The 93,799-nt window shown below is 59.9% G+C and carries 96 protein-coding genes, 4 tRNA genes and 2 pseudogenes (1 of these 102 running past the window's edge); 72 read left to right on the forward strand and 30 right to left on the reverse strand.

Features of this window, described 5'->3' with window-relative positions; genetic code table 11:
- On the forward strand, window positions 1-140 hold the final stretch of the coding sequence (gene ilvC / locus ASE04_RS04875; RefSeq protein ID WP_056812860.1) for a ketol-acid reductoisomerase. Its footprint begins 880 nt before the window's first position; the window shows 140 of its 1,020 coding nt (coding positions 881-1,020); its start codon lies beyond the left edge, outside the window; it ends in the stop codon at window positions 138-140.
- Window positions 141-212: 72 nt separating this feature from the next.
- On the opposite strand, the gene ASE04_RS04880 is transcribed toward ilvC, so the two are convergent.
- Entirely contained in the window at window positions 213-470 is a 258-nt protein-coding gene (locus ASE04_RS04880) for a GlsB/YeaQ/YmgE family stress response membrane protein (RefSeq protein WP_056812863.1), read from the reverse strand.
- Window positions 471-615: 145 nt separating this feature from the next.
- On the opposite strand from ASE04_RS04880, the gene ASE04_RS04885 reads away from it, so the two are divergent.
- Both ASE04_RS04885 and ASE04_RS04890 read left to right on the forward strand, forming a co-directional pair.
- Window positions 616-1,101 carry a YidB family protein gene (locus tag ASE04_RS04885; protein WP_056812865.1) on the forward strand — a complete coding sequence of 162 codons (486 nt, stop codon included), beginning with the start codon at window positions 616-618 and terminating at the stop codon, window positions 1,099-1,101.
- A 205-nt stretch (window positions 1,102-1,306) separates the two neighbouring features.
- Window positions 1,307-2,527 (forward strand): aminotransferase-like domain-containing protein, encoded by a 1,221-nt coding sequence (locus tag ASE04_RS04890; RefSeq protein WP_056812867.1) that lies wholly within the window; start codon window positions 1,307-1,309, stop codon window positions 2,525-2,527.
- A 27-nt stretch (window positions 2,528-2,554) separates the two neighbouring features.
- Here ASE04_RS04890 and ASE04_RS04895 read toward each other — a convergent pair whose 3' ends face one another.
- On the reverse strand, window positions 2,555-3,613 hold the full coding sequence (locus tag ASE04_RS04895) for an aldo/keto reductase (protein ID WP_056812870.1): 1,059 nt from the start codon (window positions 3,611-3,613) through the stop codon (window positions 2,555-2,557).
- A 161-nt stretch (window positions 3,614-3,774) separates the two neighbouring features.
- On the opposite strand from ASE04_RS04895, the gene ASE04_RS04900 reads away from it, so the two are divergent.
- From ASE04_RS04900 to ASE04_RS04930, 7 genes are all read left to right on the forward strand, one after another.
- On the forward strand, window positions 3,775-4,752 hold the full coding sequence (locus ASE04_RS04900; RefSeq protein ID WP_056812873.1) for an ABC transporter substrate-binding protein: 978 nt from the start codon (window positions 3,775-3,777) through the stop codon (window positions 4,750-4,752).
- A gap of 18 nt (window positions 4,753-4,770) precedes the next feature.
- Window positions 4,771-6,465, forward strand: coding sequence for an ABC transporter permease (locus tag ASE04_RS04905; RefSeq protein ID WP_056812876.1), 1,695 nt, complete (start codon window positions 4,771-4,773; stop codon window positions 6,463-6,465).
- Complete coding sequence (locus ASE04_RS04910) at window positions 6,453-7,475, forward strand: ABC transporter ATP-binding protein (protein WP_056812879.1); 1,023 nt, start codon at window positions 6,453-6,455, stop codon at window positions 7,473-7,475. The genes ASE04_RS04905 and ASE04_RS04910 overlap by 13 nt, the downstream gene beginning before the upstream one ends.
- Before the next feature lie 70 nt (window positions 7,476-7,545).
- Complete coding sequence (locus ASE04_RS04915; RefSeq protein ID WP_056812883.1) at window positions 7,546-8,655, forward strand: endonuclease/exonuclease/phosphatase family protein; 1,110 nt, start codon at window positions 7,546-7,548, stop codon at window positions 8,653-8,655.
- Window positions 8,652-9,398: a DNA mismatch repair protein MutT gene (locus ASE04_RS04920; RefSeq protein ID WP_056812886.1), complete on the forward strand. Its 747-nt coding sequence runs from the start codon at window positions 8,652-8,654 to the stop codon at window positions 9,396-9,398. The genes ASE04_RS04915 and ASE04_RS04920 overlap by 4 nt, the downstream gene beginning before the upstream one ends.
- Before the next feature lie 65 nt (window positions 9,399-9,463).
- Entirely contained in the window at window positions 9,464-10,375 is a 912-nt protein-coding gene (locus ASE04_RS04925) for a PhzF family phenazine biosynthesis protein (RefSeq protein ID WP_056812890.1), read from the forward strand.
- Between the two features lie 124 nt (window positions 10,376-10,499).
- Window positions 10,500-10,575 (forward strand) — tRNA-Lys (locus ASE04_RS04930).
- Window positions 10,576-10,948: 373 nt separating this feature from the next.
- Here the strand turns inward: ASE04_RS04930 and ASE04_RS04935 are convergent.
- Together ASE04_RS04935 and ASE04_RS31125 are read right to left on the reverse strand one after the other, a co-directional pair.
- Complete coding sequence (locus tag ASE04_RS04935) at window positions 10,949-11,134, reverse strand: hypothetical protein (RefSeq protein ID WP_056812893.1); 186 nt, start codon at window positions 11,132-11,134, stop codon at window positions 10,949-10,951.
- Between the two features lie 63 nt (window positions 11,135-11,197).
- The gene (locus ASE04_RS31125) at window positions 11,198-11,362 is read right to left on the reverse strand and encodes a hypothetical protein (protein WP_200960679.1); all 165 of its coding nucleotides are present in this window, start codon (window positions 11,360-11,362) and stop codon (window positions 11,198-11,200) included.
- Between the two features lie 325 nt (window positions 11,363-11,687).
- Here ASE04_RS31125 and ASE04_RS04940 point away from each other — a divergent pair, with 325 nt between their 5' ends.
- The 17 genes and pseudogenes from ASE04_RS04940 to ASE04_RS05005 all read left to right on the forward strand — a co-directional run bounded on the left by ASE04_RS04940 (window position 11,688) and on the right by ASE04_RS05005 (window position 22,846).
- Window positions 11,688-11,870, forward strand: coding sequence for a hypothetical protein (locus ASE04_RS04940; RefSeq protein WP_056812897.1), 183 nt, complete (start codon window positions 11,688-11,690; stop codon window positions 11,868-11,870).
- A 6-nt stretch (window positions 11,871-11,876) separates the two neighbouring features.
- Window positions 11,877-12,749: pseudogene (locus tag ASE04_RS04945) on the forward strand (hypothetical protein).
- A gap of 150 nt (window positions 12,750-12,899) precedes the next feature.
- On the forward strand, window positions 12,900-13,208 hold the full coding sequence (locus ASE04_RS04950) for a hypothetical protein (RefSeq protein WP_056812901.1): 309 nt from the start codon (window positions 12,900-12,902) through the stop codon (window positions 13,206-13,208).
- 3 nt (window positions 13,209-13,211) lie between these two features.
- On the forward strand, window positions 13,212-13,544 hold the full coding sequence (locus tag ASE04_RS31425; RefSeq protein ID WP_244490335.1) for an FAD-dependent monooxygenase: 333 nt from the start codon (window positions 13,212-13,214) through the stop codon (window positions 13,542-13,544).
- Window positions 13,483-14,532, forward strand: coding sequence for an FAD-dependent monooxygenase (locus tag ASE04_RS04955; protein ID WP_443216842.1), 1,050 nt, complete (start codon window positions 13,483-13,485; stop codon window positions 14,530-14,532). The genes ASE04_RS31425 and ASE04_RS04955 overlap by 62 nt, the downstream gene beginning before the upstream one ends.
- Before the next feature lie 99 nt (window positions 14,533-14,631).
- On the forward strand, window positions 14,632-14,943 hold the full coding sequence (locus ASE04_RS04960; protein ID WP_056812904.1) for a PepSY domain-containing protein: 312 nt from the start codon (window positions 14,632-14,634) through the stop codon (window positions 14,941-14,943).
- A gap of 23 nt (window positions 14,944-14,966) precedes the next feature.
- Window positions 14,967-15,581: a general stress protein gene (locus ASE04_RS04965; protein ID WP_056812906.1), complete on the forward strand. Its 615-nt coding sequence runs from the start codon at window positions 14,967-14,969 to the stop codon at window positions 15,579-15,581.
- A gap of 119 nt (window positions 15,582-15,700) precedes the next feature.
- The gene (locus tag ASE04_RS04970) at window positions 15,701-16,657 is read left to right on the forward strand and encodes an SDR family oxidoreductase (RefSeq protein WP_056812908.1); all 957 of its coding nucleotides are present in this window, start codon (window positions 15,701-15,703) and stop codon (window positions 16,655-16,657) included.
- Window positions 16,658-16,665: 8 nt separating this feature from the next.
- Window positions 16,666-16,935, forward strand: a complete 270-nt coding sequence (locus ASE04_RS04975) for a DUF6894 family protein (RefSeq protein ID WP_056812911.1) — start codon at window positions 16,666-16,668, stop codon at window positions 16,933-16,935.
- 2 nt (window positions 16,936-16,937) lie between these two features.
- Window positions 16,938-17,300, forward strand: a complete 363-nt coding sequence (locus ASE04_RS04980) for a hypothetical protein (protein WP_056812913.1) — start codon at window positions 16,938-16,940, stop codon at window positions 17,298-17,300.
- Between the two features lie 122 nt (window positions 17,301-17,422).
- Window positions 17,423-17,590, forward strand: a complete 168-nt coding sequence (locus ASE04_RS31130; protein ID WP_200960680.1) for a hypothetical protein — start codon at window positions 17,423-17,425, stop codon at window positions 17,588-17,590.
- Between the two features lie 103 nt (window positions 17,591-17,693).
- The gene (locus ASE04_RS31135) at window positions 17,694-17,861 is read left to right on the forward strand and encodes a hypothetical protein (protein ID WP_200960680.1); all 168 of its coding nucleotides are present in this window, start codon (window positions 17,694-17,696) and stop codon (window positions 17,859-17,861) included.
- Window positions 17,812-18,429 carry a flavodoxin family protein gene (locus ASE04_RS04985; protein WP_056812917.1) on the forward strand — a complete coding sequence of 206 codons (618 nt, stop codon included), beginning with the start codon at window positions 17,812-17,814 and terminating at the stop codon, window positions 18,427-18,429. Before ASE04_RS31135 ends, ASE04_RS04985 begins: the two co-directional genes overlap by 50 nt.
- A gap of 66 nt (window positions 18,430-18,495) precedes the next feature.
- On the forward strand, window positions 18,496-18,681 hold the full coding sequence (locus tag ASE04_RS04990; protein WP_056812920.1) for a DUF3008 family protein: 186 nt from the start codon (window positions 18,496-18,498) through the stop codon (window positions 18,679-18,681).
- Window positions 18,678-19,571 carry an alpha/beta fold hydrolase gene (locus tag ASE04_RS04995; RefSeq protein WP_056812924.1) on the forward strand — a complete coding sequence of 298 codons (894 nt, stop codon included), beginning with the start codon at window positions 18,678-18,680 and terminating at the stop codon, window positions 19,569-19,571. Before ASE04_RS04990 ends, ASE04_RS04995 begins: the two co-directional genes overlap by 4 nt.
- 345 nt (window positions 19,572-19,916) lie before the next feature.
- Window positions 19,917-21,842 carry a hybrid sensor histidine kinase/response regulator gene (locus ASE04_RS05000; protein ID WP_056812928.1) on the forward strand — a complete coding sequence of 642 codons (1,926 nt, stop codon included), beginning with the start codon at window positions 19,917-19,919 and terminating at the stop codon, window positions 21,840-21,842.
- A 245-nt stretch (window positions 21,843-22,087) separates the two neighbouring features.
- Window positions 22,088-22,846 (forward strand): SDR family oxidoreductase, encoded by a 759-nt coding sequence (locus ASE04_RS05005; protein ID WP_056812930.1) that lies wholly within the window; start codon window positions 22,088-22,090, stop codon window positions 22,844-22,846.
- A 266-nt stretch (window positions 22,847-23,112) separates the two neighbouring features.
- Here ASE04_RS05005 and ASE04_RS05010 read toward each other — a convergent pair whose 3' ends face one another.
- On the reverse strand, window positions 23,113-24,108 hold the full coding sequence (locus tag ASE04_RS05010) for an extracellular catalytic domain type 1 short-chain-length polyhydroxyalkanoate depolymerase (protein WP_056812933.1): 996 nt from the start codon (window positions 24,106-24,108) through the stop codon (window positions 23,113-23,115).
- Entirely contained in the window at window positions 24,105-24,557 is a 453-nt protein-coding gene (locus ASE04_RS05015; RefSeq protein WP_056812935.1) for an NUDIX hydrolase, read from the reverse strand. Before ASE04_RS05015 ends, ASE04_RS05010 begins: the two co-directional genes overlap by 4 nt.
- Window positions 24,558-24,661: 104 nt before the next feature.
- Between ASE04_RS05015 and ASE04_RS05020 the strand changes: the two genes are divergently transcribed.
- The 3 genes from ASE04_RS05020 to ASE04_RS05030 all read left to right on the forward strand — a co-directional run bounded on the left by ASE04_RS05020 (window position 24,662) and on the right by ASE04_RS05030 (window position 27,420).
- A complete protein-coding gene (locus tag ASE04_RS05020) occupies window positions 24,662-26,113 on the forward strand; it encodes a CYTH and CHAD domain-containing protein (RefSeq protein ID WP_056812938.1) in 1,452 nt (483 codons plus the stop codon).
- A 299-nt stretch (window positions 26,114-26,412) separates the two neighbouring features.
- A complete protein-coding gene (locus tag ASE04_RS05025) occupies window positions 26,413-26,889 on the forward strand; it encodes an NUDIX hydrolase (protein ID WP_056812940.1) in 477 nt (158 codons plus the stop codon).
- Window positions 26,890-26,973: 84 nt separating this feature from the next.
- Complete coding sequence (locus ASE04_RS05030) at window positions 26,974-27,420, forward strand: NUDIX hydrolase (RefSeq protein ID WP_056812944.1); 447 nt, start codon at window positions 26,974-26,976, stop codon at window positions 27,418-27,420.
- Between the two features lie 177 nt (window positions 27,421-27,597).
- Here ASE04_RS05030 and ASE04_RS05035 read toward each other — a convergent pair whose 3' ends face one another.
- The 9 genes from ASE04_RS05035 to ASE04_RS05075 form a co-directional block, all read right to left on the reverse strand.
- On the reverse strand, window positions 27,598-28,749 hold the full coding sequence (locus ASE04_RS05035; RefSeq protein WP_056812949.1) for an aldo/keto reductase: 1,152 nt from the start codon (window positions 28,747-28,749) through the stop codon (window positions 27,598-27,600).
- The gene (locus tag ASE04_RS05040; RefSeq protein WP_056812954.1) at window positions 28,746-29,486 is read right to left on the reverse strand and encodes a DUF4405 domain-containing protein; all 741 of its coding nucleotides are present in this window, start codon (window positions 29,484-29,486) and stop codon (window positions 28,746-28,748) included. Before ASE04_RS05040 ends, ASE04_RS05035 begins: the two co-directional genes overlap by 4 nt.
- Window positions 29,483-29,953, reverse strand: a complete 471-nt coding sequence (locus ASE04_RS05045; RefSeq protein ID WP_443216844.1) for a cytochrome P460 family protein — start codon at window positions 29,951-29,953, stop codon at window positions 29,483-29,485. Before ASE04_RS05045 ends, ASE04_RS05040 begins: the two co-directional genes overlap by 4 nt.
- Window positions 29,953-30,453, reverse strand: a complete 501-nt coding sequence (locus ASE04_RS05050; RefSeq protein WP_056812960.1) for a (R)-mandelonitrile lyase — start codon at window positions 30,451-30,453, stop codon at window positions 29,953-29,955. Before ASE04_RS05050 ends, ASE04_RS05045 begins: the two co-directional genes overlap by 1 nt.
- Window positions 30,450-30,866, reverse strand: coding sequence for a carboxymuconolactone decarboxylase family protein (locus tag ASE04_RS05055; protein WP_056812963.1), 417 nt, complete (start codon window positions 30,864-30,866; stop codon window positions 30,450-30,452). Before ASE04_RS05055 ends, ASE04_RS05050 begins: the two co-directional genes overlap by 4 nt.
- Before the next feature lie 10 nt (window positions 30,867-30,876).
- Window positions 30,877-31,887, reverse strand: coding sequence for an alpha/beta hydrolase (locus tag ASE04_RS05060; RefSeq protein ID WP_244490342.1), 1,011 nt, complete (start codon window positions 31,885-31,887; stop codon window positions 30,877-30,879).
- A 352-nt stretch (window positions 31,888-32,239) separates the two neighbouring features.
- A complete protein-coding gene (locus tag ASE04_RS05065) occupies window positions 32,240-32,737 on the reverse strand; it encodes a GNAT family N-acetyltransferase (protein WP_056813170.1) in 498 nt (165 codons plus the stop codon).
- Between the two features lie 160 nt (window positions 32,738-32,897).
- Entirely contained in the window at window positions 32,898-33,974 is a 1,077-nt protein-coding gene (locus ASE04_RS05070) for an alpha/beta hydrolase (RefSeq protein ID WP_056812968.1), read from the reverse strand.
- A 112-nt stretch (window positions 33,975-34,086) separates the two neighbouring features.
- Window positions 34,087-34,980: a LysR family transcriptional regulator gene (locus ASE04_RS05075; protein WP_056812971.1), complete on the reverse strand. Its 894-nt coding sequence runs from the start codon at window positions 34,978-34,980 to the stop codon at window positions 34,087-34,089.
- Window positions 34,981-35,111: 131 nt separating this feature from the next.
- On the opposite strand from ASE04_RS05075, the gene ASE04_RS05080 reads away from it, so the two are divergent.
- The 8 genes from ASE04_RS05080 to ASE04_RS05115 all read left to right on the forward strand — a co-directional run bounded on the left by ASE04_RS05080 (window position 35,112) and on the right by ASE04_RS05115 (window position 43,580).
- Window positions 35,112-36,551 (forward strand): MFS transporter, encoded by a 1,440-nt coding sequence (locus ASE04_RS05080; protein WP_056812974.1) that lies wholly within the window; start codon window positions 35,112-35,114, stop codon window positions 36,549-36,551.
- A gap of 15 nt (window positions 36,552-36,566) precedes the next feature.
- Window positions 36,567-37,550, forward strand: a complete 984-nt coding sequence (locus tag ASE04_RS05085) for an aldo/keto reductase (RefSeq protein ID WP_056812977.1) — start codon at window positions 36,567-36,569, stop codon at window positions 37,548-37,550.
- 40 nt (window positions 37,551-37,590) lie between these two features.
- Complete coding sequence (locus ASE04_RS05090; RefSeq protein WP_056813172.1) at window positions 37,591-38,448, forward strand: aldo/keto reductase; 858 nt, start codon at window positions 37,591-37,593, stop codon at window positions 38,446-38,448.
- A 270-nt stretch (window positions 38,449-38,718) separates the two neighbouring features.
- Window positions 38,719-39,354, forward strand: coding sequence for an aldehyde dehydrogenase iron-sulfur subunit PaoA (paoA, locus tag ASE04_RS05095; protein ID WP_056812980.1), 636 nt, complete (start codon window positions 38,719-38,721; stop codon window positions 39,352-39,354).
- Complete coding sequence (locus ASE04_RS05100; protein ID WP_056812983.1) at window positions 39,351-40,301, forward strand: FAD binding domain-containing protein; 951 nt, start codon at window positions 39,351-39,353, stop codon at window positions 40,299-40,301. The genes paoA and ASE04_RS05100 overlap by 4 nt, the downstream gene beginning before the upstream one ends.
- Window positions 40,302-40,306: 5 nt before the next feature.
- Window positions 40,307-42,511 carry an aldehyde oxidoreductase molybdenum-binding subunit PaoC gene (paoC, locus tag ASE04_RS05105; protein WP_056812987.1) on the forward strand — a complete coding sequence of 735 codons (2,205 nt, stop codon included), beginning with the start codon at window positions 40,307-40,309 and terminating at the stop codon, window positions 42,509-42,511.
- 56 nt (window positions 42,512-42,567) lie between these two features.
- Window positions 42,568-43,011, forward strand: coding sequence for an XdhC family protein (locus tag ASE04_RS05110; protein WP_056812990.1), 444 nt, complete (start codon window positions 42,568-42,570; stop codon window positions 43,009-43,011).
- Between the two features lie 200 nt (window positions 43,012-43,211).
- Entirely contained in the window at window positions 43,212-43,580 is a 369-nt protein-coding gene (locus tag ASE04_RS05115) for a nucleotidyltransferase family protein (protein ID WP_274533863.1), read from the forward strand.
- Between the two features lie 58 nt (window positions 43,581-43,638).
- Here the strand turns inward: ASE04_RS05115 and ASE04_RS05120 are convergent.
- Window positions 43,639-44,409 (reverse strand): annotated as a pseudogene (locus tag ASE04_RS05120) (LysR family transcriptional regulator); the annotation flags it as partial.
- A 130-nt stretch (window positions 44,410-44,539) separates the two neighbouring features.
- On the opposite strand from ASE04_RS05120, the gene ASE04_RS05125 reads away from it, so the two are divergent.
- The 3 genes from ASE04_RS05125 to ASE04_RS05130 all read left to right on the forward strand — a co-directional run bounded on the left by ASE04_RS05125 (window position 44,540) and on the right by ASE04_RS05130 (window position 45,695).
- On the forward strand, window positions 44,540-44,863 hold the full coding sequence (locus ASE04_RS05125) for a DUF1515 family protein (protein ID WP_082597258.1): 324 nt from the start codon (window positions 44,540-44,542) through the stop codon (window positions 44,861-44,863).
- A gap of 447 nt (window positions 44,864-45,310) precedes the next feature.
- Complete coding sequence (locus ASE04_RS32020; RefSeq protein WP_338012484.1) at window positions 45,311-45,433, forward strand: ATP dependent DNA ligase; 123 nt, start codon at window positions 45,311-45,313, stop codon at window positions 45,431-45,433.
- Window positions 45,434-45,440: 7 nt separating this feature from the next.
- Window positions 45,441-45,695: a hypothetical protein gene (locus ASE04_RS05130; protein ID WP_056813001.1), complete on the forward strand. Its 255-nt coding sequence runs from the start codon at window positions 45,441-45,443 to the stop codon at window positions 45,693-45,695.
- Between the two features lie 123 nt (window positions 45,696-45,818).
- On the opposite strand, the gene ASE04_RS05135 is transcribed toward ASE04_RS05130, so the two are convergent.
- Complete coding sequence (locus ASE04_RS05135) at window positions 45,819-46,223, reverse strand: helix-turn-helix domain-containing protein (RefSeq protein WP_056813004.1); 405 nt, start codon at window positions 46,221-46,223, stop codon at window positions 45,819-45,821.
- 519 nt (window positions 46,224-46,742) lie between these two features.
- Window positions 46,743-47,936, reverse strand: a complete 1,194-nt coding sequence (locus ASE04_RS05140; protein WP_056813007.1) for an MFS transporter — start codon at window positions 47,934-47,936, stop codon at window positions 46,743-46,745.
- A gap of 222 nt (window positions 47,937-48,158) precedes the next feature.
- Here ASE04_RS05140 and ASE04_RS05145 point away from each other — a divergent pair, with 222 nt between their 5' ends.
- The 4 genes from ASE04_RS05145 to ASE04_RS05160 all read left to right on the forward strand — a co-directional run bounded on the left by ASE04_RS05145 (window position 48,159) and on the right by ASE04_RS05160 (window position 52,364).
- Window positions 48,159-48,923, forward strand: coding sequence for a TIM barrel protein (locus ASE04_RS05145; RefSeq protein ID WP_056813010.1), 765 nt, complete (start codon window positions 48,159-48,161; stop codon window positions 48,921-48,923).
- Window positions 48,924-49,050: 127 nt separating this feature from the next.
- The gene (locus tag ASE04_RS05150) at window positions 49,051-50,325 is read left to right on the forward strand and encodes an adenylate/guanylate cyclase domain-containing protein (protein ID WP_056813012.1); all 1,275 of its coding nucleotides are present in this window, start codon (window positions 49,051-49,053) and stop codon (window positions 50,323-50,325) included.
- Between the two features lie 797 nt (window positions 50,326-51,122).
- Complete coding sequence (locus tag ASE04_RS05155) at window positions 51,123-51,554, forward strand: hypothetical protein (protein WP_056813015.1); 432 nt, start codon at window positions 51,123-51,125, stop codon at window positions 51,552-51,554.
- A 546-nt stretch (window positions 51,555-52,100) separates the two neighbouring features.
- Window positions 52,101-52,364 carry a DUF982 domain-containing protein gene (locus ASE04_RS05160; RefSeq protein WP_056813017.1) on the forward strand — a complete coding sequence of 88 codons (264 nt, stop codon included), beginning with the start codon at window positions 52,101-52,103 and terminating at the stop codon, window positions 52,362-52,364.
- A 2-nt stretch (window positions 52,365-52,366) separates the two neighbouring features.
- Here the strand turns inward: ASE04_RS05160 and ASE04_RS29850 are convergent, their stop codons facing one another.
- A complete protein-coding gene (locus ASE04_RS29850) occupies window positions 52,367-52,729 on the reverse strand; it encodes a MazG-like family protein (protein WP_162260513.1) in 363 nt (120 codons plus the stop codon).
- Window positions 52,730-52,733: 4 nt separating this feature from the next.
- On the opposite strand from ASE04_RS29850, the gene ASE04_RS05170 reads away from it, so the two are divergent.
- Window positions 52,734-53,396: an autotransporter outer membrane beta-barrel domain-containing protein gene (locus tag ASE04_RS05170; protein ID WP_274533864.1), complete on the forward strand. Its 663-nt coding sequence runs from the start codon at window positions 52,734-52,736 to the stop codon at window positions 53,394-53,396.
- A gap of 68 nt (window positions 53,397-53,464) precedes the next feature.
- Here the strand turns inward: ASE04_RS05170 and ASE04_RS05175 are convergent, their stop codons facing one another.
- Window positions 53,465-53,872, reverse strand: a complete 408-nt coding sequence (locus ASE04_RS05175; protein WP_244490339.1) for a DUF4087 domain-containing protein — start codon at window positions 53,870-53,872, stop codon at window positions 53,465-53,467.
- 267 nt (window positions 53,873-54,139) lie between these two features.
- On the opposite strand from ASE04_RS05175, the gene ASE04_RS05180 reads away from it, so the two are divergent.
- Entirely contained in the window at window positions 54,140-54,820 is a 681-nt protein-coding gene (locus ASE04_RS05180) for a peroxiredoxin-like family protein (RefSeq protein WP_056813025.1), read from the forward strand.
- A gap of 112 nt (window positions 54,821-54,932) precedes the next feature.
- Here the strand turns inward: ASE04_RS05180 and ASE04_RS05185 are convergent.
- The 3 genes from ASE04_RS05185 to gloA form a co-directional block, all read right to left on the reverse strand.
- Window positions 54,933-55,007 (reverse strand) — tRNA-Glu (locus tag ASE04_RS05185).
- A gap of 198 nt (window positions 55,008-55,205) precedes the next feature.
- Window positions 55,206-56,270 (reverse strand): D-Ala-D-Ala carboxypeptidase family metallohydrolase, encoded by a 1,065-nt coding sequence (locus ASE04_RS05190; RefSeq protein ID WP_056813028.1) that lies wholly within the window; start codon window positions 56,268-56,270, stop codon window positions 55,206-55,208.
- Window positions 56,271-56,429: 159 nt separating this feature from the next.
- The gene (gene gloA, locus ASE04_RS05195) at window positions 56,430-56,870 is read right to left on the reverse strand and encodes a lactoylglutathione lyase (protein ID WP_056813030.1); all 441 of its coding nucleotides are present in this window, start codon (window positions 56,868-56,870) and stop codon (window positions 56,430-56,432) included.
- A gap of 194 nt (window positions 56,871-57,064) precedes the next feature.
- On the opposite strand from gloA, the gene ASE04_RS05200 reads away from it, so the two are divergent.
- The 4 genes from ASE04_RS05200 to ASE04_RS05215 all read left to right on the forward strand — a co-directional run bounded on the left by ASE04_RS05200 (window position 57,065) and on the right by ASE04_RS05215 (window position 59,580).
- A complete protein-coding gene (locus tag ASE04_RS05200; RefSeq protein WP_056813033.1) occupies window positions 57,065-57,643 on the forward strand; it encodes a cold-shock protein in 579 nt (192 codons plus the stop codon).
- Window positions 57,643-58,122 (forward strand): DUF192 domain-containing protein, encoded by a 480-nt coding sequence (locus tag ASE04_RS05205; RefSeq protein WP_056813036.1) that lies wholly within the window; start codon window positions 57,643-57,645, stop codon window positions 58,120-58,122. Before ASE04_RS05200 ends, ASE04_RS05205 begins: the two co-directional genes overlap by 1 nt.
- Before the next feature lie 136 nt (window positions 58,123-58,258).
- Entirely contained in the window at window positions 58,259-58,891 is a 633-nt protein-coding gene (locus tag ASE04_RS05210; protein ID WP_056813039.1) for an HD domain-containing protein, read from the forward strand.
- Window positions 58,892-58,959: 68 nt separating this feature from the next.
- A complete protein-coding gene (locus ASE04_RS05215; protein ID WP_056813042.1) occupies window positions 58,960-59,580 on the forward strand; it encodes a class I SAM-dependent methyltransferase in 621 nt (206 codons plus the stop codon).
- Between the two features lie 159 nt (window positions 59,581-59,739).
- On the opposite strand, the gene ASE04_RS05220 is transcribed toward ASE04_RS05215, so the two are convergent.
- Window positions 59,740-59,816 (reverse strand) — tRNA-Pro (locus ASE04_RS05220).
- A gap of 173 nt (window positions 59,817-59,989) precedes the next feature.
- Between ASE04_RS05220 and ASE04_RS05225 the strand changes: the two genes are divergently transcribed.
- The 7 genes from ASE04_RS05225 to ASE04_RS05255 all read left to right on the forward strand — a co-directional run bounded on the left by ASE04_RS05225 (window position 59,990) and on the right by ASE04_RS05255 (window position 64,971).
- Window positions 59,990-61,660 carry a phosphoethanolamine transferase gene (locus ASE04_RS05225; RefSeq protein ID WP_056813045.1) on the forward strand — a complete coding sequence of 557 codons (1,671 nt, stop codon included), beginning with the start codon at window positions 59,990-59,992 and terminating at the stop codon, window positions 61,658-61,660.
- A 155-nt stretch (window positions 61,661-61,815) separates the two neighbouring features.
- On the forward strand, window positions 61,816-62,121 hold the full coding sequence (locus tag ASE04_RS05230; RefSeq protein ID WP_056813048.1) for an ETC complex I subunit: 306 nt from the start codon (window positions 61,816-61,818) through the stop codon (window positions 62,119-62,121).
- Window positions 62,122-62,172: 51 nt separating this feature from the next.
- Window positions 62,173-62,249, forward strand: a tRNA-Arg gene (locus tag ASE04_RS05235).
- A 260-nt stretch (window positions 62,250-62,509) separates the two neighbouring features.
- Entirely contained in the window at window positions 62,510-63,151 is a 642-nt protein-coding gene (locus ASE04_RS05240) for a metallophosphoesterase family protein (protein WP_056813175.1), read from the forward strand.
- A gap of 156 nt (window positions 63,152-63,307) precedes the next feature.
- On the forward strand, window positions 63,308-63,490 hold the full coding sequence (locus tag ASE04_RS31430) for a hypothetical protein (protein WP_056813053.1): 183 nt from the start codon (window positions 63,308-63,310) through the stop codon (window positions 63,488-63,490).
- A 282-nt stretch (window positions 63,491-63,772) separates the two neighbouring features.
- Window positions 63,773-64,051, forward strand: a complete 279-nt coding sequence (locus ASE04_RS05250; RefSeq protein WP_056813178.1) for a hypothetical protein — start codon at window positions 63,773-63,775, stop codon at window positions 64,049-64,051.
- 152 nt (window positions 64,052-64,203) lie between these two features.
- Window positions 64,204-64,971 carry an SDR family NAD(P)-dependent oxidoreductase gene (locus tag ASE04_RS05255; RefSeq protein WP_056813056.1) on the forward strand — a complete coding sequence of 256 codons (768 nt, stop codon included), beginning with the start codon at window positions 64,204-64,206 and terminating at the stop codon, window positions 64,969-64,971.
- A 314-nt stretch (window positions 64,972-65,285) separates the two neighbouring features.
- Here the strand turns inward: ASE04_RS05255 and ASE04_RS05265 are convergent, their stop codons facing one another.
- A complete protein-coding gene (locus ASE04_RS05265; RefSeq protein WP_056813061.1) occupies window positions 65,286-66,497 on the reverse strand; it encodes an MFS transporter in 1,212 nt (403 codons plus the stop codon).
- 108 nt (window positions 66,498-66,605) lie between these two features.
- Here ASE04_RS05265 and ASE04_RS05270 point away from each other — a divergent pair, with 108 nt between their 5' ends.
- The 5 genes from ASE04_RS05270 (at window position 66,606) to ASE04_RS05290 (ending at window position 72,403) form a co-directional block, all read left to right on the forward strand.
- Window positions 66,606-67,433 (forward strand): AraC family transcriptional regulator, encoded by an 828-nt coding sequence (locus ASE04_RS05270; RefSeq protein ID WP_056813064.1) that lies wholly within the window; start codon window positions 66,606-66,608, stop codon window positions 67,431-67,433.
- A 99-nt stretch (window positions 67,434-67,532) separates the two neighbouring features.
- On the forward strand, window positions 67,533-69,050 hold the full coding sequence (gene glpD / locus ASE04_RS05275; RefSeq protein WP_056813068.1) for a glycerol-3-phosphate dehydrogenase: 1,518 nt from the start codon (window positions 67,533-67,535) through the stop codon (window positions 69,048-69,050).
- Between the two features lie 147 nt (window positions 69,051-69,197).
- Window positions 69,198-70,352 (forward strand): amidohydrolase, encoded by a 1,155-nt coding sequence (locus ASE04_RS05280; protein WP_056813071.1) that lies wholly within the window; start codon window positions 69,198-69,200, stop codon window positions 70,350-70,352.
- A gap of 110 nt (window positions 70,353-70,462) precedes the next feature.
- Window positions 70,463-71,512: a hypothetical protein gene (locus ASE04_RS05285; protein ID WP_200960682.1), complete on the forward strand. Its 1,050-nt coding sequence runs from the start codon at window positions 70,463-70,465 to the stop codon at window positions 71,510-71,512.
- A gap of 246 nt (window positions 71,513-71,758) precedes the next feature.
- Window positions 71,759-72,403: a CBS domain-containing protein gene (locus ASE04_RS05290; protein ID WP_244490340.1), complete on the forward strand. Its 645-nt coding sequence runs from the start codon at window positions 71,759-71,761 to the stop codon at window positions 72,401-72,403.
- 7 nt (window positions 72,404-72,410) lie between these two features.
- On the opposite strand, the gene ASE04_RS05295 is transcribed toward ASE04_RS05290, so the two are convergent.
- Together ASE04_RS05295 and ASE04_RS05300 are read right to left on the reverse strand one after the other, a co-directional pair.
- Window positions 72,411-73,523 (reverse strand): acetate/propionate family kinase, encoded by a 1,113-nt coding sequence (locus ASE04_RS05295; protein WP_056813074.1) that lies wholly within the window; start codon window positions 73,521-73,523, stop codon window positions 72,411-72,413.
- A gap of 79 nt (window positions 73,524-73,602) precedes the next feature.
- On the reverse strand, window positions 73,603-75,993 hold the full coding sequence (locus ASE04_RS05300; protein ID WP_056813076.1) for a phosphoketolase family protein: 2,391 nt from the start codon (window positions 75,991-75,993) through the stop codon (window positions 73,603-73,605).
- A gap of 361 nt (window positions 75,994-76,354) precedes the next feature.
- Between ASE04_RS05300 and ASE04_RS05305 the strand changes: the two genes are divergently transcribed.
- The 4 genes from ASE04_RS05305 (at window position 76,355) to ASE04_RS05320 (ending at window position 82,993) form a co-directional block, all read left to right on the forward strand.
- Window positions 76,355-77,791, forward strand: coding sequence for an MFS transporter (locus ASE04_RS05305; RefSeq protein ID WP_056813080.1), 1,437 nt, complete (start codon window positions 76,355-76,357; stop codon window positions 77,789-77,791).
- 80 nt (window positions 77,792-77,871) lie between these two features.
- The gene (locus ASE04_RS05310) at window positions 77,872-80,418 is read left to right on the forward strand and encodes a mechanosensitive ion channel family protein (RefSeq protein ID WP_056813083.1); all 2,547 of its coding nucleotides are present in this window, start codon (window positions 77,872-77,874) and stop codon (window positions 80,416-80,418) included.
- A gap of 174 nt (window positions 80,419-80,592) precedes the next feature.
- The gene (locus ASE04_RS05315; RefSeq protein ID WP_056813088.1) at window positions 80,593-81,423 is read left to right on the forward strand and encodes a response regulator; all 831 of its coding nucleotides are present in this window, start codon (window positions 80,593-80,595) and stop codon (window positions 81,421-81,423) included.
- A gap of 238 nt (window positions 81,424-81,661) precedes the next feature.
- Complete coding sequence (locus ASE04_RS05320) at window positions 81,662-82,993, forward strand: GGDEF domain-containing response regulator (RefSeq protein WP_056813091.1); 1,332 nt, start codon at window positions 81,662-81,664, stop codon at window positions 82,991-82,993.
- 24 nt (window positions 82,994-83,017) lie between these two features.
- Here ASE04_RS05320 and ASE04_RS05325 read toward each other — a convergent pair whose 3' ends face one another.
- The 3 genes from ASE04_RS05325 to ASE04_RS05335 form a co-directional block, all read right to left on the reverse strand.
- Window positions 83,018-84,037 (reverse strand): GlxA family transcriptional regulator, encoded by a 1,020-nt coding sequence (locus ASE04_RS05325; RefSeq protein WP_056813094.1) that lies wholly within the window; start codon window positions 84,035-84,037, stop codon window positions 83,018-83,020.
- A 295-nt stretch (window positions 84,038-84,332) separates the two neighbouring features.
- Complete coding sequence (locus tag ASE04_RS05330) at window positions 84,333-84,530, reverse strand: hypothetical protein (RefSeq protein ID WP_056813097.1); 198 nt, start codon at window positions 84,528-84,530, stop codon at window positions 84,333-84,335.
- A gap of 1,312 nt (window positions 84,531-85,842) precedes the next feature.
- On the reverse strand, window positions 85,843-86,400 hold the full coding sequence (locus ASE04_RS05335) for a hypothetical protein (protein WP_056813100.1): 558 nt from the start codon (window positions 86,398-86,400) through the stop codon (window positions 85,843-85,845).
- A 195-nt stretch (window positions 86,401-86,595) separates the two neighbouring features.
- Here ASE04_RS05335 and ASE04_RS05340 point away from each other — a divergent pair, with 195 nt between their 5' ends.
- From ASE04_RS05340 to ASE04_RS05360, 5 genes are all read left to right on the forward strand, one after another.
- Window positions 86,596-87,510 carry a hypothetical protein gene (locus ASE04_RS05340; RefSeq protein WP_056813103.1) on the forward strand — a complete coding sequence of 305 codons (915 nt, stop codon included), beginning with the start codon at window positions 86,596-86,598 and terminating at the stop codon, window positions 87,508-87,510.
- A complete protein-coding gene (locus ASE04_RS05345; RefSeq protein ID WP_056813106.1) occupies window positions 87,507-89,831 on the forward strand; it encodes a hypothetical protein in 2,325 nt (774 codons plus the stop codon). The genes ASE04_RS05340 and ASE04_RS05345 overlap by 4 nt, the downstream gene beginning before the upstream one ends.
- Before the next feature lie 70 nt (window positions 89,832-89,901).
- Entirely contained in the window at window positions 89,902-90,918 is a 1,017-nt protein-coding gene (locus ASE04_RS05350; protein ID WP_056813110.1) for a TniB family NTP-binding protein, read from the forward strand.
- Window positions 90,911-92,761 (forward strand): hypothetical protein, encoded by a 1,851-nt coding sequence (locus ASE04_RS05355; protein WP_056813113.1) that lies wholly within the window; start codon window positions 90,911-90,913, stop codon window positions 92,759-92,761. Before ASE04_RS05350 ends, ASE04_RS05355 begins: the two co-directional genes overlap by 8 nt.
- A gap of 408 nt (window positions 92,762-93,169) precedes the next feature.
- Entirely contained in the window at window positions 93,170-93,706 is a 537-nt protein-coding gene (locus ASE04_RS05360) for a HamA C-terminal domain-containing protein (RefSeq protein WP_056813116.1), read from the forward strand.
- The last annotated feature ends 93 nt before the right edge of the window (window positions 93,707-93,799 follow it).

Below are 93,799 nucleotides of genomic sequence, written 5' to 3' on the forward strand. Positions count from 1 at the left end.
AATACAAGGCTGGCGGCTCGCGCTTCAAGGGCATCCGCCGCATGAACGACAGCCACCAGATCGAAGAAGTCGGCGCCAAGCTGCGCGGCATGATGCCTTGGATCGGCAAGAACAAGCTGGTCGACAAGTCCGTCAACTAAGCGATTTCTGAACTGCGAATATCAGGCCGGGGCGAAAGCTCCGGCCTTTTTCGCTCCCGCGATCCGCGGAAATTAGATCGACCGGCGCCCGCTGACCGTGTGGTAGAGCCACAGCACGACTACCGCGCCGATGACGGCCACCACAAGGCTGTAGATATTAAACCCGGTGATCCCGGACGCGCCGAAAAAGCTGAAGATCACGCCGCCGACAATGGCGCCAACGATGCCGAGGACGATGTCCATCAGCATACCGGCGCCGCTCTTGTTGACGATCTTGCTACCAATAAAACCCGCAATCAATCCGAGTATGATCCAGCTGATAACAGACATCTTCTCTTCCCCTCCTTGATAGGTCGAATATTCGGACCATCTAAACTTCGAAGCTAAAGTGGCGATGCGGGAAATCAAGCCTCGGCACGGCCTTGCGGCACGCTTTTTACTCGTAATTTGCAGTAAAATCGAAAAGGAGGATGACATGGGAAACTTCGATGACGCTGTTCCCGGTGGGAGCATCTCGAAACCGATCATGATCGCGCTTGGGGCGCTTCTGGTCGGCAAGCTGCTCGGTGGCAAGAGCGCGCCCGAGGAAACACAGCAGCCCAACCAACCGGCCAATAGCGGTGCCGACGACGGCGGGTTGCTCGGCAATCTCGGTGGCCTTGCGGGTGGTCTGGGTGGTCTCGGCGGGTTGGGCGGGCTGCTCGGCAAACTGACGGAAGCCGGGCAGGGTTCGGTCGCCGATTCCTGGGTTAAGCCGGGCCAGAACGAACCGATCGCTCCTGGGAACCTGGAAAACGCCCTCGGCTCACAGACCATCAGCGATCTGGCGCGGCAAGCCGGAATCAGTGAGCAGGAACTGTTGACCCAACTCTCGAAGGTTCTGCCTGGCGTCGTCGACAAGCTGACGCCACAAGGGCAGATCCCGAACCAGGCGCAAATCGCCGCGCTGCTCCGCTCCTGAAAAGGCTTCTGAGCCAATCTGGATGTTGTCGATCCCGTTCTCGGAAGAGAGCGGGATCGCTTTTTTCACGACCGCTACCCTCGGTTTTTTGAGCGAGAAAGCGCCAAACGTGATCACGATTAGCAACCAAATAGGTCAGCAATGTTGACTTATTGTTTGTTGCGTGATCTGGTCGCCTGAAGACAAAAAATTACGAGGAAGCTCCATGTTGAATTGGGATAATATCTTTGCAACCCGTTCTTCGCGCATGCGTGCATCGGAAATCCGCGAGCTGCTGAAGCTGCTTGATCGGCCCGATATCATCTCTTTCGCGGGCGGCATTCCGGATCCGGCGCTGTTTCCCGACCAGGAATTCAAGGCGGCCTACGCAGATATCTTCAGCAGCACTGCCGTCAGCGCTGCTCTGCAATATTCCGTCAGTGAGGGCTACAAGCCGCTTCGCGAATGGCTGATCAAACAGATGGCCGCGCTCGGTATTCCCTGCGAGCTCGATAACGTCTTCATCGTGTCGGGATCGCAGCAGGGGTTGGACTATCTCGGCAAGCTGTTCCTGTCGCCTGGCGATACCGGGCTTGTCACCTGGCCGACCTATCTCGGCGCCCTGCAGGCCTTCAATGCCTACGAGCCGAACTACGACCAGCTGACGCCAAACGGCAATCGGACGCCGGAGTCCTACCGTGCACAGGCGGAAGCCGCCGGCGGCAAGGTGAAGTTTGCCTATCTCTCCGCCGACTTTTCCAACCCGACCGGCGAGACCGTCGATCAGGCAGGACGGGAAAAGGTTCTGGCGCTCGCCGATGAACTCGATATCGCCGTGATCGAGGACGGCGCCTACCAGTCGCTGCGCTACGACGGCACGCCGATTGCACCGATCCTGGCGACGGAAATCGCGAAGAAGGGCAACATCAACGACACTCGCACGATCTACTGCGGCAGTTTCTCGAAGACGCTGGCGCCGGGCCTGCGCGTCGGCTTCATCGTGGCCAACGCTCCCGTCATCCGCAAGCTGGTGCTGATGAAGCAGGCGGCCGACCTGCACTCCTCGACGATCAACCAGATGGCAATCTCGCACGTTGCCGAACGCGGGTTCGATGCTCAGGTCGCCAAGATCAAGTCTGTCTACAGCCGTCGCCGCGATGTCATGCTGGCGGCCCTCGAAAAATACATGCCTGCAGGAACAAGCTGGACGAAGCCGGAAGGCGGAATGTTCATATGGGTGACGCTGCCTGAAGGCATGGACGGCGCCGCGCTGCTAGCCAAGTCGCTGGAAACGGCAAAGGTTGCGTTCGTCCCCGGCAAGCCATTTTTCGCCGACGGCTCGGGAGCAAACACTTTCCGCGTTAGCTTCTCCTGCGCCAACGACCAATTGATCGAGGAGGGCATCAGCCGCCTCGGTGCACTGATCGAGAGCGAGATCGGCGGCTGATCAGGTCGCCGATCCCGTCGGAAATGACTACCGGTTGACGTGCGGGCCGAGCAGTTCCAGGTCGGCCTCGCTCAACCTGTCGCTGGCTGTGTTCAGCTGGTGCCAATAGGGGTAGAGGACGGGCGGCAGGCTGACTGCATCGAGGCGCTTGCGTTCGTCTTCCGTCAGCTTCAGATCGGCTGCGGCCAGATTGTCCTTGAACTGAGCTTCAGTGCGGCCGCCGATGATGACCGAGGTGATGGCTTTCCGGCCGATCAGCCAGGCAAGTGCCACCTGGGCTGCCGAGACGCCACGTTCGTCGGCGATCGCCACCAGCGTTTCCACGATATTCCACAGCCGGTTTTCGTCGCGGATCGGCGGCTCGGTCCAGCCGGCGAACTGGCGCGAGCCTTCCGGCGCGGCCTGGTTGCGGCGATGCTTGCCGGAGAGCAGGCCAGCTGCGAGCGGGCTCCAGACCAGCACGCCGAGTCCCTGGTCGATGCTAACAGGCAGCAACTCATATTCCGCATCACGCGCTTCGAGCGTGTAGTGGATCTGCTGGCTGATGAACCGCTCACGCTTTTCGCGCTCGCTGACCCCGAGCGCCTTCATGATGTGCCAGCCCGAGAAGTTCGAGCATCCGACATAGCGGACCTTGCCTTGACGGACGAGCGTGTCCAGCGCCTCCAGGGTTTCTTCGAGCGGCGTCTGCCCGTCCCACTCGTGAAGCTGGTAGAGGTCGATGACATCCGTCTTCATGCGCCGGAGGCTGGCTTCGCAGGCGCTGATCAGATGGTAGCGTGACGAGCCGACATTATTCGGGCCGTCTCCCATCGGGAAGCGTGCCTTGGTTGCGATCAGCACGCCGTTCTTGCGCGGTCCACCGATGATTTCACCCAGGATCTCCTCGCAGACTCCCTGCGAGTAGACGTCGGCGGTATCGATCAGGTTGACGCCGGCGTCGAGGCAGATGTCGACCAGCCTGCGCGCTTCGCTGACACCGAGATCGCCCACCATCTTGGCCCAGCCTTGGCCACCGAATGTCATCGTGCCCATCGTCACGGTCGAAATCTTCAGGCCAGAGCGGCCGAGAAGCCGATATTCCATATGCTTCCTCCAAAAATGCTTGAGTCAAAACGTGCGCTAGAAGATAGGGGCGGGCGGGGCGGGTCAAGGCATGATCGGTCATTGCCGGCGGGAAGCCGACTGTCACAATCATGTTATCCGTGGTGGCTAAGGAAACGGCTCTCCATCATCGAGGACCCATCATGAAGACGATCGTTTCCGCCGCCGCACTGCTCGCAGCCAGCTTGCTTGCAATCCCGGCATCCGCCGCCAATCTCGTTCTCTACACGAGCCAGCCGAACGAAGATGCGCAGGCGACCGTCGATGGCTTCATGGCCGCCAACCCCGACGTCAAGGTCGACTGGGTCCGTGACGGCACGCCGAAGATCATGGCAAAGCTGCAGGCCGAGATCGAAGCCGGTAATCCGGTTGCCGACGTTCTGCTGATTGCCGATACGGTGACGCTCGAGCGCCTGAAGGAAGCCGGCAAACTGCTCGCCTACAAGTCCCCGGAAGCTGCAAGCTACGACGCCTCGCTCTACGATGCGGACGGCTATTATTACTCGACGAAGCTCATCACCACAGGCATCGTCTACAACACGTCCGCCGCCTTCAAGCCGACCAGCTGGAAGGACCTGACCAAGGCCGAGGCCAAGGGTCTCGTGACCATGCCGAGCCCGCTGACGTCGGGTGCCGCCCTCATCCATACCCAGACGCTGGCCGGCGTCGAAGGCCTCGGCTGGGACTTCTACAAGGATCTCGCGGGCAATGGCGCAATTGCTGCTGGCGGCAACGGTGCTGTTCTCAAGTCGGTTGCCTCCGGCGAGAAGGCCTTCGGCATGGTCGTCGACTACATGCCGATCCGCGAGAAGGCCAAGGGCGCTCCGGTCGAGTTCGTGTTCCCGACGGAAGGCGTCTCGGCCGTGACCGAGCCGGTCGGTATTCTTGCCAGCTCCAAGAATGCCGACGCGGCGAAGAAGTTCGTCGACTACGTCCTCTCTGAAAAGGGCCAGGAAGGCTTCCTCAAGCTTGGTTACATCCCGGCTCGCAACGACATGAAGCTGCCGGAAGGTTTCCCGGCTCGCGACACCATCAAGGTGCTGCCGATCAACGCCGCCGAAGCGCTGAAGAACACCGATCAGGACCTCAAGACCTTCTCCGGTATCTACGGCTCGAACTAACAGGCCGCAGACAGCGATATGAATGGATATGTGCGCCCGGGAAACAGTCAGCCAGGCTGGCTGTTTCCTGCCGTTTTCGCGGTCGTCCTGCTCCTCAGCGTGATTCCGCTTGCGCGTCTCGCGGTCGCCGGAATTGCGGCTCTCGCGCGGGGCGGGGCGATGTCCGTGCTGGCCGATCCGGCACTTTGGTCGGCGACCTATTACACGCTGGTCACAGCTGTTCTCGGCACCGTCATTTCCTTGCTGATCGGATGCAGCTTCGCGTTTCTGCTCACGCTGACGAATATCGCCGGCAAAGGCATTGCCGGCTTTTGCTTCGTGCTGCCGATGATGATCCCGCCCCAGGTGACGGCGCTTGCCTGGGTGCAGATGTCGGGACCATCGAGTCCGCTGCTGAAGGCCCTGCATATCGCGCCGCCGCTCGGGACGCCGCAGCCGCTCTATTCGGTCGGCGGAATCGCTCTTCTCTATGGCGTCCAGCACGCGCCGCTGGTCTATCTTGCCCTGCGGGCGGGCCTGATGTCGCTGCCCCGCGACGGCGTCGAGGCCGCGCGGCTGTCTGGTGCTTCCAGTCTTCGGGTATTTCTCGACATCATCCTGCCGCTGTCGCTTCCAGGGATCATTGCGGGTGCCGCGATCTCCTTCGTGTCCTGCACCGGCAATTTCGGCATTCCAGCGATTCTCGGAATACCGGCGTCGATCTATACGCTACCGACGCTGATTTTCACCAAGTTCTCGGCCTTCACGAGCCGCACCTTCGGAGACGTCGCGCTGCTCTCCGCCATGATCGCTCTGATATCGATCGCCGGCCTTGCCGCTCAGGATCGTGCGCTCCGCGGGCGTGATTATCGCGTACTCGGTCTGTCGGGCGCTGCGGCGGCCTTTGATCTCGGCGGCTGGCGGTTTCTGGCGCTGCCGTTCATCTGGGTCGTGCTCTTCTTCATGCTTGCGGCGCCGTTCTTCGCGCTTCTGGCCGGCGCGCTCGTTCCGGCTTACGGCGTGCCGCTGACATTCAAGACGATGTCCTTTTCTGCCTTTTACGAAATCCTCTTTCGCCAGACGGTAACACGTACGGCCTTCGTAAATTCCATCTCCCTGGCGGCTGGCGCTGCGCTGTGTCTCCTGCCAGTGACCATTCTTGCCGCGACTGCGCTGACGCGGCGGCGTGACCTGATCGGGCGGTTCGTTTCCAGCGCCATCGAAATTCCCTATTCGCTGCCGGGCATCGTGATCGCGGTGTCCTTCATCCTGGTGTTTGCAGCGCCCCTGCCGTTCCTTCACGTGACCGTCTACGGGACGATCTGGATCATCTTCATCGCGTATCTTTCGAGCTTCTTCGCCGTCAGCTTGAAGCCTGTCGTCAGCGCGTTCCACCAGCTCGATCCGTCATTGGAGGAGGCGGCAAGGCTGTCGGGCGCCGGATTCTTCCGACGGCTTTTCGACATCATCGTGCCGCTGGTCGCGCCCGCCGCCGGAGCTTCGGTCATTCTCGTGTTTCTCATCGCCTGCAACGAGCTGACCATCTCGGCTCTTCTCTGGTCCGCCGGCACGCAGACGCTTGGTGTTGCTATCTACAATCTCGATGACAGCGGCAGTTCCGATCTTGCATCGGCGCTCTCCGTGCTTGTCGTCGTTATGGTCGTTTCCATGATGCTTGTTCTCGAATTGCTTGCAAAACGATTGCCGGCCGGAGTGATCCCGTGGCGAAGCTGATCCTCAATCGTCTGGCAAAGGACTTCGGCACCGGCCGTCCGGCCGTGAACGGCTTTTCGCTCGATGTTCGCGAAGGCGGCTTTCTAGCGTTGCTCGGGCCTTCCGGCTGCGGAAAAACGACGGTCCTGCGCATGGTCGCGGGGTTCGAGACGCCGACCGACGGCTCGATCCATCTTGGCGAGAGGCTGCTCGCGGACGCCGCGCAATCGCTGCCGCCGGAGCGGCGAAACATGGCGATGGTGTTTCAATCCTACGCGCTCTGGCCGCACATGAGCGTTGCCGACAATGTCGGCTATCCCCTGAAGGTGCGTGGCATCAAGGGCGATTCCTACCGCCGGAAGGTAGGCGAAGCGCTGGCAGCCGTCCGACTTGAAGCCTATGCCGACCGGCGTCCGGCCAACCTCTCCGGCGGCCAGCGTCAGCGCGTTGCACTGGCGCGCTGCCTGGTGACGTCGCCCGATGTCGTTTTGCTCGACGAACCGCTCGCCAATCTCGACCGGCACCTGAAGCAGGAGATGGAAGAGACGTTTCGCGAGTTCCATCAGAGGTCCGGCGCGACGATGATCTATGTCACGCACGACCAGAGCGAGGCGATGGCGCTGGCGACCGACGTTGCCGTCATGTCGGAGGGCAAGCTGCTGCAGGTGGCGGCCCCGGCGGAGATTTACGCGCGGCCGGAGGGCCGCATCGTCGGCGGATTGATCGGGCGCGGCGCCATCCTGTCCGTCAATTGCGCGATGGAGGGGAGCCGGCAGCTTACCTGGGATCGGATCGCTCCGCTTCTGGCCGGCGCCGATGGTTTGCCGGCTGAGATCCTTGTCCGTCAGGAAGACGTGAGGATCGGCGCGGAAGGGGTGCCGGCGAGGGTCGTGTCGTCCCTTTACGAGGGGGAGCGTTACGCAGTGAAGCTCGCGCTCGCGGATGGCCAGATTGTCAGGGCTTTCAGTCGCGTGCCCGTCAGTGTCGGCGAGAGCATGAATGTCGTTATCCGCAGTGCCTGGCGCCTGTGATTGCGTCAACGGGCTTTTCCGGCGCGATTTTCGCCACTACTAATGGTGCCCGATCAACCGGAAATGTCTGATGTCGCTTCGTATTGCCACCTTCAATGTCGAGAACCTCATGACGCGTTTCGACTTCACCGGCTTTCGCAATCAGCTGCGTCAGGATCGTGTCATCAAGCTCTTCGACGTAAAGAGCGAAGGCGTCTACCAGCAGCTTGAACAGGCTCGCGTCATCGCATCGACAGACGATACGCGCCAGATGACGGCCCTGGCGGTCGCCGATGCCGATGCCGACATCCTCTGCCTGCAGGAGGTCGACAACATGGAGGCCCTGCAGGCGTTCGAATACAACTATCTGTTTCGCATGGTCGGCAATGGATACCGGCAGAAATATCTCGTCGAAGGAAACGATAGCAGGGGCATAGATGTCGCGGTCCTGATGCGCGAGGAGACGCGGGACGGGCGCAAGATCGAGCTCAAGGAGATCAAGAGCCACGCGATGCTGACATATCGCGACCTCGGGCTTTTCAACGATGAGCTGGTGCGAACGAACCGTATCGACGACAAGATCTTCAAGCGTGACTGCCTCGAACTCGATCTTCTGATCGGCGGCGTGCCGCTGTCGCTCTTTGTCGTGCACCTCAAATCGATGGATGGGCCACGGGTCGATGGCGTCGACAGCCGGCACGGCACCATGCCGGTGCGTCGCGGGGAAACCGAAGCAGTGCGACGTATCATCGAGGATCGCTTTGTAGGCGAGGCCTCCGACCAGCGTTTCGTCATTTGCGGCGACATGAACGATTATCAGGAACGCGTGGACGTCATCGGGCGACGCCGGACCGGCTATCGCTTCGAATACCGGCAGGAAACGGAAAGCGCGCTCGACGTCTTCAGCCGAGACGGCTTCGCCGAAAACGTCGTTCGGCGGCGGGACCCCCTCGATCGATGGACGCTCTATCACGCGCGCGGCCCTGAAGAACAATGGCTATGCCAGCTCGACTACCTCTGGCTCTCGCCGTTCCTTGCGAATCGCAACGCCGGACGATTGCCTGAGATCATCCGGCGTGGACAGCCTTTCCGCACCGTCTTTCCGCCGGGGCAGGAGGTCGAGCGCTATCCGCGCACAGGTTGGGACCGGCCGAAGGCATCCGACCACTGCCCTGTCGTCATGGAGATCGATCTGGTATGACCTTGCATTATTCCGAGGACTTCATTGGCTGGCCCGAAGAGCGGGTGGTGTTTCCACTTGCAAATCTCGAACTGCGCGTGCTGCCGGGGGATCATCCGTTCTATCTGGCGGAACGCGATGCCATCGCCGAAAACTGGACGAAGGAAGTCGCCGCCAATCCAGCGCTCTTCGATGGTCGCATGCTTTTTCAGAAGCGCCTGGAGCTGCGGGACGGCAAGCTGCTTGGCGAGAGCCACATCGTTCCATTCTCGACCTTCATGTGGTGGCGCCGGCAGGAGAAGCGGCACGGAGGCGTCCATCTCTTCGCCTATCCGGTGCTTGCAACGTCGGATAATGCTCTCGTTGCGATCCGCATGGGTGCGCATACGGCCAATCCCGGTCAGGTCTATTTTGCCGCCGGCTCGTTCGAGCCCGAGGATGTCGTTGACGGACACTGCGACGTTGAGGCGAACATGCGCCGGGAAGTGCTTGAGGAGACCGGCTTCGATCTTTCGGACGCGCAAGCGGATGACGGTTATTTCGCGGTTCGCAACAGGCGGGTGGTGACGCTGCTCAAGGTGTTCCGCTTCGACCTTACCGCCGATGAGGTGATCGAGAAGATCGAGGCGCACATGCTTGTCGCCGACGACAAGGAAATCGCCGGCGCGGTGGCCATCCGGTCGGCGGACCCGAAGGCCCAGCCGTACAATATCGCCATGCTGCCGGTGATCGAATGGTACTTCGGCCAGAAGGTGAATAGGTAACGCCTTGCGCTTGATCTCGTGCTCGGGCAGTTTGACGGCACGAGGATCGATACGAGGAGGCCGATGTGGCGCGCAGCTACAGCGTCTATGACGTGTTCACCGACCGCAAGCTGGCAGGCAATCCGCTGGCAGTCATCTTCGACGGAGACGACCTGAGCGATGAAGCCATGCAGGCTATCGCCAAGGAGATCAACCTTTCGGAAACGGTCTTCGTCCGCCAGTCCGACAATCCCGCCTATACAGCCCGGATCCGGATCTTCACGCCAGGGCGCGAGCTTCCGTTTGCCGGACATCCGACCGTCGGGACGGCGATCGCGCTTGCCGAGCGGGCGCAGGCCGGCACGCCTCTCGATAGCGTCTGCGTTCTGGAAGAAAACATCGGCCCCGTCAGATGTGCGGTGAAGCTCAGCGCCGAGGGCGCAAGTTTTGCGGAATTCGACCTGCCGCGCAAATCGCAGCAGATCAACATGCCGCTCGACAAGATCGGGATTGCGCAAGCGCTGTCGCTGAAGCAGACCGAGATCGGCTTCGAGAATCATGTTCCGTCGCTTTGGACCGCGGGGGTCGCCTTCCTGTTGATCCCGGTGCACGACGTCGGCGCCGTTCAGCGCATGGAATTCGATCCGCAGCTATGGGAGGCGACGGTGCCCTTCGTCGATGGGGCGCTGGCTTCCGCCTACATCTACTGTCGGGGCGGCGTGAACCACGTAGCGAAGTTTCATGCGCGCATGTTTGCGAGCGGCATGGGGATCGTCGAGGATCCGGCGACGGGTTCGGCGGCCGCCGCACTGTCCGGTGCCATCCACCATTTCGACAGGCTGACGGATGGCCACCACGGCGTTCTCATAGAGCAGGGCGTGGAGATGGGCCGGCCGTCGTTTATTCACCTGCACATGGATATCGAAGGCGGGGCGATCGCAAATGCCCGGATTGGCGGGCAAGCGGTGCGTCTGGCGAGCGGTACATTGGACCTTTGATTTCATTGCATTTCAGCCATGCACAAAAAATCTCGCATTGGCGAAAGAATTTTCGGAAGGGCGCTAGACAAGCCGAACGATCCTGTTTATACGCCCTCTCACACCACGCAAACACAGCGCGGACGGGTGATTAGCTCAGTTGGTAGAGCAGCTGACTCTTAATCAGCGGGTCGTAGGTTCGAGCCCTACATCACCCACCAAACTTTTCCTTTTGTTGCCAAGGGGTTGAGTTATCTTAATAAAAGATCACATCAACGCTAAAAGATCACAATGGGATCACGTAGCCCCCAAAAAGATCAAATGCAATCGCGTTGACACGCCCTGTTTTTCCCAGCCAGTTGGTCGTGGATAGCGTGCTGCCGAAAGCGCTCCAACCGCGTCTCTCGGTAGCTAGTCATCTCTAAGTTCAAAGCCGAGGAACGTAATCTCGGGTGCGGTGCTCGAAGAGCAGCTCGGGGGCTCGATCACCCGTGAATGGCGTGACGAAGGCCTGCGCCTGATCGTCGAATTGCCGTCCCTCGACCGCGTCGGCCGCAGTCTCAAATCGAATCCCTGAACCACGCTGCCCGCGAGCTACCTCAGTGCATGTTCGATCCGCTCAACATTGTGCGCGGGAACTTCGTCGCCGCGCTCGGCCGCTGCGATCTCGGCGATCGTCAGGCCGGTCGTGATAGCAAGGTTCTCCAGGCTGGAACCCTTGGCAAGTCGACCTTTATGCAAGGCGTTAGACGCCTCGAAGTTCTTCGATACGTGATCCATTGAATTCTCCGATTTTTGAAATTGCGTTCTTGCGCAAGGAATCTCCCTCCACAATCCCGCTGTTTACTTGTGCGGCCTCGCTGCGAGCCTGAGCTTACGCAGCCTCTCCGTCTTCTCTTCACGCCGGCGACGCTCGTCATCGACCGCTTCCTGCGCGATAGTGTTCGTGCGCTCGACCGCGGCCGCGCGCTGGCCGACGGTCAAGGTTCGTTTGATCCTTGAAACCATGATATCCATCTATCTGAGTGGTCCGGGATATATGGGAATTTGCACGCGGTCTCACAACGCATGGCTGTCCTTCGCGGGACGCGTAGATCGCCCTATTGAAGCGCCCGGCACCCGTCATCATCTAATGTCCACACCCGTATCGATGACAGCAAAGGCGACACCCCTCTCCGTCGCGCGGCGGTCGTCCGGGATGGACGAGGGCGCTCCCTGTAACCGGGTCGAGCGCCCTTAGTGTTTCTGTGCGTCACCAAGATTGCCCCGCACTGGGGTGAACGATCCACGGCAGGCAGCGTTGTACGAGCAGACCATCAGAAGGAGATTTACGATGGGCACGAATGATACGAACGCAACTCCCGAACAACGCCGCCCGGCGGACGTTCACCCGACGCCCTCGAACCCAGAACCCGCCGACGATGAATCCATGGCACCGACCTTCGTCCAGCCGGCAGGCAAGAAGGACGAGAGCGAACAGCCGATAGTGAACCCGGTGACAGGCGCGCCGATGTAGGAATTAATGACTTCGACTCCACAGCTAGACGATGAAGACGACCATCCCGCGAGCGAGACGATCTCGTTCGCCTTCGACAGGATGACCGTCGCGCGGTTCTGGGAGACGTTTCCGAACGCCCGCTGGAACGACGCCCTCCAGGCTTGGACGGTTCCTGGCGTCACGGCCCGACGCCGCATCGACAGATGGCTCGCATCCGAAGCGAACCGCCACGATCCTTTCGAGCAGGAAAGCGGCCGCGACGCCTACGCGTTCGAGCCGATCCTCAGTCCATATTTGCAAGTCTACGAACGGGGCTTCCGAATTAAAACCCCGTTCTCCCGGACGGTCGTCGACGAGCTCCGGCAGGTATCCTTCGCGCGCTGGAACAGCGACGACAAAGTCTGGGAAATTCCCTTCGCGTCCTACGACGATCTGCAGCATCGGTGGGAAGCCATGGACGCGGCGGCAAAGAGGGCGGAACCGGAAGAGCATGAAAGCGTGCCGAGGCCCGGAATGGTACCGAAGAGGAGGCGAAGACGAAGCGGCGGACAACGGAGCGAAAGAAGCACAGGCTTCCCGTATCGAGCGACGACCTTCCTTCGATAGGTAGGCCGGTGGCGACCGCGACCTACGGGATCGTGGTCATAACGGACGTCACGGGCGAAATCGTTGATCCGAGAGAGGTTATCGAGCACCACCCGGATGCGAGCAATGAACATGTCAGGACCGAATGGCGCACTGCACACCTGGCCGTCGCGAGCAACACCGGGCGAATACGAGAAAGTACGTGGCTGGTGGCTGCCTACGCTCGACGAGTTGAGAGACGCCAGGCGGGATGCCAGGTCTCGTGACCGTCGGCGCAGGAAGGATAAGCCGCCTTCACATGTAGACCCATGAGTTCCGGTGTTCGTCAGAACCCCTTTAGGCTCAACGCCTGGCTGCGTCACGATAACTCAAGCGGCTCGACGCCAATGCAGAGGGAAGAAATTTTCGCAACAACGGCGCTCTCTGCGAGTTTCGTCCTGACGGAACGACAGGAGCCCCAATATGGCAGATGACAGCACCGTTACCATCCGCGCCGATTTCACCACGCGGGAGGCTGCAGACCTTGCCGTTGAGCATCTCGTACAGCAACTCGGAATTTCCAGGCCAGACGTCTTTGTCCAATCCGCGGCGGTGGAGAACACATCCGGTTCGAAGGCCTCGGGCGGCGACGCCGCGCACGGGGACGGATCCCGTGATGATGAGCCACTCGCCGTTGACGTCGAGGTCTCGGTGGATATCGCCGCTAGCCAGCTTCCCAAGGTCAACCGGATCTTCGGAGACCTAGGCGCGATGCGCGTATCGAGTCACTAGCCGATGAAGCGTGCTGAAACGGACGCAGCGGTCCGCCGAATCCTAATCACCGGGGCGAGCGTTGCTGGCAATGCGCTTGCGTGGTGGCTGACAGAGCGCGGGTTCGACGTCACGGTCGTCGAGCGCCACCCGCAGTTTCGCGACGGCGGACAGAACGTCGATGTTCGGGGTGCGGGACGTGAAGTCCTCAAGAGGATGGGTCTTGAGCAGGCGGTGGCCGGCAGCGGCACGGGTGAGACGGGCGTTCGGTTTGTCGACGCGGACAACAAGACCGTTGCGCAATTCGGCGTCGACGAATTCGGCGCCGACGGTCCGACCGCGGAACACCACGGGTGAGACGGGCGTTCGGTTTGTCGACGCGGACAACAAGACCGTTGCGCAATTCGGCGTCGACGAATTCGGCGCCGACGGTCCGACCGCGGAACTCGAAATCCTGCGTGGCGATCTGGCGCGGATCTTCTATGAAGCTTGCGGCGATGGCGTGAAGTTCATATTCGACGATGCCATCGAAGCCGTCGCCGAGACCGAGGGCAGTGTAGACGTATCGTTCAAGAGCGGCACCAGTGCGGAATACGATCTGGTCGTCGTCGCCGAGGGCGTCGGGTCCGCCACTCGTGAACTTCTCTTTCCGGGCGAAAACGAACCCCGATGGCTAGACGTGACGATGGGCTACTTCACGATCCCAAAGGGCGAGGGCGACGACAACCTCTGCCGCATCTATACGGCCGGCGAGGGGCGCAGCATCTGGCTCCGGCCCGATAACAAGGGCACCACCCGTGCAATCCTTGTCATCCAGAAGGAGGCTGACGGCGACGAGCGGTTATCGCCGCCAGATCAGAAGGCTTTCCTACGGGAACGTTTTGCCGACGTCGGCTGGGAAGCGGGACGAGTCCTCCAAGGACTGGAGATCACAGACGACCTCTACTTCGACGTCCTTCGCCAGGTGAAGATGGCCCGCTGGTCGAGAGGTCGCGTCGTCCTCACCGGTGACGCGGCTTGGTGCGCCACTCCGATCGCCGGGATAGGAACCACGCTTGCGATCGTGGGCGCCTATGTTCTGGGCGGAGAGCTTTCGCGCTCGACTGACATTCGCCAAGCGCTGAAGCGATACGAGAATGTCCTGCGTCCCTACGTCGAGAAAGGACAAAACGTGCCGAAGTTCGCTCCCAAAATGCTGCAGCCGCAGACCATGCTGGGCGYAGCACTGCAGCGAGCCGTGCTGCGCGTCGTCGATATGCCCGGCATCAAGCAAGTCGTGACCAAGCTGTTCGTATCAAGCGCCGACGACTTCGAGCTRCCCTCTTATGATCAGGTCTCCTCATAGTGCGGAAGCGATCGGTTACAACATGCTCGCCGCAAATAAATCATTGGAACTTCTAGGTTTTCTGCGTGTTTCCGATCTATCCAACAGGAGGAACCACCAATGAAGAAAATCACACTCGCCACCGCCGGTCTGCTCCTCGTTGCCACTGGCGCATTCGCACAGAGCGAGACGCCGAGCACGTCGCAGACCACGCCGGCGGTCAACACCGAGCAGAACCCCGGCGCTCCAGTCGCTGGCAAGAACAGCTTCACCGAAGCCCAGGCGAAGTCCCGCATCGAAGAGGCGGGTTACACCGATGTGTCCGGCCTGAAGCTCGATGACCAGGGAGTATGGCGCGCCACCGCTTCGAAGGACGGCAAGCCTGGCAACGTCTCCCTGGACTTCCAGGGCAACGTCACGCTCGCCARGTAAAAAACGATAACGGAGGAATTCCCATGAAGACCACGATCACAGGACTCTATGACCGCTACGAGGATGCCAAGGCGGCCGTGAAGGCGCTTGAGAATGCGGGCGTGTCGTCGGACGACATCAGCATCGTCACCAACAAGGCCAATGGCGACGTCGACGTCGAAGGGCAAGGCAACCGAGCAGGTGAAGGTGCTGGCACCGGCGCCGGTATCGGCGCTGTTGCCGGCGGCGCAGGCGGCCTCCTGACCGGCCTCGGTATGCTCGCGATTCCGGGCGTCGGCCCGGTCGTCGCTGCCGGCTGGCTTGCAGCGGCGGCAGCAGGTGCGGTCGCAGGCGCGGTTGCTGGCGGCGCCGTCGGCGGGATCGTCGGTGCGATGATTGAATCCGGCGTGCCGGAAGAGGATGCGAACTTCTACGCGGAGAGCGTTCGTCGCGGCGGCTCCGTCGTGACCGCACGGGTGGAAGGTGACCACCGCGCATCTGCTGAGGCAATCCTCAAAAGCTCGCCGCGCGTAGACGTTGCTGCTCGTCGTGCGAGCTACACCGAGCAGGGCTGGACACGCTTCGACGAAGCGGCAGATCCCTACACGCCGGAACAGATCGCCGCCGAACGCGACAGGTATCGCGTCAATCGTCTGTAATCCGCTCCCACGGAAATCGTCGGAAAGCCTCGCAGTCGCTGCGGGGCTTTTTTGATTCTARTCGTCGGGACCTTTTGTCGCTGCCGGCGTTGTCTTCTCAAGATCGAGAGGAGATTATGATGTCATCCAAGGCAACCGTCGCAAAACAGCGCGATGTCCAGACCCAGGTCGCGAAGGCTGACGAAAAGCCGAAATCGAAGCCAGGCGGCGCGATGCAGGCGGGCGCTCGGAAATACCCCGAACCGCCATTTCCGAAAGTCCACCAGGACAAGCCTGGATCCGAGGCCGACCTCCCGCTCGCCCCGATGTATGACGCGCCGTTCTACAAGGGCTCGGGGAAGMTCGAGGGCAAGGTCGCACTCATCACCGGCGGAGATTCTGGCATTGGCCGCTCGGTCGCGATCCTGTTCGCGCGCGAGGGCGCCGACGTAGCCATCGTTCATCTGGACGAGGACGAGGATGCGAGCGACACCAAGGCGGCCGTCGAGAAAGAGGGCCGCCAGTGCCTCATCATCAAAGGCGACGTGAAGGATCCGAAGTTCTGTCGCGATGCGGTCGCTAAGACAGCCCAGCAGTTCTCTCGTCTCGACATCCTCGTCAACAATGCCGCCTTCCAGGTTCATGTCGCCGATATCGAGGACCTGACCGACGAGCATTTCGACGAGACCCTGAAGACCAATCTCTATGGTTACTTCTACATGGCCAAAGCCGCTATCCCACATCTGACCGACGGCTCGGCGATCATCAACACCGGATCCGTCACGGGACTGGAAGGCTCGAAGGAGCTCCTCGACTACTCCATGACCAAGGGCGGCATTCACGCCTTCACCAAGGCCCTCTCCAGCCAGCTCGTGCCGAAGGGGATCCGCGTTAACGCCGTCGCGCCGGGCCCGGTCTGGACGCCGCTCAATCCTTCCGACAAGCAGGCAGACGACGTTGCGAAGTTCGGCAGCCAGACGCCGATGAAACGGCCGGCCCAGCCCGAGGAGATCGCGCCCGCCTTTGTCTTTCTCGCATCGCCGCAGATGTCGAGCTACATCACCGGCGAAATCCTTCCAATCGTCGGCGGCTACTGAGCCTGGAGATGGCGAGGTTCTACTTTCAACTGCTCGACCACGAAGGCGTCCGTCCTGCGGAGATGGTCTACGACTTCGACACTGCGGAAGCTGCGATCGAGGAGGCGCGAACAGCGCTCTCCGAAATGGCGGCCGATGGGCTTCCGACCAGTGAATACAACATGCTGTCCGTCGAGGTCTTCGACGAAGACAGAAAACCCATTCGGGAGATCAGGCTCGTTCTCGAAGAGATCGACCGGACCATCCCTGCTGTTAGCCCAACACCAACAGGAGATTGAACATGGTCACGAAAAGCGACGRCATGGGATCGCCGAAGGTCACGGAAACAGCTAGCGAGGCCCGGCAGGGCAGCTATGGAAAGCCCGTATTCATCGTTCTCGTCTGTGGCCTATTGCTTGCGTTGCTCGCCTGGGGCGGCGTCGAAATCTGGGGTGAGAGCATCGATCAGGATGCCCAGTCCACGGCTTCGACGAAGACCGATCCGATCAAKGCACAGCCATCCGGGCAGGGCACGTTCGACAACAACGCMGCCGACGGCACCAGTCGTCCGCCTGAAGCAACCGACCGTTCTCCAACCCCGAGCGGGAGCGGCAGTGGCCCGACGCAGGTCACGACACCGTCGGGAACCGAGAAAACGCAGTAGGTCGACTGTGACTGGCCTWKTCCCGAGAAAATCGCGCTTTTCTAAAAATGGTTCGGAACACGRTCGCCTAGTGGAAGTTCACTTTTCGAGATCATGACGATCTGTCAACGAGGAGAATGAGAATGGCATCCACAGGCACCGACACATCGCACTCCAAGGGCGGCTCCAAGTCGAGCTCCGGTAAGAGCGCATCTTCGACGACGAAGAGCGCAAGCTCGTCCGGCAAGCAGGGCGGCTCGCATGATCAGCACGTCAAGGCCGGCGAGCAGAGCCACAAGAACTCTAAGTAAGTCCCGAGAAAATCGCGCTTTTCTAAAAATGGTTCGGAACACGATCGCCTAGTGGAAGTTCACTTTTCGAGATCATGACGATCTCTCAACGAGGAGAATGAGAATGGCATCCACAGGCACCGACACATCGCATTCCAAGGGCGGCTCCAAGTCGAGCTCCGGTAAGAGCGCATCTTCGACGACGAAGAGCGCAAGCTCGTCCGGCAAGCAGGGCGGCTCGCATGATCAGCACGTCAAGGCCGGCGAGCAGAGCCACAAGAACTCTAAGTAAGGGCGGCGAACCTTCATCGACGGACCGAATGCTGTCGCTGATCGCCGCGGCTATGGACAAGGCCGGCGTGATGACTGAAACGATCCGGCTCGTCGACTTCGACATTAAGCCCGGCGTCACCTCAGACGAAGGCGACGGCGACGAGTGGCCGGGCATCCGTCAGAAAATTCTCGACGCCGACATTCTGGTATTCGGCTCCCCGATCTGGATGGAACAGCCCGACAGCATCTCAAAACGCGTCCTCGAGCGGATGGACGCCTTCTTCGACGAGACGGACGACCAAGGCCGAATGGTCTCCTACGGCAAAGTGGCCGCGGTGGCGGTTGTCGGCAACGAGGACGGCGCGCACCACGTCTCCGCCGAGCTCTATCAGGGTTTGAACGACGTCGGCTTCACACTTGCCCCGAACGCGGTCTCGTACTGGGTGGGGGAGGCAATGGGCAGCACCAACTTCGTCGATTTGCCGAAAGTGCCGGAGGCCGTCCAGAAGGCCGTCGACATACTTGCACGAAACACGGTCCATCTAGCGAAGCTCACGAAGGACAACCCATTTCCCGGCGAGAAATAGCCGAACGTCGGTCGGTGCGGAACTTACACTCCCAGTGCAAGTTTCTGCTTCGGAAGGAGAACACCAATGCCAGCGAAATCGAAAGCACAGCAGAAAGCCGCCGGCGCAGCCTTGTCGACCAAACGCGGCGACACTCCGAAAAGCAAGCTCAAAGGTGCTTCCAAGCAGATGGTGGATTCAATGAGCGAAAAGCAGCTTGAGGACTTCGCCTCGACTAAACGCAAGGGCAAGCCCCAGCACGTCTCCCATTGAGCGGCCGGGACGATAGCGCCCTTGGCCAAGTCGGGTTTTCCGGGTTCGCACTTGAACAGATCGAGGTCGCGTCCGGCCCGATCAGAGTTCGTCATGGCGGGGCCGGTCCGCCGGTCCTTCTACTTCACGGACACCCGCGTACCCATATGATGTGGGGTCGTGTCGCAGATTTTCTCTCGCCGTTCGTTACCGTTATCTGTCCTGATCTTCCGGGTTTCGGGCGCTCATACATCCCGATCGACGCGCTGGACAGCAGAAACTCGTCCAAGCGTGCTAAGGCATCGGCGCTCGTCGAAATGATGGAGAAGATGGGTCATCGCCAATTCGCCGTTATCGGCCACGATCGAGGCAGCCTGACCGCCTTCCGGATGGCGATGGATCACCCCGAGAAGATAAAAAAGCTAGTCACCGTCGACGGCATTCCCATCCTCGAACACCTCGAGCGGGCTGACTGGAGATTTGCCAGGGACTGGTATCACTGGTTCTTCTTCGCACAGCCGGACAAGCCGGAGCGGGCCATCCTCGCCGATCCGACGGCATGGTATTCGACGCTGTCACCCGATCTTATGGGGACGGCGGCCTACGACGACCTTCTGGATGTCATATACAATCGAGACACCGTCCATGGGATGATCGAAGACTACCGCGCTGGTATCCGCATCGATCACCAGCACGACCGTGCTGACCGTGACGCCGGCAGGCGTGTGAACTGCCCGATGCTGTGCCTGTGGTCGACGCGAGATGACTTGGAAAAGATCTATGGCGATCCAGTAGCCATCTGGCGCAACTGGGCCACGGAGGTGAAGGGGTTCGGCATCGACAGCGGTCATCACGTTGCGGAGGAGAACCCGGTGGCTCTTGCAGCGGCAATCCATGCATTTCTGATGTGATGGACGTTCAGCCGATAGGCGCTGTCGCCGGAAGTTCGCCGTTGCCGGCCACGATTTCGGAGAGTTTTCGACCCCGCCGCCCGGCTCACTACGAAGGTGCGTCGTTGCATCTGTGCGCAGCCGTCATCCAGTTCTGCGAGGCGAGTCCTTCAAACCAGGGTGCCAGGAGGCACAGGATGCCGCGAACTGCGGAACTCGCGCCAACTGAGACGTCGAAACTCCGGTGATGTGTTGCTCCTGTCTTGACGACGACGCGCGTCTCACCATGCCGCTGCTTGCCGGCGACCGACAAAAGGCTACATCCATCTTGAAGGCGGCTGTCGTGCGGCCGGGGGAAGGATTTTAATGCAAGCGAATGCCAGCGCGCTCCGGGCCACGTCCGTCGAGGGCCGATATCATCTCCTCGTCGATTCAATCACCGACTATGCGATCTATCTGCTTGACCCCACGGGTCACATCAGTTCGTGGAATGCCGGCGCGCGGAGGTTCAAGGGATACACCGAGGAGGAAATCCTAGGCGAGCACTTCTCCCGGTTCTACACTCCGGAAGATCAGGAGGCCGGCATTCCGGCCAGAGCTCTGCTGACGGCCGAAACCGAAGGACGGTTCGAGGCCGAGGGCTGGCGGGTGCGCAAGGACGGCCACCGCTTCTGGGCGCATGTCGTCATCGACGCTATTCGGGATGTGAGCGGTGGACTTGTCGGTTTCGCCAAGATTACGCGAGACCTCTCCGAGCGGAAGATCGCCGAGGAAGCTCTGAAGCGAAGCGAAGAGCAGTTCCGGCTCTTGGTTCAGGGCGTCACCGACTACGCCATCTACATGCTCGACCCGGAAGGCAATGTCACGAGCTGGAACCCCGGCGCACAGCGTATCAAGGGCTATGCTCCCGAAGAGATCATCGGCGAGCACTTCTCGCGCTTCTACACCGAGGACGACCGCGTGGCGGGGCTTCCGGGCATTGCCTTGGCGACGGCCGCTCGGGAAGGCCGTTTCGAAAAGGAGGGATGGCGTCTTCGCAAGGACGGGTCACGGTTCTGGGCGACCGTCATCATCGACGCGATCCACGGACAAGACGGAAACCTCATTGGTTTCGCCAAGGTGACCCGCGACATCACTGAAAAGCGACAGGCACAGCAAGCTCTTGAGCGCGCGCAGCAGGAGCTCTTCCAGTCCCAGAAGATGGAGGCGGTGGGCCAGCTTACGGGCGGCGTCGCGCACGACTTCAACAACCTTCTGACGGCCGTTCTGGGAAGCCTGGAGATCGCCCGAAAGAAAGTCGCGGGACACCCTGACGTCGCCGATCTCATCGACAATGCTATCTTGGGTGCCAAGCGCGGAGCGTCACTGACGCAGAGATTGCTTGCCTTTTCCCGCAAGCAGGATCTAAAGCTCGAGACGTTAAATCTTCCTGACCTTGTCCGCGGGATGTCGGACATGCTTCAACGTTCGATCGGTCCCGAAGTCGAGATCAGCACGACGTTCCCGCTTTCCCTGCCTTTGGTGAAGTCCGACCCGAACCAGCTCGAAAGCGCGTTGCTCAATCTGGTGGTCAACGCCCGCGACGCGATGGCGAGCGGGGGGACGATCACCATTTCGGCTCGGCGGACGCCAGTAGGCTCCGGTCAAATCGAAGACTTACCCGGCGGCGACTATGTTTGCCTTTCCGTGAAGGATGAAGGCGAAGGCATGGACGCGGAGACGCTTGAGAAGGCGACGACGCCGTTCTTCACGACGAAGGGTGTCGGCAAGGGGACCGGCCTTGGTCTACCAATGATCCAAGGACTGATGGCGCAGTCTGGCGGGCGGCTGACGTTAAGGTCGACTAAGGGAGCGGGCACGACCGCCGAACTCTGGCTTCCTGCTGCCAATGAGGTCGCGGCCCCTGCGCCGCAGGGGGAAGAGCCAGCGGCCGCAGCTGTTAGACCGCTGACCGTGCTGGCTGTCGACGACGACGGACTTGTCTTGATGAACACGGTTCTGATGCTCGAAGATCTCGGACATATGACTATGCAGGCCGAATCTGGAGCGCAGGCATTGGACCTTCTGGAGGAGGGGACGTTGCCGGATGTCGTCATTACCGACCATTCGATGCCACACATGACGGGGGCCGAACTTTCCCGACATTTATCGGCGCTCCACCCCGGACTTCCGGTGATCCTGGCGACCGGATATACCGAGCTTCCCAATGGGGACGACCCCGGTCTCCCTAGGCTGCCAAAACCCTTCTCGCAGGGACAATTGAACGAAGCACTTGCGAAAATCGTGGGGTAGCGGTCCGCTACTGTACAAACCGTTTGTCCAGCTCGCGTAGCGGTGGACGAGCTCCGCAAGTCCATAGGCGACGCAGGTGCATCCCAGCGCGGTAAAGCCGGGACTTAATCTGGGCACCATCCGGTCGATTTACAGCCAGTACGCCGAGATCACCGGCAGCCCCCAACCTATGTGTATCTCGACCGTCCATCGGCTTCAAAATAGAGTCTCGGCGATAGTCTCAGCAATCCAAGAAGGATAGGACCATGAAAATCGTCATCATCGGAGGCACAGGCCTCATTGGAACGAAAGTGGCGGAGCGTCTGAGGAAGCAGGGACATGACGTTATTCAGTCCTCTCCTTCCACCGGGGTCAATACCTTGACCGGCGAAGGCCTCGCTGGCGTGCTTGCCGGAGCAAATGTCGTCCTGGATGTCACCAACTCGCCCTCATTCGAACCGAGCGCCGTCCTGTCCTTCTTCCAGACATCGACCGCCAACTTGCTCAAGGCAGAACGGGAGGCCGGCGTTCGTCACCATGTCGCACTCTCCATAGTCGGCATCGAGAGATCGCCGGACAATGGCTACTTCCCTGCCAAGGTCGCTCAAGAAGAGCTCATCAAGAAGGGCGTCATCCCGTATACGATCGTGCGGGCGACGCAGTTCATGGAATTTTTGGGCGGGATCGCCGATAGCGCGACCGTCGATGGGGAAGTCCATGTGTCGCCCGGCGCGTTTCAGCCAATCGCAGCCGACGACGTCGCAAGCTTCGTCGCCGAGGCAGTCTGCGGCAAGCCCGAGAACCAGACCGTCGAAATCGCTGGACCCGAGAAAAAGCCCATGAGCGATTTTTTGAAGGGTTATCTCACGGCGACCGGCGACACGCGAACGGTCCTCATCGATCCCCAGGCGAAGTACTTCGGTTCTCTCGTAAACGACCAGTCCCTGGTTCCTCTCGGATCGGCCAAGCTAGGCAGACTGGATGTCAAAACCTGGTTTGCGCAACGCCCCCAAGCCTCGACCTGACAAGCCGTGTGATGAAACGGATGGCCGGCAGTAAGCCGACGGGCGGTTCGCGGATTCACAAACCAGCCTGTGTCGAGGAGGTGATTGAGCGCGTGTTCTCCGCCGCAGCTTGGAACGGCGATCCGCCTTCGGTAAGGAGCGTTACAGCGCGCTTGGCATGGGCGCGAGGACTGAGGGGCCCGCCAGCGGGCCGCCATCGCCAACTGGAACTGCTTTTTGAATCCACCGACGAAAGCGCCTTAACCAGATTGTTGGAAAGTCTTGCCCTAACGCCTTACTAGATGCCACAAGCGCATCAGTTCGGCGGGGGCCGAGATACCCGCTCCCAGCACAAACGGGTCCGTCGATCTCGACCGGGCCGAACTGCTTTCCTTGACAGGAAGACCATGCCCCATGCCGTCGATGGAGTAGAGCGAAACCTGGCGTCCGCCGGCGCCCCAGGTGGACAACTGGCCCCACGCCTTCTTCTCGGCACGGCTAGCGCCTCGCTCGAGACCACTTGCTTCGACCCATTGATCGACGCAGGCCAGGGCATTAGCCGGGTTCACGGTGCGATCTGCTATCCCCTGCCAAATGCTGATCGGAGGCCAGGCGCGGCGATCGGGCGAAATTTCATGTATCCTTGCGCCCCATCCAGCCGCGGGTGGCGAGGCGCCCGATTTCATCGCACGCAGGGCTGACATCGCATCGCGCACAGCGCCAACCGGCATTCCAGCGACGATGGCGGCACCCGCGAACATGTCTGGATAGTTGGCGACCAGTGCGCCCGTCATCGCGCCGCCAGCAGACAGACCGACGATGTAGACCCGCGCCCGATCGGCTCGATGTCGTTTCAGGGCATGATCAATCATCTGCTTGATGGAAAGCAACTCACCGCGATCACGAGCCACCTCGCTCGGGCGAAACCAGTTGAAGCATCGCTGAGGATTGTTCGAATGAGTTTGCTCCGGATAGAGCAGAACGAACCCTCGATCCTTTGCCAGCTTCGAAAAGCCGCTAGCGCCATCCATGCTCTCCGGTGTCTGGCGGCAGCCATGAAGCACCACCACAAGAGCAGGCTTGTTCGGCAGGGTGGAAGGCACGTAGGTCTTCATCACCAGCCGGGCGGGGTTGCTGCCAAAGGCCGTGATTGTCTGGAGCGTCGGTCGCTCCGGCCTTGATGGCTTCCGGCGGACGGGGCTCCATGCCTTCTCCAGCAAGTGTGCAGCCTTGCGCTGCGTCTTCAACAGCCGCGTCAGCGATCTGGTGAAGCCGAGCTTCAAAGCTGTGTGCCCTCAAGCCTGGAGAGCAGAGCTCTCAGGCCGGGCTGGGCAGCATCGCGGATCGCGACTTTCAAGGGGAACCATTTCTGCTTTCGCGTGCCCTTCTCGGGAAAATCAAGTTGAGCCTCGGCAACCTGAAGGAGATGGACAGTGACATGGTAATGATGGGGCGAGCTGTCTTTGTGGTAGCTGAACGAACCGAAGATCGTCGTCTCGACGTCCCCGACGACGCCCGCTTCCTCGAAGGATTCCCGACCGGCTGCCTGGGAGGTTGTCTCCCCGGGATCGAGATGCCCTTTGGGGACACCCCATCGTCCATTCCGGCGGCTTCCCACGAGAAGGACACGGAGCTGCCCACTTCCGTTTCTGCGGTAGCAGATCGCGCCAGCTTGCTGGATGTCGCGGGCGGCGGTTGGGATTGCCGAGTTGGATTGATCGTCAGAGAGCATGGCTGCTTTTCGATTTCTTCCCGTATTTCATCAGATTGCTGTAGCATCGAACTATGACAGTCTGGTTCGCGTTGAGTTGGTTCCTCTAGCAGCCGGAGTTCATCTTGTCGTCCGAAACCGAAATCAAACTCGACCTGTCACAGGAAGCCCTCGACACCCTCATGGGTTCCGATCTTTTTGGCGATCCCGACAAGGTACTCGATCAGCGATCCACCTATTTCGATACCGCCGACCGCATGCTCTGGAAGGAAGGCTACACCGTGCGCATCAGGCAGGTCGGCGGCACCAGGACGCAGACCGTCAAGGCGACCGGGCCCAGCAGATCGCTGTTTGCAAGATCCGAATGGGAAACGCCCCTCGAAGGCGACGAGCCTGTCCTCGATCACACAAGTCCGCTGACTGGAGAGTTCGGTGGCGATCTGAAGCTTGAGCCTGTGTTCGACGTCGTGATCACCAGAAGGCTCTGGAACGTGGTGGAGAATGGGTCGCGCATAGAGGTTGTCCTCGATGAGGGTGCTGCTATCTCCGGCGACCGCCGTTCTCCAATCCGGGAAGCCGAGATCGAGCTGAAAGAGGGAAGCCCCAGCGACTTGTTCGTTTTCGCCCGGAAGATGGATGCTGTCGCCAACTTCCGGTTCGGTGTGCGGTCAAAGGCCGAGCGCGGCTTCGTTCTTGCCGATGCCCAGAAGAAGGTGGTCAAGGCGGAGCCAGTCCACCTTGAGCAGAGCATGAACGCGGCTGCGGCATTCAAGGCGATTGCGCTCTCTTGCGTTCGCCAGTTCCGGCTCAACGAAGATATTCTGCGCCAGCACCGAAACCCCGAAGCCCTTCACCAGACCAGGGTGGCTCTGCGCCGCTTCCGATCCGCCCTCTCGTTGTTCAAGGCCGTCCTGCCAGGTGATGAACCTCAAAGACTGAACCAGGAACTTCGCTGGCTCGCTGCGGTCCTTGGCGAGGCACGCAACGTGGACGTTCTCTTCGCCAAGGCATCCGACACCGATCTGATCTCCAAACTGAAGACGGCGCGTGCGGCCACCTACCGCGATGCCATCGAAGCTTTGGACTCCTCGCGCACGCGCGCCCTGATGCTCGACCTCGTCAATTGGCTGGAATGCGGCGACCATCTTCCCGGCAACGGATCGGTATCGGCGGACATACCCAGCGGGCAGGACTTCGCGGTCCGCGTACTAGAGAAGCAACGCAAGCGCCTTAAGAAGGATGGCAGCGCACTTGCGAAGGCCGACGACGAGCACAGGCACGAGGTTCGCAAGGATGCGAAGAAATTCAGATATGCTTCCGAGTTCTTCGCGTCGCTCTTCGACGACAAGCGCGGCGCGCGACGGCACAAGAAATTCCTCGCTGCCATGGAGGCGCTGCAGGACGAACTGGGTGCGCTCAACGATCTCGCGACAGGCCCGGAGGTCCTGGAGAAGCATGGCCTTGCCGATCATCCCGCCAAGGACACCGTTGTCTCCCATCGCGACAAGTCGGCATTGCTTGGGAAAGCCCAGGCTGCGGTGGATGAAGTCCTCGATATCAAGCGCTTCTGGCGATAGCCGACCGCCCGGCTGTCAAAAAACTTTCACAAACAAAGTGTCGATCGCTTCCGAACTGCTGGGTAAGGTCCCGGCGCGGAGGATTCGATGAAAGAGAAGACAATGGCCGAGATAGCTCGGGTTGCAGAGACCGTCGAACGGTCGCGAGGCCAGGACCGATTGAGTGACCGAGCTTTAACAGATCGCCGTCGATACGCGAAACAGTTATGACGACACCTCGCTTGACGATCACTGAAGCAGCGATCGAGCGGAACCCCGATCTGCTCCGTTTGTTTTGCGTTTAGATCGACGGGGAATAAATGGAAAAACCAACAAGCGATCCGCAACAGCCGTCCCAACCCCAATCGCAACAGATTGGCGCCATATGCATGCGCTCGCAGGCCGATGGTCCCGAAGTGCTGATGATCACCACCCGCGACACGAGACGCTGGATGATCCCGAAAGGCTGGCCAATCGATGGGCTCACCCCACAGGAGGTGGCCGAGCGCGAGGCGTGGGAGGAGGCTGGAGTGGTTGGCAAAGTCAAACGGAAGGTGTTTGGTGAGTTCCGCTACGTGAAAATCCTGTCGGATGGTCGCGAGATCGAGCCGTTGGTTTCCGTGTATCTCATCAAGGTGCGGAGGCGTAAAAAGCGGTTCCCGGAGATGGCTGAGCGCAATGTCATCTGGATGAAGCCGGCCGAGGCGGCCCGGCATGTCCGCGAGCCCGAACTGCGAAAGCTCCTGCTGGCGGTTGCCCGGCGCTTTGGTGGCCATCACGACCTTTCTCCGTCCTGAGCCCCTTAAGTCTATGTGACCACGTTGGTCGTGTGGCTGGCAGGAGTAAAAGTACCGCCGCCCGTTGAAGCCCGAGGAATTGCCATGCTGCAAGATGCTCTGGAGACCAGGACGCCGCTGAAGGTCGACATCCAGGATGTCGAGCAAGCCGGGGCAATTTGCATATCCCGATCGAACGGGCTTGCTCCACGAATTCTTTTGATCTCCAGTCGTCGCAACGGTGGTTGGGGCCTTCCAAAAGGCCACATCGAACCTGGAGAGACTTCCCAAGTGGCAGCCGCGCGAGACGCGTTTGAGGAGGCTGGAAGCCGTGGGGCGATCTCTTCCCGGCCCGTTGGCAGTTATGTCTACTTTAAAGACACGCCCGCCAAGCGCTACAAGGTCACCGTCTATGCGCTTGAGATTCAGTCCGTCGCCGAGGATTTTCCGGATAGGGACGTGCGAGCAACCAGGTGGTTTACCGCCAGCCAAGCTACCGATGAAGCGGGGCAGCCCGGCCCGAGAGCTTTGTTGCAAACGCTTCGGTTTTAAATAGCCGCGCTCGGACGCGGCTAAATGCGACGATCGACATTGACAGGTCGTCGACCGAGCTGCGGGCTGCGCTCCAGGAATCGCGATGCATGTGACCCGCCCGCGCGTCTAAGATCGTTGTCCGCTCCCTTCCAGCATGTGCTCGTTCCTGGATTACAGCAAGCCGATACCGTCAGGTTAGCCCTTCGCAGGAGCCTCGACATCTGAAAACGCCTGCACAACATCAGGTAGTCTCGCGCCTCTGATTTCGATCGCAGCAAGCGAGGCGTTCAGATCGGCCAGTTCCGCCGAAGTAAAAGAGATACCGGGGGCTCCAACGTTTTCGATCATGTGCGCCATCTGTGTCGTGCCAGGGATAGGCACGATCCAAGGCTTTTGAGCGAGCAGCCATGCCAAGGCGATCTGCCCAAGTCGTGCTTGCTTTCGTTCTGCCCATTTCTTGAGGAGTTCGACGAGCGCCAGATTGTGCGGCAAGTTTTCCGGCGCGAAGCGTCCCTCGATGCCGCGGATGTCACCGTTCGCGAAGGTCGTCTTGGGGTCAATCGCGCCGTTCAGGAAGCCGACGCCTAGAGGACTCCATGGCACGAAGCCGATACCCAGTTCTTCGCAGACAGGGATCGCGGTCTTTTCTGGCCCCCGCCAAAGCATCGAGTATTCGCTCTGGACGGCCGTGAGGGGAACCGCCGCATGCGCGCGCCGCAGCGTCTGCAGTCCCATTTCGCAAAGGCCCCAGTGCAGCACCTTTCCCTGGTCCATCAAGTCCTTGATCGCTCCAGCAACATCCTCGATCGGGACCTGCGGATCGACGCGGTGCTGGTACAGGAGGTCGATCCGGTCGGTACGAAGCCGCTTCAGCATCGCATCGACCGCCACTTTGATGTGCTCCGGCCGACTGTTCAGTCCGGGTTTGCGCTCGCCTGTTTCGGGGTCGATGTTCCACCCGAACTTGGTCGCGATCACGATCTGGTCACGGAACGGTTCGACGCCCTCTCCAAGGATTCGCTCGACCTCCAGCGGACCATAGGCTTCAGCCGCGTCGTAGAATGTCAGGCCGTGGTCGAACGCCGAACGGATGATGTTGTGCATCTCTGCCCGCGTCGGAATGGTCTGCTGGTAGGTGCGGCTCATGTTCTGGACCCCAAGTCCCAAACTCGAAACCTCCAGCGATCCAAGCTTGCGCCGCCCTATGGCCGACGAGGTCGTTACGGAGGAGGCTGACGGTGCCGATGTTTGAGCCAGAGCGGTTCCTGATTGGGCCGTTGCAGCGACGCCACCGGCTGCCAGCAGAAGATTGCGGCGATTGATCTGCATTCCCGTTTTCTCTCTCATCTCATTCCCTCTTGTTGATTGTCAGGCGCCGTCTGCGGGCGCGACGTGCGGATAGCCCCCGAACCACCGCCACTCTTGCGCCGTCTCAGCATCGACATCACGTAGTGCGTCAGCGCAGCGTACAGACAGACGATCGAGCCGTAGTTGAGGAAAAACCCGAAGGCAGACTCGTTGAAGTCCCACATGTCGAGCGTGTAGGTCAGCATCAGCTTGGATCCGAAGCCCATTTCAACGGTGCTGTGAACGCCCCAAGCAGCGGCGGCGAAAGTGAGGAGGCGGAGCGCAGCCGACCGAAAGACGTTTGGCCCTTCCATGCCGAAGACGCTGCGAAACACGTTCATCACCACCGCCCATCGGGTGCCGAGGTGCAAGGCCAGGATCATTAGCAGCCAGTAGGCGGCGAACATGTGGATCTCGCGGACGGCAAATGCTCCATCCAGAGATAGGAATGGAAAGAGATCACGCGAGATCAGCACACTGGTGACCAGCATGATCGTCATTGCCGTGGCAAGGCACGCTATGGTGGCTCCGTTCAGCAGTCTCGGGCCGTCACCAAGGTTCCGCGCGACATTCGGGTACCAGAGCCTGTTGAAGACGTTGTGGACGATCACGAGGCCAAAAAGCGCGGTGCCAAACAGTTCGTGCGACAGATTACCGAGCCACCAGTAGGCAAGGCACAGGACCACAAGAGCAAGGCCCGCAAAGTCGAGGAGGAGACGGGTCCGCAGCGTCATCATTCGAATTCGAAACGCCGGATGTCGTTGAAGGTGTAAAGGAACTCACGGTCGGCGCGGGAACTGTGGCAGCTCTGGCAGCGAGCGGTATTCTCTGCGGCATTGATCGTTCCATCCGGCTTGAACCATTGGAACTGCCAGTCACCAGTGCGGCGGTTCTCGTCGTATTCCTCGCCCCATCCGGCACCCTTTTCCATGATGAAGTAGCGGAAGACCTTTCCCTCACGGTAGTCGACGAGCGCGAAATGCGTGCCATTTGGGACAGGTTTGCCCGCTTTCACGGCCTCGATCGCTTCGCGCGTCGTCATGATGTGTTCAGTGACCTCGCCGCGGGTCACCGTGGTGTAGTGAACGAGCTTGCTGATGTCGGGCATCGTGGCCTTGGTTGGCTCGGCATCGACCTGTCGGCCGATCATGACGATGCCGCATGCCACTGCCACGAGGATAGGCAGACGAGAGCTTATGCGCATCATTGCTGACGTTCCGCTGCTTGAGAGGAGTATTCGGCGTCGTTGACGAGCTCAAGCCAGTCGACTGACTTGCCGTCCAAGGATTCCGAGAAGGCGATGTGCGTCATTCCATTCCCCGGAGATGCGCCGTGCCAGTGCTTCACGCCAGGCGGGATCCAAACGGTGTCACCGGATCGGATCTCCTGCTGCCGCCCTTGCCACATCTGGACGACGCCCACTCCTGTTGTCACGATGAGCGTCTGGCCAAGAGGATGGCTGTGCCACGCGGTGCGCGCGCCAGGTTCGAAAGTGACGGTCGCACCGCCCACCGTCGCGGGCGCCGTTGCCTTGAAGTTGTCCATGACCCTGACGGATCCGGTGAACTTATCTGGGGCTCCGACGATCGCTGGTTGCGATCCGGCGTGAGTTATTGTGATCGCTTCGCTTGCCAACGCGGACGACGCAGACACGAGCGCCGCGGCCGCTATTGCAGAAGCCACTGTTGGTTTTTTCTCGATCATTCGGCGAAGACCTCCTTGGCAATGGCCACCGACGAAACGGCGCTCGGCCATCCGGAGTAGAAAGCCATGTGCGTGATCGTCTCGACGATCTCATCCTTGGTGAGACCGTTCTGCAGACCGAGGCGAACGTGCGACTTAAGCTGATCGGGACGGTTGAGCGCGATCAGGGCCGAAATCGTCACCAGGCTCCGGTCCCGCTTGGACAGGCCGGGTCGCTCCCAGATATCCTTGTAGAGTACGTCATCGGTCAGTTCGGCCAGTTTCGGGGCCGTGTCGCCCATAAGCTGTTGGGCACGAGAGGTCATCGGCTTATCCTTCTGTGCATTGGCCGTCTGTGCGCATGCGATCCCCGGGAGCGCCGCCAAGACGATGCCGATTGAAAGAAACGCGTTCAGGAACAGGTTGCGCGGCATCGCTTCCTCCTCAGACCAGCGTCCGGTCGAAGAACGGTGCGAGCTTGCCCAGCGCCGCATCCACATACTCGGGAACCCAGTAGGTCTCGATGTGCTTGGCACCCTCGATCTTGAACAGTTCCTTGTCCTTCGTGCCCGTGACCTTGGGGAACGCGTCTTCGGTCATGTAGAGGGTGTCGGCGGCGGTGCCCGCGATCATCAGGAGGGGCACGTCGATGAGGCCGATCTCGTCGGTTGCGTCCCAGCGCATCAAGTCCATCAGGCTGCTCATCGTGTATTTGAAGGTCGAGCCGGGGTGAGCGTTGGTCCGCCAGTAGTAGCGGTAGCCCTGACGATAGAGATCGAAGGGTAGCGCATCGATCTGCGCGTCCGTCAGGTTGGCGTCGCCGGCATAGAGCACTTCGCCGCCTGAGGCTTCCTGGGCTCGAGCCGCGGAGGCCTGCTGCAGCCGCTTCTGGATCGTGTCCATCTGCGAGTCCTGGAAGCCGTTGCGCCGCACGCGCCCGGAGTTGAACATGCTTAGTGTCGCGACCGCCTTGAAACGCTTGTCGGTCTTTGCCGCAGCCAGCGAATAGCCACCGCCGCCGCAGATGCCGAATAGGCCGAGGCGAGCGGTATCGACACCAGGGAAACTGCTGATGAAATCCGCCATCCCATGGATGTCCTCGATGCGATACTGAGGCTTGTCGGTGCTGCGCGGCGCTCCTCCGCTTCCACCTTGATAGGCGGCGTCGGCGGTTATCGTGATGAAGCCCCGCTCCGCAAGCCGCTGCGCATATAGACCAGTCGTCTGCTCCTTCACGCCACCGTTGGGATGGGCGAGCACGATCGTCGGATATTTCTTGCCAGGATCGTAGCCGGCGGGCGTATAGACGTTCGCCACGATATCGAGATTGTTGAGCTTGTAGGTCACGGGGTGGATGTTCACCTTGCCCGGCTCGTTCTTGGTGATCGCACCGTCGTAGACGAGTGTGAATGGGTTCTGCCTGTAGTCGGCTGCCACAGCTTCGATGGTGGTCATTGCTGGAACTCCTATGATGGCACCTGATATGATCAGCGCGGTCGCGCCGAGAAACTCGCGTCGTCTGCTGTCGATGACTTCCGTCATGTTCGGCTCCTAACGTTCGGTGTTCGATGATGTCGGAGAGAAGATAGCTGTTCGCGGCGCGGGCGATTAGACGGCTAGTGCCGCTAGAGCCTATTAGGGCTCCTTATTAATCACGTCGACTTGATAAGCTGTGATGGAATAAAATCCCGCGACCTTCCGCCGGATGACAGACGCGGCCGGGCTGCGCGTAGCCGTATGAAAGGCTTCGGTTGGTTGAGCTAGAAAGAGGCCATGCTTGATCGCACGCCGATGGCGGAATGTCCGTTCACTCGAAGTCTCTCGTCATTTCGACCATTGTCGCTCGGAAACCCATCCGGTCGAACAAAGCTTGAGCGCCCTTGTTGTTGAAGGCGGTTGAAAGGACGATCCGCGGAGCGCCTTTTCCTGCAAGCATCGTGATGGCCTGTTCGAGCAAGCGTCTGCCGACACCTTCCCTGCGTCTCTGCGGATCAACGAAAATGTCGTGAAGAACTCCCGCAGGACCTCGGAGAGCCATGTAGTCGGCGCCCTCCAGCGCACCGTAAACATAACCGATGATGGAATTCCGATCCTCCGCTACGAGGACGACGAGATCCTCGCGGACAACCTGGCTCGCGAGCCACGAAGCGTATCTGTCTGGGGTGGTTGGCCCGGCGGGAATGAACCGGGCTGGATCCCACTTGTTGTGAAGCGACATCAGCGCGGCGCCGTAGGATCCGAGGACTGTGGCATCGGCTCGTACTGCGGGTCTTATAATGATCGATTCAAGGTGCTGGTCGGACATGTTGATACCGCGAGATAGGTCCTGGAGGCCCGGTGATGGTCTTCGAGCCTTCATAACGTATTCGCCGGGGAATCGTTCGAAATCTTGTGCGCCTGCCAATGTGACACGGGAGGACGCGACGGGCGTCTTTCGTCGCGACAACCTCGAGCGTCTCAAGCGATCAGTCCAGCTTCTTTTCCGCCAGGAACTTGGAGATCTGGTCGACGATCTCGACGTTGTTCAGGTCTGACATCAGGAAGTGCGTGCCGCCCTTGATGCCTATGTCAGGCAGGTGAATGAGCGTGGCGTCGCCGCCGTGCTTGTTTACCGCATCGACCCAAAGCTTCGCCATCGCGAGCCGCACACGCCAGTTGTCCTGGCCGCGTTCGGCCGTCGGCTCGGTCGGGAAATTGTCACCGTAGTAGATCGCGATCGGCAGCTTGGTCAGCTTTTCGAAATCGGCGACGGGCACCGCTTCGCCCTTGAGGGTTCCGGCGGCGCTGGGCATGTCGGCCGGAACCTCTCCTTCCGGGAAGATGAAACCGCTTCCTGGCTCTAGCGCGACGATAGCCTTGACGTTCGGATTTTTGATCGCCGTCAGCCAGCCGGGGCCGCCAGCCTGCGAATGGGTGAACAGGATCCCCGGACCTGTCTTGTCGAACAGCGCGGACATGGCATCAGAGATCACGTTGGCGTCGAAAGGCCCGGTGTTGGGCGTCACGGAGCGGAAGAACTGATCAAGTGCCGCAGGGTCGCGGGAGAACTGGACGTTTCCGAAGTAGTTCGGCCACTTGCCGATTCGGAACTGATCGAAGAAAAGCTGGTCGTATGGCGTCGGCTCGATCGTCGTCGCGACGGTGCTATTGCCTGCGCGCCCGCGGCGCGGCTGGTCGACGAGGTAGACCGGATAACCGCGACGAAGGAAGATGTTCTGGAAGCCTTCGCGCCCATCGGGCGTCGTCTCCCAGCTTCGGGCCGACTGGAAGGCGCCGTGGAGCATCACGATCGGCAAGGGCTTGGGGTTCGACGGGATCTGATAGGACACGTAGGCGTGATCGCCATGCAGGGTTTGCCCTGCTGAGGTGGGAGCATTGTTGTCGAAGGTTCCCGGCGTGCTCGACACGGTGCCGCCAACGGCGAAGCTTCCTTGCTCCTGAATTGTCAGCGGCTCCTGCTTCGAAGCGACCTGGGCGCCGGCTGGCCCCGATGAGAGTAGCAGCACGGAAAGCGAAACGGCGGATAGTGCTCTGGCAAACATGTTCGGTACCTGCCTTCTAACATTGAACTGGCAAGAGATTACCGGAGCACCATTCAGATGATTAGGGACGCATTTCCGATTGAGGGTATTAGTCCTCCTTATCAATTCATCTTCAACCTCTGTACCTGAGCGCGTCGACGACGAGCTGGAATGCGGGGGAAGCGTGGCGACGGTTCGGATAGTAGAGGTGATATCCGGGAAACGGTGCGCACCAGTCTTCGAGAACACGGATGAGAGTGCCCTTGGCGAGATCCTCGGCCACCAGATCGTCTGGCATGTAGGCAAGACCCAGACCACGCCGGACAGCGTCGAGACGCATCGCGATGTTGTTGAACACCATTTGTCCTTCGACGCGGACGTTCAGTTCATGGCCGTCCTTCTCGAATTCCCACTGCAGGATGTTGCCATGCGTCGGCATGCGCATCTGGATGCAGTTGTGGGCGGTGAGATCCTGGGGGACTTCAGGCCACGGGTGCTGGCGGAAGTAGGACGGAGCGCCGACGACGGCCATGCGCATCTCTGGTCCGATCTTGATCGCGATCATGTCCTTGGCAAGTTGCTCGCCGAGCCGGACGCCCGCATCGTAGCGCTCCGCAACGATATCGGTCAGGCCGTAGTCGACGGTGATCTCGACATTGACGTCCGGATTGTCGGGCAGGAACTTGTCGAGCGCGGGCGCGAGAACCGAGATCGCCGCGTGCTCTCCGGCCGTGATCCTGACCGTTCCCGCTGGCTTGTCACGCATCTCGGTGAGGGCAGCAAGCTCTGCCTGTATCTCCTCGAAGCGCGGCCCAGCCGTCTGGAGGAGACGCTCACCCGCCGCCGTTGGAGACACGCGCCGTGTTGTCCGTGTCAGCAAACGAAGGCCCAACCGCTCTTCAAGTCCCCGGACGGTCTGGCTAAGCGCCGACTGCGAAACTCCGAGCTTCACCGCTGCTCGCGTGAAACTCTCTTCGCGGGCGACCGTCACGAAGGCGAGCAGATCGTTGAAGTTCTCCTGCGGCATTCATTAGACATCCTTATAGCTTCATCCCGATTACTGCCCCTAATCGATATGGTGAGCAAGAGCTATCTTTCCGTCATCGCAACGCAGCTTGCCGTGGAGGACGGTCAAGCAAGCAAGTCAATGGGACTGCAATGTCTGACGCAAACACAGCTACCTCGCCATCGAACAAGACAGCGATCCTTGCGATCATCCTCATCAGCTACGTGATGATCGTGCTCGACATCTCGGTGGTCCTGACGGGCCTGCCGAAGATCCATAACGAACTGGGCTTCACGGATGCCGGGCTTGCCTGGGTGCAGAGCGCCTACACGCTGACCTTCGGTGGCTTCCTTCTCCTCGGCGCACGGGCCGGGGACATACTCGGCCGCCGTCGGATGTTCGTTGTCGGCATGACGATCTTCACCGTCGCCTCCGTTGCAATCGGAGCCTCGCAATCGTCGGCGTGGATGCTGTCGTGGCGTGCGATCCAAGGCCTAGGATCCGCGATCCTCGCGCCAACGACACTCGCTCTCCTGCAGACCACGTTCGACGAAGGCGAGGAACGTGTCCGAGCCGTCTCGTTGTACAGCGCCGCAGCGGGCGTATCCGCGACAGTGGGTCTCGTCGTTGGCGGACTGCTCGCCGACTGGCTCTCCTGGCGCGTCGGCTTCCTGATCAATCTGCCGATCGGCATCGCCACTGTCATCGCTGCCCGCATCTACATCCAGGAGACGAACAAGCGCCCCGGAGTGTTCGATCTGCCTGGTGCAGTGGCCTCGACGCTGGGTATGGCCGCTTTCGTCTACGGATTCATCCGCTCCGCACAGGCTGGATGGGACGTCATAACGCTCGCAACGCTGGTCGCCGCATTCATCATGCTTGGAGCATTCGTGTTGATCGAGCGCGGTGCGAAGCAGCCGATCCTGCCACTTCGCCTGTTCTCTGACATCGAGCGCTCGGGCGCCTATGGTGCCCGCATGCTCTACATCAGTGCCATGGTCGGCTTCTTCTTCTTCACGACGCTGTATCTGCAGCAGGTCGCGGGTTTGCGTCCGGCACTGGCGGGTCTTGCCTTCGTGCCCGCCACGATGCTGCATGTCCCGGTCGCGGTTATCGTACCACGCCTCATCAGGCGCTTCGGCCGGAATGCCGTCCTTATCGTGGGGATGCTGATCGGCATCGTCGCCATGGCATGGCTCAGCCGCGCGGGTGTAGGTTCCAACTACTGGACAACGGTGGCGCTACCGATGGTTTTGATCGGCATCAGCCAGGGCCTGACGCTCAGTCCATTGACATCATCAGGCGTCGCACGGGTTGACCATGCCGACGCCGGAGCAGCCTCCGGGGCGGTGAACGTTGCCCACCAGATCGGCAGCTCGGTTGGCCTCGGCGTTCTCATAGCCATTGCCGCCATTGGATCGAATGGCCTTAGCGGAGCCGACCTGACAGCGTATCGCGTTTCCCATGCGTTCGACGCAGGCACCGTCATGCTGATCGCAACACTGGTGATCTCGCTCCTAACCATCGTTCCTGCCGCACGGCGGCAGTCTCAGTCCCAGGAAGACGTCGCGCCGAACGAATGCGCGGCCTGATCAAGGAGAAGGACCATGAAGAAACGAACTATCGGAACGCTGGGGGTATCGACGCTCGGCCTCGGATGCATGGGTCTCAGCCACGGCTATGGAGCGGCGACTGACACAAAGGATGCCGTTGCGCTCATTCGGGCGGCACATGACCGCGGCGTGACCTTCTTCGACACGGCGCAGGTCTACGGCCCGTTCACAAACGAGGACGTCGTCGGAGAGGCCCTCCAACCGATCCGGGAGAAGGTCGTGATCGCCACCAAGTTCGGCTTCGAACTCCCGAGCCCGGATGGCGGCCAGCACAGGAACAGCCAGCCCGCCTACATCCGCCAATCCGTCGAGGGGTCGCTGAAGCGGCTGCGAACGGATGTGATTGATCTTCTATACCAGCACCGCGTTGATCCGAACGTGCCGATCGAGGATGTCGCCGGAACCGTCAAAGACCTCATCGCGGAAGGCAAGGTCAAGCATTTTGGCATGTCTGAAGCTGGCGCTCAGACCATCCGCAAGGCTCATGCCGTGCAGCCGGTGACCGCGCTCCAGAGCGAGTACTCGCTGTTCTGGCGCGAGCCCGAGAAGGAGATCATCCCAACGCTGGAGGAACTAGGTATTGGCTTCGTACCATTCAGCCCACTCGGCAAGGGATTCCTGACGGGCAAGATTGACGAAACGGCGACCTTTGGTCCCGGCGACTTCCGCAGTGTGGTTCCCCGCTTCCAGGCAGAGAACCTCAAGGCGAACCAGGCGCTCGTTGCGGCTCTGACCCAGATCGCCGAAGCCAAGGGCGTCACACCCGCCCAGATCGCGCTCGCGTGGCTGCTGGCCCAGAAGGATTGGATCGTGCCGATCCCCGGCACCACCAAGCTGCACCGCCTGGAGGAAAACCTTGGCGCCGCCTCGATCGAACTCACCGCCAGCGACGCTTCCGAAATCGCCGATGCCATCGCGAAGATCGACATCGTCGGAGACAGATACCCAGCGCACCTTCAGGCACGCGTTGGAAAATAAGCCCGGAGCACGAGCTCTAGTCCATACAAAGGATATGAAAATGACCACCACCGTACCCACTGTTACCCTGAACAACGGTCTCCAAATGCCGATCCTGGGGTTCGGCGTATTCCAGGTTCCCGATCCCGCCGAGTGCGAGCGCAGCGTCCGAGATGCGATCGACGTCGGCTACCGCCTGCTCGATACCGCGACCTCCTACGGCAATGAAGAAGCGGTCGGCGCCGCGATCCGCAACCACGGCATTGATCGAAAGGACCTGTTCGTTACGACGAAGCTCTGGATCGAGGACGCGACATATGAAGGGGCCAAGGCCGCTTTCGAACGATCGTTGAACAAACTGCAGCTCGACTATCTCGACCTCTGGCTCATTCATCAGCCCTACGGCGACGTCTATGGAGCCTGGCGCGCGATGGAGGAGTTGTACGAAGCCGGCCGCATCCGCGCGATCGGGGTCAGCAACTTTTATCCCGACCGTCTGGTGGATTTCGTGCTCCACAACAAGGTCGCACCGGCAGTCAACCAGATCGAGATCCATCCATTCCATCACCAGGATGACGCGCAGAAGATCCTCCAGGAATACGGTGTGCAGCCCGAGGCTTGGGGTCCATTCGCGGAAGGGAAGAACGGCCTGTTCACGAACGAGCTTCTGCAGTCGATCGGCAAGAAGCACGGCAAGAGTGTTGCACAGGTCGTGCTTCGGTGGCTGATCCAGCGCAATATCGTCGCGATACCGAAGTCCGTGCGGAAAGAACGTATGGCCGAGAATTTCTCGGTTTTCGACTTCGAGCTCGACCGGGACGATGTCGCCTCGATCAGCGCGCTCGATCAGAAGACCAGCAGTTTCTTCGACCATCGCGATCCGGAGAAAGTGAAGTGGCTGGGCACGCGCAAGCTTTGAGCTAGGGCAGGGTAAGGCATGTCGACCTCCCGGTTCGGATACGAGGCGATAGGCACGTCCGGGGAGGTCGACACGCCTGCACCGCTCGATGCCGGGATCCGGCAGGAGTGTCGCGTATTCAGCTTACCGCTCTTCGTCCCTAATTCCTGAGTTTTTTTCATAAGAGTATAAAGCGGGCCCCCCCTAACCGCATCGACAGCAAACGCTAGGTTCTAAAACCATGCGCCGTCTTTTCATCGAAGGCGGCAGCGACATAAAACGGAGCTGACCATGCCAGGCACCAGTCAATTTGAACTTTCACGCCGGAACTTACTTATCTCCTCGGCCGCAACAGTTGCGGTGACCGGCGTCGCCAAGGCGGCGACAGTGCAGTCCGGAGGAGCCACTATGGGCCACACATCAAGCGTATCCTTGAAAGTCAACGGCGAGGTCCGTGACCTCGAAGTCGACAATCGCACAAGCCTTCTCGACGCGCTGCGCGAGCATCTGCACCTGACCGGGACGAAGAAGGGCTGTGACCACGGTCAGTGCGGAGCCTGCACGGTGATGGTCGATGGTCGGCGGATCAACTCCTGTCTTTCTCTCGCAATCATGCACGATGGCGACCAAGTGACGACGATCGAAGGGCTCGGGCAGCCTGGCAACCTTCACCCGATGCAGGCAGCCTTCGTCAAACACGACGGTTTCCAGTGCGGATACTGTACGCCCGGACAGATTTGTTCCTCTGTGGCAGTGCTCGAAGAGATCAAGGCGAACATCCCGAGCCACGTCACCGGCGATCTCAACGCGCAGACGTCGATCAGCGAAGCGGAAATCCGGGAGCGCATGAGCGGAAATATCTGTCGCTGCGGGGCGTATTCCAACATCGTCGAGGCCATCGTTGAAGTCGCGGGGACAAAATCATGAAAGCCTTCACGTACGAAAAGGCCTTCTCCGTCGAGGCTGCAGCCAAGGCCGCGGCATCGAACCCCGAGGCAAAGTTTATCGCCGGTGGCACCAACCTGCTCGACCTGATGAAACTCGAAATCGAGACTCCGTCCCACCTGATCGACGTGAACGGACTGGCATTTGACAAGATCGAGAAAACGCCAGCGGGCGGTCTTCGCATCGGGGCTCTCGTGCGTAACACGGACCTTGCTGCAGACATTACGGTCCGCCGCGATTACGGGGTTCTCTCGCGCGCCTTGCTCGCGGGCGCGTCCGGCCAACTTCGCAACAAGGCTACCACTGCCGGAAACCTCCTCCAGCGGACGCGCTGTCCGTATTTCTATGACACTGCCCAGCCCTGCAATAAGCGTTCTCCAGGAAGCGGCTGTTCCGCCATCGCCGGCTTCAGTCGCCAACACGCCGTGGTCGGGGTCAGCGACGCCTGCATCGCCACGCATCCCAGCGACATGGCGATTGCAATGCGCGCACTTGATGCAGTCGTCGAAACGGTCAAACCAGATGGGGCTCGCCGCTCGATCCAAATCGAAGATTTCCATCGCCTGCCAGGCGACACGCCTGAGATTGAGACGGTGCTGGAGAAGGGCGAACTCATCACCGCGGTCGTCCTGCCATCCCCGGTTGGCGGCAAGCACATCTACCGCAAGGTCCGCGACCGAGCATCCTACGCCTTCGCTCTGGTCTCTGTCGGCGCGGTTATCCACCCGGACGGAACCGGGCGCGTGGCTGTTGGAGGCGTCGCTCACAAGCCGTGGCGCGTCAATGCTGCGGATGCCGAGCTTCCCCAGGGTGCGAAGGCCACCGCTGCAGTTATCCTCGCCGACGCACGTCCCACCGAACAGAACAAATTCAAAGTCGATCTCGTCGAGCGCACGCTCGGCGCCGTGATCGCAGAAGCGAGAGGCTGACCCTCATGAAGTTCGACACGCCAGCAAGTGCCAACCCGATCGACCAGCTCAAGGTCGTGGGCCAGCCAATCCATCGCATAGACGGCCAGCTCAAGACGACCGGACGGGCAATATACGCCTATGAGTGGCATGATCCGAACATGCCCTATGCATATGGCTATCCCGTCGGATCGACCATCGCCAAGGGCCGCATCACCTCGATGAACGTCGACGCCGCCAGACGCGCGCCCGGCGTGCTAGCCGTGGTGACGACGCTCGACGTCGGCAAGCGCGAGAAGGGCAAGTTCAATACCGCGAAACTTTTCGGTGGCCACGAGATCCAGCATTACCATCAGGCGATCGCCGTTGTCGTCGCCGAAACGTTTGAAGAGGCCCGAGCCGCCGCCACACTGGTGAAGGTCGATTATGCTGAAGAAAATGGGGCGTATGATCTCGCTCAAGCGAGGGGTTCGGCTGTCAAGCCGAAAGATGCGGGCGGTGCTCCACCCGATACAGCCGTCGGGGATTTCGAGGGTGCATTCCAGTCTGCCGAGGTGACCTTGGATGAGACCTACACGACGCCGGACCAGTCGCATTCAATGATGGAGCCGCATGCTTCCATCGCCGCCTGGGACGGTGACGAACTGACCGTCTGGACATCCAGCCAGATGATCGACTGGTGGAGGTCTGATCTTGCGACCACGCTCGGGGTCGAGAAGGAGAAGATTCACCTAATGTCACCGTTCATCGGCGGCGGTTTCGGCGGCAAGCTGTTCCTTCGCGCGGATGCGGTGCTCGCGGCGTTTGCCGCCAAGGAAGCGAAACGTCCTGTCAAGGTCGCCCTGCCGAGGCCGTTTCTGGTCAACAACACGACCCACCGTCCCGCGACGATCCAACGTCTCCGCATCGGTGCCGGCCGCGACGGTACGATCACGGCGATCGCGCACGAGAGCTGGTCGGGAGATCAACCCGACGGCCAGCTCGAGACGGCGGCCATGCAGACACGACTTCTTTACGCCGGCGAAAATCGAATGACTGCAATGCGACTGGCGACGTTGGATCTGCCCGAAGGCAACGCCATGCGCGCCCCCGGAGAAGCGCCGGGACTGATGGCGCTCGAAATCGCCATGGACGAAATGGCCGAAAAGCTCGGCATCGACCCGGTGCAGTTTCGAATTCTGAACGACACGCAGGTCGATCCGGAAAAGCCCGAGCGTCCGTTCTCCCGTCGCGATCTGATCGGCTGTCTCAAGCTTGGGGCGGAACGCTTCGGCTGGAATGGACGAGGTCGTCCAGGATCACGTCGCGAAGGCAACTGGATGATCGGTCTCGGTGTCGCCGCCGCATTCCGCAATAACCTCCTCATTCCCTCGGGCGCTCGCGTCCGACTGGACAGGGAAGGCATCGTCACGGTCGAAACCGACATGACCGATATAGGAACCGGCAGCTATACGATCATCGCCCAGACGGCTGCGGAAATGATGGGCCTTCCGATCGACAAGGTCGCCGTCCAGCTCGGAGATTCCCGCTTTCCGGTGTCCGCGGGCTCAGGCGGTCAGTTCGGAGCGAACTGTTCGACGACGGGCGTCTATGCGGCCTGCGTCAAGCTTCGGGAAGCCATCGTCAGGAAGCTCGGTTTCAACGAGGAGGATGTCGCGTTCGAAGGCGGTCTTGTTCGCTCCGGCACCCGCTCTGTTCCACTTGCCGAGGTGGCGGGGGCCGAAGGACTTGTGGCAGAGGACAAGGTCGAGTGGGAGAAGCTGTCCGAGAGCCACCAGCAGTCGACTTTCGGAGCGCATTTCGTCGAAGTCGGCGTCGACGTGGCGACCGGGGAAAGCCGCATCCGGCGCATGCTTGCCGTCTGCGCAGCCGGCCGCATTCTCAATCCGATCACGGCCCGCAGCCAGGTGATTGGCGCGATGACGATGGGCGCGGGTCTCGCACTCTCCGAAGAACTTGCCGTGGACACCCGCCGCGGCTTCTTCGTCAACCACGACCTCGCAGGCTACGAGGTTCCGGTCCATGCCGACATCCCTCACCAAGAGGTCGTCTTTATGGACGAGACGGATCCGATGTCGTCTCCGATGAAGGCCAAAGGCATCGGTGAACTCGGGCTGTGCGGCGTCTCGGCTGCAATTGCCAACGCCATCCACAACGCGACAGGTATACGTCTTCGAGACTATCCGATGACCCTCGATAAGCTCATCGGCGGCCTACCGGACGTGGCGTGACCATGTTCGCGAGATATGACTTCGACGGGACAAGTTCAATGAACGTGATGTAGGACATGAAGCAGATGCAGGCGCCCGCGAGATCGTCTACCACCGACGATCCGCTCGAGATTCTGGAGTTCGCCCTCGCGTCTTTTCGGCAAGGCGGCGCAGCGCTCGCAACGCTTGTCGAAATCCGGGGCGGCGCCGCCCGCTCCTTCGGGTCGCACGTCGCCGTGTCGGCCGATGGTAGCTTCTGCGGCTACGTTTCCGGAGGATGCGTCGAAGCGGCGGATCCTGTAGCATGCGATGGATTCGAGCGCCTTTTACTTGGCGCGCTTGGAAGCACGCGCACCCATCGCAAGCGTATGGAACGCCTGACGCGCGCAGGTTTCTCCAATGTCGAGATAGACCGCATCAAAGCGCCTATCGGATTGTTCGAGCCGACCAGGGACGCGACGTCGCTGGCGTTGTCAGTCCTTGCCGACGTCGCCGCTTCCAGACTGGCCGCCTACGCATGAGCGAAGACAATAAGGTTATCGCGATCGTCCACGCCGCCGGCAGATCTCAGCGTACCGGAACGTTTCATAAGCTGCTCGCGACGTCTGGAAGGTTGTCGCTTGTCCGAAGTGGCGACCGATTCTGGCTGTACAGACGTGCTGGTCGTCACAGGCTATCTTGATGACGAGATCCGGGACGCGGTCGGCGATCTTCCCGTGTCATCCACAATCCCGACTTCGCGCCTGGAATGGCAAGCTCGATCGCCCCTAGCGTGCGGGGGGCTGTCGGCGTTATGCTATGTCTGGCCGACATGCCCGACCTCACATGCGGCGATCTTGCACTTCTTATTGCCTTCCGGAAAGAGGGAGGACGCTCGATCATCGGGGCGAATCCCGGCGGTCGGGCCGGACATCCCGTCGTGTTTCCGTCCAGGCTGTTTACAGAGCTTCTTGAGCTGGGCGGCGACGTCGGTGCGCGCGAGGTCGTCGTCCGTCATGCCGGATCGATCATCGACGTTGAGATCGGAGCCGCCGCGCGAATAGATTTCGACACGATGGATACGCTCTTTTACGGGGATGGACGGTGGTGATTACTGAAGACGAACCTCGGTGGTCCAGCTCTCTACCTATGAAAGCTGTAGCTGATGATCAAGAACCATGCTGCAACGCATCGAGTACGACCGAGAAGGCCGGCGAGTGCTGCCGTCGCGAAGGGTAGTACAGATGGTAGCCAGTCCAGGGCGGTGTCCAGTCCTGAAGGACTCGAAGCAGACTTCCGCGGTCGACATGAGGCTGCGCGAGATCCTCCGGCATGTACGCTAATCCGTATCCATCAAGACAGGCCGCAAGGACCTGCCTTATTCCATTGAATGTCAGTTGGCCTTCGACGCGGACCCGGAATTCTTCGCTTCCTTTTTCGAACTCCCAGGCATAGTTGCCGCCGTGGGTCGGAAGCCGCAGGCTGATGCAGTCGTGAGATGTCAGATCTTGCGGGACGACTGGCCTCTCACGGCTTTCGAAATAGTAAGGCGCGCCGACGACGGCGAAGGCCTGATCGGGTGCTATCCTCACTGCGACCATGCCGCTCGCGATCGTCTGACCGAGACGCACGCCTGCGTCGAACCGCTCGCTCACGATGTCGGTCAACCCGTAGTCGGTGATGATCTCGACTTTGATGTCCGGGTAGTTGGAAAGAACCTTCGACAGCTTCGGCCACAGGACGGTGTCGATCGCGTAGTCGATCGCCGTCAGCCTGACGACGCCCGCCGGCTTGTCACGATATTCCGTCACCGCCTGAAGCTCCCGATCGATGTCTTCGAATCTGGGACCTAGGCTCCCGAGTAGACGCTCGCCCGCAGGTGTCGGGATGACGCTGCGTGTCGTACGGGTCAGGAGCCGGATTCCCATCCGCTCCGCCAGAACTGACCGCTGCTCGACTTTTTACGACAGCGTCCAAACCAAGTTCGGACCTTCCGAGCACTAGACTGAACATTGCAGGGGCATGCGCATTGAAGGGGCAGGGGAATTGACGCCAACGGATGAAGGTACGATGCACCGTGAAATTGGCATGCTAACGGACAAGGTCGATATGATCCTTGAGGGCGTTCGGAGATCAGAAGAGAAGTCTGACGCTAGCCGCGCTTCGATGCACCGGCGGATGGATGAGATTGTCGACCGGGTCAGCAAGGTCGAACTCACAACGGCTGCCGTCCAGGAGGACGTTACCGAAATGAGGCCGGTCACCGACGACGTTAAGCGCTGGAAACTAATGGGTGTCGGGGCGCTAGGCGTCATAGGCATCGGCGGTATGGTTCTGGGCGTCACCTTTGCCGACGTGATTCGTCGAGTCGCAATGGCCGTCTTCGGTCGGTGATGCAGTTCGGGAACGCTTCCGCCTTCCATCTTCAGGCCGCCGCTTCCGTCGGAGTGAGTTAAAGCGCTTAAATTAGGCAATACGAAATTAAAAAAATATTCGCTAAATTTCCTGCTATGGTCGCCCTGTAGAAAAAAAGATCCAACGGGGCTGAACTATGAAAACACTTTTTCCGGGCTTCTCTGCGCGTCAGACAGTAATCTTCGTTATTGAAACATCGGTCCTTTTGGCAGGTTTAGTGGTCGTGGTCGGTTTGACTATCCCGCTCCTTAATGCCTGATTTACATCCTTTAGGCCGCCTGATCGGCTCGATTGCGCCAAGGCGGCCGGATACATCGGCACTGGATCCAGCGAAAGTGTCGCCGCCCATCTCCCCAAGCCCCTCGATCGGATCAAGCGAAAGACGCACCCATCAAGTGCGGCGGCCGACGCAAGGATCTCGTGTGGGTGCAGCCGACCATCATCGCGGAGATCGAGTACAGAGCCTGGACGCATGACGGTAAGCTACGGCACGCTTCCTACAAGGGATTGCGCGAGAAGCAGGACAATGCGGCGGTCTACGAGCTATAACCAGTGCATGGATGAAATCGAAAAGCAGGTTGTGGAATTGACCGGCCCATTCGTCGAACGGATGCGGCAAGACCTGTTTCGTCCGTTCGAGATCAGGGACTTCAGAATGTATGTCGTCCTGAAGCTCGGTTGGGAGGCGGCGGATTGGGGCATGGAAGTGGACGCCGCGCTGCTCGAAAGGTTCAACGCAAACTATGACCTGGTACGCGCGCCGCTTGGACAGGGGTGGGAGTTCATCTGGGAAGATGAACCACCTGAGTGACGGTCACGGTCTGCTCTTGACCCTGCACGGACCCCGCCCTAGGTCTTCAACGCCAACCCCAAAACTGGCACGCCACGGCGCTAGTCTCCCTCAGACTTAAAGCGTCGTGGCACCTTACGGGGTCTAGGTCTGAGCAGCGCCGTCTTTGGACAGGCTCGTGATCAGTCCTAGAATTGACCTCCGGACCTTGTCGTCGTTGATCCTTGCGAAGGCACGGTTGAGTGCGAGCCCTTCTGCCCATCCCACGAATTGATTTATCTGATCGAATTCAGGCACAGCGCCGCCCCTTGCGCCTATATTGCCGAAAAGCTCGGCGGGCGTCGTACCCAGGGCCTGCGCGATCGCTTGAAGGCGACTCGAGCCAATGCGGTTTTTCCCGTTTTCGTATTTTTGAAGCTGTTGGTAAGTCACGCCAATACGTTCAGCTAGCACGGTCTGCGAAAGCCCGAGTACCCTGCGCCTAGCGCGAATTCTGCCTCCAACCTCTTTATCAATGTGGGAGAAGGGGCTGTCTACTATTCGTGCCATAAAATTCCTTCTTACAGTGACGGTTCTTTCACGAGCAATGTTATCAGACGCTCCAGTAATCGGTGGGCGTGTCCTTCTCGTCGAGCTTCGTTCGGCGCCATTTGTAGTGGGGCTGATAGGGTGCTACAACGGTCTCCACAGGGGTTTCCAATTCACGATTCGTTCACGGGGTTTCAGGCGGTATTTGTAGGGTACATTGGAAACCACTTTCCAGCATTACCAGCGCATGCCCTGTAAATTCGGTTACTCTTAATCAGCGGGTCGTAGGTTCGAGCCCTACATCACCTACCATTTTCTTCCAGAAAACAAATTCTTACGCTGATTGTCGAATTTAGGCCCTGAAGGGCCTCAGACGCTCAATCTAACGTAACGTGAAGTTCGAAGCCGCCGCTTGGCCTGTCGCGTCGAGACGTCGTGATTCGGCGCTGCCAGCGGCGCTGACGCCGCTGCATTTCATCGGTTTAAGAGTGCGTGTCGAGGCTGTGGGGAAGCGCCCTGGGGCTGTTGGCGGATACCCGTTTAGACGGGCACCCGCGAGGGCTGCTTCTCGGCTTCCGCTACGTGACGCGCGCTTTGTGACTTTCCCTTCAGCGAGCGAATGCAGAACAACGCGTAGACGATCAGCGGCAGGCAGACCAGATAGGCCGTCTTGATGCCTGCGTGCTCGGCGATGAAACCAAGCAGCGGCGGGGCGAGGAAGAATACGACGAAGGACATCTGGCCAAGTGCGGCAACATTGACATGCGCCGGGCGATCCGTCCGTTGGGCGGCGGCGGAGACGGCAAGCGGGTAGACCGCGCTGCAGCCGGCGCCCATGAGCGAAAAGCCGATCAGGGCGACGTAAGGGTAAGGGGCGGCCCAGACCGCTATCACGCCGATTGCTGCAAGGAGGAGCAGAACCGCGGCGACGGCGCGCGCCCCATAGCGATCGACCTGCGGATCGACGAAGAGCCGCGCGCCTGCCATGAAGAAGGTGAAAAGCGTCAGTCCCAATCCACCGACGAAGGGTTCCGAGGCGAAGACGTCGCGCATGTAGATCGCCGACCAGTCGATGCCGGCGCCTTCGACGAGGAAGGCCGCGATGCCGATGACGCAGAGCGGCAGCAGCCCCCAGGTCGGAAGCGCGATCAGCGGCGCCTTCTGCTCGTCATGCTGGGGCCGCTCCGGCGCGTTCTTCATGCCTGAAATCGCCCAGATGCCGACGATGGTGACGAAGGTGAAGGTCAGCAGGAGGTGGAGCTGCATCGAAATCCCCGCCTGTCTTATGCCGGAGGCGACGAACGCGGTCAGGAAGAAGCCGAGACTCCAGAAGCCGTGTGCGCGGTTCATCACGCCACGCCCGAGCTGCGCTTCGATGCGGTCGATCTCGACGTTGAGATTTATTTCGAGCGCTCCGGCCAGCAGGCCCTCCAGGATCAGAATCAGGAAAACCAGCGGTGCGCTTGCCAGCCATGGGATCGTGGCGAGCAGGGCGGAGGTTCCGAGCACGGTGATGAAGGCGGTCGTGCGGGCGCCGAGGCGCGCGATGATACGTGATGCGAAGGTCAGCGAGATCAGCGCGCCGATCGCCGCACCGATGAGCGTCAGTCCAAGTTCGGAGCGATCGACCCCAAGCGAACTCTGCAGGTCGGGCATGCGGGCGAGGAGGGCACCCATGGACACCGCAAACAAGAAAAAGCAGATATAAATGCGGTGCTGCGGCGCAAGCTTCATGATGTCCCCCCGGAATGTTCAGGCTCGATGCCTGAGCCTACTTTGTAGGTTTGAGATATGCGTGACACAACCCCCGAGCGATTTCTTATTGCTGTTTGCAGGCGGTTCATGCCGCTAAGGTTTACTGCCTGGTGAATCCGGTTGCCGACTACTACCGCTTGCCCGCCGGGCGGCGTGCGGTAATGTCACCGGTGCAACATTGCGTCGGTTAGCGAGAGCGTCATGAGATTGTCGGCCTGTATTGAATGGTTGTTTGCCGCCGAGGCGGAGAATTTTGCCGATCGAATTCGGCTTGCCCACGAGAGCGGCGTGGAGGCCGTCGAATTCTGGAAATGGACGAACAAGGATATCGGCAGCATCGAGTGGGCGCTGAACGAGACCGGCATCGAGCTCAGCAGCTTCGTGGCGGAGCCGATGATTCCATTGACCGACATCGCCAACAAGGCAGCCTTTCTGGAGGGCCTGAAGCGCTCCGCGGAGATCGCCAGGCGTCTCGGCGCTCATACGCTGATTGCGCAGGCTGGCGACGACCTGGCGGGAAAGACGAGGCAGGAGCAGCGCGACGCTCTTGTCACCACGCTTTCGGCCGCCGGCGAGGTCCTCGAGGGCAGCGGCGTGCGGCTCGGTGTCGAACCGCTGAACACGCTGATCGACCATGTGGGCTACTTTCTTCCCTCGACTGTCGAAGGGCTCGATATCGCAAGAGAAACCGGACGGCCTGAAATCGGCATCGTCTACGATGTGTACCACTCGGCGGTGATGGGCGAGGATACGCCGACTGTTATCGGTGACGACATCAGCCGCGTTTTCCACATTCACGTCGCGGACCATCCGGGCCGAAATGAACCCGGCCGTGGCAATGTCGATCTCAGACATCGCGTCAACTGGCTTGTCGGTGCCGGATACACAGGCGCGATCGGTTTGGAATATCGTCCGCTGGCATCGAGCGCCGAGACGATCGACACCGTTCGCGCGATCCTCGAATAATCTTCTGTCTCTGGCAATCGTCGTTTCCGGCATTCCATTCGCCGTCGGAGATACCATCTAAGAGCGTAGACTTAATATCGATCTCATACTGCAAGGTCGCTCCCGCGACCGTTTTTGGAGTTTTGCAATGCAATCCCAGACGAGCCTTGTTCTGGAAGACGACAGCCCGCGCGGCGGCATGTGGCCGAAGCGCCGACGGCAGATCCTCGACTGGCTGATCAACGACACCCGCAACGAACGTTTCATCGACAACCTGCTTGTCCAGATGTGCGAAAAACTGCGTGCGCAGGACGTTCCCGTGGCACGCGCGACGATGCATTTTCGAACGCATCATCCGCAGTGGCTGGGCGCCCGTATTCTCTGGGCCACGGGAATGACGGAAGCGAAGATCGCCACCTTCGGTTACGGCATAGAGAACACGCCGCAATTTCTGAAGAGCCCGGTCAACGAGATCTTCAGCGGCGCGAACGAGGTGCGGAAGAACCTCGAGGCGATGCGCGATGGCGACGGCCACCACGAGTTCTACGATGAACTGAGGCGCGAGGGCCTGACCGAATATCTGGCCTGGCCGATGGATCATACGCTCGGCAAGCGGCATATCGTTACCTTCTCCAGCGACCAACCGGGCGGCTTTTCAGACGAGGATGTCGAATTCCTCAGGGATCTCCTGCCGGCCCTGACGCTGGTGACCGAGATTCGCCTCAAGAACATCCTGGCGCGCACCTTGCTGCAGACCTATGTCGGCCCACATGCGAGCGAGCAGATCCTTGCCGGTGCGACGACGCGCGGCAGCGGCGCCACGGTCGGCGCGGCGATCCTGATCTGCGACCTGCGCGATTTTACGACGATCTCCGATCAGTGGCCGAGAGACGACGTTATCGAATTGCTGAACGACTACTTCGATGCGATGTCGGAGCCGATCGAGCGGCATGGCGGCGAGATCCTGAAATTCATGGGTGACGGCATGCTGGCGATCTTTCCGCTCAGCAATCCGGACGCCTGCGGCAACCTGCTTTCGGCGATCCGCGAAGCCGAGGACGCCATGCGGGACCTCAACACGCGGAACGAACAAGATGGTCGCGAGGTTCTCCGCTTCGGCATCGGCGTGCATGTGGGTGACGTGATGTACGGCAATATCGGCTCGCGCCGCCGCCTTGATTTCACGGTCATTGGCCCCGCGGTCAACGTCGCGTCGCGGCTGGAAAGTCTCACCAAGGAAATCAAGCGGCCGGTGCTGTTCTCGCGCGCATTCGTGGAGATGGCCGGCTGCGGCGCCGCGATGGAAAGCCTCGGGGCGTTTCCGCTGCGAGGTCTCGGCGAGCCAGTGGACGTCTATGCGCGGACATCGGACGGAGGTGTGATCCAGGCCGGACAAAGGGCCGGGGTCTCCGTTCAACGTTAACGGTTGGAAACGCCAGCCGCGTCCTGGGGCGGATCGGAGCGAGGTCCGGCATAGGAACCGACCTGATGCAGCGGAGGGCGTCAGGGAGGCGCTAAAATTGCGAGCTTGACCGCAGGACAACACGCCGGAGCTATCGCGCACGCATCGTCGCCATGATGGGCACGTCCATGATCGTTATGAGCGAATTTCGGCCGAGGTGGCACGCGCCAGATCCGGGGAACCCATCCGGAAGCAAGGCGCTTCTTCTACACAAAATGACACTGTGTTCGCCCTTTCCAGCTGCGTCCAAAAATCAGTTCTGGACGCCGGGCAGGGGAATTCTCGTGGCGAAAAGCCTCGGGTACTACCATAGGGAGATTTTTCCGATCTTCGGAAAACGCGAGATTTTCTCGCTCTCAGAGGCGGGCTTGAGGTGTGGACACCTACTCCATAGCGGTCGACGACCCGGAATTCTCGTCCCCAAGAACTCGCGGTGACGCCCTAAAAATCAGTTAATTCGTTGATATAAATATATAATATCTGTTGCGACGCAGACACTGAGTCACGGCAAGAATTTGCTGTACTCGGTAGTTCCTTTTTCACCTTCTTGCGATCGGCGCACGAACCAGCGACATACCGCGCAAACTCAAATTCGTTTAAAAAACAACTTTACAGCGATGAGGCAGGCGGCGTGCGCGGTATTCTTAATTCTCGAAAGACGGTGTTTTTTGCTGGCTTGAGCTTTGCAGCGATGGCAGTCAGTGGCAGCCCTCTGTCCGGCATCGGCGGCTAGCTACACTGCGGGTAGCGAGACTGAGTTGAACAACGCCATTGCTGCGGCAGACGCTGATGGCGATGCGAACGCGACCATCACGCTGACTGGTAGCTTCGCTATCGGGACCACCCTTACATCTCCCACGAAGCCGATCATTATCGATACCCGAGGCTTCACCATGGGCGGTGTCGATTTAGGCGGGTCGACTGATAAGGCAGTGACTTTCTCTGGCACGATTGTTGGTGCCACAGGTCAACGCGGGTTCTTGTTCGACAACGCGTCGGGGCTCGGGACATTGCTCAACAACGGCTCAATCACCGGGGGTGCTGGTACGGCTACCCCAGGCACCGGCGTCTATTTTAATGGTCCGGTCTCTTTCGTGAATAATGGAAGCGTGACCGGCGGCTCGAGTACAGTTGGGGGCTCGGGTCTCTCCAAGCCATCCTTGGTGGCGAACTCATCAACAATGGTGTGATCCAAGGCGGAGATGGTTCTGCTGGATCTGGAGGGATCGGTCAAATCTGGGCGGAATAGCGACTGCAGGCCCCATAAGGCTCATCAACAACGGAACCATCCGTGGTGGTACCGGTTCAACCGCCGGCGGCACAGGCGTCCGCCTCTCTACGGGCGATGGGGTAGCCGCGATCGGCGGTGCGCTACGCTTATCTGAGACGTGCTCTATATTCTCATCATCGTCGAAGTCTAGGCGGCCGGGAGATAACTGAGCTCTCTCGGATGCGCGGAGCGGCTCATGCCCAGCACCATCCCTTACGAACCGGACATGATTGTTTTCTACGATAGCTCGACGCGAAGCGTGATCGTCAACTTTCGTGGGGAGCTCACTTTCCTGGGGCGTTTCATTGATAGACCGACCGCGTACGAGGCAGCGGAGGACTTTTGTCGCAGCCGCGGCTGGAAAGGATGATATGCGGACGTCCTTCCGGCACACTGGTTTTTGACTTGAAAGACGAAGGGCGCGTTCTAGATTATATCCTCGCCAATTTTCGGTTGGAGGAAAACCATGAGCCAGCAACGAGACGACGCTGCGAACCTTTCCTTGTGGGATACCCCTGTTTACGTGCGTATCAGTCGAGGCATGACGGAAGTGATAGACGGCCCGCACGACGCGATGACTTATCTCTCGAATAGATGGCCAGCCGAGCGTGGCCAGCATTTCGAGCAAGCGAGACTTGCGTGCAAAGATGCGATCGAGCAGTACGGATCGCTCGAGCAAGCTCGGGAGGCCTTTATCGCTGCCGCAAATGAGGTCCACATTCTGGCGTAGTATCATCCTTCCGCCTCCGCCGAACTAAGGGCGGCTTGGATTTTGGTCGCGAGACCGTTCTTTTCGCTGGTGCTGTTGAACTTGGCGAAGACTGCCGGCTCCAAGTCGATGCCGGCAGTGATGGCGCAGAGAACAGCACAGTGGATGACATCGCCAAGCTCTTCGGCAAGGTGCTCGACGGCATCGCGAGAGCCGCGCCAGCCGTGCCGCTCGCGCTCAAGCTTCTTGATGACGTTCTGAGCTTCTCCACACTCACCGCCCAGCTCATTGCCCCGCAAAGGCAGGTCGGGCTTCTGATCCGGGCACCATTCCTCCTGGCGCTCGACGTGGGCGCGCTGCAGGTCGGCGATAGAAAACCCAACCACATCGATCTCGGGTGATGTCAGCTCGATCTATGGCAACGGCACGGTCGACACGGTCGGATACGGCGTCGGGGCGACGCTGACATGGTACGGCGAAGACGGCTTCTATGCGGATGCACTCAGCCAGGCGACGGTTTTCGATACGAACCTGAAATCCGATCTGGTGGATGGGAACCTGAAAGACAGCAATAGCGGCTTCGGCTATGCGCTCAGCATCGAGACCGGCCGGCGCTTCGCGACAGCGGGCGCATGGACGATCACGCCGCAGGCGCAGCTCGTCTACTCGTCCGTCAACTTCGTCGATTTCCACGATCGCTTCGGCGCTCCTATTTCGCTTGATCGCGGCGACAGCCTGAACGGCCGCATCGGCGTGGCGCTGGACCACGACGAAAGCTGGAAGCAGGCCGACGGCAAGGCCGTAAACGCGAAGTTCTATGGCTCCGCCGATCTCTACTACGAGTTCCTCGATGGCTCCGCCCTCAATGTCGCCGACGTCCGCTTCGCGACCGACAACGACCAGCTGGCGGCCGGCATCACGCTTGGCGGCTCCTATAGCTGGAACGACGGCCGCACATCGGTCTATGGTGAGGTGATCGCCCGATCGTCGGTCGAGAATGTCGGTGACAGCTATGCCATCGGCGGCACCGCGGGCCTGCGGGTGAAGTGGTAGGCTTTGATTGTTCGGCCCTTGGCTGTCGGCCTAGACGACTGCCAAGGCTGACGGGCGGAGACCCTCGTTCATTCCGTCGAGAGGAAGTATTTGATCGCAGGGTCCTTGTCGCATCTGGAAAGCGGCAGTTGCCGGACAGCGTGAATCCGCGTGATCGACTCCTCGTGGGTGTCGACCTCCATGCAGGCGCAGGCGTAGCCATGGATTGCGAAGGTGTGGACGTATTCTCCCCGGGTCAGGTCGGGAATCTTGTTCATGCCTTGCACAGGTTTGCCGCCGGCGCCTGAGAACATGATCTGCCAGGCGCGCTCAGCGTCGTAGAGCGTCCACTTCCCGGTTGCCGGATTATCGAACCAGCCGCAACGGCGTTCTGCGCCGCGGATGCCGAAGCAAGCATCGACAAGGCAACGACGGTCGTTTTGCGCAGGCGCATTGATAGCCCTCTGCAGTTGCTGCGTCGCCAGGATTGGTCGCATGGATGCATCACGAAATAAAGACCTTCGATCCCTAGCGACAGGCCGGTTTAGGCCGGTAGCGGTCATCTGTTCCGACCAAATTGAACTTGCCGTCAAAGGCGGTGCCAAGCCATTCAGGGGCCACCTCCTCTATGAGCTGCTTGCGTTCTTAATCTGAGAGCTCCCGGACGTTCCACCATGAACATAGCGAGCGGTGCCGTGGCATGATAGGTGTTGGGACTTGGATCACGCCCAGCATTCACCAGTGCCTTACAAAGGACAAATGCCATGGGAGACCAGAAGCGCCCGCTGCAACCGGGGGAACACGCGCCCGCCTTCGCACTTCCGTCGGCAAATCAAGACGGAACGGTTTCTCTCGCGAGCTTGCGCGGTCACCCTTTTCTGATCGCCTTCTTCCGCGGTTTGCACTGCCCATTTTGCCGGCGCCAAGTGGGGCAACTCGGTCGTCTACAGCCTGCCTTGCGCGCTGCGGGGGTCGAAACGGTTGCCGTGATCAACACGCCGGTGGCGCGCGCCCGCATCTATTTCGAGCACAGGCCGACACCGTCCTTGCTCCTCTGTGACCAGGATTGCTCCGCGCACAGGGCATTTGGCGTGCCGTACGGCGAATTCCTGTCCGAAGACAGCGGCGAGAAGCCGACATGGCCCTATCAGGCAAGCATGGAGCAATTCGAGGCCGCTCGCATCAACCCGACCGGCGAATTGCCGGAAGCGTTGCACCCGATGGCGGCCAATGTCCTGCTCAACGCCAGAGACGGCTTCGAGCTTACGGACGTTGATCATGCCGTCTTCGCTAGCCATCCGACACAGCTTGTCGGGCACTTCCTCGTCGACGGCGATGGCATTGTTCGCTGGGTGCAAATCGAAGCACGCGACGGGCCTGACGGCCTCTGCATCTTTCCAAACGCCGCGGAAATACTCGCTGCTGCCGGTAGCCTCCAACGTTGAAGGCGACGCGCTCCGAAAGTCACAAAGCAAGCAGTACGCGGGACGACAGCGCGGCAATCTCGGGGCAGGGTGATTTCATTCGAAGAGTGCGTACATCTCATTCAGTACGCGTTGGCACGCCCTAGGGGAGTCGAACCCCTCTTCCCAGAATGAAAATCTGGTGTCCTAACCGATAGACGAAGGGCGCTTCCTTCGTGGTGGCGCCCTTATAGTCAGGCCTTCTGAATCCCGCAAGCGGCAATTTTGATTTTCTACAAAAAAATGACAGATTACTCTTCGGCGCTGTGGATGGTCATTCCTGACGGCGAATCAAGCCGCTAGGCGTAACTGTTCGCGCGCCTTCGAGGCGCGTTACGTTGAGTCAGATTGCTTTAGGTGAGGGCGTTCAGAGCGCCCGGGCAACGACGTCAGGCGCTGAGCGGCGCCCGCAGCCCCAGTTCCAGTCGCGGTTCTTGCCGGTGTCGACGTGAACGGAATCCGTGTGGCAATAAGTGCCGACGCCACCCTTGTCGGGCATGGAGCGTATGAAGCTGGCAATGTCCCACTTGGAGATGCCGTCGACCTTGATGTCGGCCGCGTCGCAGGTCTTGTGCATCGATTCCTCGGCGCCGCCGACCATGCGATTGTGCTCGGGATCACGATAGCCCGATGTGACGAGGACGGGCTTTCCGAAATGGGTTTCCACGGCCTTGATGACGTTCATCAGGTTGGGCTTGAAGCAGGCGACCTCGACCTTGTCGTTCTGGATATGAAGGCCGTTCGGCGCGATGCGCGTCATGCCCGGCAGCGACGCCTTCTGCAGCAGGCCGGAAAGGCTGCCGAGCAGGTTCTGCTTCGGCGCGCTGTAGAGCGCGTTCATCGTCTGGCCCGGCAGGGCGCCGGTTGCGAGCGACGCAGTCTGTGTCGGGTCGATGTGCGTGCTGGTGTTCTGCGAGGATTGCTGCGGAAGCAGTACCTGGCCCTGTTGGCCCTGTTCGACAGGAGACTGGGTGCTGTAGACGCTGGAGCGCGCAGGGCTGACGCCAACGGGCGCATAGGCGGAGCTGCCGTCCTGCTGCAGGACCGTCGACGTCGCGTTGTTCTGCGGCGGACGACGCGCGGAGAAGATACTCATCGCCTGGGCGTTTATGCCCGTCGACTGCAGGGCGAGGCCGCCGATGTTGGCGGGAGCCGTGCCGGCCGACCCGGCAACCATCTGCTGCTGAGCCATCGGCGCCTGTGCTTGTGCCTGCGCGCCCGAAACGTTCGTTACCTGTGGATCCTGATAGGTCGTCCCGGCGGCCGCGTTCGCCGCCGTTGCCGGGGCGACTGGTGCCGCCGCAACCGGAACGGCCGCGTCGGCAGCGACGTCGGCCGTCTTCTTCTCGGATACGCAGCCGGCGAGGGCCAGTGCGGAAGCGGTCAAGAGAAGGACAGCCCCGAGGGGCATGCGCTTTTCCAAAGCGTGCAAGCGAGCATTCTCCAATAAGGGGGACGAGATGCGGGCTGAAACCACGCAAATTGCCCACGAGTCGGCTGGAGAGTGCCCGCGAGGGTGGCCAGCGGCAAGCGCGATCCGAGCACGCCCGCCCGAAATCGAAAAAGCCGCAAGCCTCGCAAAAGCCTCGGCTTACCAGGCGCCGGTATTGGCCATCGACGACCACGGCTCGGCCGCGGGAAGGCTGCCGCCCTTCTGCAGGATTTCGATCGAGATACCGTCAGGCGAGCGGACAAAGGCCATGTGACCGTCGCGCGGTGGGCGGTTGATGATGACGCCGTTGTCCATCAGCTTCTGGCAGGTCGCATAGATGTCGTCGACCTCGTAGGCCAGATGACCGAAATTGCGGCCGCCGGTGTAGTCTTCCGCGTCCCAGTTATAGGTCAGTTCCAGGCAGGGAGCGCCCTTTGCCTGGGCGTCGCCCTTGTCCCCGGGAGCGGCCAGGAAAACGAGCGTGAAGCGCCCCTTTTCGTTGTCGATGCGGCGAACTTCCTCGAGCCCGAACAGCGTCGTGTAGAAGTGCAGCGAAGCGTCCAGATCCTTCACGCGGACCATGGTGTGGAGATAGCGCATTATGTTTCCTCTCTTAAATGCAGGTTGATTTCTAATGTGTCCGGCCGCCAGTTTCAGGCAAGGCTGCGGGTTAAGATTGGCAACTGGGAATAATCGAAAAGTAGGACTTGCGCTAATCCGTTACCAACATGTTAATCTCGATCTCAAGAATCAGTTAACCGTAACAGTGTGACGCGTATTGAGGGGCTGGCGAAATGGCTGACAGAATTTCATCTAAGGAATTCACCGACCTCGATCAACTCGCGGGGGAAGCGGTCGATCTCATTGAAATCACTGGCATTGTCAAGTGGTTCGATGTCGCGAAGGGCTTCGGTTTCATCATTCCTGACAACGGAATGCAGGATGTTTTGCTGCACGTAACGTGCTTGCGACGCGATGGATATCAGACAATTCTGGAAGGAACGCGGATCGTCGCGCTCATCCAGCGGCGCGAACGCGGCTATCAAGCGTTCAAAATTCTTTCCATGGATCAGTCAACAGCGGTACATCCTTCGCAGCTGCCTCCGGTGCGTACCCACGTGCAGGTAACCCCCACAAGCGGCCTCGAACGCGCGCTGGTGAAGTGGTTCAACCGCACCAAGGGCTTCGGATTCCTGACGCGGGGCGAGGGCACCGAGGACATCTTCATTCACATGGAAACGCTTCGTCGTTTCGGGCTTACGGAGCTGCGTCCGGGGCAGGTCGTTCTGGTTCGCTACGGCGACGGCGACAAGGGCCTGATGGCGGCGGAAATCCATCCGGACAATCCGAGCCCCGTGGGCCGTGCACACTGATGCCGATGTCATTCAGTCATGTCGCGAAAGGCGCCCTCGTGGCGCTTTTTTTGATGGTTGCGCCGGCGGTTTTCGCGCAGCAGCCGGTCAAATTCGACACTGAACCGCTGATCATCCAGACGGCGGCGGGCAAGCGGCTGAACTTCACCGTCGAGATTGCCGATACCAACGAGCAGCGCCAGCGCGGGCTGATGTACCGCAAGGAGATGGCCGAAGACGCCGGCATGATCTTCGACTTCGGGACCTCGCGGCGGGTGCAGATGTGGATGGAGAATACCATCCTGCCTCTCGACATGCTGTTCGTAGACGCCGCGGGCATCATTCGCGGCATCAAGCAGAATGCCGTTCCCTATTCCGAGGACATCATCGATTCGGTTACCGCGGTGAAATACGTCGTCGAACTCAACGCGGGCGTCACCGCGAAGCTTGGTATCAAGCCGGGCGACCGGGTGCTTAGCGCCACGACCATCAAGAAGTGAACCATCCGCGCATGCGACCGGTCTGATCCGGCCGCCGGGCTTGGTTCACGCCTTGCGCCATCCCTCTTTTCCGGCTTTATCGGCGGGATCGCTATCGCAGTCTTTGCGATGCGGCGAACTGGCTTGCGAGGAAAAGATGTCGAATACTTCTGCGGCCGCCCTGCTCAGCGGCTTTACCGGTCGGGAACGGCTCGTTGCCCAGCTGACGTTCATCGTCGAGGCGGAAAAACTGAAGACGGTGCTGCGCAGGACGCGCCTGCTCGACCGCTCGCGGGTGGAAAACGATGCCGAGCATACCTGGGAGCTGGCCCTGATGGCGTCTATCCTGGCCGAATATTCGAGAAAGCCGATCGATCTTTCGAAGGTGCTGAGGATGCTCCTGATCCACGACGTCGTCGAGATCGATGCCGGGGATACGTTCGCCTTTGACAAAAGCGCGGTTCTCGACCAGGCGGAGCGCGAATTGCGGGCCGCCGAGCGGATATTCAGCCTGCTGCCCGACGACCAGGCGCTCGAATACCGCGGGCTCTGGGACGAGTTCGAGGCGAAGGAAACGAGCGAGGCCCGATTCGCGAATGCGATGGACCGGCTGCAGCCGACGCTGCACAACTTTCTGACCGATGGCGGAACATGGCGCACGCCGGGCGTGACGATCGAAGACGTCAACAGGCGCGTCGCGCCGATCGCCAAGGCGTCCGGGCCGCTCGGCGATTTCATCGATGAGCTGCTTGATATTGCGATTCGCGAGGGGTTCATTGCCGTTACGTGAAGACGGGGCAATGATGCGTCTCTCATCGGCATCGGGCTGCGGTGAGGCAATTGGCGGAGACAACCTCCATGACAACCGATCCCAAACAGCATTGGGAAAATGTCTATGCGACGAAGGCGGAGACCGATGTCAGCTGGTTTCAGGACAGCGCGACGCCATCCCTCCAATTGATCGCGCTGACGGGCGCGCGACCCGGCGATGCCATCATCGACGTCGGCGGTGGAGCATCGCGCCTGGTCGACGGGCTTCTGCAGGCAGGATTCGAGGATGTGACCGTACTCGACCTCTCCCGATCCGCCCTTAATGCGGCAAGGCAACGTCTTGGCCCGAAGGGGCAGGGTGTTCACTGGATCGACGCAGACGCCCCGCAATGGCTTCCCGAAAGACGCTACGACGTCTGGCATGATCGCGCGGCATTTCATTTCCTGACCGAATCGCTCGACCAGGACGCCTATATCGAGCGCCTGAAGCAGGCGCTGACGATCGGTGGTCATCTGATTCTTGGAACGTTTGCGCCTGATGGCCCGGAAAAATGTAGTGGCTTACCGGTCATGCGCCACGATGCTGAAAGCCTTTCGACGCTGTTCGGGCAGGGATTTTCGCTGATCGACCATCGCCGCCACGAACACCAAACGCCTTGGGGTACCACCCAGCGGTTTCAGTTCAGCACATTCCGGCGGACGTCTTAGGCCGGCCGGAAGACCAGGGCTCTCCGGCGAGGCGCATTCATCTCGCGAATGCATACTGTCTGCCGGACGTGGTTTCACTCCCACGCCACTCTCACGAGCCGTGGCTGCTCTTCGCGTGAATGAGCAGAAGTAATCTTGTGATTTCAAAGGGAAAGATGATGGTCGGAGTGGAGAGATTCGAACTCCCGACCCTCTGGTCCCAAACCAGATGCGCTACCAGACTGCGCTACACTCCGTGGCCAACGAGGAGGGCAATACACGGTTCGATCGCAGGCTGCAATAACTAAAATCGTCAATCCAATGCGGGTTCATCTCGGCGCGTTCAGGTTACTGTCAGGAAAGGATGGCATGCGGCTCCTTTATGGTGCGGACCGTTGCGAGTCCGTGCGCCCCTAATCGGAGCAGCATATTGGACGATTCTCATGAGCCGGCTTCCGGTCGAAGCCTGCGGCCGCGCATCGGCAGTGTCACCCTCTCGGTCCTGACCGCCCTTTATATTCTGGTCGTTGCCAACCATACCTTCTGGGCACGCGCGTTCGATTACATGTCGACCAAGCCCATGGCTTTCGCAGGGTTCGTCGTCGGCATCACCGCCCTGACGATTGCCGCGATGACGACGTTCTCGGTCAAATATCTCATCAAGCCGGCCCTGATTTTCTTCATCATGGCGTCGGTTCTCGCCGCATGGTTCACGGACCAGTTCGGGGTGATCATCGACAAGGAAATGATCCGCAATGCCGCGGTGACGACGCAGGCGGAATCTGCGCATCTGATCACGCAGGCCTTCGTTCTGCATATTCTGATCAAGGGAATCCTGCCTTCGCTCTTCATTCTGTGGGTTCGCGTTATCCACAAGTCGTTCCTGAAGAAGTTCGTCTGGAACATGGCTGTCATCGTTCCCTGCCTTGCGATCTTCGTCGCTGCCGGGCTCAGCTTTTCCCAGACCTATGCGGCTGTCGGGCGGATGCACAAGGACGTCATGCTGACGCTCAATCCGTTCCTGCCGATCAGCAGCGCGACGCGCTATGCCTTTGCCTCGGAAGAGGATCGCAACATCGTGCGTCGTCCGCTCGGCACCGACGCGCACCAGCGCACGGCGAGCGCGAACGGTAAGCCGCGCGTGACAATCATCGTCACCGGCGAGACTGCGCGCGCCCAGAACTTCTCGCTCGGTGGTTATTCACGCGAAACCAATCCGGAGATGAAGGCGAGGGGTGTCATCTACTTCTCGAACGCCACGAGCTGCGGAACCGCCACGGCCGTTTCGCTGCCGTGCATGTATTCCGTCTATCCGCGCAAGGAATACACCCATCGCAAGGGCCTGGAGACCGACAACCTGACCGATATTCTCGGCCATGCAAAGGTGAACGTCGAATGGTGGGACAACGATACCGGCAGCTACAGCGTCGCCAACCGTATCCCCTATCGCTTCCTGCCAGACAGCGCCGACCCTCGATACTGCACGGATGGCGAATGTCTCGATACGATCCTGCTCGACAAGCTGGACGAGTGGCTCGCCGACGTCAAAACCGATAGTGTCCTCGTCCTGCATCAGCTCGGCAGCCATGGGCCGGCCTACTATCGCCGCTATCCAGACGACTTCCGGCGCTTCACGCCGGATTGCCGCACGGGCGAGTTCGGCTCCTGCAAGCCCGAAGAAATCCTGAATGCCTACGACAACACGATCCTCTACACCGATCACGTCGTCGCCAAGGTCATCGACACGCTGAAAGAGCACGGCAGCTCGGTCTCGGCCTCCATGCTCTACGTTTCCGACCATGGCGAGTCGCTCGGCGAGAACGGCCTCTATCTGCACGGGGCGCCCTATATCATCGCGCCCGCCGAGCAGACGCGCGTTCCGATCGTCGCCTGGTTCGCGCCGGATTTCAGCGCCGCGTCGGGTATCGATACGGCGTGCATGGCGGCGCGCGCGGCGGAGCCTGCCTCGCACGACAACTTCTTCCACAGCGTCCTTGGCCTGATGGATGTCGCAACCAGCGTCTATGATCCGAAGATGGATCTCTTTGCTCCTTGCCGCAAAGCGACAGACGCGATTGCTTCGGCAGCACGCAAGGGCTGATCCGACAGAGTTTTGCAGCCGCGGGTTTTTTCTTGAAACGGAAAGGATTCGCGGCTAAGCAAAATTCATCTTTCCATGTGATCGTACATGGAAGTCGTCCCGTCCCCCGGGGCGATCGGTTTGAATGCGAAAGCCCAATTCGGAGGCGTGCAGCAATGTCTGCCAAGATCTATCGTCCAGCCAAGACCGCCATGCAGTCCGGTAAGGCCAAGACTCATCTCTGGGTACTCGAATTCGATCAGGCGACGCCGCGCACGATCGACCCGATCATGGGCTACACCTCGTCGTCCGACATGCGCCAGCAGCTCAAGCTGACGTTCGAAACGCAGGAACTGGCGGAAGCCTACGCCAAGCGCAACGGCATCGACTACCGTGTGATCGCCCCCAAGGATCCGCAGCGCCAGACGGTAGCGTATCCCGACAATTTCCGTTATACGCGGACGCAGCCTTGGACGCACTGATTAGGCGTTCACGGATAGAATTGCATTCGGTGCGGCGACGCACCGATATCAGGCCCCTTAGCTCAGCTGGATAGAGCACCTGCCTTCTAAGCAGGTTGTCGCAGGTTCGATTCCTGCAGGGGTCGCCACTCTTTTTCCAAGCTTTTGATTTTTCCAAGCTTTTTGGCTGTTTTCCCCTCGCTGAATTCAGGTGAGGGGTTGGGAGGATGACGTTTGTGAACCCATTCCCCGAGTGTTCGTCTCCATTCTCAGAACGTACTCGTTGAAAGGGGCAATCATCCGCTTCTCGCCTATATAAACGTTTTTGATACCGCATAACGGCAGCACGTTGCCGATGCTCAAGGCGAATAGGCTGGTCTTCGGCCTGTCGGGAGATCAGGAGCCGAGGATGAGTTATACGTTTGCGATCGGAGATATCCACGGTTGCGTTGGTCCGCTCAAGCGTATGCTCGGTCGGGTCGAAGCCTACGCTCCGGAGGGAACGATCGTGTTTCTCGGGGACTATGTCGACCGCGGTCCCGACAGCAAGGCTGTTATCGATATGCTGATGGATGCGGCTCCCGCGGGCTGGCGCTGGATACCCCTCAAGGGCAACCATGAAGACATGATGGTCGGTGCCTGCGACGGAACTCAGGATGAAAGCTGGTGGCTTGGAAACGGCGGTTTGGAAACCCGCATGTCCTTCGGCGGCGACATTCCGGCCGATCGCCTCGATTGGGCCAGGGCTCTGCCGCTCTTTTACCAGGACGAGCATCGGATCTTCGTTCACGGCGGCGTTCGGGAGGGTGTCTATTTCGAGGATCAGTCGCCTGACGATTTCATGTGGACGCGTTTTGCACCCGGCTATTCGAGCGAATATTGGGGCAAGCACCTGGTCCACGGCCACACACCCTCGCCGAAGAACCCGCTGACAACAGGCAATCGGACGAACCTCGATAGTGGCTGCGTCTTCGGGCAGAAGCTCTCCTGTGCCGTCTTCAACGACAGCCTTCCCGGCGGCCCTATCGAATTCATCGAGGTGGCAGCCTGAGGGCAGCCGCTGTCCGGACTGGATGGTGTGAAGCGCCGATCGCCTTTGGAGTTTTCCATTTATTTCCGTTTCTTTGCTGCGTGCCCCTCGCAACCGCCTGATCGCGCGACTAGATTGTCGTTAGCGGCGAGGCTGCCCGGGTAAGGAGAATCATAGATGAGAAGGTTTCTGGCATTCGCTGCTGCCGGCATGTTGATCGGGCTTTCGGCACTTGCTTCGGCATGCGCGACCCCTCCGAATTCGATGGGATCCGCTTCCGGCTACTATCCTGGCGATTCCATGAATCGTGCGTGCCTCGATGGGTTCAGGCCCAGCGACAACCGGTCGTGCAGCTATTAAGTTTTTCTGCGCGGATCGCCGAGTCTGACGGTGCTCCGCCAAGCTTTCCGACGAAATGACGGCGGAATTTCCGCCGTGCCGTGCCTCCGCTGCATAGGTGGTATTCGCGTGATTTGCGTCGCTTTGCCTTGTCACTGCCCAGGTTGACGCCTATCTCCGCGCCATACGATCCGTGCGGCCAGAACCGCAGATCTGATTCCACAAGAAGCCAACCTTGCGCAGGTATCGCCGCGGCAACGATGCCGTGTGACGATCTGCTGCGGACGAAAAGGACGCATGACGATGGAAACTGCTAAGACACTTCGGGAAATGACCATCCGCGAGCGCAGACAGTTCTTTGCGACCGTTGCCGATGCGCTGGAAGCGCGGGCGAGCGAGGCCTTCTCCGATGGCAACATCCGCTTTGCCGCGAACTCGATGAACCTTGCCCTGGCAATTCGGGGAAATGCCGTCGAGCTCTCGACGACCAATTTGAAGGCTGCCGAAATCCTGCTGCAGCAGGGGATCAATCTTGTCGATCAATTCCAGAGCGACAAAGCCCCGTCGCATACCCTCCATTAGTCTCAGACCTATCCGGCAGAGTGTCTCCTCTCGGTGACTTCACGTTAGGGCATCAGGCCTAGCGGGCGGCTGGACATCACAGTCGATTCTCTCCAACCTGTTCTCAGCGTGCCGCGTCGTCGCGGCGCGATAACAACGGGAACGAGAGAACAATGGTCGACAGGTTGAAGGGCAAGATTGCTATCATTTCCGGTGGAGCAACCGGAATGGGCGGGGCGGCATCGAGGCTCTTTGCGGCCGAGGGCGCCAAGGTCGCGGTGATCGATCGCAACGAGGCGGCGTCGCGGGAAACCGTCGAGGCCATCCGCGCTGCGGGCGGCACCGCCGACTACTGGATAGCCGATGTCTCGGACGAAGCGCAGGTTATCGCGGCTGTGAAGGGTGTCGAAGAGCGCTTCGGCGCGGTCACCGTGCTCTTCAATCACGCCGGCACGATCGTCATCAAGCCGTTCCTCGAAACGACGCTCGAGGAGTGGGAGTGGCTGCACGCCGTCAACGTTCGATCGATGTTCCTGATGACGCGGGCGGTGCTTCCCGGAATGATCTCCGCCGGCGGCGGCTCGATCGTCTGCACCTCGTCGATCTCGGCGGTGGCGGCGACGCCGATGGAAGTTCTTTACGATACCACCAAGGGTGCCGTGCACATGTTCGCACGCGCGATCGGGGTCGAGTTCCGCGACCGCAACATCCGCTGCAACGCCGTCTGCCCGGGTTTTATCCGCACACCGCACGGCCTGCGCGAGGTCAACGAACTGCAGGCGCTTGGTGTCGACGTTTCGGATGCCGCGATTGCGGCGCAGCAGGGTCGGATCGGTGAACCCGAGGATGTGGCGCGCGCCGCGCTCTATCTGGCCAGCGACGAGTCTATGTTCGTCAATGGTGCGCATCTCTTCGTCGACAACGGCTTCACGGCGATCTGACCCAAAGATTGCTGTAGGGGAAATGAAAAGGCCGAGATGGTGATCTGTGCCTTCAGCATGTTGACAAAGCCTTATGTCCTATTGGGATGGATGCCCTATCGGCCGTCACCCCGGCCGACGAGCCGGGGTCCAGCGCGCGCAAGTCCTTGCGCGCAAAAGACCCTTTCGCACCGCAGACGCGGTGCCGCTGGATGCCAGCTCAAGGCCGGCATGACGGGGAAACCGATCCTTCAGCAAACAGGAACGTTAGTCAGCAGTCCGAAGGCCGAGATGGTGATCTCGGCCTTTTTGTATTTTATCTGGAAAGTGCCCGCTTAGCGGCCAGCCTTTGCGCTGTGGCGGCGACCCTTGCCGATGTCAGGCAGGAAGATGGTCAGCAGCCCGAGCAGCGGCAGGTAGGAGCAAATGCGGTAGACGAACTCGATGCCCATATGATCCGCGACCATGCCTAGACCGGCAGCGCCGATGCCGCCGATGCCGAAGGCAAAGCCGAAGAACAGGCCGGCGATCATGCCGACGCGACCGGGTACCAGCTCCTGGGCGAAAACGACGATCGCCGAGAAGGCCGAGGCGAGGATCACGCCGATCAGGAACGTCAGGAAGACGGTCCAGTTGTAGCCGGCGTAAGGCAGCGCCAGCGTGAAGGGCAGGGCGCCGAGGATCGAGAACCAGATCACGAACTTCGTGCCGAACCAGTCGACAACAGGGCCGCCGGCGACGGTGCCGATGGCAACGGCACCGAGGAACACGAAGAGCAGAATCTGCGCGTGCTGGACCGACACACCGAAGCGCTCGATCATGTAGAAGGTGTAGTAGCTCGAGAGGCTCGTCATGTAGAGATATTTCGAGACGACCAGCAGCGCCAATACGGCGATCGCGGCGATGACCTTCTTGCGCGGCAGCTGGACGGCTGCCGTTGCGGCCTTGCGGCCGGCATTGCTCTTGCGGTGTTCGGCATACCAGGCGCCCACCCGCCAGAGGATGATCATGCCGGTCAGGGCCGCCAGCGAGAACCACGCGACGCTGTGCTGGCCGCGCGGCAGGACGATGAAAGCCGCCAGCAGCGGGCCGATCGCCGAGCCGAAATTACCGCCGACCTGGAACAGCGACTGCGCGAGGCCGTGTCGTCCGCCTGATGCCAGCCGGGCGACACGCGAGGACTCCGGATGAAACACGGCAGAGCCGAGGCCGATGACGCCGGCGCCGACCAGCAGCACCCAATAGGTATGCGCGTAGGCCAGCAACCCCAGGCCGATCAGCGTGAAGCCCATGCCGATGGAAAGCGAATAGGGCAACGGGCGCTTGTCGGTGTAGATGCCGATAAGCGGCTGTAGAAGCGACGCGGTGACCTGGAACACGAGGCCAAGGAAGCCGATCTGCGTGAAATCGAGGCCGTAGCCTTCCTTGATCATCGGATAAAGCGCCGGGATCAGCGACTGCATGGTGTCGTTGAGGAGGTGGCAGAAGCTTACCGCCATGATGATCCCGAAAACCGTCTGTTCCGCAGAGTGTTTCTCTGCCGTCATTGCGTTGTCTGTCACGATTCTACTCCGTCGTTTGACGGTCCGGAGATAGCTGACTTGTCGTCGTCCCGCTTTCGTGTTTTGGTCTCGTTATTTCGTGAGTGGGCCAAAATGACGAAAATGAGACAGACACCGGTAGCAAGCCAGCTGGCCGAACTTCATGTGGAGCGGCTGGCGGCGATCGAAGCGGCGTCGGAGCCTGTCTACGCGATCCCGTCGGAATATCCTGCCGGCTATCATGTGAAGCCGCATAGCCATAGCCGGGCGCAGTTCGTCTACGCCCGGGCGGGAGTGGTGATGGTGTCGTCGGTACAGGGGCGCTGGATGGTTCCGCCGCAGCATGCGCTGTGGATTCCGGCCGGGCTCGTCCACACCGTCGACATGCTGGGGGAGGTTTCCATGCTGTCGGCCTATGTGTTGCCGGATGTGCTTAGCGATCCTCCGTCCGCCATTCGCGTCGTCGCCGTCTCGGATCTCGCTCGTGCCCTGATCATCGAGGCGGTCGCGCCTGTGGCGGAAGCGAAGACGGGGCGCCAGGAGCTTGTCATGGCCCTGCTGCTGGAAGAGGTGCTGAGGCTGCCCGATCGTCCGCTGGGGCTGCCTTTCCCATCCGATCAGAGGCTGGCCAATCTCTGTCGCGGCTTTCTCGACAATCCGAGCGCCCGGCTTGTCATCGACGACTGGGCCGAGCGGCTTGCGATGAGCCGTCGCGCCTTCACCCGCTTCTTTCGAAAGGAGACGGGAATCAGCCTTTCGACTTGGCGCCAGCAGGCGGCGGTTTTCACCGCCTTGCCGCGTCTTGCAGGCGGGGAAACGGTCACGGCCGTCGCGCTCGATCTCGGCTACGACAGCGTCGCTGCGTTCACGACGATGTTTCGGCGGATGCTCGGCGCCGCACCCCGCTCCTACTTCAAACCGGGCGAGCCGTTCTCCTCCTGATTGCTTTCGTTTGACATTCGTTTCATTTTCGCTTTATGTGCGATGACTTTCAAATGCCGCAGGCTTTTGTCATTATCAATTCCAGGCTCGGAGGAATACGTGGGCCAGCACGTTCATGATCTTTTCGTTATCGGCGGCGGCATAAATGGCTGTGGTATTGCGCGGGACGCGGCGGGACGCGGCTATTCCGTGGCGCTCGCGGAGATGAATGACTTTGCCTCCGGCACTTCATCAGGCGCGACGAAACTGATCCATGGCGGCTTGCGCTATCTCGAGCACTACGAGTTTCGGTTGGTGCGCGAAGCGCTGATGGAGCGTGAGATCCTCTGGGCGATGGCGCCGCATGTCATCTGGCCGATGCGCTTCGTTCTGCCGTATCACAAGGGCGGCATTCGTCCCGCTTGGCTGATCCGGCTGGGTCTCTTCCTCTACGATCATCTGGGCGGCCGTAAGCTCTTGCCTGCCACCGCGGTCCTCGACATGCGCCGTGATGCAGCTGCGAAGCCCCTGAAGTCGCTCTTTACGAAGGCCTTCGAATATTCAGACGGCTGGGTGGATGACGCGCGGATGGTCGTGCTCAATGCGCGCGATGCCGCCGATCGTGGCGCGCTCATCATGCCGCGCACCAAGGTCACTTCGGCTCGCCGCGAGGGCGATCTCTGGTCGATTGAAACAGTCGATGCAGTCAGCGGCGTGCAGACGACCCATAAGGCGCGGATGTTGGTGAACGCCGCCGGTCCATGGGTCGATCACGTCATCCGTGAAGCCTTTGGTCAGCATGAAGCGCGTCACGTCCGGCTCGTTCAGGGCAGCCACATCATTGTCAGGAAGAAGTTCGATGGGCCGCGCGCCTATTTCTTCCAGAATCCCGACAACCGCATCATCTTCGCGATCCCCTACGAGCAGGATTTCACGCTGATCGGAACGACCGACCGGGACTACACCGGCAATCCGCGTGACGTGAAGATCTCCGAGGAAGAGATCGGCTACCTCTGCGGCGCTGCCAGCGAATATTTCAAGGAATCCGTCCGGTCCGAGGATATCGTCTGGACCTATTCGGCCGTTCGCCCGCTGTTCGACGACGGCGCTTCCAAGGCCCAGGAAGCGACACGCGACTACGTGCTAAAGGTCGAAGGCGAGGGCAGCGGTGCGCCGCTTCTCAACGTGTTCGGCGGCAAGCTTACCACCTATCGCCGGCTTGCCGAGCACGCGCTTCAGAAGATTGCCGGCGCCATCGGGTCGAAGGGCGGTTCCTGGACCGCCGGCAGCCGTTTGCCGGGCGGCGATTTTCCGGCGACCGGCTACGAAACCGAGGTCGCGAAACTGAAGATGGCCTATCCATTTCTCAGCGAACCGCACGCCCGCCGTCTCGTTCGTCGTTACGGGACGAGGGCGGCCATGCTGCTCGGCGGCTCCTCGCGGACGGAAGACCTCGGGTATTGCTTCGGGGCTGATCTCTATGAGGTCGAGGTTCGCTATCTCATCGATCACGAATGGGCGAAGACGGCGGATGATATCCTCTGGCGGCGCACCAAGGATGGCCTGCGCCTGAACAAGGAGCAGGCCGCGATCCTGGCGGATTACATGGCCGATCGGCCCGCGCTGATGGCGGGCTGAGTTCGATCGGTTCCATTGCGAGAACGTCTCGCCCGCTCACGCGGGCGGATGACGGCATCAGTGATTGCCAGGCGCAAATTGATCGATACATTCACGCCCTATCGCGCCGAATTTCTCTGACAGCCGCCACGGGGACGGGAATAGACCATGTTTTTGACCGAGCAGGACCTCCAGCGGATCACGGCATTTCGGCAGGAACTTCACCGGTATCCCGAGGTGTCGGGCGACGAACGCGAAACCGCGGGCCGGGTAAAGCTGGCGCTTCTGGAAACAAGCCCGGACGAACTGGTCGAGGCGCTCGGCGGGCACGGGGTTGCGGCTGTTTATTCAGGTGCAGCCGATGGGCCGACCGTCCTTATCCGTGCGGAACTGGATGGCCTGCCGATCGAAGAAATCTCGGATGTGCCGCATCGCTCGCTTGTCTCCGATAAGGGACATCTGTGCGGCCACGACGGCCATATGGCGATATTGCTTGCACTGGCGGCTGGGCTTGCAAGGAGGCGGCCGGAGAAGGGGCGTGTTATCCTGCTTTTCCAACCGGCGGAGGAGAATGGCGCCGGAGCCGCGGCGGTTCTTTCCGATCCTGCCTTTGCCGCGTTGCGGCCGGATCTCTCGCTGTCCCTGCACAATTTTCCGGGCGCGGCGCTGGGTCATGTGCTTTTGCGCGAAGGACCCGTCAACTGCGCGTCTCGCGGCATGAAAGTCATCCTTCGCGGCAAGACCTCGCATGCGTCCTATCCGGAGGATGGGATCGCGCCGACCTTTGCTCTCGGGCTGCTGCTGAGCGGGTTGACCGCGCTCGGCAATAACGCGCCGCTTGGTGCGGACTATACGCTTGTGACCGTGACGCATGCCCGGCTCGGAGAGCCGGCCTTCGGGATCAGCCCCGGCTACGCGGAGATATGGGCGACGTTGAGAACGCTGACCGACGACAAGATGGCGGAGCTGGTCGAGGCTGCCGAGCGGCTCGCCGGCGAGGAGGCGCGCGCCGCTGGCCTGCGGCTCGAGATCAGTTACGAAGATGTCTTCCGGCAATGCTTCAACTCACCGGAGGCGACGGCCGTTCTCAATCAGGCACTTGCAGACGAAGGTGTTACCGTCGAACGGGAGAGTGCGTTGTTGCCGATGAAGGCATCCGAGGATTTCGGGCTTTTCCGCACAGTGGCGCCGGCCGCGATGTTCTTTCTCGGTGCCGGCAAGGACCATCCGCGACTCCACAATCCGGACTACGATTTCCCCGATGAGCTGATTTCGATCGGCTCGCGGATTTTCATGCGTGCGATCAGGAACACGCTCGGATGAGAGCCGAAATGAAATCCAGGGCTGTATCCTACCGCTAAAGGTGCGATTGCATCGCTGTCCCGCGCGGCCGAAAGTTGGCGCTGTCGATCGTGTTCGAGAGGATAGCCGACGTGGATACGCCCTTGCCGTCTGCCCAGCGACTGGCTCGCACCCCGCAGGTCCGGCGGTGGCTGAAGAATTGTGCGCTGATGGTTCTTGGCCTCGCTGTCGCAGGATCGAGCAGCCCGCCGACAAATGCGGGTCTTGCCAAATTCGACGCCCTTTACGCGGATCCGTTGCCGGCGCCTCGTGGACCATTGCGGGTTTTTCACCTCGGCCATAGCCTGGTTGGAAGAGACATGCCGGCGATGCTTGCCGAGCTGGCGCCGAAGGGGCATGCCTATGAAAGTCAGCTGGGGTGGGGCACTCCGCTGAAAGATCATTGGGGACCGAGCGACCGCATCAACGGATTTGCCGCCGAGAACAACCATCCTCGCTATCGTGATGCGCGACAGGCCCTGCAGAGCGGCGACTACGATGTGTTCGTGATGACCGAGATGGTCGAAATTCGCGATGCCATTCGCTACTTCGACAGTCCCGAATATGTTCGCCGTTGGGCCGATCTGGCGCGCAAATCGAGGCCGGATATCCGCATCTATCTCTATGAGACATGGAGCCAGCTCGACGATCCGGGAGGCTGGCTGCAGCGGCTCGACACCGATCCCGGTCGCTACTGGGAAGGCGAAATTCTCCTGCAGGCAGGCGTTCCGACCGGAGGCGAGCGCCCGATCTACGTTATCCCGGCCGGCCGCGTGATGGCGCGCGTGGCGAGGGCCATCGAGGCCGGTGAGATCGAGGGCCTATCCAAGCGCGAAGAACTGTTCCGCGCCGACAAGCTCGGCAAGCGGGACATGATCCATTTCAACGACTACGGCGCGTATCTCGTCGCGCTGACACATTATGCGGTGCTTTATCAATGCAGTCCCGAGGGCTTGCCCTACGAGCTTCGGCGCGGTGACGGGACGCCGGCCGCATCCCTGACGGCAGCGGCGGCGTTGCGGATGCAGCAGCTCGTCTGGGAGGTCGTGACCAAGATACCGCAGACGGGTATTGCCCCCGGCGCAGCCAAGGGCGAGCGCGAGGCCGCTGCCTGCCGAGCCAAGCTGACGGCTGTGCAATAAGGAGTTCGGCCCGCGCCGCGCGGCCGGGTGGTGGCGGAGTTGACAGTCGTCAATCCTCCGCCACGCAATGCGCATTGCTCCCCTGCGTTTCTGCCACTCAAAGTTGAATTGAACTGATCGACACCTCGCCGGAATTGCGCAATAGTCAGTCGGCAGGGCCCGGCAGGCGTTTCGCGCCATCGGTCGGGAATGCCTGATATTTCGACATCTAAAGGCAACGGTATCATCATATTCGCGCAAGACCTTATGAATACGAACCTCACGACAATCAGCTCCGACAGCAGCGTGCATCAGGCGATCGACCTGATGGTGGCAAAGGATATCAGCGGTCTGCCTGTCGTCGACAACGACGGCAATCTCTGCGGCATGCTGACAGAAGGCGATCTGATGCGCCGCATCGAATTCGGAAGCGGGAGACATTCGGGAACGGAGGGGCAAGCGGCGTCGCTTGTCGACTACGACACCTACATTCGCAGCCACAGCTGGCGGGTTTCCGACCTCATGACATCCAGCCTCGTCAGCGTTGCTCCGAATGCGCCGGCAGCGGCCGTCGCCGAGGCGATGTTTGCGCACAAGGTGAAGCGGGTGCCGGTCGTCGAGGGAACGCGATTGCTCGGCATCATCAGTCGCGTGGACCTGCTGAGGGGGATCGCCGGCGTTCCCGCAAACAGTGTCGCGAGTGGCGACGACGCCTTGGGCCGCGCCATCCGCGCACGATTGCAGGCCGACCTCGGTCTCGACGGTGATCGCATCAAGGTATCGGTCGAGGATTCCCGGGCCGTTCTCGAGGGAACGGTTTCGAGCGAACTCGAGCGTCGGGCGATACGCGTGCTGGTCGAGAATGTGCGCGGTGTTGCCGGCTTTATCGATCGGCTGAGTGTCGCAGCCTAGCGGTTGCTCATCCAGCCTTGCGCAAAAGCCGTTTGGCATGTGCCGCCATGACGCGTTCCTCGTTCGTCGGAATGACCAGGACCTTGAAATCTCCGAGGAAACGCAGGCGATCGAGCATCGCGTGCCGTACGGGTGCTGCGTGTTCGCCGATACCGCCGGTAAAGACGATGCCGTCGATGCCTCCCATTGAAACGGCCATGACAGCGACGAACTGGGCCGCTTTCAACGCAAAATAGTCGAGCGCGAAGGCCGCATTCTCGTCCTCGCTCGCCAGTAGCTGTTCGACATCGCTCGTAATGCCGGAAAGGCCTTTCAATCCGGATTGCTCGTAAAGCGTCTCCTGGATGCTCTCGGCACCGAGCCCGAGATCGTGAAGCATGTAGATCACGGCGCCGGGATCGATCGAGCCGCTGCGCGTGCCCATCGGCAGTCCGTCGAGTGCCGTCATGCTCATGGTCGTATCGATGCTGACGCCGCCTTTCATCGCGCAGAGGCTGGCGCCGTTCCCGAGGTGGGCGACGACGACGCGGCCTCGGTGCAGGTCGGGATGCTTTTCCGCCAGCACGCCCGAGATCCACTCGTAGGACAGGCCGTGAAAGCCATACCGACGAATGCCCTTGTCGCGCAGGTCGCTCGGCAGCGCAAAGCTGCTTATGAGTTCATCGTGACCTGCATGAAATGCCGTGTCGAAACAGACGATATCCACTGCGTCACTTGCCAGTTTCGCCGATGCGGTGATGCCGGCGAGATTGTGAGGCTGGTGCAGTGGCGCCAGCGGTATCAATGCTTCGAGGCGGCGCATGACATTTGGCGTGACGATGACCGGCTCCGTAAATTCCTGACCGCCGTGAACCACGCGATGGACGACGGCGAGCGTATGCCAATTCTCGCTGTGCGCGGCCATCAGGTCCATGACCGCGCGAAGTGCGGCGTCATGATCGGTATCGTCAGGTAGGGAGCTTTCCGTCTTCTCGCCGCCGGGCAGATCGGCGGCGAGCTTCGGTTCAGTGCCGATCCCGGTGATCTTGCCGCGCAGGAGAACGTCGAGGTTCTCCTCGCGGAACACCTGAAACTTCAGGCTCGACGAACCGGTGTTGAGGACAAGAAAAGTATCGATCATGGATGTCTGCCGCTGGCGTTTGGAACGGAATGCAGGCCGGTCCTTGGCGACCGGCCATGCAATTTAGCGGGAAAGCGCCTTAGCGCTTCCATTTCCAATCGCGAATTTCCGGCATGTCCTCACCGTACTCGCGGACATAGGCGTGATGCTCGACGAGCTTTGCCCGCAACTTGTCGAGTGCTGGGGTCGCCTTGTCCTTGAGGCCAGGAATCCGTTCGATCGCCTCCATCGCCAGATGGAAGCGATCGAGTTCGTTCAGCACGGTCATGTCGAACGGCGTCGTGGTCGTTCCTTCCTCGATATAGCCGCGAACATGGATGTTGCGGTGGTTCGTCCGCCGGTAGGTCAGGCGGTGTATGAGGTAGGGATAGCCATGGAAGGCGAAGATGACCGGTCGGTCGACGGTGAACAGCCGATCGAAGTCCTCATCGGTGAAACCGTGCGGATGCTGATCTTTCGATTGCAGTGTCATCAGGTCGACGACGTTGACCACGCGGATTCGCAGATCCGGCACGAGTTCGCGCAGCAGGTCGACGGCAGCCATGGTTTCCAGCGTCGGCACGTCGCCGGCGCAGGCCATGACGACATCGGGCGAGAGGACGTTGTCGTCGTTTCCGGCCCATTCCCAGGCGCTGGCACCTGCCTCGCAGTGGCGGATTGCCTCATCCATCGACAGCCACAGCGGCTCGGGCTGCTTGCCGGCGACGATGACATTGACGCGATCGTAGGTCCGCAGGCAGTGGTCGCCGACCCAGAGAAGCGTGTTGGCGTCCGGCGGGAAATAGACACGGACGATATCGGCCTTCTTGTTGACGACGTGGTCGACGAAACCGGGATCCTGATGGCTGAAGCCATTGTGGTCCTGCCGCCAGACGTGCGAGGTCAGGAGATAGTTGAGCGACGATATGGGTTTGCGCCATTCGAGATCGCGGGTAACCTTCAGCCATTTGGCATGCTGGTTGAACATCGAATCGACGATGTGGATGAAGGCTTCGTAGCAGGAGAAGAAGCCGTGGCGTCCAGTCAGCAGATAGCCCTCCAGCCAGCCCTGGCACAGATGTTCGCTCAGAACCTCCATCACCCTGCCATCGGTGCCGAGGCCGACGTCGTACGGTTTGATCTCCTCCATCCAGACGCGGTCGGTGACCTCGAAGACGGCGCCGAGCCTGTTCGATGCGGTCTCGTCCGGGGCGAAGATCCGGAAGTTCGACGCGGTGTCGTTCAGTTTCAGCGTGTCGCGCAGATAGTTGCCGAGAACGGCGGTCGCCTGGACCTCCGGTGCGCCGCGGGAGGTCATTTTCGCCTCGTAGTCCCGGATGCTCGGAACGATGAGCTCCTTGCGGAGAAGCCCGCCATTCGCGTGCGGGCTGGCGCTCATCCGCTTGTTACCGGTGGCGGCAAGCGCGCGCAGTTCCGGTTGCAGCCGGCCGGATTCGTCGAAGAGGTCGTTCGGCTGGTAGCTGCGCATCCAGTCTTCCAGGATTCGCCGGTGGCCGTCGTCGCCACGGCAATTGGAGACCGGTACCTGATGGGATCGCCAGAAACCCTCGACCTTCAGGCCGTCCACCTCCTTCGGGCCGGTCCAACCCTTGGGGCTTCTCATGACGATCATGGGCCAGCGCGGCATTCCGGTCTGGCCCTTGACGGAGCGGGCTTCCTGCTGGATCGTCCGGATGCGGTCGAAGACCTGATCGAATGTCGCAGCCATCGTGCGGTGCATCTCGGTCGGGTCGCTGCCTTCGACGAAATACGGCTCGTAGCCATAACCGAGGAAGAGATGGCGGAGATCCTCGTCGCTGTCGCGGCCAAGCACCGTCGGGTTGGCGATCTTGTAGCCGTTGAGATGCAGGATCGGCAGCACCGCGCCGTCGCGGGCCGGATTGAGGAACTTGTTCGACTGCCAGCTGGCAGCCAGCGGCCCCGTTTCGGCCTCGCCATCGCCGACGACGCAGGCGACGATCAGATCGGGATTGTCGAAGGCCGCGCCATAGGCGTGAACGAGGGCGTAGCCGAGCTCGCCACCTTCGTGAATCGACCCGGGAGTTTCAGGCGCCACGTGGCTAGGAATGCCGCCCGGGAAGGAGAACTGGCGGAACAGCTTGCGCATGCCGTCGACGTCCTCGGAGATCTCGGGGTAGACCTCGCTGTATGTGCCTTCCAGATAGGTGTTGGCAACGATGCCGGGACCGCCATGGCCCGGGCCGCAGACATAGATGATGTCGAGCGCGCGGGCGCGGATGATGCGGTTCAGATGCGCATAGATGAAGTTCAGCCCGGGCGTCGTTCCCCAATGGCCGAGCAGTCGCGGCTTGATGTGCTGTGGCTCTAGCGGCTCGCGGAGCAGGGGATTGTCCAGCAGATAGATCTGGCCGACGGAGAGGTAGTTCGCAGCGCGCCAATAGCGATCGAGCAGGGCAAGTTCGGCGTCGTCGATCTTCGAGTCTGTGGATGAAAGCGCATCGTGTTCCAAGGTAATTCTCCTTGTCTCGCAATAAACAATCTCGGTGAAAGCTCGGGTGGCTCTTCGATCGTCTCGGCCGCAAGGTTGATCGGAGCGGAATATCGATGCGGCCTGGGTTGGTCCTCGTGGTGTTGCGGATGCTCCTTTGGCTTCCTCGTGGCGTCGGCAGGTTGGCGGCATCGCCAATCGCTGTCAAATTGTTCTGCGTCAAGATTTCGCGCATGACGCGTTTTGTGAGCGCTATCGGACTGGGCTCAAACGTTTTTGTCTTTCCTGCCTGCGATTATCGCTCTATCTACGGCTGGCCGGCTCCGAGGCACTCTCCCGCTTCGCCGGCTTCTAATTTCTCGCATTCCTCGTTGGCAGTTTCATGACCGCGGTTGAGACGATCGATAAGACAGACGATACGCAGGCGGCGCGTCGGGCGAAGATAGTGGCGCTCGTCGTTGCCGTTTCCTTCTTCATGCAGATCCTGGACGGAACGATCGTCACGACATCGTTGCCGCAGATGGCAGCGAGCTTCGGCGTGCAGCCCGTGTCGATGAGCATCGGCATCACCGTCTACATGCTGACCATGGCGGCGTTCATCCCGTTGTCGGGGTGGCTTGGCGATCGCTACGGCGCGCGTCGCGTCTTCATGGCGTCGATCGCGGTGTTCACACTGGCGTCGCTGTTTTGCGGGCTGTCGCACGGTCTGATCGAGTTCGTGCTTGCTCGGGCGGTCCAAGGTATGGGCAGCGCGCTGATGACGCCCGTTGGGCGCATCATCGTTCTCAAGAACGCGCGCAAATCCGAGCTGGTGCAGGCGATCGCACTCATCACCTGGCCGGCGCTTACCGCCCCTGTCGTCGGGCCGCTGCTTGGAGGTTTCATCACGACCTATGCCAGCTGGCATTGGAATTTCCTGATCAACCTGCCGATCGGCATTCTGGGCATGGCGCTGGTCTGGCGTTTCGTTCCCGAGCAAAGGGAAGAGAACGTCGGCAGGCTCGATGTCCGCGGCTTCATCCTGAGTGCCGCCGGATTGACCTTGCTTCTCGCCGCGTTGGAGCTGTCGGTGAAATGGGATGGTGGCATCGCGCCGATCGCGCTGATGCTGGTTGCCGGCATCGTTCTCTCCGTGATGGCGACACGGCATTTTCTGAGAGTGGCCAATCCGCTGCTCGATCTCTCGGCATTCAAGGTTCATACCTATGCAATCGCAACGCTGTCGGCCGGTACCGCGAGCCGCGTCGCCATCAATGCGACGCCGTTTCTGCTGCCGCTGCTCTTCCAGCTTGGCTTCGGCCTGAGTTCGATCGAAGCGGGCGCCTATCTGCTTGTGTATTTCCTTGGCAATCTCGGCATGAAGACGGTCACGACGCCGTTGCTGGCCAAGCTCGGCTTTCGCACGGTGCTGTTCTTCAACGGCATGATTGCGGCCCTGTCGATCATCGGCTGTGGGTTCCTGACGCCCGAGACATCGCGCGTCGTGACCTACGCCTTGCTGTTTGTCGCCGGTCTGTCGCGGTCCATGGAGTTCACGGCGCTGAATACGCTCGCTTTCGCGGACATCAACCCGGCGCAGCGCAGTTCGGCCTCGACGCTGTCGAGCATGCTTCAGCAGGTCTCCATGCTGCTGGGTGTTGCAATCGCTGCTGCTGTACTCAATGTTTCAGTTTCGCTACGTGGTCTCGACGGTCCCGGCCTCATCGATTTCCGGCTGGCTTTCGCCGTGATCGGGGCGATCGGGATAGTTTCGTCCTTCCGATTTCTGCAATTGGCGCGTGATGCAGGGGCGGAGGTTTCAGGCCATAAGCGCGGTTAAGGTCCGTTTCGCCTTTCTGTCGCCTTTCTCCTATGAAAAGCAGGCGCTCACTCTGACAAACCGACCCAAGCGGGGACATTTTGCGGCTGACAAACATTCTCGTTCGGAGCTTTTTCTTTCTCGCAATGGCTGCAGCCGGTGCGGGTCTTATTCATGCGCAGACGCTTCAGCCGCAGCCCGCGCCATCGCAGGCTGAGCAACAGCAGCCGGTAGAAGCCGGAAAGCTTGCGAGCACGGCGGTCGAACAGGCGGCAAAGGATCTGGAGAAAGCGAAGGCCGCTCTCGCTTCGCTGCAGGGCAGCGTCACGCAGGGGGCTGACGACGACGACGCGCTCGTCGCGATTGCCGGCAAGGCCGATCAACTCAACCGTTCGGCTGCCACGATCACCGGCAGCTTCGGACCGCGGCTCGATCAGATCAAGGCGCGTCTTGCCGAACTCGGTGAGCCTCCAAAGGATGGGCAACCGCCCGAAGCCGAGATCGTCACGACGGAGCGCAACTCCCTGACAGCGGAGCGGGCGCAGATCAACGCGATAACGGGTGACGCCGACAATCTCACGGCCGCCGTCAGCAAGCTCATGAACGAGATCGTCCAGCTTCGCCGGACGCTTTTCGCCGATACGCTGCTTCGCCGCACGGATATTTCAGCCTCCGTTCTCGATGATGCCGCAAGTGCGTTCACGCAGGAACTGACCGCGTTTTCGCAGGCCCTGACGAGCTGGCTCGGCTTCGTTCTCAAATTCAAGAGCATGGCTTTTCTTGCCGCGATCTTCATGTCGCTGGCGATGGCTCTCATCCTGCTGTCCGGCGCTTACCGGGTCTTCGGCCACTACCTCCAGCGCAGGGAAACCAACGAGCAGCCGTCCTATATCAGCCGTCTGTCCATTGCGTTCTGGTCGACGCTGATCCGAAGCTTTTCGCTCGCGGCGCTGCTGGTCTCATCTTATTTCTTCCTCGACAGCTTCAACGTGCTGCGACCCGACATTGCGCCTGTCATCGGTTCGCTCTTCGGGGCGATCGGTCTCGTCTATTTCGTTCGGCGCTTCACCAATGCGGTGTTCGCACCGGCGGAGCCCCACTGGCGCCTGGTAAAGCTCTCCAATCGCGGCGCAAGCTCGCTCGGCGCATGCCTGCTCGCGATGGCCATCGTTCATGCTCTCGATTTCTTCTTCGGCAGCATCAGTGAGGCGATGGGCTCTCCTCTCGTCCTGACCGTGGTTCGAAGCCTGGTGGCCGCGCTGATCATCGGGCTGATCCTGATCGCGGCATCGTTCGGGCGACCGATGCTGGCGCGGAACGGCGACCCTGATGCGCCGGGCCGCCATTGGCCACGCGGAATGGCGATCATCCTGCGCGTACTCGGCGCCGGACTGATCATTGCGGCGGTGACTGGCTACGTAGGCCTGGCGCGCTTCGTGGCGTCGCAGCTGATCGTAACCGGTGCGATCGTGGTCACGACCTATATCGGGCTGTTGTCCGGCAAGGCGATCTCCCGTACCGAGACGTTCGGCGATACGATGCCGGGACGCTTCCTGGCGCGGCGTTTCAAGCTCGGGCCTGTGGCCGTCGACCAGGTGGGGCTGCTCGTCGGCTTTCTGATCTACGGCGTTGCTCTGGCGACCGGAATTCCGCTGATCCTGCTGCTTTGGGGCTTCCATGTGCAGGATCTCGTACTGATCACCTACCGCCTGTTCACCGAGGTGCGGCTTGGCGGGATCACGATTTCCCTGCTTGGTATCGTGACCGGCATCGTGTTGTTTGCTTTCGGCTATCTGCTGACGCGCTGGGTCCAGCGTTGGCTCGATGGCAACGTCATGGCGCGGAGCCATGTCGATCTCGGCGTGCGCAACTCGGTCAAGACGGGTATCGGCTACCTCGGCGTCGGCATCGCGGCCTTGATCGGCGTGTCCGCCGCGGGCCTCGATCTCTCAAGCTTCGCGCTCTTCGCGTCCGCCCTTTCGGTCGGTATCGGTTTCGGCCTGCAGAACATCGTTTCGAATTTCGTCTCCGGCCTCATTCTTCTGGTCGAACGGCCGTTCAAGGTCGGCGACCATGTCGTATCAGGCACCGCGGAAGGGATCGTGAAGCGCATCTCCGTGCGCGCGACGGAGATCGAGACGTTCCGCAAGCAGTCGATCATTGTTCCGAACTCGGAGCTCATCAACGCGCAGGTGGGCAACTGGACGCACCGCAATAAGATGGGGCGCTCCGAGATCCCGGTTTCCGTCAGCTATCATTCCGACCCGCAAGCGGTGATGGATATTCTGCTTGAGCTCGTGAACGCCGTGCCGCTGGTCCTGCGGAATCCCGAGCCGCATGTCGAATTCCTGCGCTTCGGACCTTATTCGCTCGATTTCGAACTGCGCTTCATGCTGGCCGACATGGGCGACGGCATGAAGGTGCGCAACGACCTGCGCATTGCGATCCTCAAGCGCTTCCGCGCAGACGGCATTGAAATCCCTCTGCCGCAGAGCGACGTCGTATTTCACCGTCCGCCCGATATTATCGGCGCGGAGCCGGAGCCCGCCGATATCGAGAAGCCGGAACCGGAGGCTGAGATCGACGAGGACGATGGTCGCGTTCGCCGGCTGCGGAGCAAGACGGCCGATGGCAACGCCAAGAGCTGACGGCTCCCCGGCTTTTCAACTAGCATAGTATTTTAAGCATGTTTTGAAGAAACCAGCGGCGGCCGTGGTTGCCGCGGGTTTGGCGCGCGTTCCGCGAGCATCAATTAATACTTATTCAAGTCGCCTACGATACCGATTTGGGACGGGACAGGCGTTTTATTAAAAGGTTTGGAAATGGCGTTTCTGGGAATTTCGGGCATGCAATATTCGGCCAGCATGTTTGCGGATGCACGCATCGTCCTTGCTGAGGATTCGAACGTCTTCACATCGATGGTCAGCAAGCGATTGAAGGAACTCTTCAATATCGACGTGGAGATCTGCAGGAGTTTCGAGGAGTTGCAGCTCTGCTACGACAAGTCGACCCATCCGATCACGCTTGCGGTTTCGAACATCAATCTGCCGGGCGCAGAGAACGGCGAGGCACTTGAGTATCTCGTGGATCTGAGCATCCCGACCATCGTCTTTACCGGTACCTTCCAGGACGGCATGCGCGACAAGCTGATGGCGAAGGACATCGTCGACTATATCCTCAAGGATAACGTCTTTGCCGTCGATCTCCTCGCAGAAGCGATCTGCCGCTTTCTGACGAACCACCGCCACCACGTCCTCATCGTCGACGACAGCCCGACGGCGCGTGCGCTGCTTTCCAGCCGCCTCAAGCGCTACAATTTCCGGGTCAGCACAGCTGAGAACGGCGCCAAGGCGCTTGAGACGCTGAAGGCCAATCGCGACATCGGCCTGATGGTCACCGACTACAACATGCCCGATATCGATGGCTTCGAGCTGACGCGGCGCATTCGCGCCAGCATCGGCTCGCATGAGTTGCGGATTATAGGCGTCTCGTCGTCATCCAACCGGCTGTTGTCGGCGCGATTCCTCAAGGCTGGTGGCAACGACTTCATGTTGCGTCCGTTCATCGACGAAGAATTCTACTGCCGCGTCAATCAAAACCTGGATACTCTTCTGCAAATCCAGCAGATGCACAAGCAGCGCGCGGTCGCGTAATCCGTCGATTTTCTTCCGAAAACTATCAAATAAGCCGCTTGTCCTTAGGGCAGGCGGCTTTTCTATTGGGGCGCGGGGCCCACGACTGCGCAATACCCTACCGGCGCTTCGAGATTTCTACAATTGTAGGTAATGCGCCCGTCCAGCCGCTTCACGTGGGGGCACCTGTAAGTTATCGTCTATGAAAGCTGGTCGTTTTGCCCGATTCGGGTGCGAACCAAGCGCGGGGCGGGGTTGGATGACGTTTCAATCGGAGAGCGATCGGGGAGGCGCGGGGCCACGTTTCGGTGCGCCGACGATACTCTTGGTTGAGGATTCTCGCATGTTTGCGACGGTTCTCGCTCATCGCTTCCACGCAGAGTTGGGTCTCAACGTCAAAGTCTGTTCGACCTTGAAGAGCATGAGCGATGCTATCGCCCATGACGATCACGGTTTCATCATGGTGGTCCTTGACCTCAACCTGCCCGACTCGCCCTACGGCGAGGCACTGGACTGCGCGATCGCGCATGGCGTTCCGACAATCGTCTTCACCGGCACCTTCGATCTCAAGACCCGCAGCAAGATCATGGAGCGCAGGGTCGTCGACTATGTGGTCAAGGACGGCGAATTTGCTCTGGACAATATCGTTGCTGCCGTGCGCCGCGCGCTCGCGAACAGGAAGACACGCGTCCTCGTCGTCGATGATGTCAGGTCTGCACGCGAAACGCTGACGAGCCTGCTGCAGTCGCAGCAGTATATGGTCGTCGAGGCGAGCTGCGGCGAAGAAGCCATGGCGGCGCTGCAGACCTACGGCGACATCGAACTCGTCATAACCGATCACCACATGCCCGACATGACCGGTTACGAGCTCACGCGCAAGATCCGCCGCCGCTTCGGTTCCGACCGGCTGCGGATCATCGGAATATCGTCCTCCGACGACCGCATGCTCTCGGCAAGTTTCCTGAAGGCCGGCGCTTCGGATTTCATCTACCGGCCGTTCGTGGCCGAGGAGTTGCAGTGCCGGGTTGCCAACAATGTCGAGACGCTGACGCAGCTCAAGCAGCTGCGCGCGGCGGCGGCCTGCGACTACCTCACTGGCCTTCACAACAGGCGATATTTCTACGAGCTCGGGCCGAAGATCGTCACCGATTGTCTGCGGCAGAAGGCCGTGAGTTCGGTCGCGATCATGGATATCGATCACTTCAAGCGGCTGAACGACACCTATGGCCATGAGATCGGCGACAAGGTTCTGACGGCCGTGGCGCGGCGTCTCGCCACGATATTCGAAGGGAGCGACAATCTGCTGTCGCGTCTCGGCGGCGAGGAATTCGCCATTCTGTTTCCGATGCTCGATTCCAGCGCGGCAACCAAACTTTGCGACGAGATACGGTCGGATATCGCGCGCCTGAAGGTGACGGCCGATGACGAAGACCTGTCGGTGACGGTCTCGATCGGCGTGGCCGAGATTTCCGACTATGAGACGTTCGACAATTATCTGAACGCTGCTGACCAGTTTCTCTACATGGCGAAGCACAAGGGCCGAAATCTGGTCTTCTCGGATGTAAAGTTGACGGGCGAAGCGGCACAGTAGCCGCTCCGCCGCTCATGTCTCATGTCAGGCGGCGATCGCCTGGCGGGCTGTCGCCATCGTCATCTTGCGCTCGGCGCGCTCTTGCTGCGGCGAGCGCTGGTAGAGTTCGCGATAACACTTCGAGAAGTGCGAGGCCGAGACGAAGCCGCAGGCCACGGCTACTTCGACCACCGGCATCGATGATTGCACGAGCAGATGGCGGGCGCGGTCAAGGCGGATCTCGAGGTAGTAGCGGGCAGGGGAGCGACCCATTTCCTGGCGGAAGAGGCGCTCGATCTGTCGCCGGGACAATCCGGCTCCATCGGCGATTTCAAGCAGCGACAGGGGTTCTGCTAGATTGCCTTCCATCAATTCAATGATGGAGAGCACCTTGCCGTTCTGAACGCCCAGGCGAGCGCGCAGCGGCAGGCGCTGGCGATCGTGCGGACTGCGCACGCGGTCGGTCAGGTGCTGCTCACAGACGCGGTTGACGAGCGTTTCGCCGAAATCCTGGCCGATCAGGTTCAGCATCATGTCGAGGGAGGCCGTGCCGCCGGCGCAGGTGTAGAGATTGCTGTCGACCTCGTAGAGATCGGCATAGACTTCGGCCTGCGGAAAAGCCTCGGAGAAGCCCGGAAGGTTTTCCCAGTGGATCGCACAGCGCTTGCCGTTCAGGAGACCCGCCTGGGCAAGCACATGTGCGCCCGTACAGAGACTACCGACGGCGACGCCGCGATTGTAGGACTCACGCAGCCACGCATTCACGGATTTGTTGTTGAATTCCTCGACGTCGATGCCGGAACAGACGAGCACCATGCTCGGCCGGTTCTCGCCACCCAGATTGCGACGTTCGTCCGCAAGCGAGGTGTTTGCTTCTACGCCGATGCCGCAGGACGAATAGACCTTCTCGCCATCGACGGAGGTCAGACGCCAAGTGTATGCCTGGTAACCCAGCATGCGATTTGCAATCCGCAGCGTATCGATCGCCGCGGAAAAGGGCAGCATGGTAAACTGGGGAACCATGAAGAAGACGATAGAGCGTTTTTTATGCAGCATCTTGTTCATGAGACAAATCCGTAAACGAGGGCGAATGCTCTATTCGTTGCTTGGAATGCGTCCCTTCGATATTCTGAAAGCGACATTGGCATAGATATCTGCGGCCGCAAAGAGTAAATTTGCGACATAGTCAGGCTTGATGTTTGTCAATTGATGATCGGAGCGGACATTTGTCGCGCAGATACTGCTGGCGCTAATAGATGTCTATGAAATTCAAGATTAAATTGAGGGTGCCTGAAATAGTGAAGGCGGCGCTGGCAAGAAGCCGACAGCCGCCTTCATCCTGGGAGGTATGTCGCATCCATTACATCGCCTTGCGTTCGTCCGTGTCATCGGCAGACGGCCAACCGATATCCTTGCGAACGTCGAGCGGCATGGACTCGATTTCGCGGGCTGCCTGCCACTGGTGCCAAGCGCGAGCCAACTTGCGGGCATAGTTCGAGATCTCCGGATAGAGTTCCGGATGGGAGGTCTTGCCTTCCCTATAGGTGACGGTGGTCATGTCGGCTTTCCTTTTCTCTTCGCACGACGGTTATGAACTTGACCACTGATATGGGCTCTTCCTGCCCATCAATCAAACGAATAGGATTTATGGATATCATCAAAGATTTTGAATGGACGCGTCGCAGGGGGGGCTGGCCGATAGATCAACGTTCAAGTAGGACCCAATCAAATGGGATTTTCGATCCAAGGGATCAGAATTCAAAACCTCAGGATTGCGATTTTTTGAATCGATATCATGATGTAAACTGTGGCGGATCAGGCAGTTATTTCCGGGCCAGCACCAGGGCTGCTCGTGCAGAGTCGTTGCACCCCAACTCAAGAAATTCGCGATTTTATATAAACGATAGCGATTTCCGTATTTACGCTTCTGAACTGCGTTTGAACTGCCCATGAGGGCCCGGCACGGGCAAATACTGCCTCGTGACATGAGCGCCACCGAATACCGAAGCTGATCTGCAGGACTTACCTACGGTTCGGCGGGAGCGTTCTGAAGTCGCACATTACCGCCCAGGCAGACCGGTTTCTCCTACTCGCGGAGCATTGCGACGCTTGCAGGAGACAAGCCGACAGCCGCCATCGACGTATCGTCGGCTATAACTCGATTGATCCTGTGGGCCTTCATGGTGATCTTGTGCGCCCTCTTGGCCGTTCGAACCATGAAGATGGGGAATGTTTTATGAGGAAAGGGAGCGAGCCTCGACCCACCACCAGCACAAACTCCAATTGCGCTGTGGTGCAAGCCATCGAACAGATGGCGATCCGCCAGCTCGGTGTCCGCCGCCTGTCGCGATTCACTGAAAGGACGTTCGTGGTCGACTGCCGATCCGAGACCACCGTGTAGATTGCCGCCTAGAGCTAAACTCGTGCCATCGAAGTCGTCGTGTGAATCTTCCCGGTGGGAAGACTCGCAGAAGCTTCCAGTCTCGCACCCGATGTTGCCGACCTATGAGACGCGAATAGCAGTCACGAAGATCGAGCGATCACTCACGGCCCTCATTCGGGCAGACACGAAATCGTAGTTCGCTCCTCGGCCTACTTTCGTGGGCACGGACGCAAAGCTCGGCTTTCCATAGGCAAGGAGATCGTCTCCAGACAGGCAGGCAGCAAAAGGAATTCTGTCGCCTTCATGACACCGATTACAGTGAAATTCATTTCGGAAAATAAGGAACACATTTTCGCGCTAGGTGACTATTTCCTTGCGCACTGTTCGACTTATTTCCTTGCGTATCCAAAATGTCAACATTTGTCTCCCAAAGGAATTCCGTATCCAAAACATTATTCGGATACAAATTGGACCTCGGGATTTTTGTTTAGATTTCCTTGGGCTTCCGTCGCGTGCGAAAGCGCTTCGGCCGTTCTGCCGGGACAGTTATCGGCTCACCGGCAATCCAGTAGCCATTATCGCGGTACACGAACTCTTCCTTCGCATCCGTCAAAATCCGTCCCAGTCTTTTCGCCGGGGTGGGGTGGTCGATTTCGACGCCCAGCGCTTTAAGCCTGTCATAGATTTCGATCCTGCTTAGAGGATGCCCTTGATCCTTTAATATCCGGTAAGCCTGTTGCCGAACTTGCCAAGCTTGGGCGTCCGGGCGCTGAATCCGCCTTTTTGCGAAATCTTCAGGTACATCTGGAAGTTCATCGAGATGGTTAGGCCTGTCATCAGGGTTTGCGCCGAGCAGGCTGAGCGATCTCTTGGCGTCACGAAGATGTTTCAGGTCAACGTCGACCTGCCGCGTCTCGGCTTCCAAACGTGCCATCTCAGCTCGCATCTCTTCGCGCCGCTTCTCCAAAGTCGCAACCTGCCGATCAATCGAGACCAGTGCGGCGTGTGCAGGGGTTGCCTGGGGGCGATTGGTTGATTGCTGCATCGGGCTCTTTCGTATCCTAGAGAATCGCTATAGGTACTTTAGTTGCCGCGATGCTCCTGTTGGTTGTCGCAAGCGGCGCTGCATTTGGTAACCAGTAACACAATTAGAGGATTCAGTCATCTGCCAGGGGCCCCTCAGCCTCTGTCGGAGCCTATTTCCTTTCGCCAATTCACAGAATTCTTCTAGGAGCTTCAAATGAAACACCGGTCTGAAAACATCTTCGATCCTTTCGCAATATTCGGTAACCAAGGCCTTTCCCACCGCGAACTCGACCCGGCGTCCTATGACCAAGAGGACGAATACGTCCCACAGGATGTTCGTCCCAACACGTTAGATGTCGTAGCTAAGCTGTTTTGGGCAGAAAACGGCGGCCCAATCAGAACGATCATTGATGGACGCAAGACCCGTCCCACGGGTACTTTCCACGCCATAAAGGGTGGTGCGAGAGCCATGCCATGGGAATCGAAGCTTGAGCGTACCGCCATGTGCTTGGCGGACTTCTCGACCCGGGTCCATTACCTGCTAGCGCAACCGCACCGGCTCGAAATCTCAGTCCGGGGCAACCGGGGGCGGCCGCTAATATACTTCCCCGACCTACTGCTACAGGTGCATCCTTCCTTCGTCGAAGACCTACGGAGTGGCATGCCATTTTCGCAGGCTGCGTGCATGGCAGCCAATCGTGATGTTCCGCCACATCGACTGCAGAACCTGCTACTTGAGATCAAGGCGGACAAAGACCCTCGTGACGACGATCCGGCATATCAGCATAAGCTCAGTCTTGCTCAGGAACTCTACCACCGTCGCGGATTTGCTTTTTTCACAATCAGGCAGTCGGTGCATCTAGATAAGCAGTTCACTGCAATCGCCCGACGTGGCGATCTCTATAAGTATTCAACCCTTGATGAATGTGATTTCGCGACCTGCCTTGCGCACTTCGGTGAAGGAAACACGGTGCCGCTCGCGTCCCTACAGCAGGCATTCGGCAACGGCCCATCAGCGCAGGCGAAAGTAGTTGCCCTTCATTACCGGCGGTTCATATCCATCGACTTGACCGCTGGCCTCAAGAGCGGGTGGCCGGTTCACTTGATTGACCAGGGGGCAGGCCGATGACCCTTGATATCTCAGTAGGTGATCAATACCAGTTTTGTAGTGGGACAGTCCGAGGCGCTTTCAAAGTTGAAAGTGAAAACGATAAGAATCTGGTTTCGCTCCGAGGTCTCGCGGACGGACGGGAAGTTCATATCAAGGCGCTCGACCTAGCTGTGCTGCAAGCGAGAGGTGGCGCGGTTCGCACGAAGCGTCAGGGCGAGTTAATACGTACTGTCACCGCCTTCGATATCCGGAGTCTGCACGAACCTCCCAGAAAGCATCTGACAAACAGACAGTTGAAAGACTGGCAGATCAGGAAGGCGGATTTCGAGCGAGCAGCAACGCTTCTTTTCTACGTGCGAGCTTTTGATGCTGCACCGGGGACTAAGAAAAGCACAGCAGCGCTCGATGAATTTATCGACGGCAGAGGCAGTGAGGCAAAAGAGGCCGGACTTGAATGGGCACCATCTGCCAGCGCTGTACGCAAGGCGTTGGCAAAGGGAGGGGAGAACAATCGAACAATAGCTCTTTACCTTCGCAAACGGGGGAACGCCAGGAAGAAGTCGAAATGGCCCGCATGGGTTTACAATCTGGGCCAAGAGACGGTGGCTCACTACTGGGGTGATCCGGTCGTCCTCTTCACCCACGCCCACGGTTATTTCGATGACAGATTCTACGCAAAGCGTGATGAGCTGATCCGCGCTCGTAGAGAGCAAGAAGCAAATGCTTTATCCAGCGACTCTTCAGAACCGGTGGAATACCCGGACCTTATGTTCGAGCCGCCCTGCCATCAAACTCTGACCAACTGGATTAATGAGGCACGATGCCACGCGACGATTAAGTCGAAGTTCGGCATCCGGCAGGCAAACCGAGAGCTGCGCGGTCGAGGCGAGAGCGTCACCGCGATTGCCCCGCTGGAAATCATCGTACTGGACCAGACGCTCGGCGACATCTGGGCGTGCGAAGAGGTCCAAGTCGACGGCTCGACGGCGATTGTGCTAAAAAGACCCTGGCTCGTATGGGCAATGGACTTGTTCTCGCGGATGAACGTCGGGTTCATCATAACGTTCGATCCGCCTTGTCTTGCAACCCTGATGGCCTGCCTGCGTGACGTCGTCAGCCCGAAAGCAGCATTGCTTGAGCGCTTTGGGTTCTCCAAGGGCGCGGCCGACGGTTGGGGGAAGTACAAGACTGTTATCCTCGACAACGCATTGGCTCATATTGGCGTAAGCCTCCAGCTGGTCGGTGACATCGTAGGGTTCGAGGTCGACTACGCGCCAATCAGGACCCCCGAGTACAAACCTTGGATCGAGCGCCTGGTGCGCACCATGAATGGCGCACTGCACGCCTTGCCAGGAGGGATTCCTTATCCTCCCGATGAGTTGGAGTTAAGGGGCATCGATCCCCAAAAGAGCGCTGCCTTGTCCGTCGACTCGATCCGAGACCTCATGGATCACAAGATCATCGAATATAACCTCGATGAACACGACGGCATCGGTATGGCTCCAGCTCGCAAGTGGACGGAAGGCGTTGCCGAGTTTGGTCGCCTTTCCGTTGACGATGCCCGCTCATTCAAACTTGTCCTCGGGCGCTACGAGACCCGGATGCTCGATGCGGAGGGCATTCTTTTGAATGGCCACACCTTCCACGACCAGGGGATCGTGTCGATGCTGCTCGATCACATGGCGCGGTTTCATCGCGAGAGGCGGAAAAAGAAACCAGGTCAGACAGCGTCGTTTCGTGTTCACCTCTTCTTTGACGACATGGATTGCTCCTCGATTTCCGTCATTGATGAGTACACCAACGAGATCGTGGAGCTGCCGAACCGCGATGCATTCTATGCCGAGAAGCCGGTCTCCTTTGCCTTCTCCAAGGGCGAGCGTGAGTATCAGGCCAAGCTCAACAAAAACTTCCACACGCGGGAAGAGAAGGCCAAGGCCCGCCGCGAATATACCAAGGAGCTTGAGGCAAAGCTTGCGAACGACAATCACGCTGAGGCAAAGCGGACGATCCGCGTGCTCCAGGGGCGTGAGAAGCCGCAACTAGCACCGGGAAGTCAAATCATCGACCTTAAGATCAACCCTTCGATCAGCGGGATGCCAGTCGCCGAAGCGGTTCCGGTGTCAATGCCGTTCAACGAGCGGGCGGACGTCTTGACTGCACCAAAGGGCCGAAAGCCCAAAAAGCCGAAGACTCGCAAGGACGCGGCGGTCGCGGAAGCGGCGAACGATCACGTAAAGCCTCATGAGCAGGGGGCAGCAGAGATCGATTGGGCCGCTCAACCGGACATCGACGAGAGCGAAGCCGCGCTCGACGAGCTGGCGCGTCGCTACGGCTTCTAACATGGCTGGCTGGGACTGGCGAAAAGCCTGCTTCCAGCCAGCACCACAACCCATCACCTAAGGAAATAACATGCACATCACGTCCACCGTCGATGAACTCGAACACGTTTTCAAAAATCTCAGGATCGAGCACGCCTTCATGAAGCAGGCGCACAAAACCTTCGATGCGCTTCGAGCCACAAGGCGGCGCATCATGGAAAGGACGGCCATCGGGAATGAGGCAAGGTGCGCGACGCTTTTCGCCGACACACAGAGTGGCAAGACCACCATCGTATCGGCCTATGTGGAACGAAACGTTGTAGACTACTGCTACGAAAGTGGGTTGTTCGCGCGGGACACTCCGCGAGTTGCTGTCGCACTTCTGCAGAAAGTGGTGGTGCATATCTCTGTGTCCGGGACGTCGACCCTAATGTCGCTTCTTGAAGACATACTCCGGGCGTACAACGATCCATGCCCGGAGACCGGCAATATGGGAAACAAGAAGCATCGCGTTCTCAATTACATCAATGAGTTTCGAACAGAGCTGCTGATTTTCGATGAGATGAATCATTTGAGAATTGGTGCAGCGTCCATCAATGCTCGGTCCGAGGCTACTAGAGTGCACAACACGCTGAAGGACTTCCTTCTTGGTGGGTGCCCAGTCGTTTTCGTTGGAACCAGCGAAGCGAGAACGAAAGTCTTCTTGGACAAACAGATACGCGCCCGGTGCATCAAACAGCTCTTCCTGGGCCCGTTGAACTTCAAGAAGCCGAAGCATCGCGACGCGTTCAACGAATTCGTTGGTCTGATCGGCCTGCATCTACAGCGTTCCGGGTTGCTGGCCGAACGTTCTAATTTCATCAGTAAAGATGTGTCCGCCCGGCTCTTCGTCGCTTGCGGGGGCTATCTCGGCCATGCGGCAAACTTGATCGAACGCGCCGCCCTCTATGCAATCGAGGATGGTGCATCGCGGGTCGAATTCGACCACCTACGGGCAGCAGCTGACGATTACACCGTATTCAACGAACTTGCGACCAGCAATCCTTTCGACAAGCTGGAGCGAGTGCGCCAGGCTCCGCCTGCGACGGGAGAGGCGGCTCATGTCTGAGTTGATGGAGCACCACGATGTTGAGGTTGCTCACGCCGTCGACAGGGCCACGAGTATTGGCCGTGTTTTGGCCTTGCCGGTCGATCTGGAGGCTGGCGAACACCTGCGCGACGCCGCGTTCCGAGCGGTCAGCCGAAACGGGTTCTCAAACAGTGGTGTCGTTCTGAAGTTAGCGAAGTCGAAGTCTTTCAAAAGCTTGGCAGCTGTTCATGGCGGAGCTGCCGACGAGATAGGTCGGCTGATTGACGTCCTTGGCATCCGAAAGGATGCCGACGCGGTGAAGGGTTTCCTTACAGACACGCCCGGATGCGGTCGGGACTGGGTCGAGTTTTTCGGCATCAACTTGCGGCGTCGACATGTGGCCAGTCGACGCCGCGTCTCGCCGACATCACTTCGCAAACACGGAACACAAAAGGCGATGTGGTCGCTGCAGCCACTCGGCTTTGACGTCGCAACAAAGGAAGAACTGCTGGATCATTGCCCCGTCTGCCAGCGTGGATTGGGCTGGTGCAAAAACTTCGGCATCAACTTCTGCGACCGCTGCGGACGCCCCGAACAAGCCGCTGTCGATTTGCGGGACTTCCCTCAACCGCTGGCCGACATCCAGGATGAGGCTGCAGTGCAACTTATCGCCGATCTTGTCGATCCCGAAGCGGCTGATCGTCGTTCCAAGCTTCAATTGCATCCCGAGCTAACCCAGCTCGGGCGAGGGGCGCTTTTTCAGTTCGCTGTTCAAATGGCAGGTCGTTTCGAGAGTTCCGGCGCAGGTTGGGGCGGCTGCCTTCAGGTCAGATCGATTGAGCGTGCCGGGCGAGCGATCCTGGAATGGCCGACTAGCTTGGAAAATTTACTGGCACCAAACAAGGCCGGGCAGGACGGAGAGGGCGATATAAGCGGCCTATGTTCCGACCAAACGTTGTCCCCCGAGCTTCGCTGCCTTTTGAAAGGACGAAAAGACAAGTGCCTGGGGCGGGTAGTTGTCGAGAAGGTTGATCGATCAACGAGTTCGTCGAATCCGTCCGCGCCTATTCGACAGATTGGTCCAATGAAACACGGCCGGATAGAACTGCGGCGTCTGAACGAAAGAGCGGGACAAATCCACGCCGTCGAAGCAGCCGTGGCGCTACTGCGCTGCTCGCCTCAGGCAAGAAGCATTGCTAACGGCATCGGCGTGCCGGTCCCCCATCTTATCGATCTCTTCGATGAGGGATTGCTTCCAGAACTCATTCCTGTGCTCGGTCCGCTGAAAACGGCTCCTGCTCCTGGTCAGGGGGTGTCTGTGTTCAAGCAGCTGGAGCCCAACCAACGTACCAGCATCAGTCGTGACGGGCTTCCACTGTTCGACCTGGCATTTGCTTTAGGCAGTTTGAATGGCAAACAGTGGAACCGGATATTCCGAGCCATCGTCACGAGAGCGATGAAAGCCATCTGGATTCCCGCCTTGGACCTGCCACTCGTTCAAAGCGTTTTTATTTTCGATCCTGACGCACTAGCGCAGGTCCTATCGTCAGGCGCAACGACGCGCTCTCACGCCGATTTCGTTCCGCTGTCGCAAGGGGATGTCGCAACGGCGTTCGGAAGATCGCGCACCACAGTTCGAAACCTCGTGCGGAACGACCTGTTGCCGCCTAATCCGACGGGTATTGACGTGGCCGAGTTTCGGAAAAACTGGATGTTCCTATCAGAGGTACGCGATCTCGCGTCCCTGCATGGAATAGCGCTCCCGAACGCCCCGAAGCTGCTTGCGGCATCGTCCCTGGCCCGTATTTCGATTGGTGACACGACGATCTGGTCTCGTGTTGGCGTCCAGGAGCATTTCGGCCTGGACAGCGGCAGCTTCTAATTTGCCGGTCGGAACAGGACGTAAATTAGCGGAACGCGCCTTATTCGTTAGGGGTCTTCGCACGCAACCCAAACGGTGGGCCAATCCCAAAGCCAGGATGAACTTGGTGACAAGCGTGCAGAATTTTGTGGCAAAGCGCTTCCCCTTAGTTGGGAATCTGGAGATATGACCGCCGCATTGGGTTTCAGCTTCTTTTCTTATCTCGCGCCAGCGGCTCGTGAGCCAGGACACGCGCTCGTCAAAAGGACATGGGCGTTTTCTGCCCTGTAGAGGGAACTCACTTGCGCAGGTTGTATAGCCTGCAAAGTCTTTAGAGGGTTAAGTCGCTGCTTCTTGTTGTGAATGCAGATGAACCCGATAGAGTTTTCTCTACTGATTCTATGCATGGTTGAGGCGACGCGGCAGTAGATGCTGAAATATCCTGAGAAATTTCTGGAAATTCGCACAGATTGTATCAATCTGCCACCTTTCTCCGCGCTATGTGCCGGGTATGACAGTAACCACTGGCGGGCAAAGCCTTTTGCCGACCACTTATTCAATTGGTTGCCGTTCGCAGCGCTTAGTCAGGAAAACCAACTAGCTTTCGGCGGAAGCAACTTCGTCGAAATGCTCCAGCTCGCCGCTGCACATATCTACAACACCAAGAAGACGACGAGCCGAGGTGAGATTGGAGAGCTTATCTTTCACTTAGCCTGCATCTTACACTTTGGTACGTCTCCAGTGTTGTGCAAGCTCGTGCTCAAGACCTCATCAAATGACACGGTGAAGGGATTTGATGGGGTTCACATCCTGCCGAAAGGCGATGATTTCGAAATCTGGCTCGGGGAATCAAAGTTTTACTCGAACCCGTTGCGTGGCATTCAGGATGCAGTGAAATCCGTCAAAGAGCATCTTCTCCCGGCCTTTCTCGACATGGAAAAGGCCATGATCTTGGGCCACGGGTAATCCCCCCGCAAATTAACGGGCTTCAAAAGTAGAATTTTCTCGGGCTTTATGATCGAGGAGATTTTGATGAAGACGAGCAGATTTAGCGAACCT

The sequence above is a fragment of the Rhizobium sp. Root708 genome (genome assembly GCF_001429725.1).
GTDB lineage: Bacteria > Pseudomonadota > Alphaproteobacteria > Rhizobiales > Rhizobiaceae > Rhizobium.

What these genes read in the sequence shown, in the direction of transcription:
- ASE04_RS04985 (WP_056812917.1), top strand. Translation starts at nt 17,812, where the DNA reads ATGATCAGCACGTCAAGGCCGGCGAGCAGAGCCACAAGAACTCTAAGT.
- ASE04_RS04920 (WP_056812886.1), top strand. Translation starts at nt 8,652, where the DNA reads ATGACCTTGCATTATTCCGAGGACTTCATTGGCTGGCCCGAAGAGCGG.
- ASE04_RS05265 (WP_056813061.1), bottom strand. Translation starts at nt 66,497, where the DNA reads ATGACGGCAGAGAAACACTCTGCGGAACAGACGGTTTTCGGGATCATC.
- ASE04_RS04890 (WP_056812867.1), top strand. Translation starts at nt 1,307, where the DNA reads ATGTTGAATTGGGATAATATCTTTGCAACCCGTTCTTCGCGCATGCGT.
- ASE04_RS05150 (WP_056813012.1), top strand. Translation starts at nt 49,051, where the DNA reads ATGCAATCCCAGACGAGCCTTGTTCTGGAAGACGACAGCCCGCGCGGC.
- ASE04_RS05280 (WP_056813071.1), top strand. Translation starts at nt 69,198, where the DNA reads ATGTTTTTGACCGAGCAGGACCTCCAGCGGATCACGGCATTTCGGCAG.
- ASE04_RS05255 (WP_056813056.1), top strand. Translation starts at nt 64,204, where the DNA reads ATGGTCGACAGGTTGAAGGGCAAGATTGCTATCATTTCCGGTGGAGCA.
- ASE04_RS05205 (WP_056813036.1), top strand. Translation starts at nt 57,643, where the DNA reads ATGCCGATGTCATTCAGTCATGTCGCGAAAGGCGCCCTCGTGGCGCTT.
- ASE04_RS05295 (WP_056813074.1), bottom strand. Translation starts at nt 73,523, where the DNA reads ATGATCGATACTTTTCTTGTCCTCAACACCGGTTCGTCGAGCCTGAAG.
- ASE04_RS05330 (WP_056813097.1), bottom strand. Translation starts at nt 84,530, where the DNA reads ATGACCACCGTCACCTATAGGGAAGGCAAGACCTCCCATCCGGAACTC.
- ASE04_RS05080 (WP_056812974.1), top strand. Translation starts at nt 35,112, where the DNA reads ATGTCTGACGCAAACACAGCTACCTCGCCATCGAACAAGACAGCGATC.
- ASE04_RS05135 (WP_056813004.1), bottom strand. Translation starts at nt 46,223, where the DNA reads ATGGCACGAATAGTAGACAGCCCCTTCTCCCACATTGATAAAGAGGTT.
- ASE04_RS05270 (WP_056813064.1), top strand. Translation starts at nt 66,606, where the DNA reads ATGACGAAAATGAGACAGACACCGGTAGCAAGCCAGCTGGCCGAACTT.
- ASE04_RS04905 (WP_056812876.1), top strand. Translation starts at nt 4,771, where the DNA reads ATGAATGGATATGTGCGCCCGGGAAACAGTCAGCCAGGCTGGCTGTTT.
- ASE04_RS04900 (WP_056812873.1), top strand. Translation starts at nt 3,775, where the DNA reads ATGAAGACGATCGTTTCCGCCGCCGCACTGCTCGCAGCCAGCTTGCTT.
- ASE04_RS05050 (WP_056812960.1), bottom strand. Translation starts at nt 30,453, where the DNA reads ATGATCGAGAAAAAACCAACAGTGGCTTCTGCAATAGCGGCCGCGGCG.
- gloA (WP_056813030.1), bottom strand. Translation starts at nt 56,870, where the DNA reads ATGCGCTATCTCCACACCATGGTCCGCGTGAAGGATCTGGACGCTTCG.
- ASE04_RS05350 (WP_056813110.1), top strand. Translation starts at nt 89,902, where the DNA reads ATGCACATCACGTCCACCGTCGATGAACTCGAACACGTTTTCAAAAAT.
- ASE04_RS05055 (WP_056812963.1), bottom strand. Translation starts at nt 30,866, where the DNA reads ATGCCGCGCAACCTGTTCCTGAACGCGTTTCTTTCAATCGGCATCGTC.
- ASE04_RS05320 (WP_056813091.1), top strand. Translation starts at nt 81,662, where the DNA reads ATGACGTTTCAATCGGAGAGCGATCGGGGAGGCGCGGGGCCACGTTTC.
- ASE04_RS05360 (WP_056813116.1), top strand. Translation starts at nt 93,170, where the DNA reads ATGCTGAAATATCCTGAGAAATTTCTGGAAATTCGCACAGATTGTATC.
- ASE04_RS31135 (WP_200960680.1), top strand. Translation starts at nt 17,694, where the DNA reads ATGGCATCCACAGGCACCGACACATCGCATTCCAAGGGCGGCTCCAAG.
- ASE04_RS05305 (WP_056813080.1), top strand. Translation starts at nt 76,355, where the DNA reads ATGACCGCGGTTGAGACGATCGATAAGACAGACGATACGCAGGCGGCG.
- ASE04_RS31425 (WP_244490335.1), top strand. Translation starts at nt 13,212, where the DNA reads ATGAAGCGTGCTGAAACGGACGCAGCGGTCCGCCGAATCCTAATCACC.
- ASE04_RS05040 (WP_056812954.1), bottom strand. Translation starts at nt 29,486, where the DNA reads ATGATGACGCTGCGGACCCGTCTCCTCCTCGACTTTGCGGGCCTTGCT.
- ASE04_RS31130 (WP_200960680.1), top strand. Translation starts at nt 17,423, where the DNA reads ATGGCATCCACAGGCACCGACACATCGCACTCCAAGGGCGGCTCCAAG.
- ASE04_RS05030 (WP_056812944.1), top strand. Translation starts at nt 26,974, where the DNA reads ATGCTGCAAGATGCTCTGGAGACCAGGACGCCGCTGAAGGTCGACATC.
- ASE04_RS04990 (WP_056812920.1), top strand. Translation starts at nt 18,496, where the DNA reads ATGCCAGCGAAATCGAAAGCACAGCAGAAAGCCGCCGGCGCAGCCTTG.
- ASE04_RS04975 (WP_056812911.1), top strand. Translation starts at nt 16,666, where the DNA reads ATGGCGAGGTTCTACTTTCAACTGCTCGACCACGAAGGCGTCCGTCCT.
- ASE04_RS04895 (WP_056812870.1), bottom strand. Translation starts at nt 3,613, where the DNA reads ATGGAATATCGGCTTCTCGGCCGCTCTGGCCTGAAGATTTCGACCGTG.
- ASE04_RS05045 (WP_443216844.1), bottom strand. Translation starts at nt 29,953, where the DNA reads ATGCGCATAAGCTCTCGTCTGCCTATCCTCGTGGCAGTGGCATGCGGC.
- ASE04_RS04965 (WP_056812906.1), top strand. Translation starts at nt 14,967, where the DNA reads ATGAAGACCACGATCACAGGACTCTATGACCGCTACGAGGATGCCAAG.
- paoC (WP_056812987.1), top strand. Translation starts at nt 40,307, where the DNA reads ATGAAGTTCGACACGCCAGCAAGTGCCAACCCGATCGACCAGCTCAAG.
- ASE04_RS05160 (WP_056813017.1), top strand. Translation starts at nt 52,101, where the DNA reads ATGAGCCAGCAACGAGACGACGCTGCGAACCTTTCCTTGTGGGATACC.
- ASE04_RS05060 (WP_244490342.1), bottom strand. Translation starts at nt 31,887, where the DNA reads ATGACCACCATCGAAGCTGTGGCAGCCGACTACAGGCAGAACCCATTC.
- ASE04_RS05230 (WP_056813048.1), top strand. Translation starts at nt 61,816, where the DNA reads ATGTCTGCCAAGATCTATCGTCCAGCCAAGACCGCCATGCAGTCCGGT.
- ASE04_RS05175 (WP_244490339.1), bottom strand. Translation starts at nt 53,872, where the DNA reads ATGCGACCAATCCTGGCGACGCAGCAACTGCAGAGGGCTATCAATGCG.
- ASE04_RS05180 (WP_056813025.1), top strand. Translation starts at nt 54,140, where the DNA reads ATGGGAGACCAGAAGCGCCCGCTGCAACCGGGGGAACACGCGCCCGCC.
- ASE04_RS05025 (WP_056812940.1), top strand. Translation starts at nt 26,413, where the DNA reads ATGGAAAAACCAACAAGCGATCCGCAACAGCCGTCCCAACCCCAATCG.
- ASE04_RS05125 (WP_082597258.1), top strand. Translation starts at nt 44,540, where the DNA reads ATGCACCGTGAAATTGGCATGCTAACGGACAAGGTCGATATGATCCTT.
- ASE04_RS31125 (WP_200960679.1), bottom strand. Translation starts at nt 11,362, where the DNA reads ATGGTTTCAAGGATCAAACGAACCTTGACCGTCGGCCAGCGCGCGGCC.
- ASE04_RS05065 (WP_056813170.1), bottom strand. Translation starts at nt 32,737, where the DNA reads ATGTCCGACCAGCACCTTGAATCGATCATTATAAGACCCGCAGTACGA.
- ASE04_RS04940 (WP_056812897.1), top strand. Translation starts at nt 11,688, where the DNA reads ATGGGCACGAATGATACGAACGCAACTCCCGAACAACGCCGCCCGGCG.
- ASE04_RS05240 (WP_056813175.1), top strand. Translation starts at nt 62,510, where the DNA reads ATGAGTTATACGTTTGCGATCGGAGATATCCACGGTTGCGTTGGTCCG.
- ASE04_RS05110 (WP_056812990.1), top strand. Translation starts at nt 42,568, where the DNA reads ATGAAGCAGATGCAGGCGCCCGCGAGATCGTCTACCACCGACGATCCG.
- ASE04_RS05130 (WP_056813001.1), top strand. Translation starts at nt 45,441, where the DNA reads ATGGATGAAATCGAAAAGCAGGTTGTGGAATTGACCGGCCCATTCGTC.
- ASE04_RS05345 (WP_056813106.1), top strand. Translation starts at nt 87,507, where the DNA reads ATGACCCTTGATATCTCAGTAGGTGATCAATACCAGTTTTGTAGTGGG.
- ASE04_RS05250 (WP_056813178.1), top strand. Translation starts at nt 63,773, where the DNA reads ATGGAAACTGCTAAGACACTTCGGGAAATGACCATCCGCGAGCGCAGA.
- ASE04_RS05070 (WP_056812968.1), bottom strand. Translation starts at nt 33,974, where the DNA reads ATGTTTGCCAGAGCACTATCCGCCGTTTCGCTTTCCGTGCTGCTACTC.
- ASE04_RS04885 (WP_056812865.1), top strand. Translation starts at nt 616, where the DNA reads ATGGGAAACTTCGATGACGCTGTTCCCGGTGGGAGCATCTCGAAACCG.
- ASE04_RS04915 (WP_056812883.1), top strand. Translation starts at nt 7,546, where the DNA reads ATGTCGCTTCGTATTGCCACCTTCAATGTCGAGAACCTCATGACGCGT.
- ASE04_RS31430 (WP_056813053.1), top strand. Translation starts at nt 63,308, where the DNA reads ATGAGAAGGTTTCTGGCATTCGCTGCTGCCGGCATGTTGATCGGGCTT.
- ASE04_RS04935 (WP_056812893.1), bottom strand. Translation starts at nt 11,134, where the DNA reads ATGGATCACGTATCGAAGAACTTCGAGGCGTCTAACGCCTTGCATAAA.
- ASE04_RS05090 (WP_056813172.1), top strand. Translation starts at nt 37,591, where the DNA reads ATGACCACCACCGTACCCACTGTTACCCTGAACAACGGTCTCCAAATG.
- ASE04_RS05210 (WP_056813039.1), top strand. Translation starts at nt 58,259, where the DNA reads ATGTCGAATACTTCTGCGGCCGCCCTGCTCAGCGGCTTTACCGGTCGG.
- ASE04_RS05335 (WP_056813100.1), bottom strand. Translation starts at nt 86,400, where the DNA reads ATGCAGCAATCAACCAATCGCCCCCAGGCAACCCCTGCACACGCCGCA.
- ASE04_RS05015 (WP_056812935.1), bottom strand. Translation starts at nt 24,557, where the DNA reads ATGCTCTCTGACGATCAATCCAACTCGGCAATCCCAACCGCCGCCCGC.
- ASE04_RS05325 (WP_056813094.1), bottom strand. Translation starts at nt 84,037, where the DNA reads ATGAACAAGATGCTGCATAAAAAACGCTCTATCGTCTTCTTCATGGTT.
- ASE04_RS05145 (WP_056813010.1), top strand. Translation starts at nt 48,159, where the DNA reads ATGAGATTGTCGGCCTGTATTGAATGGTTGTTTGCCGCCGAGGCGGAG.
- ASE04_RS05085 (WP_056812977.1), top strand. Translation starts at nt 36,567, where the DNA reads ATGAAGAAACGAACTATCGGAACGCTGGGGGTATCGACGCTCGGCCTC.
- ASE04_RS05140 (WP_056813007.1), bottom strand. Translation starts at nt 47,936, where the DNA reads ATGAAGCTTGCGCCGCAGCACCGCATTTATATCTGCTTTTTCTTGTTT.
- ASE04_RS05315 (WP_056813088.1), top strand. Translation starts at nt 80,593, where the DNA reads ATGGCGTTTCTGGGAATTTCGGGCATGCAATATTCGGCCAGCATGTTT.
- ASE04_RS05035 (WP_056812949.1), bottom strand. Translation starts at nt 28,749, where the DNA reads ATGAGAGAGAAAACGGGAATGCAGATCAATCGCCGCAATCTTCTGCTG.
- ASE04_RS05075 (WP_056812971.1), bottom strand. Translation starts at nt 34,980, where the DNA reads ATGCCGCAGGAGAACTTCAACGATCTGCTCGCCTTCGTGACGGTCGCC.
- ASE04_RS05215 (WP_056813042.1), top strand. Translation starts at nt 58,960, where the DNA reads ATGACAACCGATCCCAAACAGCATTGGGAAAATGTCTATGCGACGAAG.
- ASE04_RS05100 (WP_056812983.1), top strand. Translation starts at nt 39,351, where the DNA reads ATGAAAGCCTTCACGTACGAAAAGGCCTTCTCCGTCGAGGCTGCAGCC.
- ASE04_RS05005 (WP_056812930.1), top strand. Translation starts at nt 22,088, where the DNA reads ATGAAAATCGTCATCATCGGAGGCACAGGCCTCATTGGAACGAAAGTG.
- ASE04_RS05355 (WP_056813113.1), top strand. Translation starts at nt 90,911, where the DNA reads ATGTCTGAGTTGATGGAGCACCACGATGTTGAGGTTGCTCACGCCGTC.
- ASE04_RS05200 (WP_056813033.1), top strand. Translation starts at nt 57,065, where the DNA reads ATGGCTGACAGAATTTCATCTAAGGAATTCACCGACCTCGATCAACTC.
- ASE04_RS05000 (WP_056812928.1), top strand. Translation starts at nt 19,917, where the DNA reads ATGCAAGCGAATGCCAGCGCGCTCCGGGCCACGTCCGTCGAGGGCCGA.
- paoA (WP_056812980.1), top strand. Translation starts at nt 38,719, where the DNA reads ATGCCAGGCACCAGTCAATTTGAACTTTCACGCCGGAACTTACTTATC.
- ASE04_RS05340 (WP_056813103.1), top strand. Translation starts at nt 86,596, where the DNA reads ATGAAACACCGGTCTGAAAACATCTTCGATCCTTTCGCAATATTCGGT.
- ASE04_RS04950 (WP_056812901.1), top strand. Translation starts at nt 12,900, where the DNA reads ATGGCAGATGACAGCACCGTTACCATCCGCGCCGATTTCACCACGCGG.
- ASE04_RS04880 (WP_056812863.1), bottom strand. Translation starts at nt 470, where the DNA reads ATGTCTGTTATCAGCTGGATCATACTCGGATTGATTGCGGGTTTTATT.
- ASE04_RS05290 (WP_244490340.1), top strand. Translation starts at nt 71,759, where the DNA reads ATGAATACGAACCTCACGACAATCAGCTCCGACAGCAGCGTGCATCAG.